This is a genomic window from Kitasatospora sp. NPDC058115 (genome assembly GCF_042884635.1).
Lineage (GTDB): Bacteria > Actinomycetota > Actinomycetes > Streptomycetales > Streptomycetaceae > Kitasatospora.
This window is the reverse complement of record NZ_JBHVTL010000030.1, coordinates 4,970-106,202: the sequence shown is the minus strand read 5'-3', so window position 1 is coordinate 106,202 and position 101,233 is coordinate 4,970. Positions and strand designations below refer to the sequence as shown.

86 protein-coding genes, 3 pseudogenes and 3 CRISPR repeat arrays are annotated in these 101,233 nt (G+C 75.7%); of the genes and pseudogenes, 51 read left to right on the top strand and 38 right to left on the bottom strand.

Features of this window, described 5'->3' with window-relative positions; translation table 11 throughout:
- Positions 1-152: 152 nt before the first annotated feature.
- Entirely contained in the window at positions 153-4,037 is a 3,885-nt protein-coding gene (locus ACFVVL_RS28770; RefSeq protein WP_387680299.1) for a phosphodiester glycosidase family protein, read from the bottom strand.
- A 357-nt stretch (positions 4,038-4,394) separates the two neighbouring features.
- Here ACFVVL_RS28770 and ACFVVL_RS28765 point away from each other — a divergent pair, with 357 nt between their 5' ends.
- On the top strand, positions 4,395-4,688 hold the full coding sequence (locus ACFVVL_RS28765) for a hypothetical protein (RefSeq protein WP_350571977.1): 294 nt from the start codon (positions 4,395-4,397) through the stop codon (positions 4,686-4,688).
- On the opposite strand, the gene ACFVVL_RS28760 is transcribed toward ACFVVL_RS28765, so the two are convergent.
- Together ACFVVL_RS28760 and ACFVVL_RS28755 are read right to left on the bottom strand one after the other, a co-directional pair.
- Positions 4,673-5,305, bottom strand: coding sequence for an AAA family ATPase (locus ACFVVL_RS28760; protein WP_387680296.1), 633 nt, complete (start codon positions 5,303-5,305; stop codon positions 4,673-4,675). The genes ACFVVL_RS28765 and ACFVVL_RS28760 overlap by 16 nt on opposite strands.
- Before the next feature lie 32 nt (positions 5,306-5,337).
- Positions 5,338-5,892, bottom strand: a complete 555-nt coding sequence (locus tag ACFVVL_RS28755; protein WP_387680293.1) for a MarR family winged helix-turn-helix transcriptional regulator — start codon at positions 5,890-5,892, stop codon at positions 5,338-5,340.
- A gap of 47 nt (positions 5,893-5,939) precedes the next feature.
- On the opposite strand from ACFVVL_RS28755, the gene ACFVVL_RS28750 reads away from it, so the two are divergent.
- The gene (locus ACFVVL_RS28750) at positions 5,940-6,881 is read left to right on the top strand and encodes an EamA family transporter (RefSeq protein ID WP_387680290.1); all 942 of its coding nucleotides are present in this window, start codon (positions 5,940-5,942) and stop codon (positions 6,879-6,881) included.
- A 22-nt stretch (positions 6,882-6,903) separates the two neighbouring features.
- Here the strand turns inward: ACFVVL_RS28750 and ACFVVL_RS28745 are convergent, their stop codons facing one another.
- Positions 6,904-8,208, bottom strand: coding sequence for an aminotransferase class V-fold PLP-dependent enzyme (locus ACFVVL_RS28745; RefSeq protein ID WP_387680287.1), 1,305 nt, complete (start codon positions 8,206-8,208; stop codon positions 6,904-6,906).
- 467 nt (positions 8,209-8,675) lie between these two features.
- Here ACFVVL_RS28745 and fusA point away from each other — a divergent pair, with 467 nt between their 5' ends.
- The gene (fusA, locus tag ACFVVL_RS28740; protein ID WP_387680284.1) at positions 8,676-10,751 is read left to right on the top strand and encodes an elongation factor G; all 2,076 of its coding nucleotides are present in this window, start codon (positions 8,676-8,678) and stop codon (positions 10,749-10,751) included.
- Between the two features lie 57 nt (positions 10,752-10,808).
- Here fusA and ACFVVL_RS28735 read toward each other — a convergent pair.
- Positions 10,809-10,955, bottom strand: a pseudogene (locus ACFVVL_RS28735) (IS5/IS1182 family transposase); the annotation flags it as partial.
- Between the two features lie 97 nt (positions 10,956-11,052).
- Positions 11,053-12,429 (bottom strand): erythromycin esterase family protein, encoded by a 1,377-nt coding sequence (locus ACFVVL_RS28730; protein WP_387680281.1) that lies wholly within the window; start codon positions 12,427-12,429, stop codon positions 11,053-11,055.
- Between the two features lie 463 nt (positions 12,430-12,892).
- On the opposite strand from ACFVVL_RS28730, the pseudogene ACFVVL_RS28725 reads away from it, so the two are divergent.
- Positions 12,893-13,278 (top strand): annotated as a pseudogene (locus ACFVVL_RS28725) (transposase); the annotation flags it as partial.
- A 40-nt stretch (positions 13,279-13,318) separates the two neighbouring features.
- Here ACFVVL_RS28725 and ACFVVL_RS28720 read toward each other — a convergent pair.
- Positions 13,319-13,897, bottom strand: a complete 579-nt coding sequence (locus ACFVVL_RS28720) for a putative glycolipid-binding domain-containing protein (RefSeq protein WP_387680278.1) — start codon at positions 13,895-13,897, stop codon at positions 13,319-13,321.
- Positions 13,898-14,602: 705 nt separating this feature from the next.
- On the opposite strand from ACFVVL_RS28720, the gene ACFVVL_RS28715 reads away from it, so the two are divergent.
- Positions 14,603-15,502 (top strand): neutral zinc metallopeptidase, encoded by a 900-nt coding sequence (locus tag ACFVVL_RS28715; protein ID WP_380298327.1) that lies wholly within the window; start codon positions 14,603-14,605, stop codon positions 15,500-15,502.
- A 123-nt stretch (positions 15,503-15,625) separates the two neighbouring features.
- A complete protein-coding gene (locus tag ACFVVL_RS28710; protein ID WP_387680275.1) occupies positions 15,626-15,991 on the top strand; it encodes a hypothetical protein in 366 nt (121 codons plus the stop codon).
- 569 nt (positions 15,992-16,560) lie between these two features.
- Here ACFVVL_RS28710 and ACFVVL_RS28705 read toward each other — a convergent pair.
- Together ACFVVL_RS28705 and ACFVVL_RS28700 are read right to left on the bottom strand one after the other, a co-directional pair.
- A complete protein-coding gene (locus tag ACFVVL_RS28705) occupies positions 16,561-17,199 on the bottom strand; it encodes an NAD(P)-dependent oxidoreductase (protein WP_387680272.1) in 639 nt (212 codons plus the stop codon).
- A gap of 118 nt (positions 17,200-17,317) precedes the next feature.
- A complete protein-coding gene (locus ACFVVL_RS28700) occupies positions 17,318-18,244 on the bottom strand; it encodes an EamA family transporter (protein ID WP_380290949.1) in 927 nt (308 codons plus the stop codon).
- 98 nt (positions 18,245-18,342) lie between these two features.
- On the opposite strand from ACFVVL_RS28700, the gene ACFVVL_RS28695 reads away from it, so the two are divergent.
- Positions 18,343-18,849 (top strand): MarR family winged helix-turn-helix transcriptional regulator, encoded by a 507-nt coding sequence (locus ACFVVL_RS28695; RefSeq protein WP_387680268.1) that lies wholly within the window; start codon positions 18,343-18,345, stop codon positions 18,847-18,849.
- Between the two features lie 31 nt (positions 18,850-18,880).
- Here ACFVVL_RS28695 and ACFVVL_RS28690 read toward each other — a convergent pair whose 3' ends face one another.
- Positions 18,881-19,738, bottom strand: a complete 858-nt coding sequence (locus ACFVVL_RS28690) for a methyltransferase domain-containing protein (RefSeq protein ID WP_387680265.1) — start codon at positions 19,736-19,738, stop codon at positions 18,881-18,883.
- 29 nt (positions 19,739-19,767) lie between these two features.
- Between ACFVVL_RS28690 and ACFVVL_RS28685 the strand changes: the two genes are divergently transcribed.
- From ACFVVL_RS28685 to ACFVVL_RS28660, 6 genes are all read left to right on the top strand, one after another.
- Positions 19,768-21,303 carry a PLP-dependent aminotransferase family protein gene (locus ACFVVL_RS28685; RefSeq protein ID WP_387680263.1) on the top strand — a complete coding sequence of 512 codons (1,536 nt, stop codon included), beginning with the start codon at positions 19,768-19,770 and terminating at the stop codon, positions 21,301-21,303.
- A gap of 198 nt (positions 21,304-21,501) precedes the next feature.
- Positions 21,502-22,749: a glycoside hydrolase family 3 N-terminal domain-containing protein gene (locus tag ACFVVL_RS28680; protein ID WP_387680260.1), complete on the top strand. Its 1,248-nt coding sequence runs from the start codon at positions 21,502-21,504 to the stop codon at positions 22,747-22,749.
- A 244-nt stretch (positions 22,750-22,993) separates the two neighbouring features.
- Entirely contained in the window at positions 22,994-23,821 is an 828-nt protein-coding gene (locus tag ACFVVL_RS28675) for an aminoglycoside adenylyltransferase domain-containing protein (protein ID WP_387680257.1), read from the top strand.
- A gap of 230 nt (positions 23,822-24,051) precedes the next feature.
- Complete coding sequence (locus ACFVVL_RS28670) at positions 24,052-24,513, top strand: hypothetical protein (RefSeq protein ID WP_380290937.1); 462 nt, start codon at positions 24,052-24,054, stop codon at positions 24,511-24,513.
- A gap of 217 nt (positions 24,514-24,730) precedes the next feature.
- Entirely contained in the window at positions 24,731-25,087 is a 357-nt protein-coding gene (locus ACFVVL_RS28665) for an ArsR/SmtB family transcription factor (RefSeq protein ID WP_380290935.1), read from the top strand.
- 30 nt (positions 25,088-25,117) lie between these two features.
- Positions 25,118-25,279, top strand: a complete 162-nt coding sequence (locus tag ACFVVL_RS28660; protein ID WP_380290933.1) for a DUF6126 family protein — start codon at positions 25,118-25,120, stop codon at positions 25,277-25,279.
- A 182-nt stretch (positions 25,280-25,461) separates the two neighbouring features.
- On the opposite strand, the gene ACFVVL_RS28655 is transcribed toward ACFVVL_RS28660, so the two are convergent.
- Positions 25,462-28,383, bottom strand: a complete 2,922-nt coding sequence (locus ACFVVL_RS28655) for a cytochrome P450 (protein WP_387680253.1) — start codon at positions 28,381-28,383, stop codon at positions 25,462-25,464.
- A 461-nt stretch (positions 28,384-28,844) separates the two neighbouring features.
- Between ACFVVL_RS28655 and ACFVVL_RS28650 the strand changes: the two genes are divergently transcribed.
- The 3 genes from ACFVVL_RS28650 (at position 28,845) to galE (ending at position 31,898) form a co-directional block, all read left to right on the top strand.
- On the top strand, positions 28,845-29,624 hold the full coding sequence (locus ACFVVL_RS28650; RefSeq protein ID WP_387680250.1) for a sigma 54 modulation/S30EA ribosomal C-terminal domain-containing protein: 780 nt from the start codon (positions 28,845-28,847) through the stop codon (positions 29,622-29,624).
- Positions 29,625-29,711: 87 nt separating this feature from the next.
- Complete coding sequence (locus ACFVVL_RS28645) at positions 29,712-30,215, top strand: hypothetical protein (protein ID WP_380290927.1); 504 nt, start codon at positions 29,712-29,714, stop codon at positions 30,213-30,215.
- A 660-nt stretch (positions 30,216-30,875) separates the two neighbouring features.
- Positions 30,876-31,898 carry a UDP-glucose 4-epimerase GalE gene (gene galE, locus ACFVVL_RS28640; protein ID WP_380290925.1) on the top strand — a complete coding sequence of 341 codons (1,023 nt, stop codon included), beginning with the start codon at positions 30,876-30,878 and terminating at the stop codon, positions 31,896-31,898.
- A gap of 63 nt (positions 31,899-31,961) precedes the next feature.
- On the opposite strand, the gene ACFVVL_RS28635 is transcribed toward galE, so the two are convergent.
- Entirely contained in the window at positions 31,962-32,156 is a 195-nt protein-coding gene (locus tag ACFVVL_RS28635; RefSeq protein WP_380290923.1) for an antitoxin, read from the bottom strand.
- Between the two features lie 377 nt (positions 32,157-32,533).
- On the opposite strand from ACFVVL_RS28635, the gene ACFVVL_RS28630 reads away from it, so the two are divergent.
- Positions 32,534-33,070, top strand: coding sequence for a DUF6542 domain-containing protein (locus ACFVVL_RS28630; protein WP_387680246.1), 537 nt, complete (start codon positions 32,534-32,536; stop codon positions 33,068-33,070).
- Entirely contained in the window at positions 33,063-34,643 is a 1,581-nt protein-coding gene (locus tag ACFVVL_RS28625; RefSeq protein WP_387680244.1) for an LCP family protein, read from the top strand. The genes ACFVVL_RS28630 and ACFVVL_RS28625 overlap by 8 nt, the downstream gene beginning before the upstream one ends.
- Here ACFVVL_RS28625 and ACFVVL_RS28620 read toward each other — a convergent pair.
- Positions 34,640-35,953, bottom strand: coding sequence for an MFS transporter (locus ACFVVL_RS28620; RefSeq protein WP_387680241.1), 1,314 nt, complete (start codon positions 35,951-35,953; stop codon positions 34,640-34,642). The genes ACFVVL_RS28625 and ACFVVL_RS28620 overlap by 4 nt on opposite strands.
- Before the next feature lie 229 nt (positions 35,954-36,182).
- On the opposite strand from ACFVVL_RS28620, the gene ACFVVL_RS28615 reads away from it, so the two are divergent.
- Complete coding sequence (locus tag ACFVVL_RS28615; protein ID WP_380290915.1) at positions 36,183-36,626, top strand: winged helix-turn-helix transcriptional regulator; 444 nt, start codon at positions 36,183-36,185, stop codon at positions 36,624-36,626.
- A gap of 58 nt (positions 36,627-36,684) precedes the next feature.
- Here ACFVVL_RS28615 and ACFVVL_RS28610 read toward each other — a convergent pair whose 3' ends face one another.
- Together ACFVVL_RS28610 and ACFVVL_RS28605 are read right to left on the bottom strand one after the other, a co-directional pair.
- A complete protein-coding gene (locus tag ACFVVL_RS28610) occupies positions 36,685-37,191 on the bottom strand; it encodes a hypothetical protein (protein WP_380290914.1) in 507 nt (168 codons plus the stop codon).
- Positions 37,192-37,215: 24 nt separating this feature from the next.
- Positions 37,216-38,796 (bottom strand): DUF6777 domain-containing protein, encoded by a 1,581-nt coding sequence (locus ACFVVL_RS28605; protein ID WP_387680237.1) that lies wholly within the window; start codon positions 38,794-38,796, stop codon positions 37,216-37,218.
- 269 nt (positions 38,797-39,065) lie between these two features.
- Between ACFVVL_RS28605 and ACFVVL_RS28600 the strand changes: the two genes are divergently transcribed.
- The 3 genes from ACFVVL_RS28600 to ACFVVL_RS28590 all read left to right on the top strand — a co-directional run bounded on the left by ACFVVL_RS28600 (position 39,066) and on the right by ACFVVL_RS28590 (position 45,218).
- Positions 39,066-40,427: a streptophobe family protein gene (locus ACFVVL_RS28600; protein WP_387680234.1), complete on the top strand. Its 1,362-nt coding sequence runs from the start codon at positions 39,066-39,068 to the stop codon at positions 40,425-40,427.
- Between the two features lie 363 nt (positions 40,428-40,790).
- On the top strand, positions 40,791-41,282 hold the full coding sequence (locus ACFVVL_RS28595) for a VOC family protein (RefSeq protein ID WP_380290910.1): 492 nt from the start codon (positions 40,791-40,793) through the stop codon (positions 41,280-41,282).
- Positions 41,283-41,639: 357 nt separating this feature from the next.
- Positions 41,640-45,218 (top strand): tetratricopeptide repeat protein, encoded by a 3,579-nt coding sequence (locus ACFVVL_RS28590; protein WP_387680231.1) that lies wholly within the window; start codon positions 41,640-41,642, stop codon positions 45,216-45,218.
- Positions 45,219-45,271: 53 nt separating this feature from the next.
- Here ACFVVL_RS28590 and ACFVVL_RS28585 read toward each other — a convergent pair whose 3' ends face one another.
- The 4 genes from ACFVVL_RS28585 to ACFVVL_RS28570 form a co-directional block, all read right to left on the bottom strand.
- The gene (locus ACFVVL_RS28585; protein ID WP_387680228.1) at positions 45,272-45,649 is read right to left on the bottom strand and encodes a DUF1304 domain-containing protein; all 378 of its coding nucleotides are present in this window, start codon (positions 45,647-45,649) and stop codon (positions 45,272-45,274) included.
- The gene (locus tag ACFVVL_RS28580; RefSeq protein WP_380290955.1) at positions 45,646-46,620 is read right to left on the bottom strand and encodes a serine/threonine-protein kinase; all 975 of its coding nucleotides are present in this window, start codon (positions 46,618-46,620) and stop codon (positions 45,646-45,648) included. The genes ACFVVL_RS28585 and ACFVVL_RS28580 overlap by 4 nt, the downstream gene beginning before the upstream one ends.
- Positions 46,621-46,733: 113 nt before the next feature.
- On the bottom strand, positions 46,734-47,276 hold the full coding sequence (locus ACFVVL_RS28575) for a hypothetical protein (RefSeq protein WP_380290904.1): 543 nt from the start codon (positions 47,274-47,276) through the stop codon (positions 46,734-46,736).
- Between the two features lie 15 nt (positions 47,277-47,291).
- Positions 47,292-47,639, bottom strand: coding sequence for a hypothetical protein (locus ACFVVL_RS28570; protein WP_387680225.1), 348 nt, complete (start codon positions 47,637-47,639; stop codon positions 47,292-47,294).
- 212 nt (positions 47,640-47,851) lie between these two features.
- Between ACFVVL_RS28570 and ACFVVL_RS28565 the strand changes: the two genes are divergently transcribed.
- Entirely contained in the window at positions 47,852-49,183 is a 1,332-nt protein-coding gene (locus ACFVVL_RS28565) for an acyltransferase (RefSeq protein WP_380290900.1), read from the top strand.
- Positions 49,184-49,316: 133 nt separating this feature from the next.
- On the opposite strand, the gene ACFVVL_RS28560 is transcribed toward ACFVVL_RS28565, so the two are convergent.
- From ACFVVL_RS28560 to ACFVVL_RS28510, 11 genes are all read right to left on the bottom strand, one after another.
- On the bottom strand, positions 49,317-50,276 hold the full coding sequence (locus ACFVVL_RS28560) for an alpha-ketoacid dehydrogenase subunit beta (RefSeq protein ID WP_380290898.1): 960 nt from the start codon (positions 50,274-50,276) through the stop codon (positions 49,317-49,319).
- Positions 50,273-51,310 (bottom strand): thiamine pyrophosphate-dependent dehydrogenase E1 component subunit alpha, encoded by a 1,038-nt coding sequence (locus ACFVVL_RS28555; protein WP_380290896.1) that lies wholly within the window; start codon positions 51,308-51,310, stop codon positions 50,273-50,275. The genes ACFVVL_RS28560 and ACFVVL_RS28555 overlap by 4 nt, the downstream gene beginning before the upstream one ends.
- Complete coding sequence (locus tag ACFVVL_RS28550; protein ID WP_380290894.1) at positions 51,307-52,230, bottom strand: phytanoyl-CoA dioxygenase family protein; 924 nt, start codon at positions 52,228-52,230, stop codon at positions 51,307-51,309. The genes ACFVVL_RS28555 and ACFVVL_RS28550 overlap by 4 nt, the downstream gene beginning before the upstream one ends.
- A gap of 74 nt (positions 52,231-52,304) precedes the next feature.
- Positions 52,305-53,321, bottom strand: a complete 1,017-nt coding sequence (gene hppD, locus ACFVVL_RS28545) for a 4-hydroxyphenylpyruvate dioxygenase (protein ID WP_387680220.1) — start codon at positions 53,319-53,321, stop codon at positions 52,305-52,307.
- A 73-nt stretch (positions 53,322-53,394) separates the two neighbouring features.
- Positions 53,395-54,657, bottom strand: a complete 1,263-nt coding sequence (locus ACFVVL_RS28540) for a beta-ketoacyl-[acyl-carrier-protein] synthase family protein (protein ID WP_387680218.1) — start codon at positions 54,655-54,657, stop codon at positions 53,395-53,397.
- Entirely contained in the window at positions 54,654-56,279 is a 1,626-nt protein-coding gene (locus ACFVVL_RS28535) for a class I adenylate-forming enzyme family protein (protein WP_387680215.1), read from the bottom strand. The genes ACFVVL_RS28540 and ACFVVL_RS28535 overlap by 4 nt, the downstream gene beginning before the upstream one ends.
- Positions 56,280-56,426: 147 nt before the next feature.
- Positions 56,427-57,020, bottom strand: coding sequence for a hypothetical protein (locus ACFVVL_RS28530; RefSeq protein ID WP_387680212.1), 594 nt, complete (start codon positions 57,018-57,020; stop codon positions 56,427-56,429).
- Positions 57,017-58,138 (bottom strand): beta-ketoacyl synthase N-terminal-like domain-containing protein, encoded by a 1,122-nt coding sequence (locus tag ACFVVL_RS28525; protein ID WP_387680209.1) that lies wholly within the window; start codon positions 58,136-58,138, stop codon positions 57,017-57,019. Before ACFVVL_RS28525 ends, ACFVVL_RS28530 begins: the two co-directional genes overlap by 4 nt.
- Positions 58,135-58,425 (bottom strand): acyl carrier protein, encoded by a 291-nt coding sequence (locus ACFVVL_RS28520; RefSeq protein WP_380290882.1) that lies wholly within the window; start codon positions 58,423-58,425, stop codon positions 58,135-58,137. Before ACFVVL_RS28520 ends, ACFVVL_RS28525 begins: the two co-directional genes overlap by 4 nt.
- Positions 58,422-58,703, bottom strand: coding sequence for an acyl carrier protein (locus ACFVVL_RS28515; protein ID WP_380290880.1), 282 nt, complete (start codon positions 58,701-58,703; stop codon positions 58,422-58,424). The genes ACFVVL_RS28520 and ACFVVL_RS28515 overlap by 4 nt, the downstream gene beginning before the upstream one ends.
- A gap of 226 nt (positions 58,704-58,929) precedes the next feature.
- A complete protein-coding gene (locus ACFVVL_RS28510; RefSeq protein WP_387680310.1) occupies positions 58,930-60,360 on the bottom strand; it encodes a class I adenylate-forming enzyme family protein in 1,431 nt (476 codons plus the stop codon).
- A gap of 191 nt (positions 60,361-60,551) precedes the next feature.
- Here ACFVVL_RS28510 and ACFVVL_RS28505 point away from each other — a divergent pair, with 191 nt between their 5' ends.
- The 4 genes from ACFVVL_RS28505 to ACFVVL_RS28490 are packed head-to-tail and all read left to right on the top strand — an operon-like array spanning position 60,552 to position 64,802.
- Positions 60,552-61,643 (top strand): alpha-hydroxy acid oxidase, encoded by a 1,092-nt coding sequence (locus ACFVVL_RS28505; protein ID WP_387680205.1) that lies wholly within the window; start codon positions 60,552-60,554, stop codon positions 61,641-61,643.
- A gap of 50 nt (positions 61,644-61,693) precedes the next feature.
- Positions 61,694-62,467: a methyltransferase domain-containing protein gene (locus ACFVVL_RS28500; RefSeq protein WP_387680202.1), complete on the top strand. Its 774-nt coding sequence runs from the start codon at positions 61,694-61,696 to the stop codon at positions 62,465-62,467.
- A 26-nt stretch (positions 62,468-62,493) separates the two neighbouring features.
- Positions 62,494-63,435 carry an alpha/beta hydrolase fold domain-containing protein gene (locus tag ACFVVL_RS28495; RefSeq protein ID WP_380290876.1) on the top strand — a complete coding sequence of 314 codons (942 nt, stop codon included), beginning with the start codon at positions 62,494-62,496 and terminating at the stop codon, positions 63,433-63,435.
- Positions 63,432-64,802, top strand: coding sequence for a PLP-dependent aminotransferase family protein (locus ACFVVL_RS28490; protein WP_387680199.1), 1,371 nt, complete (start codon positions 63,432-63,434; stop codon positions 64,800-64,802). Before ACFVVL_RS28495 ends, ACFVVL_RS28490 begins: the two co-directional genes overlap by 4 nt.
- Positions 64,803-64,887: 85 nt before the next feature.
- On the opposite strand, the gene ACFVVL_RS28485 is transcribed toward ACFVVL_RS28490, so the two are convergent.
- The 5 genes from ACFVVL_RS28485 to ACFVVL_RS28465 form a co-directional block, all read right to left on the bottom strand.
- Positions 64,888-65,328, bottom strand: a complete 441-nt coding sequence (locus ACFVVL_RS28485) for a hypothetical protein (protein ID WP_387680196.1) — start codon at positions 65,326-65,328, stop codon at positions 64,888-64,890.
- A gap of 206 nt (positions 65,329-65,534) precedes the next feature.
- Positions 65,535-66,299 (bottom strand): ABC transporter permease, encoded by a 765-nt coding sequence (locus ACFVVL_RS28480; protein WP_380293104.1) that lies wholly within the window; start codon positions 66,297-66,299, stop codon positions 65,535-65,537.
- Between the two features lie 28 nt (positions 66,300-66,327).
- Positions 66,328-67,233: an ATP-binding cassette domain-containing protein gene (locus tag ACFVVL_RS28475; RefSeq protein ID WP_387680193.1), complete on the bottom strand. Its 906-nt coding sequence runs from the start codon at positions 67,231-67,233 to the stop codon at positions 66,328-66,330.
- A gap of 175 nt (positions 67,234-67,408) precedes the next feature.
- Positions 67,409-68,620, bottom strand: a complete 1,212-nt coding sequence (locus tag ACFVVL_RS28470) for a glycosyltransferase (protein ID WP_380293100.1) — start codon at positions 68,618-68,620, stop codon at positions 67,409-67,411.
- Complete coding sequence (locus tag ACFVVL_RS28465) at positions 68,617-68,916, bottom strand: hypothetical protein (protein ID WP_380293098.1); 300 nt, start codon at positions 68,914-68,916, stop codon at positions 68,617-68,619. The genes ACFVVL_RS28470 and ACFVVL_RS28465 overlap by 4 nt, the downstream gene beginning before the upstream one ends.
- A gap of 168 nt (positions 68,917-69,084) precedes the next feature.
- Between ACFVVL_RS28465 and ACFVVL_RS28460 the strand changes: the two genes are divergently transcribed.
- From ACFVVL_RS28460 to ACFVVL_RS28390, 15 genes and pseudogenes are all read left to right on the top strand, one after another.
- On the top strand, positions 69,085-70,017 hold the full coding sequence (locus ACFVVL_RS28460) for a 3-oxoacyl-[acyl-carrier-protein] synthase III C-terminal domain-containing protein (protein ID WP_380293096.1): 933 nt from the start codon (positions 69,085-69,087) through the stop codon (positions 70,015-70,017).
- An 83-nt stretch (positions 70,018-70,100) separates the two neighbouring features.
- The gene (locus ACFVVL_RS28455; RefSeq protein ID WP_387680188.1) at positions 70,101-70,391 is read left to right on the top strand and encodes an acyl carrier protein; all 291 of its coding nucleotides are present in this window, start codon (positions 70,101-70,103) and stop codon (positions 70,389-70,391) included.
- Between the two features lie 3 nt (positions 70,392-70,394).
- Positions 70,395-71,207 (top strand): hypothetical protein, encoded by an 813-nt coding sequence (locus ACFVVL_RS28450; RefSeq protein ID WP_387680185.1) that lies wholly within the window; start codon positions 70,395-70,397, stop codon positions 71,205-71,207.
- Between the two features lie 38 nt (positions 71,208-71,245).
- Positions 71,246-71,920 (top strand): 4'-phosphopantetheinyl transferase family protein, encoded by a 675-nt coding sequence (locus ACFVVL_RS28445; RefSeq protein WP_387680182.1) that lies wholly within the window; start codon positions 71,246-71,248, stop codon positions 71,918-71,920.
- Positions 71,921-72,038: 118 nt separating this feature from the next.
- A complete protein-coding gene (locus ACFVVL_RS28440; RefSeq protein ID WP_387680179.1) occupies positions 72,039-73,748 on the top strand; it encodes a condensation domain-containing protein in 1,710 nt (569 codons plus the stop codon).
- Positions 73,749-73,798: 50 nt separating this feature from the next.
- On the top strand, positions 73,799-74,209 hold the full coding sequence (locus tag ACFVVL_RS28435; RefSeq protein ID WP_387680176.1) for a hypothetical protein: 411 nt from the start codon (positions 73,799-73,801) through the stop codon (positions 74,207-74,209).
- 74 nt (positions 74,210-74,283) lie between these two features.
- On the top strand, positions 74,284-74,571 hold the full coding sequence (locus ACFVVL_RS28430) for a hypothetical protein (protein ID WP_380293086.1): 288 nt from the start codon (positions 74,284-74,286) through the stop codon (positions 74,569-74,571).
- Positions 74,572-74,707: 136 nt separating this feature from the next.
- The gene (locus ACFVVL_RS28425) at positions 74,708-75,631 is read left to right on the top strand and encodes a DMT family transporter (protein ID WP_387680172.1); all 924 of its coding nucleotides are present in this window, start codon (positions 74,708-74,710) and stop codon (positions 75,629-75,631) included.
- Complete coding sequence (locus ACFVVL_RS28420) at positions 75,628-76,428, top strand: SDR family NAD(P)-dependent oxidoreductase (protein WP_387680169.1); 801 nt, start codon at positions 75,628-75,630, stop codon at positions 76,426-76,428. Before ACFVVL_RS28425 ends, ACFVVL_RS28420 begins: the two co-directional genes overlap by 4 nt.
- Positions 76,425-76,844: pseudogene (locus tag ACFVVL_RS28415) on the top strand (polysaccharide deacetylase family protein); the annotation flags it as partial. The gene ACFVVL_RS28420 and the pseudogene ACFVVL_RS28415, both read left to right, overlap by 4 nt.
- Before the next feature lie 280 nt (positions 76,845-77,124).
- Positions 77,125-78,066: a CRISPR direct-repeat array (repeat unit 28 nt; unit sequence GGGCCATCCCCGCGCGTGCGGGGCCGAG).
- Positions 78,067-78,340: 274 nt separating this feature from the next.
- The gene (locus tag ACFVVL_RS28410; protein ID WP_387680167.1) at positions 78,341-79,567 is read left to right on the top strand and encodes a sensor histidine kinase; all 1,227 of its coding nucleotides are present in this window, start codon (positions 78,341-78,343) and stop codon (positions 79,565-79,567) included.
- Complete coding sequence (locus ACFVVL_RS28405) at positions 79,564-80,238, top strand: response regulator (RefSeq protein WP_387680163.1); 675 nt, start codon at positions 79,564-79,566, stop codon at positions 80,236-80,238. Before ACFVVL_RS28410 ends, ACFVVL_RS28405 begins: the two co-directional genes overlap by 4 nt.
- A 191-nt stretch (positions 80,239-80,429) precedes the next feature.
- The gene (locus ACFVVL_RS28400) at positions 80,430-81,692 is read left to right on the top strand and encodes an alpha/beta hydrolase (protein WP_387680160.1); all 1,263 of its coding nucleotides are present in this window, start codon (positions 80,430-80,432) and stop codon (positions 81,690-81,692) included.
- Positions 81,693-81,946: 254 nt separating this feature from the next.
- Entirely contained in the window at positions 81,947-83,113 is a 1,167-nt protein-coding gene (locus ACFVVL_RS28395) for a serine hydrolase domain-containing protein (protein ID WP_387680157.1), read from the top strand.
- An 82-nt stretch (positions 83,114-83,195) separates the two neighbouring features.
- Positions 83,196-84,365 (top strand): serine hydrolase domain-containing protein, encoded by a 1,170-nt coding sequence (locus ACFVVL_RS28390; protein WP_387680154.1) that lies wholly within the window; start codon positions 83,196-83,198, stop codon positions 84,363-84,365.
- Between the two features lie 98 nt (positions 84,366-84,463).
- Positions 84,464-84,736: direct repeats of the CRISPR family, unit length 28 nt; unit sequence GGACCATCCCCGCGCGTGCGGGGCCGAG.
- Between the two features lie 66 nt (positions 84,737-84,802).
- Here ACFVVL_RS28390 and ACFVVL_RS28385 read toward each other — a convergent pair.
- The 3 genes from ACFVVL_RS28385 to ACFVVL_RS28375 all read right to left on the bottom strand — a co-directional run bounded on the left by ACFVVL_RS28385 (position 84,803) and on the right by ACFVVL_RS28375 (position 88,043).
- Positions 84,803-85,891, bottom strand: coding sequence for a hypothetical protein (locus ACFVVL_RS28385; RefSeq protein WP_380293070.1), 1,089 nt, complete (start codon positions 85,889-85,891; stop codon positions 84,803-84,805).
- 15 nt (positions 85,892-85,906) lie between these two features.
- Positions 85,907-86,851, bottom strand: a complete 945-nt coding sequence (locus ACFVVL_RS28380) for an NAD-dependent epimerase/dehydratase family protein (protein WP_380293068.1) — start codon at positions 86,849-86,851, stop codon at positions 85,907-85,909.
- 67 nt (positions 86,852-86,918) lie between these two features.
- A complete protein-coding gene (locus ACFVVL_RS28375; RefSeq protein ID WP_387680149.1) occupies positions 86,919-88,043 on the bottom strand; it encodes a DegT/DnrJ/EryC1/StrS family aminotransferase in 1,125 nt (374 codons plus the stop codon).
- 454 nt (positions 88,044-88,497) lie between these two features.
- Here ACFVVL_RS28375 and ACFVVL_RS28370 point away from each other — a divergent pair, with 454 nt between their 5' ends.
- The 9 genes from ACFVVL_RS28370 (at position 88,498) to ACFVVL_RS28330 (ending at position 101,131) form a co-directional block, all read left to right on the top strand.
- Entirely contained in the window at positions 88,498-90,732 is a 2,235-nt protein-coding gene (locus ACFVVL_RS28370) for an MMPL family transporter (protein WP_387680146.1), read from the top strand.
- Between the two features lie 242 nt (positions 90,733-90,974).
- On the top strand, positions 90,975-92,171 hold the full coding sequence (locus tag ACFVVL_RS28365; protein WP_387680144.1) for a sensor histidine kinase: 1,197 nt from the start codon (positions 90,975-90,977) through the stop codon (positions 92,169-92,171).
- Positions 92,168-92,851, top strand: coding sequence for a response regulator (locus ACFVVL_RS28360; RefSeq protein ID WP_380293060.1), 684 nt, complete (start codon positions 92,168-92,170; stop codon positions 92,849-92,851). Before ACFVVL_RS28365 ends, ACFVVL_RS28360 begins: the two co-directional genes overlap by 4 nt.
- A 70-nt stretch (positions 92,852-92,921) precedes the next feature.
- Positions 92,922-93,898: direct repeats of the CRISPR family, unit length 28 nt; unit sequence CTCGGCCCCGCACGCGCGGGGATGCTCC.
- A 425-nt stretch (positions 93,899-94,323) separates the two neighbouring features.
- A complete protein-coding gene (locus tag ACFVVL_RS28355) occupies positions 94,324-94,491 on the top strand; it encodes a hypothetical protein (protein WP_380293058.1) in 168 nt (55 codons plus the stop codon).
- Positions 94,488-95,258, top strand: a complete 771-nt coding sequence (locus ACFVVL_RS28350) for an aminoglycoside adenylyltransferase family protein (protein WP_387680140.1) — start codon at positions 94,488-94,490, stop codon at positions 95,256-95,258. Before ACFVVL_RS28355 ends, ACFVVL_RS28350 begins: the two co-directional genes overlap by 4 nt.
- A gap of 291 nt (positions 95,259-95,549) precedes the next feature.
- Entirely contained in the window at positions 95,550-98,003 is a 2,454-nt protein-coding gene (locus ACFVVL_RS28345) for a penicillin acylase family protein (protein ID WP_387680138.1), read from the top strand.
- Between the two features lie 454 nt (positions 98,004-98,457).
- A complete protein-coding gene (locus ACFVVL_RS28340; protein ID WP_387680135.1) occupies positions 98,458-99,060 on the top strand; it encodes a carbonic anhydrase in 603 nt (200 codons plus the stop codon).
- A gap of 169 nt (positions 99,061-99,229) precedes the next feature.
- On the top strand, positions 99,230-100,720 hold the full coding sequence (locus ACFVVL_RS28335) for a SulP family inorganic anion transporter (RefSeq protein WP_387680133.1): 1,491 nt from the start codon (positions 99,230-99,232) through the stop codon (positions 100,718-100,720).
- 183 nt (positions 100,721-100,903) lie between these two features.
- The gene (locus ACFVVL_RS28330; RefSeq protein WP_387680131.1) at positions 100,904-101,131 is read left to right on the top strand and encodes a hypothetical protein; all 228 of its coding nucleotides are present in this window, start codon (positions 100,904-100,906) and stop codon (positions 101,129-101,131) included.
- Positions 101,132-101,233 lie beyond the last annotated feature (102 nt).

The following is a 101,233-nucleotide window of genomic DNA, read 5'->3' as shown; positions in this document are numbered from 1 at the left end:
GCATCCCGCCCGCGGTCTGGGGGGAGCGGGGCGTGTTTTGGGGCCTGGCGCGCCCGGGCCCGGGGCCGGGCTCCCCGCGGGGGGGGGGGGGGGCGGCGGCGGGGGGGGGGGGGGCGGCCGCACGGGCCGGGGTCAGGAGGGGTCCGGCAGCGTCACAGGGTGCTGCACTGACCGCCCTTCGGACCGTTCACGGTGTTGCCGTGGCCGCCGTTGCCGGGGGCCGGGGTGTTGCCGGCGCAGTCCAGCGGACCGCGCACCGTGCTGCCGGCGACCGCGGTGCCGCCGGTGTTGAGCGCCAGGTGGGCCGGGCCCTCGACGGTCGACCAGAGGAGGGCGACCTGCCCGGTGGAGCCGCTCACCGAGACCGGGCCGGACACCTGGCTGTCGGTCAGCACGAAGGCCGCCGCGCCGCGGGCCGAGACCGGGCCCTTGAAGGTCGTGCCGTGGGCGACCAGCGCCGCGCCCGGCTGGACCAGCACCGGGCCGGTGACCGTGGCGCCGTCCAGGCAGGTGACGCCGGAGGTGACGGCGAGCTTCTTCTGCGGGCCGCGCAGCGTGGTGGTGCACGCCGGGACGGAGCCGACGGTGAGCGCGCGCTCCGCCGTCACGCCGCCGACGGTGACGGTGAGCGTCGCGCTGCCCGGACGCAGACCGGTGAGGGTGCGGGTGGCCGGGTCGTACGCGGCGACGGTGCCGCGCGGGGCGTCGGCGGCCGGGCCGATGTGCACGCCCTGCCCGCCCCACTGGGCGGTGACCGGCCAGGCGACCGGCACGGTGCGCTCGCCGTCCTGGGTGAAGGCCGCGTCGACCGGCGCGGACTCCAGCAGGCCGAGCGTCGCGGGGGCGGTCAGCTGCACCGCGTCGGCGCGGGCCCGCACCTCGGCGCGCAGCCAGGCCGAGGCGTCGTCCGGCACCGCGTACGGGTCGGTGACCCTGCCGGCCGCCGGGTTGATGCCGAGCATCGTCCAGCCGGTGAAGCCGCCGCGCTCCGGCTCGGCGGCCGGGCCCTTGCCGGAGTTGCCGTTGATCAGGTACGGGACGCCGTCGACGCTGCTCGCGTGGAAGGCGCCGACGTGGCCGCTGACCATGGCGGCGGACTTGCCGCCCGCGCGGAAGCCGGCCAGCCACTGCTCGACCAGGGCGGCCTCCTTGCGGTCACCGAGCTGGCTGCCCTGGTCGGGCAGCGGGTCGCGGGTCGGGTGGTGGTCGAACACCAGCAGGCCGGTGACGGACGGGTCCTGGGCGGCCTCGTCCAGCGTGGTGCGCAGCTTGGCGATCTGGTCGAAGCCACTGGCCCGGAAGGAGCCGAGCGCGCTGTTCAGGGTGATGAAGCGGGTGCCCTTGACGTCGAACACCTCGCTGGTCGCGCCGAACGCGGCCGTGAAGTTGTCGATGGTGCCGGGGCCCATCACCTCGTGGTTGCCGGGCACGTAGTGCCAGGGGATGCTGCGCCCGGTGAGCCGGTCGAACTCGTCCAGCACCTTGCGGGCGAGGGCGAAGTCGGCCGGGCTCGCCTCGTCGACCAGGTCGCCGGCGATGACCAGCAGGTCGGGCTCGGCGGCGGCGATGTCGCGCAGCGTGCGGCGGGCGGCCTGCACGATGTCGCTCTCCGGGGCGCGGGCGATGAACTGGGCGTCAGACATCACCGCGACCCGCAGCGGCTTGCCGTCGACGGTGCCGTGGGTGAGCACCACCGGGTCGGTGACCTTCGGGCGCACCGGCAGTTCGACGTCCGGTGCCACCTTGGCCCGCAGGTCGGCCAGGGTGAGCGCACCGGTGTAGGAACGGGCGGCGCTGGTCTCCATCAGCCGGAAGCGCTGGAAGGTCAGCGGGTACTGCACGCCGGCCGGGATCGGGAACTCGACCTTCTGCCAGCCGGTCCAGGTGACCATCGGCGCGTCCAGGTTGGCGGTGACGCCGGCGGCGGTCCGGTACTGGATGCGCGGCCAGGCGCCGTTGCCGTCGCCCTCGATCCACATCGTGAGCGAGCGCGGCTGGCCGGGCAGCACGATGCCCTCGGGGGCGATGGCGTACTGGCCGCGGGTGCCGGTCGACTGGGTGAAGTCGTAGCTCAGGCGCAGGCCCTTGCCGCCGTCGTGGCCGGCGGCCGGGGCGACGCCGCCGCCGGGCGCGCGGTCGTTGCCGGACTTCCAGGCGGCCGCGTCGGAGAAGTCGGCGAACGGCTTCTCGGCCATGCCGACGGTGACGGCGACGGCGCTCTCCAGACCGCCCACGGTCAGCTTGAGGGTGGCGGAGGTGCCGTCGGCGAGCGCCTTGAGGGCGATCGAGCCGTCGTCGGCGGCGGAGGTCTCGACCACGCCCGCGCCGCCGGTGACGGTGATGTCCGCGGCCTCGACCGGGGCGGCGTGGCCCTGGGCGTCGTAGCCGGTGACGGCGATCTTCGCGGTGGCGCCGGCGCTCTCCAGGCCGATCGGGTCGGTGCCGGCGGTGATCCGCACCGGCGCGCCGAGCACGGTCAGCGGCAGGGTGCCGGTCTCGGCGCCGTCGGCCGTGGCGGTGACGGCGGCCGGTCCGGAGGTGCGGCCGGTGACGACGGCCCCGGTGCCCCGGCCGGACACCTCGACGGCTCCGGTGCCGCCGTTCCCGGCGGCCGCCCAGCGGACCGCCGGGGTGCTGCCGGTCACCGGGCCGAAGGTCTCGTCGTGCGGCAGGGCGCGGACCGTGCGGTGCAGGCCGGGGAAGACCCGGCTCGCGGTGTCCACGCTCTCCGCCGGGCGCACCCGGAAGCCCTTGACCCGGCCGGATCCCGGGGCGGAGAACAGGCCGAGCCCGTTGGCGACGGCGCGCTCCCCGCCGTTGTCGGACGGGCTGCTGACGGTGCCGGCCTCGGCGGTGCCGGGCAGCCGGGCGGCCATCGCGGCCGAGCCGCCGCCGTCCATGTTGAGCGCGTTGCGCGCCCCGAGGTCGCGCATCAGCACCGCGAGGTCGGGCAGGCTGATGCCGGGGCTGTCGGCCTGCCGGCCGTCGATCGTGACCAGGTACATCCGCTTGTTGTCGGCGGAGAAGCCGACGGCGGTGCGGGCGTTGAGCTCGTTGCCGTCGTTCTCGCCGGGCCGCATGGCGACGCCGTCGCGGACCAGCACCTGGTAGCCGCCGACCGCCACCGCGACCTCGCCGAAGGAGGCGCGCGGCCGGTAGCCGGTGGACACCTGGTCGCCCGGCTTGAGGTCGCGCAGCGCGCGGGCGCCGGCCTCCCGGCCGACCAGCACGGTGGCGCCCTCGGGCACGGCGCCGCCCAGGTGGTCGCGGACGGCGGTGACCCGGCCGTCGCGCAGCTCGACCTCGGTGACCTCGGCCGAGCCGCCGGCGACCTTGGCGCGCGAGGCCGTGCCCCAGGCGGGGGTGAACAGGCCGACGCCGTCGGCGGGCAGGCCGTAGGTGTTGACGCCGGCGAGGGTCAGCTCGCGGCCGCCGGGCAGGGCGGCGTGGCCCTCCAGGAACACCTCGGCCATCCGGGCCAGGCCGTCGGCACCGACGGTCACGGCCTGGTTCCAGCCCTCGACGGGGGCGTGGATCAGGCCGTCCTCGCGGGAGACGCCGACGCCGAGCGGCGCCTCGGAGGCGTTCATGTCGAAGTAGTCGCCGTTGATGGCGGCGACCGCGCCGGCGCCCCGGGCCATGTCGGTGACGGTCCGGCGGGTGGTCACCTGGCCGGAGGACAGGTAGTCCACGCTCAGGCCCTCGGTGGCGAGGTCGGCGACCAGGACCTTGCCGCGGATCCAGCCGGTCTTCCCGAGCCGGTCGAAGTCGGTCATGGTCAGCCCCGGGGCGATCGGGGTGACCTCGCGCCGGGTGACGACCGACTCGCCGGGGCGGTCGAGCACCGGACCGGGGTCGGCGGCGGTGCCGGGGGCGGCCGGTGCGCCGGGCGCGGCCCAGGCGGTGGCGGGGGCGAGGGCGGGCAGTCCGGCGGCGACGAGCGCGCAGAGCGCGACCGCCGCGGCGGAGCGCCGGCGGCGGCGCGGGGCGGGCGGGGGGGCGGGGGCGGTCGTCGTGGGGGTGACGGGCGGTGACATCGGTGGTTCAGCTCCTCGTACTGCGACGGGACGTGCGTGCCGCCGGTGCGAGCGCAGGACGCGGTCGGCGGCACGGGGCGCCGCGGAAACGGCGCGGCCCGGGTGCATGATCACCAGGCCGACGGCAGCCAATCGTCCACGAAAGACCGTCACACCACGCGATGGTGAACCGACCTGTTCGGCCGTGCGAACAAAAGCCCCATTTGTCGCGGGAACATGACACAACAGCCCGTCCCGGCAAGGGCCGTGGGGATCGCGGTTTCCCGTCCTGCTGCGGAGTGCGGCACGCGCCGGGGGCGCACAGTGGAGCCCGCACGACCCGGTCCACCTCAACGAGCCCCACCGGAGGGGAACACCATGAGCATCCGCACCGCGGCCGCGGCCCTCGCCGCCACCGCCGCCCTCGCCGTCCCGGTCCTCGCCGCCGTCCCGGCCTCCGCCGCGCCCGCCCGGGTGGCGGCCTGTTCCACGTACAGCAACTACGTCAGCTACGGCGCCTCCTGCGACGGCACCCGCAGCTACTACGCGTGGGCGGTGTGCGCCAACAACCAGGTGGTCTACGGGCCCACCCGCTCCGGCGGGGTCTGGTCCTACGCCTACTGCAGCAACGTCGGCTCGACCTTCCGCAGCGGCGGCTACACGCTGATCTGACCGCCGGGGGCGCCGTCCGCGCCGAGGGCGCGCTCCATCCGCTCGGCGAGCGTCGGCCACGGGCGGCAGTCGACCACCGGCAGGGCGTGCCGGCGGGCCCCGTCGGCGAGCCAGTGCGAGTACCGGGCGCTGACCTCGGCGCGGTCCGTCTGCACGCCGTCCTCCGGCTCGCGGGCCGCGTAGTTGGCGGCGATCCGGTCCGCGTCGCCCTCGTGCAGGAAGACCGCCCGGACCTCCCGCCCCGCCGCCCGCCCCAGCGCGACGGCCCGGGCGCAGGCGGCCGGGGTGAGGTAGTCGCCCTCGACGACGGCGGGGACCGGGACGGTCAGCCGGTTGCGCACCACGCCGATCAGGGCCGGCTCCAGCGCCTCGGCGGTGGCGATCTGGAGCTCCAGCACGCGCCCGGGCGTCAGCTCCCGCGCCGGGACGGCGCCGTCGGTGAAGTGGTGCAGCCCCGGGTGCTGCGCGGCGGTGGTCAGCTCCTGCGCGGCGGCGACCACGTCGTCGAACTCGACGACGAAGGCGCCGGTCCCGGCCGCGAGCCGGGCGGCGGCCAGGCTCTTGCCGACGCCGGAGGCGCCGCCGATGAGGATGAGGTCCCAGGTCCGATTCGTCACCCGGCGACGGTATCGCGCGGGATCCGGTCGGATCATCCGGATTTCGCCGACAGGTCCTGCGGGTGGTCCAGGCGCTGCTGCCAGGTCGTCAGCAGGCCCTCCAGGGCGGCCGCCTCCTCGGGGGCGAGCAGGCCCAGCAGCCGGTGCTCGTTGCGCATGTGGGCGGTGAACGCCTCGTCGAACAGCCGGCGGCCCGCCTCGGTGAGGGCGACCACCCGGCCGCGCCCGTCCGCCTCGCTGCGCCGGCGGGTGACCAGGCCCGCCCGCTCCAGCCGGTCGATCCGCTTGGTCATCGCGCCGGTGGTGACCATGGTGCGGGCCGCCAGCTCGCCGGGGGCCCGCTCGAAGGGCGCGCCCGCCCGGCGCAGCGCGGCGAGCACGTCGAACTCGCCCTCGGCCAGCCCGTAGCGCCCGTAGACCAGGCAGAGCTCCTCGGTGAGCCGGGCGGCCAGCCGGTGCAGCCGGCCGATCACCGCCTGCGGGGAGACGTCGAGGTCGGGCCGCTCGCGGCGCCACTCGGCCTGGATCAGGGCGACGTGGTCGGGGGGCGGGTCCGTCGGGTTCCGGCCGTCTCGGCTGCGTTCCATGCCTCCATCGTAGCCGGGTAGCTTCCCGGGAAGTTATATTGCCTTCCATGGAAGCCAGTTTTCGGTGGATCCTGCTGACCGCCGTGGCACCGGTGGCCTGGGGCGCCAACTACTACGTCACCCGTGAGTTCCTCCCGGCCGACCGACCGCTCTGGGGCGCCGCCCTGCGGGCCCTGCCCGCCGGCCTGCTCCTGCTGGCGCTGCGCCCGCGCCGGCCGCGCGGAGTCTGGTGGTGGCGCTCGGCGCTGCTCGGGCTGCTCAACACCGCGGGATTCTTCGTCCTGCTCTACATCGCCTCGCAGTCGCTGGCCACCGGCGTGGCCGCCACGGTGATGGCGGCCTCGCCGCTCGCCATGCTGCTGCTCGCCTGGGCGCTGACCGCCGCCCGCCCCGCCCGGGCCCACCTGCTCGGCGCGCTGGTGGGCCTGGGCGGGGTCGGGCTGATGCTGCTGACCCGGGCCGAACCGGTCAGCCTGCCCGGCCTGGCCGCCTCGGCGGCGGCGATGCTCGTCTCCTCGCTCGGCTACGTGCTCGCCGGCCGCTGGCGGGACGGCGCGGACGTCCTCACCACCACCGCCTGGCAGCTGGTGGCCGGCGGGGTGGTGCTGCTGCCCCTGGCCGCCGCCGTCGAGGGCCCGCCCGTGGCGCCCACCGGGCGGGAACTGCTCGCCTTCGGCTACGTCGCGGTGGTGGCGACCGCGCTGGCCTTCACGGCCTGGTTCGCCGGTCTGCGGCGTCTCCCGCCCGGGACGGTCGGGCTGGTGGGGCTGCTCAACCCGCTGACCGGCGTCCTGCTGGGCACCGCGCTGGCGGGCGAGGGCTTCGGCCCGGCGCAGGCCGCGGGCCTGCTGCTGGTCCTGGCCGGTGTCGCCCTCGGCCGGCCCGGCCGGGGGGACCGGGGGGACCGGGGCGGCCGGGGCGCCGCCGGGGAGGGGGCGGCGGAGGACCGGGTGCGGGGGGCCGTTGCGACGCCGTCCCGGCGGAGCTGAGGCCGGCCGGTCCCCGCGCCGGTCACCGGCCGGCCTCCCGTGCCGGGACCCGCCCGTTCGCACCCGGGCCGCCGCGGACCAGCCGGGCGACGGTGTCGGCCACCTCGTCGACCTCGTCCTCGGTGTTGTAGTAGTGCGGCGACAGCCGCAGGCACCAGGCGACGTCCTTGTCGTCGAAGTCGAACTGCGCGTACTCGCGGAAGTTCAGCGAGGAGTTGACGCCCCGGGCGTCCAGGGCCGCCTTGAACGGCTCCGCCTGCCACCCCGCGACCGTCAGGGTCACCAGCGCGGCGGGCGCCGGGCCGCCGTCGAGCAGACGCACCCCGGGCAGCCCGTCGAGCCGCTCGCGCAGCCGGGCGGCGAGCCCCGGGGTCCGCCGCGCGACCGCGGCCGGGCCGACCCGCAGCGCGTAGCGCACGGCCTCCGCGCAGCCGAGCAGGGTGGCGTACGAGAACTCCCACTCCTCGAAGCGGGCCGCCGTGCCGACCGGCCGGTACTCCCCGGGAGCCGTCCAGCGTGCGCCGTGCAGGTCGATGAACAGCGGCTCGTAGCCGGCCCGCAGCGCCCGCTCGGAGACGTACAGGAAGCCCGAACCCCGGGGCCCGCGCAGGAACTTGCGGCCCGTCGCGGTGAGCAGGTCGCAGCCGATCTCCTCGACGTCGACCTCCAGCTGGCCCACCGACTGGCAGGCGTCGACCAGGTAGAGCAGGTCGAGTTCGCGGCAGTGCCGGCCGATCTCGGCGACCGGCTGCACCAGGCCCGAGCTGGTGGGGACGTGGGTGACGGCCACCAGCCGGGGCCGTTCGGTGCGCATCAGGGCCGCCATCGCCCCGACGTCGACGCCGCTGCCGTCCGGGTGGTCCGGGGCGTGCACCACCCGCACGCCGAAGCGGCGGCGCAGCGAGAGGAAGGCGATCTGGTTGGAGGCGTAGTCGTTGCGGGTGGTGAGGACGGTGTCGCCGGGCCGGAAGTCGATCGCGGAGAGCGCCTTGGCGTAGGCGTGGGTGGCGCTGCCGGCGAAGGCGACGGTGCCCGGTGCGGCGTTGAGCAGCCGGGCCACGGCGGTGTGGAAGCCGGCGACCTCGGCGGCGCGGGCCTCGGCGGCCTCGTACCCGCCGGTGGTGGCCTCCAGGTGCAGGTGGTCGGCCATCGCCTGGAGCACCGGACGGGCCATCAGGCCGGCGCCGGCGTTGTTGAAGTGGATGACGGACTCGCAGCCCGGAGTGTCGGCGCGCAGTGCGGCGATGTCCAACGGGCTTGCGGCCGTGGCGGATTCGGGCAGGGGTGGTTCGGCGTTCGCGGCGGGGCCGCTGGTGTCGGTTCCCATGCCTGACGGTAACAGTGCGGGCGGTTCGCCGACGATCCTTTGCCGGGATCCGGTCGGGCGGGGTCGGCCGGGTCGGCCGGTAGGGTCGGGTCGGGCCGGGTCTTCGGATCGTCGGGTGGTCGGGGCGGGTGGTCGGGGCGGGTGGGAAAACCGGATGACCCGGGCGCGGGCCGGTTCCTACACTCGGCACCCGGAGGCGCGCCGCCCGGTTCCGGTGGCGGCGCGCGACGTGACGAGCCGAGGGAGGACCGGTCGTGCGCCACCGCACCGCTGCCGTCGTCCCCTCGTCCCGGTTCGAGGTGATCCTGGTGTCCTCGTCCCTCCGGTGCCCGCTGCGCGGCCGGCACCGGGTGTGCGCGACGACCTGACGACCGGCCGGGGAGCAGGGCTCTCCGGCGGACGCGCCGTCGTCGTCGCCGCGATCGCGCCGCCCTCTTCTTCCCGAGAGCTCCGAAAGGCACCGGGCCATGCGCAGCACCGACATCCGTACCGGCATCGCCGCCGTCCGCAACCTGGGCATCCTCGCCCACGTGGACGCGGGCAAGACCACCGTCACCGAGCGGATCCTCTATCTGACCGGCGAGACCCACCGCCGCGGCGAGGTCCACGAGGGCACCACCGTCACCGACTGCCACCCGCAGGAGCGCGAACGGGGCATCACCATCTCCGCGGCGGCCGTCAGCTGCGCCTGGAACGGCCACCGGATCAACCTCGTCGACACGCCCGGCCACGTCGACTTCGCCGACGAGGTCGAGCGCTCGCTGCGGGTGCTGGACGGGGCGGTCGCGGTGTTCGACGCCGTCGCGGGCGTGGAGCCGCAGAGCGAGAGCGTCTGGCGCCAGGCCGACCGGCACGGCGTGCCGCGGATCGCGTTCGTCAACAAGCTGGACCGGGCCGGCGCCGACCTGGACGCCACCGTCGCCGCCATCCGGGAGCGGCTGCACCCGGCCCCGCTGGCCGTCCACCTGCCCATCGGCCGGGAGTCCGGTTTCACGGGCGTGGTCGACCTGCTGACGATGCGTGCCCTGACCTGGGACGGCGGCCCCGACGGCGACGACCTGCGACACGGCCCGGTGCCCGACGGCCTCCGGGCGGAGGCCGGGCGGCGGCGCGCGCTGCTGGAGGAGGCGGTGGCCGGGCTCCACCCGGCCGCCCTGGAGGAGTTCGTCGAACACTCGGCGCTCTCCACCGCGACCCTGGCCGCCGCCCTGCGGGACCTCACCCGCAGCGGCGAGGCGGTGGTGGTGCTGTGCGGCTCGGCCTACCGCAACCGCGGGATCGAGCCGCTGCTCGACGCCGTCACGGCCTACCTGCCGTCGCCGCTGGACGTTCCCGCGGTGCGCGGCGCGGGGCAGGCCGGGGAGGAGGAGCGGGCCGCCGATCCCGAAGGGCCGCTCACCGCGCTGGTGTTCAGGGTGAACGTCACCGCCTCCGGGCGGCTCACCTGTCTGCGCCTGTACGCGGGCACGCTGCGCAAGGGGGACACCGTGCTGGACGCCGGTACCGGCCGCACCGAGAGGATCGCCCGGATCATGCGGGTGCAGGCCGACCACGTCGAGCTGGAGACGGCGGTCGCCGGCGACATCGTCGCGGTGGCGGGCGTCAAGGCCGCCCGGACCGGCACGACGCTCTGCGCGCCCGGCGCGCCGCTCGTCCTGGAGCCGGCCGTGACGGCGGCACCGGTGGTGACGGTGGCGGTCGAGGCACGCCGATCGGTCGACACCGAGCGGCTGGCCGTGGCGCTCGCCCGGCTCGCCGAGGAGGACCCGTCGCTGGTCGTCCGCACCGACCCGGAGACCGGACAGCGGGTGCTGTCCGGGCTGGGCGAACTGCACCTGGAGGTGGCGGTGGAGAGGATCCGCCGCTCCCTCGGGTGCGAGGTGACCGTCGGCCGTCCGCAGGTCGCCCACCGGGAGACCGTGCGGAGCGGGGTCACCGGCCACGTCCACCGGCACGTCAAACAGGAGGGCGGCGCCGGCCAGTTCGCCCACGTGGTGCTCGACGTGGCACCGCCGGCCGGTCCGGCCGGGCAGGAGGAGGGGGAGGGTTTCGTGTTCGCGTCCACCGTCACCGGTGGGCGGGTGCCGAAGGAGTACGTCCGGGCGGTCGAGGCCGGCTGCCGGGACGCGCTCGCCGAGGGCCCGCTGGGCGGCCACCCAGTGACCGGCCTGCGGGTCGTCCTGACCGACGGCGCCACCCATCCGAAGGACTCCTCGGAGCTCGCCTTCCGCACCGCCGGGCGGCTGGCGCTGCGCGAGGCCCTGCGAGCCTGCCGGATGGTGCTGCTGGAGCCCGTCGCCGAGGTGACGGTGACCGTGCCGCAGGAGGCGGTGGGCGGTGTGCTCGGTGACCTCGCCGCGCGCCGGGGCCGGGTCCGGGGCTCGGCCCCGGCGCGCGGCGGGACGGCGGTGGTGACGGCGGTCGTGCCGCTCGCCGAACTGTTCGGCTACGCGACCGCCCTGCGCAGCCGCACCCGGGGCCGGGGCACGTTCACCACCCGCCCGGCCGGGTACGCCCCGGCACCGGCCGCCGCCGCCCGCTGAGGCCTGTTGCAGAAGTCCGGGTGCGGGCAGGTCGGCGTGTGGGTCGACCTGCTGGTTCAGGCGGTTCGGGCGAAGGCCGGTGCGGTAGTGGACGGCGACCCGGAGGATCCGGTCGGGCGGCGGCAGGTGCCACGGCCTGCCGCCGCCCGGCCCGTTGCCGCCCCGCTCGCGCACCACCCGCACCAGGCCCTCGAACTGCCGCATCCGCAGCCCCGCGAGCGTTTCCCCCCAGACCGGCTCAGCCCGAGGCACCCCACCCGCACCGGAGAACTGCCCCGCACCAGACCTTCTGGAACGAGCTTCAGTTGAGCATGCGGGCTGCCTGGACCTGCTGGAGGTGGATCAGGATGTCGTGGGTCTGGGCGAGGCGGATCTGCGGGGCGTCGGCGATCCCGGGGTAGGTGGCGCCGATGTTCTTGATCGTGTGCGGTTCGGCGAGCCAGGTGCGGGCGGGGGCCGGGGTGTTGCGCAGGTCGGCGACGTAGTCGCGGTGGCGGACCTTGTCGAGGGTGTGTTCGGCGGTGCCGGGGGCGGCAGGTGTGACGGTGAAGCGCTCCGGGGCACCATCGTGGTTGAAGGCGTTGAAGGTGCCCTGATTGAAGGTGAGACCGACGCTCACGTAACCCGTGCCCAGCTGCTCGCGCAGGAAGTCGCCCTGCACCCGGGGGTACATGTCCGGGGCGTAACTCTTGAGGGCGATGTGACCATTGTGGGCGGAGATCATGATCTTGCTGCCGGTGCGCTGCTGCCACCAGGCGATGTTGTCCGCCATCACGCGGTCGCGGTAGAGCATGGCGCCGGGGATGCTCTGGGGGTCGTCCCAGTCGAAGGCGTACAGGGTGGTCATCTGGTGGATCGCACTGGCGTGCTGCACAGCCCAGGCGTGCGCGTCGGCGTCGGCGCCGGGGTGCTGCTTGAGCAGGTCCACCGCTCGCCCGGTGCGCTCGGCGAGCTCCTTGCGTTCGGCCATCGGCTTCGAGGAGTAGTCGTTGACGTAGGTGGCGGCGTCGGTGGTGGGCCGCAGGCCCTGGTAGAGCGCGGTGAGCCGGGGGGCCAGTTCGGGGAGGACCGCAGCGGCATAGGCGTTCACCTTGTCGTAGAGCTCCGCGCCGGCGAACCCGTTGTCGTCGCCGACGAAGTGCACCGGGTCCTCGGGGTGCTGGATGTTGTAGGCGCGCATCCACTGGAGCAGGTCGCGGTACTCGGCGTTGTTCCACCACCGGTAGGTGCCCTGGAACTCCTCGTCCATGATCTGCTTCAGGTCGCCCTCGCCCCGGGTGAGGTAGGCGTCGATCCGCAGTCCGCTGCTCCAGGCGGCTTCGAGGGCGAAGGTGCGGAAGCCCTTCTCCTCGACCAGGTAGCGGAAGGCCCGGTGCTTGAGGGCGATGAACTCGTGTGAGCTGTGGGTGGCCTCGCCCACGCCCACCACGGTGGCGCCGCCGACCATCGTGCCGAACGGGCGCAGATCGGCGACGCCGCCGCGGGGTTCGGTGGTGCGCAGCGGGTGCGCCACCCGGTCGAGGGCGGCCTCGGGGGAGCGGAACGCGACGGCGTCGGCGGAGACCGACGCCGCGGACCCGGCGGGGGGAGCGGCGGCCGAAGCGGCCGGAGCGACGGCCAGGGTGGCACCGAGCGGGACGAGCAGTGCGGCGAGCAGGAACTTGCGCGTGGTGATCATGGGCCCAACTCTCGCCGGGCACCGGCATCACAGGCCATCCGGTGCACCCCCGACCGGCCCGGGGGTTGTCCCCACCCGCCGACCGGCGGGGTGCCGGGACCACGCTCCCCGTCGTGCATGGGAGTCAAGCACGATGTGCTGCGCGAGAACAGCGGCCATCGCTGACCGGTCAACCGCCCGAACCCGGAGCTCCACATCCGCCTGTCTCTGAGACATGCCGCAGGCTGGAGAACGACGGGTATCTCGTACGGGACGGTCCACGCGCTGTGTCCCTCGCGCCGGCACTCGAAGAGAGCCGGATCGGCCTGTCCTCGTACTGCGATTCCCACAGCTGCGGTGAGTTGTAGTGGCGCGGTGGCGGGGGGCTTCGACGGCGAGAGGCCTCCACTCGCCGCGTCGGAGAGGAAACGGTTCCGGGGAACGCCCGTGTTCGTCTGTTCCGTCGATGCGGGGCCGGAACCCGGCCGGCGACGCGCGGGCGTTCACGACCGTCATGGCCGCGATCCGGGTTCCCCGCCCGGGTTCCGGGCGGCTTCGGACCCGGCCCGACACGGTGATCGCGGATCGCGCGTACTCAGCCCGCGCGATCCGCTCCCACCTGCGCCGGCGCCACATCCGCGCGGTCGTCCCGCAGCCGGTGGACCAGGTCCGCAACCGGCTGCGGCGCGGCTCACGCGGCGGACGCCCGCCGGGCTTCGACCGGAGGCCCACAAGGAGCGGAACGCGGTCGAGCGGTGCATCAACCGCCTGGAACAGTGGCGCGGCCCGGCCGTGCGCACCGACGAACTCGCCATCGCCCGCCAAGCCGCACTCCACCTCGCGGCCATCCTCATCGGGCTCCGCAGATGACCGAGGAGACAAGCTTCAGCGGACGGCGCCGGCCGGCGGCTCAGCCGTGCCGGCGGGCCAGGTCGGGGTAGTCGAGCACCAGACCGTGCCGGTCGAGGAGCAGATTGCTGCGGAAGTCCCCCGACTCGTACCGGACCCTCGCGGCCGCACCGGTGCCGTCATCCTCCCCGGCGGGCCCCAGGTGGGTGTACGTCTGGCGCGACGGGTGCACCGTCAGGTCGGGCACCCGGACCCACGCCATCAGGAAGTCGTGCCGCCCCGGCTCCCGGTGGAGCCGGTGGCGGAGCACCGGCATGGCGTTGGTCAGCGGGGAGAGCCCGAGGTCGCAGTCGAGCGCCCCGTCGAGCTCCGGCCGGTGGTGGCCGTCGACGGTCCAGCGTCCGTCGTCGTTCAGCAGCTCCAGCTCCCGGGTGCCCTCCGCCGTGCGGGCGCGGACCGCGAGCCGCCGGGTGGTCCAGGCCGGCCCGGTGTCGAGCTCGTAGTCGAGCCAGTACGGCGCGGGCACCAGACCGACCACGCGCCCGCGGGCGCTCAGGGTGCCGTCGCCGAGTTCGATCCAGGCGGTCTCGACGCCCCGGCTCTCCGAGACCTCCCAGGTGGGGACCAGATGAGTGATCATGGCCGCCACCGTAGCCGCCGTCCCGTCGGCGACCCCGGAGCAGACCCACGCCGCGCGTCGTCCGCACCGACGGATGCAGCAGCCGCCGTCCCGGGCCCGCCGCAGCGGAGACGCGGCCCCCGGGGGAGGGCGGACGAGCCCGGCCGTGGCAGCACGGCCGCGCCGTCGACATCCGGCACCACCCTGGCGACCCGCTGCCCGCCCCGCCCCGGGCGCAGGGACGCCCGGGTGGCCAGGGTCGGATCCCGCCGCAGCGGCACGGTTCGGTCCTCCGGGTGCCGGGACGCCCGGAGAACGGGGCCGGATCCCGGCTCCGTCCCGGTGCCCAGAGGTGCTCCCGTACGCGGTGGTCCGTCGCGCCGTGTGGGGCAGCGGCACGGTTCGGTCCCTCGGGTGCCGGGGCGGCCCGGGACGGATTCCGGCGCTGTCCTGTGGGCCGGGTGGCGTGGGGCTTCCTGAGGGGTTGGCGGGTGCTTTGGTGCGGGGCAGCGGTACGGATCGCCCGGTCCTCCGGAGGCCGGGGCCCGACGGTTGGTGACAGGGTCGCCACGGCCGGTCACAGGATCGGCCGCCCGGCCGGAAGACGCCCGCTGACCTGCGCGTCCTTGGTCGGCGCCGGCCTGCGGAGCGGCTACCGTGGCCGGGCGGCCGGGGCCCGGCCGCCCGGGGTCGTGGACTCCGGTGGCACACGACGGACGGACCGGCATGCAGTTCGACGACCAGGGCGACCTCGACACCTCGCAGGTGGACGACCGGCGCGGCATCCCCGGGGGGAAGGTCGCCATCGGCGGTGGGGCGGCCGGTCTGATCGCCGTGCTGATCGCGGTGCTCTTCGGCGTCGACCCGAGCATCCTCGGGCTCTCCGACGGCGGCGGGTCGAACGCCGGGGCCGACCGGTCGACCAGCGCGGGGGAGGTCGAGCAGGCCTGCAAGAAGGGCGCCGACGCCAACCGCCGCCAGGACTGCCGGATCGTCGCCGTCACCAACAGCCTCCAGGACTACTGGCGCGGCCAGCTGCCGCGCTCCGGCGTCGCCTACCGGCCCGCCGAGACGGTCCTGTTCACCGGCCGGGTCTCCACCGCCTGCGGTGCGGCGAGCTCCGCGGTCGGCCCGTTCTACTGCTCCGGCGACCGGCGGGCCTACTTCGACCTCGGCTTCTTCGACGAGCTGTCCACCCGTTTCGGCGCGCGCGGCGGCCCGTTCGCCGAGGCGTACGTCGTCGCCCACGAGTACGGCCACCACATCCAGAACCTGACCGGCACGATGCAGAAGGTCGGGCAGGACCGGCAGGGCCGGGACAGCGCCTCGGTGAAGCTGGAGCTCCAGGCCGACTGCTACGCCGGGGTCTGGGCCCACCACGCCACCACCACCCCGCAGGCCTCCACCGGCCGCCCGCTGATCAGCACCCTCACCGACCAGGACATCGCCCAGGGCCTGGACGCCGCGGCGGCCGTCGGAGACGACCGGATCCAGAAGCAGGCCACCGGCCGGATCGACCCCGACACCTGGACGCACGGCTCCTCCGAGCAGCGCAGGACCTGGTTCACCACCGGCTACCGCACCGGCGACCCGGCCCGCTGCGACACCTTCGCCGCACAGCGCTGACCCCCGGTGCCGGGACCGCCCCGGCCCCCTGTCATCCGTCAGGGACCGCTGCGGGCGGTGCCTTCCTACGCTGCTGAGCACCGGCCGGACGCAGGCCGGACCAGCACCTGAAGGAGCACCACCATGCGCAAGATCCTGCACGCCGCCGCCGCGCTCGCCCTCGCGGCCGCCGCGGCCACCACGACGGGGACCTCCGGCGCCGAGGCCGCCGACGGCTCCTGGGACGGCTGCCCGTACGGGGCGGTCTGCATCTACCCCCGGGACGCCGACACCAGCCGGCCGCCGACCGATGTCTTCTGGAGCTACGGAGCCCACAACCTCCGCAACCAGTACGGCTCGCACTGGGTCCTCAACAACCAGTCCGGCGGCGCGCACGCCCACCTGTGCACCGGTTCCAACGGCACCGGCTGCGGCGAGGACCTCGCCCCCCAGACGGGTGTCTACGCCGACCTGACGCCGATCAACTCCATCACCCTCGACCGCCCCTGACCCGCTGATCCACTGAGCGGTTGATCCGCCGCGGGCCCGCCGGCCCCCGGCCCGGGCCGTCCGAGGCGGGGTCCTCCGGGGGGAGGATCCCGCCTCGGACGGCCGGTGGTCGCCGGGCCCGGTGACCGTCGCCGGGCACGGGCCGCGCAGGGCGCGGTGCAGGGGGAGCGGAGCCTCGACGGGCGTCACGGGATCGTGCACCCGGTCGAGCATCGGCGTGGACGGCGGACCGGCGCCGGTGACTCGCCCCGGTGACCCGCGCCGCGCCCGCCGGGCGAGGACGGCGCACAGAACGGCGCACAGGGCGGGGAGCAGGGAGGGGAGCAGGGAGGTGAGCAGGGCGGCGGTGCGCAGGGAGCGCCGCCCGGGCCGGGGGCCGATCGGGGTGGTGGTGATGCCTACGGTCATGACGTCGATCCTGGCCCGTGGACCGGTCGTGATCGATCCAGTGGGCGCCCGTCTTTCCCCGGGCGCCGGAGCCACCTCTGACCGGGCGCCAGCTGGAGGAACGTCCCCCGTCCGGGTGACATCGGGGCGGGAGGTCGACGCCGGCCCGGGGGAGGGGTGTGTCAGTAGCCGACGGTGAAGCGGGTGCGGCGGTGGGCGGGTCGTTCGGCCTCGTCGAGGAGGGCGACGGCGAAGTCCTCCATGGAGATCGCCGAGGTGCCGTCCGGACCGGTGACGAGCTCGTCGAGGCCCCGCCGGTAGCGGCCGGTCCGCTCGCCCGGTTCGAGCAGTGCGGCCGGGCTGAGGTAGGTCCAGTCGACCTCGGCGTCCGCGCGGCAGAGGGCGAGCTGCTCGCCGCAGGCGTCGGCGATCGGGCGCAGGGCGGCGGGGAATCCGGGGGAGTCCACGAGGGTGACGCCGTTCCCGCCGGGCAGGACGAGGCTGCCGGCGCCGCCGACGACGAGCAGCCGCACGCCGGTTCCGGCCAGGCCGGCCAGCAGGCCCTTGGTCGCGGTGGCCAGTTCGTCCTCCCGGCCGGGGGCCGGGCGGGTGGCGGTGACCAGCAGGTCCTGCCCGGCGGCGAGGCGGCGGACGTCGGCGGGGTCGCGGGCGTCACCGGTGGCGGTCCCGACCGTCGCCGGGAACCGGTGCGGGCGGGAGGGGTCGCGCAGGACGGCGGTGACCCGGTGGCCGCGGGCGGCGGCCTCGGCCACGACCCGGCTGCCGACGTTGCCGCTCGCGCCGAACACGGTGATGCGCATGGGGAGGTCTCCTGACGGTGGATCGGACGGGGATCGGACGGGGATCGGACGGGGATCGGACGGGAATCGGGAGGGAATCGGGAGGCGTGGACCACCAGGGGCGGGGCGCCCGGCCCGGTCAGGCGTCCTGGTGGGTGCGGGCGTCCGCGGGGGCGGCGGAGGGGGACGCGGCGACCACCTTCGACGGGGTCCGCGCCCGCTGGGTCTGGGCGGCGACCAGCGAGCCGAGCACGATCAGCGCGCCGAGCGCCTGGACGGGCGCCAGGTCCTGGCCGAGGACGAGCCAGCCGAGGGCGGTGGCGACCACCGGGCTGAGCAGGCCGAGGAAGGTGACCGAGGTGGGCGGCAGGCCGCGGATGCCGCGGAACCAGAGCGCGTACGCGACGGCCGCGCCGATCAGGCCGAGGTAGCCGTAGCCGAGCAGGTTGGCGCCGGTGAGGTGGGACGGCGGCGGACCCTCGACCAGCAGGGCGACCGGCAGGAGCAGCAGTCCGCCCGCGGTGAGCTGCCAGCCGGTGGTGGCGAGCAGCGGGGCCGGCGAGGTCCAGCGCTTGGAGAGGACGACACCGGTCGCCATCACCACCGCGCCGCCGAGCGCGGCGACGATGCCGAGGGCGTCCAGCTGGGCGTCGGCGCGCAGGACGAGCAGGCTGACGCCGGCCACGCCGGCGATGCCGGAGAGGAGGGTGCGCAGGGAGAGGCGGTCGCCGAGGAGCGCGGCCGAGAGCCCGGCGGCGATCAGCGGCTGGACGGCGCCGACGGTGGCGGCGACCCCGCCCGGCAGGCGGTAGGCGGCGACGAACAGGAGGGCGAAGAAGACGCCGATGTTCAGCGCGCCGAGGACGAGCGAGCGCCACCACCAGCTGCCCTTCGGCAGGCGGCGGGTGACCGCGACGAGGAGCAGTCCGGCGGGCAGGGCGCGCAGGACCCCGGCGAGCAGCGGGCGCCCGGGCGGCAGCAGCTCGGTGGTGACCAGGTAGGTCGAGCCCCAGATGGCGGGGGCGAGGGCGGTGATCAGCACGAGGGCGAGTCGATTCCTTAGCACTAAGCCAATGTATCTCAGTGCTAAGGAATCTGAACAGGGGGTGGGGTGGTGGACGCTGTGAGGTACCTCACCGCTAAGGCATCGTTTAGGGTGGAGTCATGGCAGAACGCGAAGATCATGTGGACCGGGTGGTCCGGCAGTGGGGCGCCGAGCGTCCGGACCTCGACGTCTCCCCCATGGAGGTGCTCGGCCGCCTCAAGCGGCTGACCCGGCTGGTCGACGCCGAGCTGAAGGAGACCTTCGCCCGGCACGACCTCGACTTCGCCTCCTTCGACGTGCTCGCCACCCTGCGCCGCAGCGGCCCGCCCTACCGCCTCACCCCGACCGGCCTGATGCGCTCGGCGATGGTCACCTCCGGGGCGATCAGCCAGCGCCTCGACCGGCTGGAGGCGCGCGGTCTGGTCACCCGCACCCCCAGCGGCTCCGACGGCCGCAGCCGCGACGTCGCCCTCACCGACGAGGGGTACGCCCTGATGGACCGCGCCCTGCCCGACCACCTCGCCACCGAGGAGCGCATCCTGGCCGGGCTGGACGAGGCCCGGACCGCGGCGTTCATCGACGCCCTGCGCGTGGTGCTCGACACCCTCGGGGACGACCCCGAGTAGCCCGGGCGGCCGGGGAGCCGTCGCGGGCCGCTCAGGGGTTGACCGCGACCGCCTTGAAGAAGGTGTAGTGGAAGGTCCCGCCCGGCTCCGCCGCGCGGCGCAGCTCGGCGACACCGCGCTCGAACTCCTCGGCCGTGGTGAGTCCGGCCGCGACCGCCTCCGCCCGCACCGCCTCGACCATCGCGATGAAGGTGCGCCGGGTGAAGGTCTCGGCCAGTGCGGGTCGGGCGCCGTCCGCCGACATCGTGCGCGGGCCCACCGCGACGTCCCGGAAGCCGGCGTCGGCGAGCAGCGGGTACAGCCGCCGGCCGATCAGGGCGTCGCCGCCGCCGTCCGCCTGGAGCCGGACCAGGTGGTCGACGACCCGCTGCGCGCCCGCGCCGAGCGGGTGGAAGCAGGCCGTGCCGTGGTCGCCCTCGATCACGGTCAGGGTGCCGCCGGGGCGCAGCACCCGGCGCAGCGCGGCCAGCGCCGCCGCCGGGTCGGCGAGGTGTTCCAGGACGAAGCAGACGAAGACGTGGTCGAAGGAGCCGTCGGGGAAGGGCAGGCGGTGCAGGTCGCCGTGGTGCCAGCGGACGTCCGCCCCGGGCGCGTGCGCGGCGACCCGGGCGCGCGCCTTCGCGAGCGAGTCCGCCGAGATGTCGGCGGCCGTCAGCAGCACGCCCGGGCTGGAGTCCAGCAGGTGCACCGTCTGCGCGCCGACGCCGCACCCGGCCTCCAGGACCCGGCTGCCGGGCGGGTAGGCGGTGCCGGCGTGGAGGAGGCCGGCCAGCGTGTCGGCCTGGTCGCCGAGGCGACGGGCCTCGGTGGGGGAGTAGCCGTGGACATAGCCGTGGACGGAGCCGGTCTCGACGCGGACCGCGGTGGACTGCGGGGTGCTCGTGGTCATGACGCCCACCCTCCCGGCACAATGGACCGGTGCACAGGTCCAATGAGCGGCCGATCGACAGGTCCACAACCGGCGGCGCCGACTTCCTCCAGCTCGACCCGGGCGAGGCCCCCGTCGGCGGACTCGCCGACTGGCTGGCCCGGCGGCTGCGGCAGGCGATCGCCGACGGACGGCTGCCGGCCGGCAGCCGGCTGCCCGCGACCCGGCCGCTCGCCGCCGACCTGCGGGTCTCGCGCGGCGTGGTCACCGACGCCTACCGCCGGCTCGCCGAGGAGGGCCGGGTCGCCGGCCGGGGCAGGGGCGGCACCGTCGTGGTCGACCCGCTCGCGCCGAGCGCCGTCCCCGCCGGACCGCGCCGGACCGCCGCCGTGCGCCCGCCCGCGCCCCCGACCGGGACACCGCCCCGGTCGCCGTTCGCCGGCACCCCCGTCCCGGCCACCTTCGACGCCCTGCGCACCGCCCCCGCCAGGATCGACCTCTCGCCCGGCCTCCCGGACCTCGCCGCCTTCCCCCGCGCCGCCTGGCTGCGCGCCGAACGCGCCGTCCTGCACGGCCTCGCCGCCCGGGACTTCGGCTACGGCGACCCGCGCGGAACCCCCGCGCTGCGCCGCGCCGTCGCCGACTGGCTCGGCCGCAACCGCGGCATCCGCGCCGACCCCGGGGACGTCCTGGTGGTGGCCGGAGCCGCCCAGGCACTCGCCCTGGCCGGCGAGGTGCTCCGCGCGGACGGCCTGGACGTGGTCGCCGTCGAGGACCCGGGCTCGCTCGGCACCCGCCAGCACCTCGGCCACCGGATCACCGCCACCCCGCCCGTCCCCGTGGACGCCGAGGGCATCCGGGTCGACGCGCTGCGCGCCACCGGCGCCCGCGCCGTCCTGCTCACCCCCGCCCACCAGTTCCCCACCGGTGTGGTCCTCGGCGGTGCCCGGCGGCGCGAACTGCTCCAGTGGGCGGCGGAGGGCGGGCTCGTCATCGAGGACGACTACGACGCCGAACACCGCTACGACCGCCCGCCGGTGCCCGCGCTGCGCGGCGTCCTGCCCGAACAGGTCCTCCACCTCGGCAGCGTCTCCAAGCTCCTCGCCCCCGCCCTGCGCACCGGCTGGATGCTCGCCCCGGCCCGCTACCGGGACCTCCTGGTCGACGCCAAACGGCTCGACGACCTCGGCAACGCCGCCCTGCCGCAGCTCGTCCTCGCCCGGCTGATGGACTCCGGCGCGCTGGAGCGCCACCTGCGGCTGCTGCGCCCGCGCCACCGGCGCCGCCGGGACGCGATGACGGCCGCCGTCGCCGCCCACCTGCCCGGCGCCGTCGTGCACGGCGCGGCCGCCGGGCTGCACCTCATGGTCACCTTCCCGGCCGGTCTGACCTGCACGGACACCGAGCTCGCCGAGGCGGCGCTCGCCCATGGCGTGAAGGTCCAGCCGCTGTCCTGGCACGCCCGGCTGCCGCACCCGCCCGGCCTCGTCCTCGGCTACGCGGCCGGCGCGCCCGGCGAGATCGAGGAGGGCGTTGCCGTCCTCGGACGGCTGCTCCGGGAGGCGGGAGGACCGCTTCCGGGGTGAGGCTGCTGGTGTCACCCGCGCGCCACCCCGTGATCCGGGAGGGGGCCTTCGCCCCGGCCGGGTGACCGCCGGCCCGCCGGCCGGACCCGTCGACCCCACCGCGCCCGCCCCGCCGTCGCGGGCCGGGCGCCTGGGGCACCCCGGGCGCCGCCCGCCGGAGCGCCCGGACCCCGACCGACCGAGGGAGGCCGGATGCCGATGTCCCGCCGAACGATCCGTGTCGCGCTCCTCGCCCTGCTGCTCTCCGCCCTGGCCCCGGCCGCGCCGTCCGGCCAGTCGGCCCCGTCCGCCCACTCCGGCTCGTCCGGCTCGTCCGGCTCGTCCGGCCCGGCCGGTCCGCAGGGCCCGGAGGACGCCACCGGGCAGCACACCGAACCCGCCGTGACGGCCCCGATCCACCCCACCCCCACGGAGAGGACGACCCCCGTGCCCACCAACGATTCGCTCCAGCTCGCCGGCCGCCGGGTCATCTACTCCTACCCCGGCCCCACCCCGCCGCCGGAACTGCTCGCCACCATCCGCGCGGGCCGCGCCGCCGGCGTCATCTTCTTCAAGGAGAACGTCCCCTCGCTGCCCCAGCTCCAGGCGGCCGTCGCCCAGTTGCGGCAGGCGGCGGCCGAGTCGCCGACCGGCGCGCCGCTGCTGCTGATGACCGACCAGGAGGGCGGCAAGGTCCGCCGGCTGCCCGGTGCTCCGGACCTCTCGGCCAAGCAGATCGGCCTGGCCGCCGACCCGGCCGGCGCGGCCGCCGAGGCCGGCGCCGGTGCGGCCCGCACCCTGAGCGGGGCGGGTCTCAACGTCAACCTGGCGCCGGTGCTCGACGTCTTCGACACCCCCGACAACTTCATCGACCACTTCGAGCGGTCCTTCAGCCGGAACCCGGACGTGGTGGCCGAGTTGGGTTCGGCCTACCTCGCCGCCCAGCAGCAGCTGGGCGTCGCCGCGACGGCCAAGCACTTCCCCGGGCTCGGCGCCGCCGCCCGGGAGGAGAACACCGATGCGAGCTCCGTCGTCCTCCCGGTCCCGCTCGCCGACCTGCGGGCGCGCGGCGAGGAGCCGTACCGGGCCGCCATCGCCGCCGGGGTCCGGCTGGTGATGGCCTCCTGGGCGGTCTACCCGGCCCTCGACGCCTACCGCCCGGCCGGGCTCTCGCGCGCCGTCGTCCACGGCGAACTGCGCGAGCGGCTCGGTTTCCGCGGCGTGACCGTCACCGACGCCCTCGAAGCCGTCGCCCTGGCGGCCTTCGGCGACGCCGGCGACCGGGCCGTCGCCGCCGCCGAGGCGGGTATGGACCTGGTGCTCTGCTCCGGCCGTGACCTCCAGCAGGGCGACACCGCCGTGCAGGCCCTGGCCACCGCCCTCGACAGCGGCCGCCTCGACACCGCCGGATTCACCGAGGCCGTCCAGCGCGTCGACGCGCTGCGCACCTCCCTGCCTGCCTCCTGACGCCGGTCCGGCCGCCCGCCCCCGCGCGGCCGGGGCCGTCCTCCGGCCGACGGGGGCGATGGTCGGCGGCGGAGGCTGCGCCGGCCTCCGGCCCGGGGGCGGCGCGGACCGGCGAGGGTGGCGCAGGGGTGGCGCGAAAGGGGGTGAGGGTGGCGCGAAGAGGGTGCACGGGCCATCAACACGCGCCGCTTCCTCGTGGAAACGAGCGGACACGGAGGGTCATCCTGGTGGCAGGCTTGCCGCCGTGACTGTGCACCCTCTCGTACACGAGATCGCCGACGCCTACCTGGCCCTGGTCGATGCCGCCGCGCCCGGACTGGTCGAGGGCCTGTACGTGGTCGGTTCGACGGCCCTGGGCGACTTCCACCCGGAACGGAGCGACCTCGACTTCGTGGCCGTGACCGCGGACCCGGTGACGGCCGGGCAACTGGTCGCACTGGAGCGCGCGCACGCCCGGCTCGCGCTCCGCCATCCGCGCCCCGTGTTCGACGGTCCCTACCTCACTTGGCACGAACTGGCCGGCCCCCCGGCGCAGGCGGCCCCGGGGCCGCACGTGCGCGGGGGGACGGTGCGGCACCGGGTGGGATCCGGCCGCACACCGGTGCTCTGGCACACGCTGGCCCGCCACGGCGTCACGCTCTGCGGGCCGCGGGCCCAGGAGCTGATGATCCACACGGACCCGGAGGAACTGGCCGGCTGGAGCCTCGGCCGGCTGGAGGAGCACTGGCACCCGTGGTGGCGCAGCTCCTCGCGGCTGGCGTCGCGGCCGGGGCTGGCCTGTCTGAACGAACGGGCGCCGGTCCGGGCGGTGCTCGGGGTGAGCCGGCTGCACTACACGCTGGCCACCGGACGGATCGCCTCCAAGCGCGGGGCCGGCGAGTACGCACGGGCGGTGTTCGACGAGCGCTGGCACCGGATCCTGGACGAGTGCCTGCGGATCCGCGAGGGCGGGCGGCGGCGCTCGCTCTACCCGAACCCGTTCGGCCGGCGGGCCGACGCGCTGGCGTTCACGGACATGGCGATCGAGAGCGCCCGGCTGCTGGGGGCGGGCCGGCTGCCGCTGGGGGAGTAGCCCGGGACGGGACATGGTGAGGACCTTGATCGCGCCATCCGAGGCCGGTTTCCGGTCTGATCACCAACTGTTCGGATCTTTGTGCCGTATGGCCTTCGAATCGTCTGCCACAGTTGCGTCACGCCACATGTGAAATGTCACATGTGGCCATAGTGGTGCCCTGAATGCCATGCCATGCCATGCAAGGCGAGGCGAGGCGAGGCAAGGAAGAGATACGGAGGAGCGGGACCATGCGGATGAACCGACTCACCCTGACGGCGGCCGGGATCGCGGGCGCGGCGGCCCTGCTGGCGGTGCCGGCCCAGGCGAACGCGGCCCGGGCGACCACCACGACCACCACCGTGACCTGCGGCGCGTCCGGCCTGCAGGCCGGACTGTCGACCAAGGTGTGCGCCGAGGTCACCGGCACCGGTGTCCAGCTGTACGGCCAGATCAGCCTGGCCGGCCCGCCGAGCCCGGGCACCCCGTGGCCGCAGACCGTCGAGCTGCTCACCGGCCTGTCCGGCGAGGTCGTCGGCGGCGCCTCGCTCGGCTCGGTCAGCGGCCGGACCCTGTTCACCGCCAGCACCGTGCAGGTGCCGGGCGTCGGCGGGACCGTCCCGTGCGGCTCCACCGTGCACGGCAGCTTCAGCGTCGCCACCTACCCGTGGTCGCCGGTTCCGGTGACCGTCGACGTCGTGGTGCCCTGTTGATGACGGCGGGTCGATGACGCGGTCCTGACGGGCCGACGGGGGCGGGCGGGCCCGGGGTGCGAGTCACCCCGGGCCCGTCCGTGCGTCCCGGGCGGCAGCGGTCCGCGCGGGCGTCCCGCCCGTGACGACTTGAAGAAATCTTCATCTGCAAGGGATGATGCTTCCCGCCGAACGGGCCGACCCGGAGCCCACCCAGCGACACGGGGAGAGACGGACGATGCCGGTCCCGCTGTACCAGGCGAAGGCGGAGTTCTTCCGCACGCTCGGGCACCCGGTGCGCATCCGCGTCCTGGAGCTGCTCCAGGACGGGCCGCGACCGGTGCGCGAGCTGCTCGCCTCGATCGAGATCGAGCCCTCGAACCTCTCCCAGCAGCTCGCGGTGCTGCGCCGGACCCAGCTGGTCACGGCCACCCGCGAGGGCAACACCGTCGTCTACGCCCTGAGCACGCCGGACGTCGCCGAGCTGCTGCGGGCCGCGCGGCGGATCCTGACCGAGCTGATCGCCGACCAGGGCGCGCTGCTCACCGAGCTGCGGGCACCGGACGCCGGTGCCGCGCCCGCGGGCGACCGATGACCGGCCCGTCGACCGAAGGAGTGCCCGGCCATGAGTGAGACCACCGGCGGACGCGGCCGGGAGGCCGAGGCCACGCGGGAGGAGAAGGCGCGGCGCAAGGCCATGATGATCCGGGCGGGCATCTACATCTTCGCCACGCACCTGTTCGCGGGGTTCGTGCTGCTGCTGTTCGCCCTCGGCGGCCGGAAGTGACCGCGAGCGGGCGGAAGTGACCGCGGGCGGGCGGTGGTGACCGTCGCCGCTCCACGTTGACCGTCGCCGCGCCGCGCCGACCGTCGCCGGCCGGGGGAACCGGCCCGCCGTGACCGCGCGGCGAACGGTCCCGGCCGCCCGGCCGTGACCGTTCGCCGCGGCCGGCCGGCCGCCGGCCCGGGTCAGCTCGGGCCGTCCTCCGTGCTGTAGCGCAGGCTCGTGCTGGTCCAGGCGTGGACGCCCTCCACCAACTCCCGGGTGCCGTCGAGGTACCAGCGGCCCGCCGGGTGCCGCAGCTGCAGACTGTGCCGCAGCCTCTCGCTCTCCGCCGTCAGCCGGGCGATCCGGGCCACGACCGCCCGGGCCGCCCGGCTGCGGGTGCAGCCGCGGATCCGTTGCAGGGTGAGCACGGTGTTGAAGGCCGCGACGTTCTGGCGTTCCTCGCGGTCCGCCGAGTAGAGGTCGTTGATCAGCGTCGCCGCGTCGGCCGTGTTCGCGCGCAGGCGGTGCAGGGCCGGGTCGGCGTGCAGTTCGGCCGGGGCCTCGCCGCCGTGGACGTGCTCCAGTATGTCCATGAACGGGTAGAGGCAGCTGGCGTGGCGCCGCAGCCGCACGGTCTCGGCGAGGTCGGGCTGGGTGCGGGCGGCCCGGTGGGCCGTCTCGGCGAGGAAGGTCTCCAGACAGGAGTGCCATTCGGCGGCGGCGCGCCGCCGCCAGCCCGGTGGCATGGGGGCGGTCTGGCGCTGCCACAGCTCGCGCCAGGCGTCGAGCAGCTGCGGCTGGGGCGTGCCCGCGGGGACGGGCCGCCCGGCCAGCACGGCGAGCAGCGGCTCGACGATGGCGCGGGCCTCGGCGGGATCGCGGCCCGGCGGCCCGTCGAAGCGGTCGTCGAGGATGGTGAACCAGCCGAGGGTGTCGATCAGCAGGTCCAGCTCGGTACCGCGGGCCCGGGGGTACGAGTGGCCGATCAGCTCGGGCAGCGCGTAGGTGTGGTAGCGGGCGAGGTCCTCCGGGGCCAGCAGACCGTGGGCCAGGGCCCATTCGCCGTGCCGGGCGGTGGCGGCCCGCAACTCGCTCGGGGCGCGCGGTTCGCCCTGCGGGCGCAGCGAGTCGGGCGCGCGCCGGGCGGCCGGCGCGGGCCGCGCCTCCGGGTGGACCGGCGGTGTGGGCCGGGGCAGGGCGGTGACCGGCCGGAGGGTGGTGACGGGCCGGGGGGCGGTGACCGGTCCGAGGGTGGTGACCGGGACGATCGTGCTGAGCGGCCCCAGGTGGGTGGCCGGGCGCGTGGTGCGGGCGGCGCCGCTGCGGGGCGCGCTGCGGGCGGCCGTGCGCGGGGCGGTCCGCAGGGTGGTCGGGCGCGGGCCCTCGGTGGCGGCGGACCGGCGGGTGGCCGGCGAGGCCTGCGCGGGGAGCACGACCGAACCCGAGAAGCGGGAGCCGGCCGCGGCGCCGGACGCGCCGGACGGGCCGGGGACACCGGCGGGGGCGCCGCCGCCCGGCGGGCACCCCTCGCCCGGCCGCGGCCCGCGCGGCCCGCGGGGACCGCGCACGGCCGCGTCCGACTGGCGCGGGCGGACGACCGGCAGGCACTGGGCGGGTGTGTCGTCGTGGCCCGCCGACGGCGTGCGGCGCGGACCGGCGGCGTGCGGGGCACGCCCCCCGCGCGGCGTGAGCCGCACCCGCAGGCCCTGCGCCTGGACGGTCGTCCACACCACCTCGCGGGCCCGGACGCCGGGGACGGCGGTCGGACGCCAGCGGCGCAGGATGGCGGCGGCCGCCACGGTCAGCTCGGCCCAGGCGAAGGCCTCACCGATGCACTTGTGTTTGCCCGCGCCGAACGGCAGAAACGCCTGCCGCGCGACGCCCCCGCCGCCGGCCGGCCCCTGCGCCCCGTCGGGCCCGTACCAGCGGCCGGGGTGGAAGCGCAGCGGCTCGGCGTGGAGCGCGGGGTCGCGGTGGATCGCGGTGAGGCTGTAGAGCAGCTCGGTGCCGGCCGGGACGAGGTAGGGGCCCAGCTCCACCGGGACGCTCGCGGTGCGCATCAGGAAGGCGTTCGGCGCGTGCAGCCGCACCACCTCCTGGGTGACCGCGCGGGTGTAGCCGAGGCGGGCGAGCGCCTCAGGGGTGGGCACGGTACCGGCCGGGAGGTGCTCGTCCAGCTCGGCCAGGACGCGCGCCTCGACCCGGGGGTGGCGGATCAGCTCGTCGATCAGCCAGGTGAGCGTGGTGGAGACGGTCTCGGTTCCGGCCCCGAACATGGTGATCGCCTCGGAGCGGACGTCCGCCTCGGTGAGCGGGCGTCCGGTGGCGGGGTCGACGGCGGCGCGCAGCAGCGCGGGCAGGGTCGCGCCGCGCCGGGCGGCGGCGCCGGTCACCGGGCACCCGCCGTCCGGGACGGTGCCGCCGACCGCCTGGTCGACGACCTCGTTGAGCACCTTGACCGCCGCGTCGAAGCGCCGGTTGACCGGCAGCGGGAGCCGGGCGAAGGCCCGGTGCGGGTAGAGCGACTGGACGATCTGGCCCTTCACCATGTCGGGCAGGGCCCGGTGGAAGGCGAGCGTGGCCTCCTCGCTCAGCCGGGCGTCGAACAGGGCGCGGGTGACGATCTCCAGGGCGAGGTGGTTCATCTCCTTGGCCACGTCGAGGACCTGGCCGGGGCGCCAGCGCCCGGCCCGTTCCTCGGTGACCCGGTGCATGACGGCGAGGTACTCGGCCATCCGGTCCGGCCCGAAGGCCGGCTGGATGATCCGGCGGCGGTCGCGGTGGGCGCGCCCCTCGGACATCAGCAGGCCGTCCCCGAAGGCGGTCTTGAGGGTGTCCTGGACGGCGCCGCGCGGGCAGTCGTGGGCGAGCGACACCAGCAGGGTGTGGACCAGCCCGGCGTCCGTGACCACGCAGACCGTGCGCGGCCCGAGCCGGATCCGGACCACCGAGCCGTGCTGGGCGAGCGAGCCGAGGAAGCCGAGCGGATCGCGCAGCAGGGCGGGGGCGTGCCCGAGGCCGGGCACGGCGCCGGGGGCCAGCGGGGGGACGGCCGGGCGGCGCTCCGCGGAGGCGGTTCTGGGCGGGGCGGACGGTCTGTGGGTCTCGTTCGTCAGGATCATGACATTACCTCTCACCAGATGGACCGGGGGGACGGACCGGTGGGACGGTCCGGTGTCACCGGCCGGGTGTCGGACCGGTCGGCCGACCCGGCGCCGCGCTACCACGGGAGCCGCCGCCACGCCGGCCGGGATCCGGGGGCCTGTTGAAGCAGACCCCCGCGCGCGCCATGGACAGAGGGCGCACGCCATGGGAAACGCGCCGGTCCCGTGAGCGTTGCGCCGTACCCGGATGGATCACTCCATCGGTGGAGTGTCCTCAAGGTCCGGGCGGCGTGTCCCGATGAGGGCGCGCCGTCGCGAGCGGTTCGCGCACCGGGCCGGGCCACCCCGCGGAGCGCCCGGTGCGAGGCCCGGTGCGAGGCCCGGCCGGGGCCGTCCTGCCTGGCCGGCAGGGCCTTTCGGCCCTCGGCGCGGCGGTGCGCGCGGGTCCAGCATGGTGCAGGACCAAGGAGGACCCTCTGATGACCCGTCTGCGCCACAGGCCCGCCCTCGACCTCCGGGTGGAGATCCGGGGCGAACTGCCCCGCGAGGACGCGGAGTACGCGCGGATCAGGGCGCTGGCGCTGATCGCGGACCTCGGGCCGGACGTGCACGCCGCCCGGCTGCGGCTGACCCGCCCGCGCGACCGCTCGGTCACCCGGCCCTCCGTCGCCCAGGCCTCGGTGGACCTCGCGGGTGTCGGCCGGGTCCGGGTGGAACTGGCCACCGTGGCGGTGCGCGAGGCGGTCGACCTGGCGCTCGGCACGCTCGCCGGGCGCGCCGGGCGGCTGCGCGAACTGGGCGACATAGGGCTCGCCTCGGCGTTCGAGAGCTCCTACCGGCCGCAGTACGCGCCGCGCCCGCCGGCCGAACGCCGGATCGTCCGGCGCAAGTCCGTGCGACCGGCCCTGCGCACGCCCGAGCAGGCGATCCGCGAGATGCTGGCGCTGGACTACCGCTTCCACCTCTTCACCGACGCGCTGACCGGCCAGGACGGCCTGGTCCACCGCAGGCCCGGCAACGGCGGGTTCCGGCTGGTCCGGGCGCACTCCGCGGTCCGGCTCGGCGGCGCGGTGCTGCCGCTCACCGAGAGCCCGCACCCGGCGCCCCGGTTGGAGACGGCCGAGGCCGCCCGCCAACTCCGGCTCACCTGCTGGCCGTTCGTCTTCCACACCGACCCCGGCGACGGCCGGGGCCGGGTGCTCTACCGCCGTTACGACGGTCACTATGGCTTGATCGCGCCGATAGCGGGAGCCCGCTGAGGGGCAGGTAATCACCGGCACGGGCTGACCGGTACACGACCGACAACGGACGAGCACACCTCCACACTCTGGACGGGAACTGGGACCATGGACTGCGAAGAAGTCATGCTGACCGTCAGGATCACGGCCGGCGAGCGGGCCCTGCTGCGCGAACTCGCGCGCGGCCACGGCACCGACGTGTCGGACGTGGTCGTGGACGGTCTGCTGGACGCCATCCCCGGCCTGCACGTCCTGCCCGTGCTGCCCGTGGGCGCGGTGCTGCCCGTCGGCCGGGTGCTCCCGCTGGAGGCCGGGCCGGCCGGCGCCCCCGGGCAGCCGGGGCTCTCGCACCTGCTGCGCGTCCTGGCCCGGCCCGCCCCGTGCGCGGTCACCCTCTGGCTGCCGGCGCCGGTCGCCGACCTGTTGCCGCTGGTCGGCGAGCGGATCGCCGCCGTCAGCGGGCTGCGGGTCGGCCCGGCGAGCGCGGCGCTGGCCGCCGCCCTGCGGTTCTGGCTGGCCGGCGACCCGGGGCGGCTCGCCGCGGGCCTGGCCGGTCTGCACCGGCACGGCGCTCCGCGGCTCACCGCCCAGCGGCTCGACGTCGCGGCCTGAGCGCACGGCCCCCGCGCGCGCTGCGGCCGGCGGTGCCGCCGCCGACCGTCCGGATCCGGCCGTCCCGCCGGCCGGTCGATGCGCGCCGGGCCCGGGGGGCGCGCCGGCGCCCGAGGGCGCGTGGGGAGGTGTGCCGGGGGCGGCCGGGTACGTGTGACGCTTCGTCGGTCCGCCGCCCGGTGCGGGCCGGACGGACACCCGCCCGATGGTCGACGGACCGTCGGGCCGGGCGGGACCGAAGCGGTTCCTGGGGGTCAAGTGGCATGTCCTGGACGGGAAATTAGCTGGTCAGAGCTCTGGTCACGACCTGCGCGCAGGTCTAGCATTCCGGTCACGGCAACCGGTGTCCGGACCTCCGGACGACCGGTGCGGTGGCCGCCACCACCCCCTGCCGGGGAGCGTACACCCCCCGAGTACGCTCCCCGGCGCCGCTCTGTGCGCGGTGCCCGCCTTCCCGCGCCCGTTCCCGGCGCTGCCGCGGATTGTCCGCCCCGCGCTCGGTAGCCGCATCGCCCGTCGCGCACCCCCGCCACCGTCGGCGCGCGCCCCCATCACGGCGCGCGCGCCCGCTGCGCGCCACCGGGAACCATCGGGTGCGAACCGGCGTCCCCCACCTCCGACGGGTGCCACGGGGTGCCCGCACGAGGAAGGGAGCGTCCGGTGGTGCGAAAGGTCCTGATCACCGGCGGAGCGGGCTACATCGGGAGTACCGTGGCATCGGCCCTGCTGGACGCGGGCATCACCCCGGTCGTGCTGGACGACCTCTCCGGCGGGCGGGCCGAGTTCGTCGAGGGCCGGGTGTTCTACCGGGGCGACATCGCGGATCCGGCGCTGGTCGACCGGATCTTCGCCGAGCACCCCGACATTGACGCGACCCTGCACTGCGCCGCGCGGATCGTCGTCCCCGAGTCGGTCTCCCGGCCGCTGTTCTACTACCGCGAGAACGTCGGCAAGACCGTCGACCTGCTGGAGTCGCTCCAGCGCAACGGCTGCACCCGGGTGGTCTTCAGCAGCTCCGCCTCGATCTACCGGCCCACCCCGACCGGCCGCGTCGACGAGTCCTGCCCGGTCGAGGCGAGCAGCCCGTACGCGCGCACCAAGCAGATGATGGAGCAGGTGCTCCAGGACTGGACGCGGGGCGACGGCGCGGAGCGGACGCGGGTCATCGCGCTGCGGTACTTCAATCCGATCGGCGCCGACCCGCAGCTGCGCACCGGGCTGCAGAACCTCCACCCGACCCACGCCCTGGGCAAGTTGATCGAGGCGCACACCAACGGCACGCCGTTCACCATCACCGGGGTGGGCTGGGAGACCCGGGACGGCTCGGGCATCCGCGACTACATCCACGTGCAGGACGTCGCCGAGGCCCACGTCGCCGCGCTGGTCCGGTTCGACGAGGTGGTCGTCCCCGGGGCCGGGGAGCGCTACCGGGTCGTCAACATCGGTACCGGCAACGGCACCACCGTCCGCGAGCTGGTCACGGCGTTCGAGGAGGCGGTCGGCGTGACGCTGGACGTCCGGGAGGCCGAGCCCCGGCCCGGTGACGTCCTCGGCTGCTACAGCGACGTGACGGCCGCGCGCGAACTGCTGGGCTGGACGCCGCGCCGCACCATCGCCCAGGGGGTCGAGGACGCGCTCGCCTGGCGGTCGCGGTGGGCGGCCCGCCTGGCGGCCACCGTCTGACCCGTCCCGGGAACGCCGCCGGCGCCCCGTCCCCGGCTGGACGCGGGCGCCGGCGGAGCCGGACTACTTGGACTCGTCGAGGCCGTTGATGAAGCCCTTGGCCTTGTCGGCGGCGGTGTCGATCTTGTCGCTGTACTTGCCGTCCGTCTTGTCGTCGATGACGTCGGCGACCTTGTCCAGGCCCTGGGTGATCGCGCCGCTGTGCTCGCGGGCGAGGTCGGTGGCCTTGTCGGCGAGGTTCTTGAGGTTGTCGAACATGGTGGTCCTTCTGTTCGTACGGCGCGGTTCGCAGTCATCCTAGCCGCCGCTGACCTGGCGTTTCCCTGGAGCGGGGGCTCGGCGGGATGACTTTGCGGGGGTGGGTTTGTATGCTCCTGGCTTGTTCTACAGCATTGTAGAAGTTGGCCGGCGGGTACCCGGAAGGGGTGTGGGGCATGGCGGGGCAGCGAGCGAGAACCCCGGAACGGGAGGCGGCCGCGCGCCCCGGCCCGGTTCCCGGCCCTGCGCCGGTCCCCGCGCCGCGGCGGGCCGCACCGGGTCGCCGGGCGGCCGGTCGCCGGGCGTCGGAACACCGTACGGCCCGGCGTCGCACGGCCGGGCGCCGCGCCGGGGCCGGGCGGGCGGGCGGGGCGGCGGTGGTACTGGCGGCCTCGGTCGGGCTGCCGGTGGCCGGCGCCGTGGCCGGCGAACTGGCCGGGAGCGGCGGCGGACCGCTGTTCGCGGCCGGTGCCGTCCTGGGCACCGGTGCCGCCGCGGCGCTCTGCGGCCGCGCCGGGCGCTGGTGGGTCGTCATCGCCGCCCCGCCCGTCGTGCTCGCCGCCCGGGCCGGCGCCGCGTTCCTCGCCGACCGCGACGGCCTGCGGGGCAAGGCGCTCGCCTCGGCGGCGGTGCGCTGGGTGGTCGACGCGTTCCCGGTGATGGCGGCGGCAGCGGTGGTCGCGCTGCTGGTCGTGGTCGTGCGGGTGGTCCTCGACCGGCGCGCCCGACGACGGCCGGACCGGCTCGCGAACGGCCGGCGCCGTGCTCCCGGCACCGCGACCGCCGGGCCGCCCGGCCCCGGGCGGACCGCCCCCGAGACGTCGGTGCCCGAGACGTCGGTCCCCGCGGCGTCGACCCCCGGGGCCCCGGGCCCCGGGACCCCGATCCCCGACCGCAGGAGTCACCGTGGCTGAGCCCCGCACCAGGCCGTTGACCGTCGCCGGCCGCGCCCTCGCCGGCACCGTCTCGGTGGCCGTGCTCGGCGCCAGCGGCTTCACCTGGTACGAGTACCGCCAGCTGGACGGCGGCATGGTCAAGTCGGCCGCGCTCGCCGAGGCCCGGAAGAACGCGCCCCCGCACCTCGACAAGTCCGTCAACCTGCTGCTCATCGGCCTCGACAGCCGCAAGGACATGGACGGCAACGACCTCCCCAAGGAGTTCGTGGAGGAGGAACTGCACGCCGGCTCCAGCGAGATCGGCGGCTACAACACCAACGCGCTGATCGTCCTGCACATACCGGCCAACGGCGGCAAGGTGACGGCGCTGTCCGTCCCGCGCGACGACTACGTGCAGACCGTCGGCGCCGACGGGAAGATGCACAAGATCAAGGAGGCGTACGGAATCGCCAAGGAGGCCGCCGAGGCGAGGCTGGGCGGCAAGGGGCTGTCGAAGTCCGAACTGGAGCGGCAGAGCCGCGAGGCCGGCCGGGCCGCGACCCTCCAGACCGTGCAGGCGTTCCTGGACATCCCGATCGACCACTTCGCGGAGGTGAACCTGATCGGCTTCTACGACATCGCCAAGGCCGTCGAGCCGATCCAGGTCTGCCTCAACAACCCGGTCGACGACCCGATCGTGGCCCGCACCGCCACCCACGAGGGCGGCGGCACCGGGCTCAAGCTCCCGGCGGGCGTCAGCTCGCTGGACGCCCGGCAGGCGCTGTCGTTCGTCCGCCAGCGCCACCACCTGAAGAACGGCGACCTGGACCGGACGCACCGCCAGCAGGCCTTCATCTCCTCGGTCGTGTACAAGCTGAAGCAGCAGGGCGTGGTCAACGACCTGGGGCAGCTCCAGCGGCTGTTCGACGTGGTGAAGAAGGACGTGGTCATCGACGACCGCTGGAACGTCCTGGACTTCGCCCAGCAGGCGCCCAATCTGACCGGCGGCAACGTCGAGTTCAACACGCTGCCGATCACCGGGTTCAAGACGATCGGCGGCCAGGAGGTCAACACGGTCGACCCGGACCAGATCAAGCGCATCGTCAAGCAGCTGTTCGGGCACGAGCCCCCGCCGCCGTCCGCGACCGACGCACCCGCGACCGACGCGTCCGCGCCGGCCGGGACGGCGGCCGCCGCGCCGGCCGCCACGTCGGCGGCCACCTCGACCGGGCCGCGGGCCGTCGTGGACGTCCACGGCGCGAGCGCGGAGGCGGCGGCCGCGGAGTCGAAGGCGCTCGCCGGACTCGGCTACCCGGCCGGCAGGGCGACCGGGACGGCGGCCGCCGCGCGGGCGAGGACGACGACGGTCGCCTACGGCACGGGCGCGAAGGCCGACGCGGAGCAGCTCGCCGCCCGCTACGGCGTCACGGCCACCGCCTCCACCACGGCCCCGCCGGGCCACGTCCTCCTCACCCTCGCCCCGCTCCGCACAGCCACCCCGTCCGCCCCGTCGTCGGCCGCCACCACGACCGCGCCGGCCGACGAGCCGCCCCCCGAGCTGCCCATGCAGGGCCCGGCGGTCAAGGCGGGCGGCATCCCCTGCGTGGACTAGTGGACCAGGGGCGGGCGGTCACCGGCCGTCGTCCCGCTCGCCGTCGTCCCGCTCGCCGTCGTCCCGCTCGCCGCCGGTCCGCCTCCGGCGGCGCCGCGTTCGGTGGCCCACCAGAAGGCGAGCGCGAGCAGGCTGACGCCGCCGCCGAGCCAGCAGACCGCCGTCCAGCCGCCGTGCTCGTACACCACGGTGGAGACGATCGCGCCCAGACCGCTGCCGATCGAGTAGAGCAGCATGTACCCGGCGGTCAGCCGGCTCCGGGCCTCGGGGCGGACCTGGTACAGCAGGTGCTGGTTGACCACGTGCACCGACTGCAGGCCGTAGTCGATCACCACCATGGCGAGCACCAGCCACCAGACCGAGTGCGGCAGCAGCCCGGCGAGCGGCCAGGAGACGAGCATCGCGGTGAGCCCGACCGCCAGGGTGCGCCGCGCCCGCCCCCGGTCGGCCTGCCGTCCGGCGTGCCCGGCGCCGAGCGCACCGGCGGCCCCGGCCAGGCCGAAGAGGCCGATCGCGGTGTGGCTGAGGTTGAACGGCGGGGCGGCGAGCGGCAGCACCATCGGGGTGAGCAGCACGGTGACGGCGGTGAAGATCAGCAGCGCGAGCCCGGCGCGGGCCCGGAGCACGGGCTCCTCGGCGAACAGCGTGAACACCGAGCCGACCAGCCGCGGGTAGCGGATCCGTTCGGTCCGGCGGTGCTTCTCGGCCGGGACGACCAGGGCGAGGACGGCGGCCGTCGCGCCGGTGGCGACGGCGGAGACGACGTAGACGGCGCGCCACCCGGCGAGGTCCCCGATGGTGCCGGCGACGGTGCGGGCGAGCAGGATGCCGACCACGATGCCACTGGTGACGGTGCCGACGACGCGCCCCTGGTCGGCGGGGTCGGCGAGGGAGGCGGCGTGCGCGACCATCACCTGGGCCACCACGGCGAGCACCCCGACCGCCGCCATGGCGAGCAGCATCAGCGTCGCCGAGGGGGCGACGGCCACGGCGGCGAGCGCCGCGACCGACAGGCCGAGCTGGGCGGTGATCAGCGTCCGGCGGTCGAGGTGGTCGCCGAGCGGGACGAGCAGCACCAGGCCGACGGCGTAGCCGACCTGGGTGAGGGTGCCGACCAGGCCGACCGTGGCGCGGCCGATGCCGAGGTCGTCGGCGATGAGGTCCAGCAGGGGCTGGGCGTAGTAGACGTTGGCGACGGCCAGGCCGCTCGCGACGGAGAACAGCCAGGCGACGGCGGGGGAGAGCCGGCGGGCGGTGGCGGCGGGGCCGGCGCCGCCGGTGCGGGCGGGCGGGACCACGGGGGTGGACACGGCGGGATGCTCCTTCTCGTTCGCGCCGGGAGGCCGGCGGCTTCCCGGCGCCTGCGCGACGAACCGGGATCGCGACTCCAAGGTGGTTTCAAAGTGCTACCGCGATACCCTTGCACGTCGAGGTTTCATAAAGCAACCGCGAGGGCCGCCGGGAACCCGGACGGTAGGGTTGCAAGGTGAAACCCGCTCCCGCCGGAGCGCGGGACCGCAGGTGAGAGGAGAGGGGCGCGTGCCGAAACGCACCTCGCACGAGGAGTCGGCCTGCCCGGTCGCCCGGCCGCTGGACGTCCTCGGCGACGGCTGGACGCTGCTGATCGTCCGTGACGCCTTCGACGGGCTGCGCCGCTTCGGGCAGTTCCAGAAGAACCTCGGCCTGGCGAAGAACATCCTCTCCGCCCGCCTCGCCACCCTGGTGGCCCACGGCGTCTTCGAACTGGCCCCGGCCGCCGACGGCAGCCCCTACCAGGAGTACGTGCTCACCGAGAAGGGGCGGGCGCTGTTCCCCGTCGTCACCGCGATGCGCCAGTGGGGCGAGCGGTACTTCTTCACGGACGACGAGCCGCGCGCCCGCCTGGTCGACCGCGCCGCCGGAGCGCCGGTCGCCCCGGTGGAGGTCCGGGCGGCCGACGGCCGGGTGATCGGGCCGGACGACACCGAGGTGCTGTTGCCCTGACCGCACGGCGCCCCGCCCACCGGTGCGGTGGACGGGGCGCTCGGGAGGTGCGGTGGTGTCAGCAGTTGCGGATCGACCAGACGGGCGTCCAGTCCTGGGTGTGGTTGGCGCCCCCGTCGGGCGTGAAGGACTTCAGCACGCCGCCGTTGGCGTCGTAGAAGTACGACCGCACGCCGCCGGTCTGGTTGTCGGCGTAGAACCCCTGGCCGTTCCAGCCGTTGAGGCTGTACCGGGCGCAGTCGTAGAGGTAGAAGATCTTGTAGTCGCCGGCGGTCGGGTCCCAGACCAGGGCACAGAGGTAGCCGGGGTCGCAGTTGTAGTCGCTGTTGGCGGGGATGTGCCCGAAGGGCGCCGCCGGCGAGACGGTCGGCGACCCGGCGGCGATCGCGGCCGCCTCGGTCCGGGCCTGGAGCGGCGGCGCCGGCGGCGCGACCAGGACGCGCCCGGCCGGGGCGGCGGCCGTGGTCGCGGCCCCGGCCGGAGCGGAGCCGGCGAACGCCGTCAGCACGGCGGTGAGGGCGCCGGCCACACCGAGGGCCGAACGCTTGAGGTGGGAACGGAGCACGGGTCCTCCCGCTGGTCGATCGGCTCAGCCGGGGGCTCCGGGAGCCTGGGTGGGTGTTTCGACGGAGGTGTTCGTCGCGGGGGTGGCGCTGTTCGTACCGGCCGCGGTGGTCGTGCCGGGGGCCGACTTCGCGGTCGTCGTGGTGGCGGCCGGGGTGCTCGTCACGGTCACCGTCGGCTTCGCCGTGGTGGTCTGGGCAGGGGCCGTCTGGGCGGGCGTGGTCTGGACGGGCGTCGTCGGGGCGGGCGTGGTCGGTCCGCTGGGGGTGCTCGTCGAGGGCGGCGGCGTGGTGGTGCCCGGCGTGGTCGTGCCCGGGGTGGCGGGCGTCGTCGATCCGGTGTACGGGCTCGTCGACCCAGTGTAAGGGCTGGTCGACTCCGTGTACGGACTTGTCGACATCGTGCTCGGGCTGCCCGGGTACCACGAGGTCGAGGTGCTGGTCCAGGCGGACGGCGAGGACCACGAGGCCGACCACGGCATCGAGGCCGTCGAGGCCGGCTTCCAGATCGAGGGCGGCGGGACGCCGGGCGCCAGCGGGCCGTGCGGCGCCTGGGTCGGCTGGTCGACGACCGCGGCCTTCCCCGTCTCCCGGGTGAACCAGCCGCCGTCGGTGACGTTCACCAGGACGATCGCGCTCACCGGCTTCGGCGCGGGCGTCAGCACGACCAGCGTGCTCGGCTGGAAGCCCGTCCAGGCCTTGCCGGTGTACTTGGCCTCGGCGACCAGCGTCGGCGGCTTCAGCGGGTTGCCGCAGCCGCACCGCACCCGCGGCACGCCCTGCGCGTCCACCAGCACCGCGGTCCCGGCCTGCAGCACGGCCTGGTAGGCGACGGCGGTGCCGCCCTTGTAGCCGTGGCTGGTCACCCGGGTGTCCACCCGCAGGTACGCCGAGGTCAGCGAGCGCAGATAGGCGGGCAGGTCGGACTGCCCGATGCTCTCCGCCGCCGCCCAGGCCCGGCCGGTGTCACCGGTCGAGGTCATCGAGACCAGCCGTTCCACGTCGCAGCTGGGCTTGCTCATGGTGCCGCCGTACACGCCCGCCGACGTGCCCTCGATCGTGCGGAGGGCGGCGGTGGCGGTGGCGGTGGGCGTGGTTCCGCCCGTTCGGGTGGCGGTGGCGCCGGGCCCGGTGTGCGCCGGCGTCTGGGCCGGGGCCGTCGTCGGCGCCGGGGTGGCGGCCGTGGCCTGCATCGCCTGGGTCTCCACCGAGGGGGTGAACGGTGCCGGTCCCGGATCCTGCGGACTCTGCAGCGCGACCTCGTTGGCGGTGGGCACGGTCTCCTCGTGCCCGCCGCCGCCACCGGTGTTGTTGACGATCAGTACCGTCGCCCCCGCCGCCAGCAGGGCCAGCAGCGCCAGCAGCGCGGCCTTCCGGCGGTCGCGCCACCACGGCTTCGGCGGCCTCCCGTCGGGCCCGCCGGCGCCCGGCGGCCCGCCCGGACCGGACCTCCCGCGGCCACCGCCGGAGGGCGGGCCGAACGGCGGCCCGGGCGGACCGGGCGGCCCGGGGCGGCCCGGGCCCGACGGCGGACCCGAGAGCGGCCCGGACGGCGGCCCGGAGGGTGGGCCGAGCGGGGGCCCGGAGGGAGGCGGTTGGGAACTCATCGAGGGCTCCGATTCGCAGACGGCCGGTCCAGGTCCACCCGGCCGGCGCAGGAGTCTCCTGCCACTGGCATCCATTTCTGCCCCCGCTCCCCGCCCGCCGCAACAGCAGCACGCGCCGCCACCGGCCCCCGGGGGCCCTCCCGCCGCAGGGCCCCCGGCGGTCCCGGCCGGGCGGTCCGGGCCGACCTGGGCCACCCTGGTGCCAGGCGCGGGAGCGGGGGCCGGAACCGGACGCGCGGGGGACCACGACCCCGAGCAGGGAGGCCCGCATGCACCAGCAGGCCCGTCCGGGCCGCCCGGCCGGCAGCACGGCGGCCGGACCGCGCGGCCCGCTGCGCGGCTGGCCGGACGCCGTGGCGGTCGTCCTGGCCGGCCTCGTCGCGATGGCGGTCGTGGCCGCGCTCGGACTCTGGGCGGCCGGCGCCGACACCCTGCCCGGCGGAGGCTTCCCGTCGGTGCTCGCCGCCACGCTCGCACTCGCCGTCGGCGGATCGGTCGACCTCGACGGCGGCGCCGGCTTCTTCGCCTCGGCCGACGCCCGGATCACCGCCATGCCGCTCTCCGTCGGCCTGGCGGGTGCGCTGACGGTCGCCGAGGTGTTCCTGCGTCAGCTGCGCCACCGCGCGGTGGTCGGCGGTCGCGAACTGCTCGGCCGCACCGCCCGGACGGCGGTGGTCTGGCTGATCGCGCTCGCCCTGCTCTGCGCCGCCGCCCGGCACACCTTCACGGTGCCGCTCGGCGACGGCCTCGCCGAACAACTCGGCGGTGTCCTCGGGCTCCGCCCGGACGTGGGCTTCCGGGCGGATCCCGTCACCACCCTCGGGCTCGGACTGCTCTGGCTGCTGGTCGTGCTCGCCGCGACCTTCGCCGTCTCCCGCCGGGCACCGCTGCCGCCCTCCCTGGTCCCCTTCCAACAGGCCGTCCGCCCGGCCGCGTTCGCGATGCTGCTGGTGCTGCTCGGCTACGTGGCGCTCGGTGTCGTGGCCGCGATCGGCACGGCCGCCGTGAACGGCGGGGCCCGGCAGGTCGCCGCCGTCGCGCTGCTCGCCCTGCCCAACCTGGTCTGGCCGGCCTTCGGCGTCGGCCTCGGCGGCGAGTGGCACGGCCACCTGGTCGGGGCGATCGGCCTGCCGGTGCCCAAGCCGCTGGCCGCCGTGCTGCGCACCGGCGAGGGGCAGGACGGCACGGTGAGCCTCGGCACGCTCGCCGACCAGGACGCCCGGGCCTGGTGGCTGCTCCCGCTCGCCGCCGTCCTGATGCTCGCCGCCGGAGTGCTGGCCGCCCACCGCTCACCGCGCGACGTCCGCCCCCGGCAGCACGCGGTGCGGCTGGCGGCGGCCGCCGCCGTCACCGTGCTGCTGGTCGGCGTCTGGACCAGGGTCTCCGCCGACTACGGCCTCTCCGTGCTCGGCGTCGGCCTCGGCGAGGGCGGCCTGGGCGACCTGCTGTCCACCGTCCTCGGCCCGGCGGCCGGCCCGGCCGGACCGGCCGCCGCCCTCGCCGGCGGCACCCTCACCCTGGACCCCGTCCTGTGGACCCTCGTCCCCCTCGCCGTCGGCTGGGGGCTCCTGGCCGGCTTCCTGGGCGCCCTCGCCGCCACCCGCCTGCCCCGCCGCGGCGAGGCCGACTGACCGCGCTCGCCGCCGGACGTCGGGATCGGCTGCGCCCGGGCGGGTCCCGCGTTCGAGGTCGCGCTGCGCGCCGACGCCGAGGCCGAGGCCCGGTTCGAGCTCCGGGCGGTCGGAGCGGAGACCGAGGCCGGTCCCTCCACTCCGCGCAGGACCGGCCCGACGGGCCCGGTGACGTCGCGGGGGCATCCCGGACCGACGGGCGGACGACCGGGACGGGGCCGGCCGCTCCGGGACCGCCCGGCCCGGCGAGGTGCGCCTTGCGCCCGCGTGCCGAAGAATCGATTCCGTCCGGCTCTCGATGGATCCGCCCCGCCCCGCGGACCGAGCGTCGCGGTGGCGGAGCGAAGGACGAAGGGACGCGCCATGACCGCTGCCACGACCCCGGTGAACCTCACCCGCGCGGCGCACGTCGGGATTTCGGTCTCGGACCTGGACGCCTCGATCGCGTTCTACACGGCCCTCACCGGGCGGGAGCCCGTCGCGCAGGGGACCATGCACAGCGATCCGTTCGGCAGGTCGCAGGGGCTGCCCACGGCGAAGCTCCGGTACGCCACGATCAACCTGGACAACAGCCTGGGCATCGACCTCATCCAGTTCCAGGAACCGGTCGGCGAGCGCACCGACGGCAGGGCGAACCGCCCCGGTTCCATGCACCTGTGCCTGTGGACCGACGACTTCGACGCCGTGTACCGGCGGATGAAGGACGCCGGCTACGACTTCCTCGGCGAGGACTACACGTTCATTGCGGGCGAGGTCACCCCGGAGGCGGCACTCGGCACCAAGGTCGCGTACTTCAACGACCCGGACGGCACGAACCTGGAGATCATCCAGCCCAAGGGCGGCTTCGCCAGTTAGGGTCTGTCTCTTGGATCCTTGCCGGGTCCGCGACGCCTGGGCACGCACCTCGCCGCGTTGTCGTCAGTCGCCAATGGCCCCCAGCCTGGCGGCCGGGAGGTGCCCCCACCGCAGTGGCTCCCTCCTCCGCCTTGCGATGCACGCACCCAGACGCCGCGGCCTGATCCGACAAAATCCAAGAGACAGACCCTAGGTCTACTGATCACCCGGGCCCTCGTCCGGCCGAAGTCGGCTTTCCCCTGCGAAGGCCCCCGCACGAGCCCTACGGTGTCCGCATCGGCGGATGACGCGCGGCCGACGTCCTGGTCCGGCCCCGGCCAGGGGGCGGTCCGCAGGGCTGAGGGGCGGGGGGGTCGGGTGGAGCGGGTACGGCTCGCCGGGGTGGACGGGCCGGGCGGGCGCGGGTCCGGGTACGCGGTCGGCGGGCGCCTGGTGCTGACCTCCGCGCACGTCGCCGGGCCGTTCGGCGCCCGGGTGAAGGTGTTCCACCCCGGCGGTACCGGGACGGCGGAGGGCCGGGTGGTGTGGTCGGGTACGCCGGGCGGGCGCGACGACGCGGCGCTGGTCCTCGTTCACGACAGCGTCCACTGGCAGCCGCCCACCGCCCCGGTGCGCTGGGGCCGCGCCGTCACCGACGGCCCCGCGATCCCGTGCGAGACCTGGGGCGTCCCCGATGCCGCCCAGCGGCCCGGCCTGGCCGTCGAGGCCGAGCAACTGCGCGGCCGGCTCGACCCGGGCACGGGCTTCGTCGGCAACCAGCACGTCGTCGACCTCGGCCGCCCGGCGCCCGGGCGGCGGGTGGACGGCACCTCGCCGTTCGCCGGACTCTCCGGGGCGGCCGTGTTCTGCGACCGGCTGCTGACCGGTGTCGTCGCCGCCGACCGCGCCCACTCCGCCCACACCCGGCTGAACGCGGTGCCCGCCTACGTCCTCCACCACGACCCCGCGTTCCGCGCCGCCCTCGCGGACTGGGACGTCGGACCGGGCGGAGGTCTGCAGGCCGCCGAGTTCCAGGACATCGCCGACCGCGCCCAGGACCCCGACCGCACGCTGCGCCTGCCCTCGCCCGCGGCCCTGCTCCAGGCCCGCCACCAGATCGTCCCCTTCCACGGCCGCGAGGACGTCCTCGCCGAACTGGGGGCCTGGTGCCGGCTCGGCGGCTTCGGCGCCTGGCTCCTGCACGGCCCCGGCGGCCAGGGCAAGACCCGCCTCGCCCACCACCTCGCCCACCGGCTCGCCGCCGACGGCTGGGCCGTCCTGTGGCCGCGTACCACCGCCGGCCCCGACCGGCTGCGCGACCTGCGCCACGCCGCCAAACCGCTGCTGGTCGTCCTCGACTACGCCGAGAGCCGCACCGGCCAGATCGCCGCCCTCGTCGAAGCCACCGCCGACCACCCCGCCAACACCCCGCTCAAACTCCTCCTGCTCGCCCGCACCGCCGGCGACTGGTGGCAGCAGGCCACCACCGCCACCAGCCTCGCCGAGGACCACCTCGCCACCGCCCGCACCCGCCTCCTCACCCCCCTCGACGACACCTCCGCCGACCGTCACCTCCGCTACCGCGACGCCGCCCGGGCCCTCGCCGACACCCTTCCGCAGGTCGAGGGCCTGCCCGCCCGCGACTGGCCCGCCCTCGCCCGCACCCTGCGACCGCCACGGCTCGACCACGGCGCCTACGGCAACGCCCTCACCCTTCACATGACCGCGCTCGCCGACCTGCTCGGCACCGCCGACCCCCGGCCCCGGAAACGGCCCCGGCCCTCGGGACCGGGCGCCGTCGGCCAGGAGGCCGACCTCGTCGAGGACCGTCTCCTCACCCACGAGCGCCGCCACTGGCGGCAGACCGTCCTCACCACCGCCCCCGCCCTCGGCCTCGCCACCCTGGAGACCGCCCTCGCCGCCGCCCACCTCGCCGGTGCAGCCGACCGCGAACAGGCCGACCGGCTCTGGCAGCACCTGCCCGCCCTCGAAGGCCAGACCCGCGACCGCCGCGACCGCGTCACCACCTGGCTCGCCGCCCTCTACCCCGCCCCCGCCCCCGCCCCCGGCGGACCGCCCTGGGGCACCTTCCAGCCCGACCGCCTCGCCGAACGCCACATCGGACGCGTCCTCGAAGCCGACCCCGCCCTCGCCGACCACCTCCTCAAGGGCGCGGACGACACCCAGATCGACCAGCTCCTCACCGTCTACAGCCGTGCCGCGTCACACCCCACCCTCCGTCACCTCGACGGCCGGCTCACCGAACTCTGCGTCCGCCACCACGAGGCCCTGGCCGCGCACATCATCACCACCGCCACCCGCACCGACCACCCGGGCCCCCTCGTCACCGCCCTCGACACCGTCACCGCCCACCCCGGCACGCCCCTCGGTACCCTCATCGCGATCTACGACCTGTTCCCCCGGGCCACCCGGCGCCTCTCCGCCACCGCGGTCCGTCTCACCCGCACCATCACCGCCCACTACCGCACGCTCGCGGAGGGCGACCCCGGTACCCACCTGCCCGACCTCGCCATGGCCCTCAACAACCTCTCCAACCGGCTGAGCGAGGTCGGCCGCCGGGAGGAGGGCCTGGCCGCCGTCCAGGAAGCCGTCAGCATCCGCCGCACCCTCGCCGAGGAACATCCGGCCGTCCATCTGCCCAGCCTCGCCGGCACCCTCAACAACCTCTCCAACCGCCTGAGCGAGGTGGGTCGCTGGGAGGAGGGCCTGGCCGCGATCCGGGAGTCGACCGGCCACTACCGCACCCTGGCGGAGGGCAACCCCGAGGCCCACCTGCCCAACCTCGCCATGGCGCTCAACAACCTCGCCCTCCGCCTGGGTGGGACGGGCCGCCGGGAGGAGGGCCTGGCCGCCATCCAGGAGGCCACCGGCCACTACCGCGCCCTGGCGGGGAGCAACCCCGATGCCCACCTGCCGGGCCTCGCCATGGCGCTCAACAATCTCTCCAACCGGCTGGGTGAGGTGGGCCGTCGGGAGGAGGGTCTGGCCGCCAGCCGGGAAGCCGTCACCATTCGCCGTACCCTCGCCGACTCCAACCGCGACGCCCACCTGCCTGAGCTCGCCGGAGCCCTCAACAACCTGTCCCTCCGGCTGGGCGAGGTGGGTCGGCAGGAGGAGGGCCTGGCCGTCATCCGGGAAGCCGTCGGCCACTACCGCACCCTCGCCGACTCCAACCCCGACGCCCACCTGCCCGACTTCGCCGGAGCCCTCAACAACCTCTCCACCCGGCTCGGCAAGCTGGGGCGGTGGGAGGAGGGCCTGGCCGCCAGCAGGGAAGCCGTCAGCATCCGCCGCACCCTTGCCGAGCGGCATCCGGCCGCCCACCTGCCCGGCCTGGCCGGCGCCCTCAACAACCTGTCCGTCCGGCTGGGCGAGCTGGGCCGTCGGGAGGAGGGTCTGGCCGCGATCCGGGAGGCGACCGGTCACTACCGCGCCCTGGCGGCGGCGAACCCGGACGCCCATCTGCCCGAGCTCGCCATGGCGCTCAACAATCTCTCCCTCTGTCTGGGCGGGACGGGCCGCCGGGAGGAGGCTCTGGTCGCGATCCGGGAAGCCGTCGGCCACTACCGCACCCTCGCCGACTCCAACCCCGACGCCCACCTGCCCGACCTGGCCGGCGCCCTCAACAACCTGTCCGTCCAGCTGAGCGAGCTGGGCCGTCGGGAGGAGGGCCTGGCCGCCGTCCGGGAGGCGACCGGGCACTACCGCGCCCTGGCGGCGGCGAACCCGGACGCCTACCTGCCCGACCTCGCCACGGCCCTCCACAACCTCGCCCTCGGCCTGGCCGAGCTGGGCCGTCGGGAGGAGGGCCTGGCCGCCGTCCACGAGGCCACCGGTCACTTCCGCACCCTCGTCGGCACCTGGCCCGACGTCTTCGGACCGGTCCTGCAGCGCTCCCTGGAGGTGGCCGACCGGCTCGAAGAACTCGAACCGTAGCTGCGCGACCGGACCGGGTGGGCCGGGACGCGGCCGGCCGTCCCGGGCGGCGGTCAGCTCACGGCGTCGGACAGGAGGACGACGGCCGGGGGCAGGGCCTGGGCGAGGGCGCCGGGCCAGAGACGGGGCTCGGAGGCGAACAGGGTGGCGCCGGCGGCGACCATGAAGGCGCTGAGGTAGCTGATCAGGGTGCGGCCGACGACCGGTTCGTCGACGTGCAGGGCGACCAGGCCGGCCACCACTCCCAGGGCCAGGAAGAGGTTGTAGAAGCCGACGTTGACCCGCCAGAGGCGGACCTGCGGCGCGTCGGCGGTGGAGGCGGTGAGCAGCCGGCGGACCCGCGGGTGGCCGTAGAGGAAGCTCTCCAGCGGCCACACCACCAGGTGGACCGCGGCGGCGATCAGCGCGAACACCTGGCTCACGGCGTTCATCCGAAGCTCCTGCGCGCGGGCGGGCGGACGGCGGGCAGGGCCCAGTCGGGCGGGTCGGGGACGGGGACGGGGCCGCCGGGCGGGGGCGTGCCGGGGACGGGCACCACCGCGGTGGGCGGGCCGCCCGGGGCCCACGGGCCGCCGGCCGGGGGAGCGGTACCGGGTGGGGCGGTGGCGGCGGCGCGCAGCTCGGCGACGAACAGCAGGCAGCTCGCGAAGCGGTCCTCGGGCGCCTTGGCGAGGGCGCGGGAGACCACCGCGTCGACGGCGGGCGGCAGGTCGGGCCGGTGCTCGCGCAGGGTGGGCGGCGGGTCGTTGACGTGGGCCCAGAGCACGGCGAGGTCGCTCTCCCGGCGGAACGGGGGCGCGCCGGTGAGCATCTCGAAGACCACGCAGCCGAGGCCGTACTGGTCGCAGCGACCGTCCAGCGGGCGGCCGGAGATCTGCTCGGGTGCGGCGTAGTCGAGGGTGCCGACGATCTGGCCGACGCCGGTCAGGCCGCTGAGCGAGAGGGACTTCTTGGTCAGGCCGAAGTCGGCGAGGTAGAGGTGTTCGGGGTGGTCGCTGTCGGTGCCGGCGGCGACCAGCACGTTGCCGGGCTTGACGTCCCGGTGGACCAGTTCGTGGTCGTGCGCGGCGTCCAGCGCGGAGGCGATCTGCAGGGCGAGCCCGGCGGCCCGGCCGACCGGGAGGGCGCCGCTGCGGGTGATCAGCGCGCGCAGGTCGCCGCCCTCGACGTAACGCATCGCGATGAACAGGATGCCGTCGGACTCGCCGGCCTCGAAGACCGGGATGATGTGCGGGTGGTCGATCGCGGCGGCGGCCTGCGACTCGTGGATGAAGCGCCGGCGGAACACCTCGTTGCGGGAGAGCTCGGGGGCGAGCAGCTTGACGGCGACGGTGCGGCCGAGCCGCAGGTCCTTGGCCCGGTAGACGACGGCCATGCCGCCGTGACCGATCTCCGACTCCATGCGGTAGCCGGCGACCCGCCGTCCGACCAGCCCGGCGGGCAGGCTGCGCGGCTCGACGGCGTCGTCCGGGCCGGCCGGGTGCACCGCGTCGTCGGAGCTGTCGGGCGGCGGGATCACGGCTCCGCCACCCGGGTGGGCTCCTCGGCGCCCGGGATCCGGCCGGCCGGCGGGCTCGGACGGTTGCCGACGGCGTAGGTCTGCAGTTGCAGGCCGTCGCAGTAGCACCAGCGGTCGTGCACCGGATCGAACACCCAGAGCCGCTCGCCGTCGACGACCAGCCCGACCCGCAGGCCGTGCGCCCGTTCCCGGAACATCTCCAGGTCGGCGCCGCCGGCCGCGAGGTCCTCCAGCAGCGAGCGGTAGCGGGCCAGCACGCCCTCCGTCTCGGCGAGCGCGGGGCGCGGGTCGGCGGTGCGGGCCGGCGGGGCGGACGCGGTGGGCGGCACCCCGGGCAGCGAGATCAGCAGCCGGCCGTCCACCCAGGTCGTCCAGCCGTTGGAGCAGAGCACCTGTGCCCAGTCCCCGGCCCGGCCGATCAGCTGGAGCGGCAGCAGCGCGTCCAGCGGCGCGGTGGGCTGCGCCGGGTCGGGGGCGGACCAGCTGGCCAGGCCGTCCGGCGGGGCGACGTGGGTGGGGCGGAACGCGGGCTCCTCCATCGGCCGGCTCACTTCTCACTTCCGCATGATCGACGGCTCCTGCCGGCGCAGCAGGGCCAGGACGAGGACGGCCGGCGCCACCGACCGCGCGGCCGGCACGGCCGGTGCGAGCAGCCACCCGGCCCGCTCCTGCCGGAACATCGGGTCGTCGGTGAGGTCGTTCGGCAGCACGGTGTGCAGGTCGACGGTGCGGGCCGTCGCGGCCAGGCCCCGGCGGGAGGGCACCGGCCAGGCGGACTGCTCCGGACCGGGTACCCCGTGCAGCTTCAGCATGGCGCCGCTGAACACGATCTGCACCACGGAGAGCAGCACCGGCAGCGGCATGGCGGCCTCCTCCTCGCGCGCGCCGGGGCGCTCTCCCACGGCTCGGGTTCCGGTCCGGGTGCCGCTCCCGGGGCGTGTGGGCGCCGTTCCGTACCGTCCGTCCGGTCCGATACCACAGAATTGGACTGGACCACTGGATCGCCGAAGGCAGACTGCCCTATCGTTCGGGGAGATCTGCACGGTCGTCCGGGGCATTCCGCACGACTCACTCGACGAGCGCCCCGGGGTGGATGATGAGCGTCTGGCCGCAGTTGCGTGACACCCGAACGGTCAGGGCGGGCAACGCCCCCGGGACGGTGCTGCGCTGCGGCCTGGCCGACACCATGCTCGCCGACCTCGCCGTCTCGGTCGTGCTCTTCTTCGACCGCGCGCTGGACGAGGACCGCCTCGCCGCGGGCCTGGCCCGGGCGCTGGAGCGCGTCCCGGTCTTCGCCGGCCGGCTGCGCACCGTCGACGGCGTACTGGAGGCGGTCTGCGACGACTCCGGTGTCCCGATGGTGAGTTACCGCGTCGACGGCACGCTCGCCGAGTCCATGGGGCGGGTCACCGCGCCCGGCGCGCAGCACGTCGACCCGCTGGACGCCCCGGCCGCCCGCACCGGAGGCGGACCGCTGCTCGCCGTCCGGGTGACCCGCACCGGCGACGGCGGCACCGTGCTCGGCTGCTCCTGGCATCACGCGATCGGGGACCTGCACAGCTTCGCGCTGCTGCTGCGCACCTGGTCGGCGGCGGTCGAGGGGGAGGAGCTGCCGGAGGCCGAACTCGTCGAGGACCAGGACGCGTTGCTCGACCGCGTGCTGCCCGCCGAGGACTGCGGCCGGCCCGGCTTCCGGGTGCCCGGACCGGACGAGCGCGCCGTGCTGGACCGTGAGGTGGCGGCCGGTCCGCGCGCCAACCGGACCGTCCAGCTGTACTTCGGGGACGCCGAGATCGCCCGGATGCGCGAGGAGTTCGCCGCGGCGGCCGGCCGCTGGGTCTCCTCCGGCGACGCCGTCTGCGCCCATGTCGCGCACACCCTGCGGGAGTTGGACGGCGACCGGGAGACCCGTTGGCTCACCGTCCCGGTCAACGCCCGCCGCCCGCTCGGCCTGCCGGACGCCATGGTCGGCAATCTGCTCGGCGACATCCACCTGCCGTACACGCCCGAGGACGGCCCGGGCGCCCTCGCCGGAGCGCTGCGCACCGCCGTGCTCGGGTACGCCGAGGACCACCTCAACCTGCGTGCCAATCTGCGCTTCCTGGCCGAGCTCGGCCGCCCGGGGCTGGGCACCTGCGTGCCGATCGGCTTCGACCCGCCGCGCCGCCGGCTCAGCTTCTCCAACTGGAGCCGCTTCGGCCTCTACGACGTGACCTTCCAGGGACAGCGGCCGGTCTTCTTCAGCCCCGCCGCCAACTACCCGCTGCCGTGGGTCTGCTGGGCCGTCGAGGGCTTCGGCGGCACCGGGCTGCTCACCACGGCGGTGCTCCCGGCCCGGCTGGCCGCGCGGCTGCGCGGGACGGAGGGACGGGCCGCGCTGCACCGCTTCCGGGAGCCGTCGGACGACCTGCCGGCCCTGCTGGCGGCCGTGCCCAAGGTGCTCTGAGCGGCACCCGCCGACGCCGAACCGGCACCCGCCGACGCCGAACCGGCACCCGCCGACGCGGAACCGGCACCCGCCGACGCGGAACCGGGGACGGCCGCAGTCGGCCGCCCCCGGTTCCGTCGTCGACCGGACGTCACTTCATGACGGCGCGCAGCGCGTGCCGCAACTGCTCCCGGTCTGGCTGCAGGGCCCGGTCGAGCGCCGGGGCGAACGGCAGCACCGTGCCGTCCGGCCGGGTGACCCGGCGCGGCGGGGCGGTGAGCCGGAACTCCTCGGCGGCCGTGGCGAGCACCTCCGCGCCGATCCCGCAGCTGCGGTTGGAGTCGTCGATCACCACCAGCCGTCCGGTGCGCTCCAGCGAGGCGCCCAGCGCGTCCCAGTCGAACGGGTGGAGCGTGCGCGGGTCGAACACCTCGACCGAGATCTCCCCGGCGAGTTCCTCGGCCACCGCCAGCGCGTCGTGCACCAGGTGGCCGACGGCGACCAGGGTGACGTCCGTGCCGCTGCGGTGCACCCGGGCGCTGCCGAGCGGCACCGGCACGAGGTCCCAGGTGACGGTCTCGCGGACCGGCAGCGCGGCGGCCGGGGCGAAGACCACCACCGGGTCCGGGTCCCGGATCGCCGAGCGCAGCAGCCCGTAGGCGTCGGTCGGCGTGGCCGGCACCACGGTCTTCATCCCGGCGTGCGCGAAGAGGCTGTAGGGGTGGTCGGAGTGCTGGCCCGCCCAGCCGTCCCGGGAGCCCGAGCCGGGCACCAGGCAGGTGAGCGGGACGCCCGCCTGGCCGCCGGACATCAGGGAGAACTTGTGGGCCTGGTTGACGAGTTGCTCGAAGACCAGGAACAGCAGCGAGGGGATCTGGAACTCCAGCACCGGCCGTCGCCCGGCCAGGGCCGCGCCGAGCGCCATCGCGGTGAACGCCTGCTCGGAGAGCGGGGTGTCCACGATCCGCTCCGGCCCGAACCGGTCCAGCAGCCCCAGGGTGGGCCCGGCCATCCCGGCGCCGATGTCCTCGCCGAACACGCAGACCGCGGGGTCGCCGTCCAGCTCGTCGGCCAGCGCCCGGTTGAGCGCCTTGGTGTAGGACAGTCTCATGCCACCACCCCCGCCCGGGGCCGCAGCCCGGAGGCGTACAGGTGGTCGGCGGCGCCGGCCGGGTCCGGGTGCGGCGAGGCGAGCGCGAACTCCTCGGCCGCCGCGAGTTCGGCGGCGACCTCGGCGTCGAGGGCGGCGGCGCGGTCGGCGCCGATCGCGGCGGCGGCCCGGGGGAGCGGGTCGCGCTCGCGCCAGGCGGCCACCTCCTCGGGGGTGCGGTAGTGCAGCTTCATCCGCCGTTCCATGGTGTGGTGGCCCTCGAACCGGTAGGTGCGGCACTCCAGGAAGCCGGGACCGCCGCCGGACCTGGCCCGGGCGACGGCCTGCTCGGCGGCGGCCCGGACCGCCTCGGTGTCCATGCCGTCGACCTCGGCGGCCGGGATGCCGAAGGCGGCCGCCCGCCCGGTCGCGCTGCCCGCGACCGCGGTGCCGGCCGGCAGGGTGGTGGCGTAGCCGTTGTTCTCGCAGACGAAGAGCACCGGCAGCCGCCACATCGCGGCCAGGTTGAGCGACTCCAGCAGCACGCCCTGGTTGAGCGCGCCGTCGCCGAAGAAGGCGACCGCCACCGCGTCCGAGCCGGCCTGCCGGTCGGCCCAGGCGGCGCCGACCGCGATCGGCGCGCCGGCGCCGACGATGCCGTTGGCGCCGAGGATGCCCAGCCGCAGGTCGGCGGCGTGCATCGAGCCGCCCCGGCCGCGGTTGGCGCCGCCGGTGCGCCCGGCCAGTTCCGCGAGCAGCCGGGCCGGTTCCAGGCCGCGGGCGAGCACGTGGCCGTGCCCGCGGTGGGTGGAGGCGAGCCGGTCGGCCGCCCCCAGCGCGGCGCAGACGCCGACCGCGACGGCCTCCTGCCCGATGTACGGGTGGATGCCGCCGGTGATCACCCCGGACTTCACCAGGTCCAGTGCCCGCTCCTCGAAGGAGCGGATCAGCCGCAGCATCCGGTAGCGCCGCTCGGGCGTGTCGAGTGCGGCGACGACGGGCGCGTCGGCGGCGGGTGCGGCAGCCGGCGCGTCGGCGGGTGCCGTGGACGTCACCGGGCGTCCCGCCAGGTGGTCGGGCAGAACTCCGGGTCGGCGTAGTCGGGGCGGCCGTCGGCGGTGCGGCGCACCAGCACGTCGTGGTTGTAGACGACCGTCTCGCCGTCCGGCCGGGTGGCGCGCCGGTAGGCGTTGGCGCCGTCCTGGAGGTGCAGCGAGACGGCCCGGCGCGGGTAGGACGCCAGGTTGGGGCCGCTGCCGTGGTAGGTGCGGCAGTGGTGGAAGCTGACGTGGCCGCGCGGGATGATCATCGGGACCTTGCGGACCTCGGTCCCGTTGTACGCGGCGTTGGCGTCCAGGATCGCGTCCAGCTCGGTGTTGTCGCGGTCGGCGAAGTGCCGGGTGGAGTCCTCCTCGGAGGGCAGCTCCTTCCAGCGGTGGCTGCCGTCCACCATGGTGATGGTGCCGTTCTCCTCGCCGCAGTCGTGGAACGGCAGGAAGGCGGTGAGCATCCGCTCCGAGGTGGAGGTCTGCCAGTAGTGCTTGTCGAAGTGCCACGGCACCTGGTTGCTGGGCTCGCCCGGCACCGGGGGCTTGTAGATGAGGGTGGCCTGGAAGATCCGGACCTCCTCGGCCTCGGCGAGCAGCGCGGCGACGGCGCCGAGCAGCGGCTTGCGCAGGATCGCGCCGATCGCCTCGCTCTCGTAGTGCACGTAGTCGTTGTGGCGCTGGACCGGGCCGTGCGCGGGCTCCCAGGAGGCCAGCCGGGGCGGGCGGGCCGGCAGGGTGCGGTCGCGGTGGCCGGCGTAGTACTGCTCGGTGGCGGCCTGCAGGGTGTCCAGCTCCTCGTCGCTGAACAGCTTGCGGGAGAGGTACCAGCCGTGCTCCAGGTAGCCGGCCACCTCCTCGGGGGTGGGCAGCAGGGCGCGTTCGGCCTCGGTGAGGTGGAACTCGGGTGCGAGGGGTGCGGTGGTCATGGGGGTCGGGCCTCCTGTGGTGGTGAGGGCTCGGGTGGGCGTGGGGCGCGGGCGGCCCGGACGGCCGCGGCGGCTCAGACGGCCGCGGCGGCGCGCTGCCGCTCGACGGCCTCGTACAGGGCCTTGATGTTGGCGGTGCCGAAGGTGCCGGCGCCCTGGCGCTCGATCAGCTCCACGAAGTACGTCCGGCGGGGGTGGGTGGAGCGGGCGAAGATCTGGAACAGCTGCCCGCCGTGGTCCTGGTCGACCAGCACGTCCAGCTCGCGCAGCGTCTCCACCGGGATGGCGGTGCCGCCGAGCCGCTCGGCGAGCGCGTCGTAGTAGGTGCCGGGGGTGGTCAGGAACGCCACCCCGCGCTCGCGGATGGTGCGCACGGCGGTGGCGATGTCGTCGGTGCGGAAGGCCAGGTGCTGGACGCCGGCGCCCTCGTGGTCGGCGAGGAAGGTGTCGATCTGGCCCGGGCGGCGGGTGGTGTCGGGCTCGATGAGGGTGAAGGTGACCTCGCCGGAGGCGCTCTGCACCACGCTGGAGTCCATCGCCTGTTCGCCGACCTCGATGTACTCGCCGAAGATGCGGTGCATGCCGAGCGCGGCCTCGCAGAACTTCACCGCGTCGGCCAGCTCGCCGGCCGGCAGGCAGATCGCGGCGTGGTCGAGGGCGTCCAGCAGTCGCGGGGCGCCGTCCTCGGCGGCCTCGGGCGCGGCCGGTGCCTCGGGGACGAACCGCAGGGCGGTGTCGCCGAACCCGGCCACCAGCCCGCCGGCCCGGTCCAGGACCCGGGCGCCGTGCCGCTCGGCGCGGTCCAGGGCGGCCTGCGGGTCGGGGCAGGACAGGGCGAGGACCGCGACGCCCTCGCCGTGCCGGGCGGCGTAGCGGGCCACCGGGTGCGCGGGGTCGGCGGCCGAGCGCAGCAGGAAACGGATGGTGCCCTGGTGCAGCAGGACGGTGCGCGCGTTCGCGGACTCGGCCGCGGCGAGCTGGTCCGGCTCGGGCGCGGCGGCGGTGAAGCCGTAGTCGGCGCAGAGCTCCGCCGCGGTGGCGTCGGCGTCGGCGCAGTGGTACTCGACGTGGGCGATGGACTGGATGGACAACGGGATCTCCCCGGGGGATGGCGAGTTGACGAGTGGCCTGGCACGGGTGTGCGCGCGGCGGCGCCGGGTGGCGTCAGCGGGCGGACGGGGTGGAGGCGGGCTCGAAGACCAGGCTGAGGTTGTGCCCGCCGAAGGCGAAGGCGTTGCTCAGGGCGGCGGTGAGCGGGACGGTTCGGGCCGCGCCCCGGACGTGGTCCAGGTCGCAGGCCGGGTCGGGCTCGACCAGGTTGACGGTCGGTGGCAGCGTCCCCCGGGCCACCGCGAGTGCCGTGACCGCAGCCTCCAACGCGCCTGCGGCGCCCAGCAGATGGCCGGTCGCGCCCTTGGTCGAGCTGACCGCGGGCCGGTGCTCGCCGAAGACCGCCCGGAGCGCGGCGCTCTCGGCGACGTCGCCGAGCTTGGTGCCGGTGCCGTGGGCGTTGACGTAGCCGATGTCGGCCGGGGCGAGGCCCGCGTTGGCGATCGCGGCGCGCATCGCGTCGGCGGCGCCCGCGCCGTCGGGCCGCGGCATGGTCGGGTGGTGGGCGTCGGTGGAGGCGCCCCAGCCGGTGAGGTCGGCGTACCCGGCGGCGCCGCGGGCGGCGGCGTGCTCGGGGCTCTCCAGCACCAGGACGGTGCTGCCCTCGCCCAGCACGAAGCCGTTGCGCCGGCTGTCGAAGGGCCGGCTCGCCTCCGCCGGGTCGTCCCAGCCGGAGGACAGCGCACGGGCGTTGGTGAACGCGGCGGCAATGGTCGGGTGCAGCGAGGACTCGGTGCCGCCGCACACCACCACGTCCGCGTCGCCGGAGCGGATCAGCCGCAGCCCCTCGGCGACGGCCTGGGCGCCGGCCGCGCAGGCCGTCACGATGGCGGTGCTGAAGCCGCGGATCCCGTGCTTGATGGCGATCCGGGCGGTGGCCATGTTGGAGAGCATGCCGGGCAGCAGGTACGGGCTGACGCCGGGCCGGCCGCGCTCGACGCGCCGGTGGGACTGCTGCTCGAAGGTCTCCAGGCCGCCGCCCCCGGTGGCCAGCACCACGGCGGTGCGGTGCGGGTCGGCGTCCCGGCCGACCACCAGGCCGGCGTCGGCGAGCGCGTCGTCGGCGGCGGCCAGGGCGAGCAGGACGAAGCGGTCGACGCAGCGCGTCTCGGTGGGCGGCAGCACCTCGCGGCCGTCCACCGCCGGGGCGATGCCGGCCGCGGTCAGCCAGCCGTGGGCGGCGTGGCCCTCGGGCAGCGCGCGGATGCCGGAGCGGCCGGCGGCGAGGGCGTCGAAGACCTCGTCGGGCTTGCGGCCGAGCGGGGTGACCAGGCCGATGCCGGTGACCACGGCGCCCGGGCGGCGGGAGGCGTTCATGCGCCCACCCCGGCGACCGTGTCCAGGTAGCGCTGACGCAGCAGGACCTTGCGCACCTTGCCGGTGGGGCCGAGCGGGATGTCCTCCCCGGCCACCACGACGACCTGGCGGACGGTGGCCGCGGCGGCCTCGTCCAGGGCGGCGACGACGGCCTTGCTCCGGTCGGCGGCCGGGTCGGCGTCGGCGGCCAGGACCAGCAGGACGTCGGTGACCACCCGCTCGCCGTCGCGCACCGCGACCACCGTGCAGTCCAGCACGTCGGGGCAGGCGGCCAGCACCCGCTCCTCCGACATCGCGGTGAACAGCCGCTTGCCGTCGCCGAGTTCGACGGAGTCGACGGCCCGGTCGACGTGGTAGTAGTAGCCCTCCTCGTCCCGGTACATGAGGTCGCCGGTGAGGAAGCGCCCGCGCAGCCGGGTGCGGTAGGTGGTGGTCGAGTCGTTCCAGTAACCGAGCGCCAGCGTCGGCGAGTTGGTGGCGAGTTCGCCGACCTCGCCGGGGCCGAGCGGTTCGCCGTCCGGGCCGACCAGCTCGCAGTCGACGAAGGTGTGCGGGCGCCCGACGCAGCGGCCGTAGCGTTCGGTGCCCGGGCCGTGGGTGATGAAGAAGTGGGAGTGGCCCATCTCGGTGGAGCCGAGGCCGTCCACGAACAGCGAGCCGGGCACCCGGACCCGGCCCTCGCGGGTCACCGACTCGCGGCTGCCGGCGGCGACCAGCCGGCGGATGTGCACCTCGTGGGCGCAGTCGCCGGTGTTCCACCAGAGCGCGACCGAGTCCAGCTCCCGGGCGGCCAGGTCGTGGTGGGCGAGGTCGGCCCAGGTGGCGGCGAAGCCGATGACGCCGCTGGGGCGCCACTGCTCGATCGCGTCCAGGACGCCGGCGCCGGACTGGCTGGAGAGCACCGCGAGCTCGGAGTGCGAGGAGAGCGCGAGGTTGACCGCGATCAGGGTGGCCGCGTGCGGGGCGGGCAGCGCGCTGAGCATCCGCTCCTGGCCCTGCGGGCGGGGCAGCCGGGCGCGGTGGCGGATCGCCGCGTACAGGCTCGCGTGCGAGTGCACCACGGCCTTGGGCATGCCCGTGGTGCCGGAGGAGTGGGTGATCGCGACCGGGTCGCCGGACCAGTGCCGGTAGGGGGCGGGGGCGGCCTCGGGGTCGCCGGCGCCGAGGGTGGCGATCTCCGGCAGCGCGGGGGCGCCGGTCTCGTGGCCCGCCAGCGCGGCCAGGTGCGGCGCGTCGGCGAGGACGCCGACCGGGCCGAGCTTGGCGATGTAGCGGGCGGCCCGCTCGCCGTCCAGGTTGGGGTTGAGCAGCGCGGGAACGGCGCCGAGCCGGGCCAGCGCGAGGAAGGCGAGCACGTGGTCGGCGGCGTCGCTCGCGTAGACCACCACCGGGTCGCGGCGGCCGATGCCGAGCGCGTGCAGGGCGGCGGCCCGGGCGCGCACGGCGCGGTCCAGCTCGGCGAGGGTGAACGGCTGCCAGGCGGCGTGGTCGTCCACCGGGGTGTCGAAGGTCAGCAGCGGCTCGTCGAGGCCGAGGCCGAGCGCGAGGCGGCTGGTGAGGACGTTTCCGGCGCCGACGGCCGGATCGTCGGCCAGCAGGGTGCGGATACTGCGGATGCTCACGGGGTGGATCCCTCCCGGGGTACGGGCGTGCGGGGCGTGCTGCGGCGGGACGCGGCGGGTGGGGGACCGTTCGCGCCGGTGGTGCGCAGGGGTGGGGCGGGGGACGGGTGTGCGGTGGATCGGGTCGGTCGGGTGGGCGGGGTCGGGTCAGGCGGTGGTGACCAGCAGGGCGACGGCCCGGTCGATGCCGCCGGGGCCTCCGTTGCCGTCGCCCTCGTCGTCGTCACGGCCGTCACGGCCGTCGTCGGGCGGCTCGGCCTGTTCGGCCTGTTCGGCCTGTTCGGCGGCGATGACGAGGACCTGATCGGCGTCGCCGTCCGCGAGCAGCAGTTCCGCCAGGTCGAGCGCGTCCTGCGGGACCCGTCCGGGCGGCGGGGCCTGGGCCGGGCTGATCGCCACCACCGGGCCGGTCAGGCCCCAGCGGGCGGCGATGTGGCCGAGCACGGCGTTCGGGTTGGACTGGAAGAACAGCAGCGGGGGCATCCGCCGGCCGGTGTCGGCGGCGGCCGTCTCGATGGCGCGGGCGGTGGCGCGGTCGCCGCCCGCGCTGGCCAGCAGCAGCGCGGTCCGGCCGGGGGCCGGGGCCGCGCCGTGGCGGGCGCGCAGACAGCGTTCGGCGGTCTCGGCCACCAGGGGGTTGAAGGACGAGGCGGCGAAGCCGGGCAGCGGGGGGAGCGGCTCGGGCTCGCGGGCGTCGGGGTCGGGCCAGGCGGCCTCGGCGAGGATGCGCAGCGCGGTCATCGGGCGGCCACCAGGAGTGCGGTGTTGGCGCCGCCGAAGGCGGAGTTGAGGGTGAGCGCGTAGCGCGGCCGGGCGGCGCGCGGGCCGTCCAGCACGAGGTCCAGGCCGATGTCCGGGTCCGGGCCCAGCCAGCCGGCGTTGACCGGCAGCAGGCCGTCGGTCAGCGCCCCGATGGTGACGACGAGTTCGAGCAGGGCCGAGGCCTCCAGGGCGTGGCCGTGGACGGCCTTGCTGGAGCTGACGGGCAGCCGTGGGGTGTGCGTGCCGAAGACCCGGTGCAGTGCCCTGGCCTCCGCGAGGTCGGACAGCGGCGAGCCGGTGCCGTTGGCGTTGACGTAGCCGACCTCCTCCGGGGCGATCCCGGCCCGTCGCAGCGCGGCCTCGACGGCCCGCGCCACGCCGTCGCCCCCGGGTTCGGGGCGGCAGACGTGGTGGGCGTCGCCGGACCGGCCCCAGCCGGCCAGCCGGGCCAGCACGGGCGCGCCGCGCCGCTCGGCCTCCGGCTCGGCCTCCACCAGGACGGCGGCGGCCGCGTCGCCGAGCAGGGTGCCGCTGCGGCCGGCGCTGAACGGGCGCAGCTCGCCGTCGCGGGCCAGGGCCCGGCCGGCGTCGAAGGCGGCGAACACCCCCGGTTCGACCAGGTGCCCGGCGGCGACCAGCACCCGGGGGTGCAGGCCGGCGGCGACCAGCGCGGCGGCGTCGGCGACGGCGGTGGCGGCCGCGACGCAGGCGCCGGTGTAGACCCGGGTGACCCCGGGCGTGCCCCAGGCGGCCGACGCCCCGGCGGCGACCGCGGCGACGGTGTCCCGGGTGCGCAGGTCGCTGTGCAGGGCGAGCAGCACCGGCGGCCCGGCGTCGGGCGCGGCCGGGGGCAGGCCGGCCCGGCGGCAGGCCTGGCCGACGGCGTCGAGCACGGCGTCGGCCGCCGGGCGCGGCTCGGGCAGCAGCGCGGCGCGGACGGTGCGGCGTGCCGAGACGTCGAACCGGGTGACCGCGGCGAACGCGGCCTTGCCGTGGACGACGGCCTCGGCGAGCGTGGCCGGTCCGTCGCCGGCCGCGCTGAGCACGCCGACGCCGGTCACCACGGGCCGGACGGCGGGCGGGGCGTGGCGGTTCATGGCCGCGCGGCCCCCGCGGTGGCGTCGGGGACGGCGGTGGCGTCCGGGCCTCCGGCGGCCCGGACGGCCGCGCGGAACACCGCGACGGCGTCGTCCACCGTCCGGACGGCCTCGAAGGCGTCGTCGTCGAGGTCCGGCTCGATGCCGTAGCGCTGCTCGAACTCGGCTATCAGCCACGTGAGTTCGAGCGAGCCGAGCTCCTCGGGGACGTCCTCGGCGGCACGCTGCCCGAACGCCGCGAGCATGGTCAGGACCTCGGCCCGGTCGGGGCGGTCGAGGTCGGTCACGCCGGGCTGCCCGAGGCGGCGGTGGCGGTGGTGGCGGCGATCCGGGCGGCGACGTCCGCGGTGAACTGGTCGAGCGTCATCAGCGCGGTGGTCTCCATCTCGTCGAGGTCGAACTTGACCCCGTACTCGTCCTCGACCTGGACCGAGAGGTCGGCGAGGGCGAGCGACTCCAGGTCCAGGCCGGCCGGGCCGAGGTCGGTGTCGCCGGTGACCTCGGAGACGTCGTACTGCATCTCGGCCAGGGCGTTGAGGACGAACGCGCGGATGCTGTCCTGCATGGTGGGCTCCTTGGGTCCGGGCACGTGGGGTGCCCGGGGTCGTCGGGGAGGGAGGGACGTCCTGCGGGGTGCCGGTGGTGGTCCCGGCGGACAGGCGGTGCCTGCCCGCCGGGGCATCCTCCGGGCGGCCCCCGGCGGGGTGGTTCCGGCGCGTTCGGGCAGCGGGTGGCCGAGGTGCCGGGACGGGTGGTGTGCGGCCGGGCGCGCCGGGTCGCGGCGCGGCGGGTCAGCCGGCGGCGGCGCGCAGGGCGGCCGGGTCGCGCAGCAGCTTCCCGGTGGCGGTGCGGGGGAGCTGCGGGAGGAAGGCCAGCCGGCGCGGCCGCTTGTAGGCGGCGAGCTGCCGGGCGAGGCCGTCCTGGACGCGCGCCCGGTCGGCGCCGTCCTCGGCCGAGAGGTAGGCCTCGATGGCGCCGTCGTCGAAGACCACCACGGCCTCCCGGACCTCCGGGAGCGCGGCGAGGGTCTGCTCGACCTCGGTGAGGTCGACCTTGAGCCCGCCGATCGAGACCTGCGAGTCCCGTCGGCCGAGTACGGTGACCCGCCCGGTGTCCGGGTCGAGGACGGCGGCGTCGCGGGTGTGCAGCCAGCCGTCCGACCAGCGGGTCGGGTCGTCCAGCCCGGGGTAGGGCGAGGCGGGGGTGCGCAGCTGGAGCTCGTCGGCGACGAGCCGCAGCTCCATGCCGTGCACGGGCTGCTTGGCCGGGTGCAGGGTGCCGTCCAGGTCGGTGGCGATCACCCCGGTCTCGGTCATCCCGTACATGGTGCCGAGCGGGACGCCGTAGCGCGCGGTGAACGCGGCGGGCAGGCCCGGGCGGACGAGCTCGCCCGCCACCACCATCCGCCGCAACTGCGGCAGTTCCGGCGGATCGGCGGCCCCGGCGAGCAGTTCGGCGTGGAACGGCACCCCGATCACGGTGGTCGGGCGGTCGTCGGCGGCGATCGCGCCGAGGATGCCGGCCGCCGTCATCCGGTCCGGGACGGTGAGCGGGGCGCGCGCGTGCAGGCTGTTGAGCAACCCGCCGATCAGGCCGAGCACGTGCACCACCGAGGAGAGCAGCACCACCCGCTCGCCCTCGCCGGGGAACGCCGTCAGCCTGCGGTAGCAGTCGAGTTCGCGGATCAGGTCACCCGCGGTGCGGGCGATCACCTTGGCCGGCCCGGTCGAGCCCGAGCTGAGCTGGACCAGCGCGTGGCCGCTCCCGGCGGGCCGGCCGGCGGGCAGCCGGACGGCGACCGGGTCGACCAGGGAGTAACCGCGCAGCGCCGCCGCCGCGGGCCGCGAGGCCGAGCCGACCAGCACCTGCGGGGCCAGCCGCTCGACCGCCAGCTCGACCTCGTGGTCGGTCAGCCGGTGGTCCAACAGCGCTACCTGGGCCCGCAGTTGCCAAGCGGCCAGGAGCACCGCGACGAAGCCCAGGGAGGGCGGCAGCCGCAGGGCCGCGGTGCCGCCCGGGCCGAGGCCGGCCGCGGCCAGCCGTTCGGCCTGCTCGGCGACCAGCGCGCGCAGGGCGTCGCGGTCGACGGGCGTGCCGAATCGGAGGCACTCCTCACCCCCGGGGCCGGCCAGCAGCACCCGGTCGACCCAGTCGGCGGGAGCGTCGGCGTGCGGGGGTGAGGCGGGCGGCGGTGAAGAAAGGGAAAAGCCGGTCAACGCCACTCCACACGTGAGGAGGTTTGTCATGGACACTTGGACGCTGTTCACATGTCATCAACAAGCAATACGTCCAATTCCGTTGCCAGACCATTGCACAGACGATTGGTCAAATCAAGGTCTATACCAATGTGGTGCAGACCTCCTACGCTGCCGACCCGTGGACCGGTCCGAAGGCGGCCGGTCCGGGAACGAGGATGCCCGTGGCACCAATCGCACTGGCCGGGATCGAGCACGCGGCGCGCGATCAACTCCCCCCGGAAATCTGGGACTTCATCGAGGGCGGCAGCGGTGCGGAACGCACCGCCGAGGCCAACCGGGAAATGTTCGGACGCTATGCGTTCCGCCCGCGCACCCTCGTCGACGTCTCCGTCTGCGCACCGGCCGTCGATCTGCTCGGCGCCACGCTCCAACTGCCGGTCGGAATTGCCCCGATGGCCTACCACCGGCTGGTCCATCCGGACGGCGAAACGGCGACCGCCCGGGCGGCCGGAAAGGCAGGCGCCCTGCTGGTCGCCGGAATCTTCGCCAGCCGCACCCTGGAGGAGATCGCCGCCGCCGCGACCGGACCGCTCTGGCTCCAGCTCTACTGGCTGCGCCGGCGCGACGTCCTCGCCGGCCTGGTGGAACGCGCCGAGGCGGCCGGCTTCGGCGCCCTGCTGCTCACCGTCGACGCGCCCCGCATCGGCCGCCGGCTGCGCGACCTGCGCAACGGCTTCGCCGTCCCCCCGGAGGTCCGCGCGGTCAACCTCGACCCCGCCGTGATGGCCGCCAGCCACCGCTCCGGCCGGGGCAGTTCGGGCATCGCCGAGCACGCCCGCGAACAGTTCGACCCCACCCTGAGCTGGGCCGACCTCGCCTGGCTGCGCGAACGCAGCTCGCTGCCGCTGGTCCTCAAGGGCGTGCTGACCGCCGAGGACGCCCGGCGCGCCGCCGACCACGGCGTCGACGCGGTCGTCGTCTCCAACCACGGCGGCCGCCAACTCGACGGCGCCCTGCCCGCGCTGGCCGCCCTGCCCGAGGTCGTCGACGCCCTGCCGCCGCACCTCCCGGCCCTGCTCGACGGCGGCGTGCGCGGCGGCGCGGACATCGCCGTCGCCCTCGCCCTCGGCGCCCGCGCCGTCCTGGTCGGCCGCCCCGCCCTCTGGGGCCTGGCCACCGGCGGCGAGGCCGGCGTCACCCGCGTCCTCGACCTGCTGCGCGACGAACTGGAGCACACCATGGCCCTGTTGGGCCGCCCCACGATCGCCGACCTGGACCGCACCACCCTCGCGCCCTGGCCGCTCTGAGCGCGTCGCGCGCGAACCACCCCCGACGGAACGACCGGAAGACCGACATCATGAACAGACAGGACGCCTTCCCCGGCTGGGACTGGGACGACCCCGACGGCCTCGCCGAACAGCTCGACCGGTTCAGCGCCGACGTCGCCACCTGCCGGAAGCTCGAACCCGCCGCCGGCGGACTCCCCTACGACCACGGCGACTTCACCGACCTCGGCGTCACCGGCCTGGAGTTCGCCGCCTTCCGCACCGCCCACCCGGCGGGCCTCGGCACCGACCTCACCGCCCTGCGCAGCCCCGACACCACCACCGAACCCGGCACCCTCTACCGGGTCGACGGCGACCGCTGGTTCACCCAGCTCGACATCTCCGAACCGCTGCCCTTCGCCGACGCCAGCGTCGACTGGGTCTACGCCGAGCACCTCATCGAGCACGTCACCATGCCCGTCGCGGTCGGCTGGCTGCGCGAGGCCCGGCGGGTGCTGCGCCCCGGCGGCGTCCTGCGGATCACCACCCCCGACCTCGCCCGCTACCTGGTCGGCTACGCCACCGGCGACGGCTTCCTGACCAAGCACCGCCGGCGCCTGACCACGATGGGCTTCGGCCCGCCGATGCCGCAGCGCCCGGCCTTCCTGGTCAACCAGATCTTCCGGCACTACGGCCACCAGTGGATCTACGACCTCGACGAGCTGCGGCACGTCCTCACCCTGGCCGGCTTCGAGGAGGGGCGGATCCGCCGCTGCGCCTACCGCGAGGGCGCCCGCGCCGACGTCGCCGACCTCGACACCGCCTTCCGCACCGACGAGACCGTCTACGTCGAGGCCGACCGCTGACCCCCTCCCCTCCCGAGGAACCCCCGATGCCCCTGCACCCCCAGGCCCAGGCGCTGCGCGACCGCCGCGCGAGCGCCGGCACCGCCCCGCTCTACAGCCTCACCGTCGCCGAGGCCCGCGCCGCCGACCTCGCCGACATCCGCGCCGCCGCGGGCACCCCCGAGCCGGTCGCCGCCGTCGAGGAGCACCGCCTGCCCGGCCCCGGCGGCGAGCTCACGCTGCGCCTCTACCGCCCCGCGCCGCCCGCCGACGGCCGCCCGCTGCCCGTCCTGCTCTACCTGTTCGGCGGCGGCTGGACCCTCGGCTCGCCGGACACCAGCGACGCCGTCTGCCGGGCGCTGACCAACGCGGTCGGCTGCGCCACCGCCGCCGTCGGCTACCGCCTCGCCCCGGAGCACCCGTTCCCCGCCGCCGTCCAGGACTGCGCGGCCGCCGCCCGCTGGCTCGCGGCGCACGCGGAGGGACTCGGCCTGGACGCCGGGCGCCTCGCCGTCGCGGGCGACAGCGCGGGCGGCAACCTCGCCACCGTGCTCACCCTGCTCGCCCGCGACGAGGGCGGCCCGGCCCTGCGCCACCAGCTGCTCGTCTACCCCAACACCGACGCCCGCGCCGACACCCCCTCGCTGCGCGAGCACGACGACCCGGCGCTGTTCAACCGCCGCTCGGTCGCCTGGTACTGGAGCCACTACCTGGCCGACCCGGCCGACGGCGCCCACCCGCACGCCTCGCCGCTGCGCGCCCCGGACCTCGCCGGCCTGCCGCCCGCCACCGTCATCACCGCCGAGTACGACCCGCTGCGCGACGAGGGCGAGCAGTACGCCGAGGCGCTGCGGGCGGCGGGCGTGCCGGTGGAGCTGCGCCGCTGGGAGGGCATGCCGCACGGGTTCTTCGCGATGACCGGCACCCTGGACGGCGCCGCCGAGGCGCAGGCCTACGCCGCCGCCCGGCTGCGCGAGGCCCTCGGATGAGCGCCCCCGCCGCCGTGCGGGCCCGGTCCGCCGGGCCGGAGTCGCCCGCGGGGGCCGTCACGCTCCCGCTCGCCGAGCTGCACGCCTCCCTCTCGGACCCGCTGCTGGACGCGATGACCTTCCTCAACGAGGTCACCACCCGCTACCCGCAGGCGGTCTCCTTCGCCCCCGGCCGCCCCTACGAGGGCTTCTTCGAGCCCGAGGACGTCCCGGTCTACCTGGACGCCTACCTCGACCACCTGGCCGCGACCGGCCTGGACCGCGACGCGATCCGCACCACCCTGTTCCAGTACGGGCCGACCAAGGGCGTCATCAACGACCTGGTCGCCCGCACCCTGGCCCACGACGAGGGCCTCACCGTGGCCCCCGAGGCGCTGGTGCTGACCGTCGGTGCCCAGGAGGGCATGCTGCTGGCGCTGCGGGCGCTCTGCGCCGGCCCGGACGACGTGCTGCTGGTCAGCTCGCCCTGCTACGTCGGCGTCACCGGCGCCGCCCGGCTCCTCGACCTGACCACCGTGCCCGTCCCCGAGGGCCCGGACGGCGGGCCGGATCCGGCGGCGGTGCGCGCCGCCGCCCGCGAGGTCCGCGCCGCCGGCCGGCGCCCGCGGGCGCTCTACGTGGTGCCGGACTTCGCCAACCCCTCCGGCACCTCGATGCCGGTCCCGGCCCGCACCCGGCTGCTGGCGACCGCCGCCGAGGAGGACCTGCTGGTCATCGAGGACAACCCGTACGGCTTCTTCGCCCGGGAGGGCGGCGAGCGGCCCACCCTCAAGGCGCTGGACCGCCTCCGCCGGGTGGTCTACCTCGGCTCCTTCGCCAAGACCTGCTTCCCCGGCGCCCGGCTCGGCTACGTGGTCGCCGACCAGGAGGTGACCGGCCCCGGCGGCCGGCGCAGCCTGCTCGCGGACGAGCTGGCCAGGCTGAAGAGCATGACGACGGTCAACACCCCGGCCCTCAGCCAGGCCGTGATCGGCGGGATGCTGCTGACCCACGACTGCCGGCTGCGGGCCGCCAACGCCCCCGCCACGGCCCACTACGCGGCCGCCATGGGGGTCCTGCTGGCGGAGCTGGAGCGGTGCTTCCCGGCGGACGAGCGGGCGCGCCTGGGCCTGTCCTGGAACGTGCCGGAGGGCGGCTTCTTCGCGGTGCTCACGGTGGCCTTCGCGGCCGACGACGCGGCGATGGAGCGCTGCGCGCGGGAGGCCGGTGTGCTCTGGACGCCGATGGCGCCGTTCTACCCGGCCGGCGGCGGGGAGCACCGGCTGCGGCTGTCCATCAGCTCCCTGACGCCGGAGCGGATCGTGGCCGGTGTCGCCCGGCTGGCGGACTTCGTGCGCGCCGAGACCGCCCGGGCGGCGGCGGGGTAGTCCGCGGGCCCGCGAACGCCACGACGGCGGTGCCCCCCTTCTCCGGGGGCACCGCCGTCGCGGCGTTGCGGGGGGCCGTCCGGGATCAGCGCCGGTCCGCCCCGGGGGCCCCGACGGGCGGCTTGGCGGCGATCGCCTTGGTGGGCGGCTTGGCCGGGACCGCCTTGGCCACCGGCTTCGCGGCGACGGCCTTGGCGGGCGGCTTGGCCGCGACGGCCTTGACCGGGGGCTTGGCGGCCACCGCCTTGGCCGGGGGCTTGGCCGCGACGGCCTTGGCCACCGGCTTCGCGGCGACGGCCTTGACCGGGGGCTTGGCCTCGATGGCCTTGACCGGGGGCTTGGCGGCGATGGCGGCCGCCGGCCGGGCCTCGGCGGCCTTGATGGGCGGCTTGGCGGCGGCCGGGGTGGCCGCGAGCAGGCCCATCGCGGGCAGTGCGGCGATCGCCCCGCCCGCGATGGCCAGGCGGGTGGCCCGGCGCCGTGCGGGCCGGCCGGTGGCCGGGGTGTTCTCGGACCGGGGGCTCATGCGGGTTCCTTTCGACGAAGGGACGATCGGTCGATCCGACGATAGGGCTGCCGCCCGTGCCGGGACAACCAACCGGAGCCCGCCGTGGCGGCGGTGACGGACCGGCAGCGGAGCGGACCCCCGCCCCGCCGGGCCCGCCACCCCGCCGGGCCGCCCGGGCCCGGCGCACCCGGCCCCTGTTCGAGCCGGACCCGGCACGGCCGGGTTCAGCGCACCCGGGTCGAGAACAGCCGGGCCGACCAGAACACCGCCGCCACCGTCATCAGCGCGACCACCAGCAGCCCCTGCCAGACCACGTTGTCCCCGACATGGCCCGAGAACAGCGAGCGCATGCCCTCCACGGCCCAGTAGAAGGGGTTCCACTTGGCCATCGTCTGGAGCCACATCGGCGCCAGCGCCAGCGGCAGCAGCGTGCCCGAGAGCAGCGCGATCGGCTGGGCGACGGTGTTCACCACCGGAGCCATCGCCTCGTCGGCGGGCAGCACCAGGGCGATCCCGTAGGAGATCGTCGAGGTCATCAGCGCCAGCAGTCCCATCAGCAGGAAGGCCAGCACCAGGTCCACCGGACCGACCCGCAGGCCGAACGGCAGCGCGATGAGGGTGATGATCACCGCCTGGACGAGCAGCGCCACCGTCTCGCGCAGCGCCCGGCCGAGCAGCAGGGCGAGCCGGCTGACCGGGGTGACCCGGGCCCGCTCGATGATCCCGGCCCGCAGCTCGCCGAGCAGGCTGAAGCCGGTGTACAGGCCGCCGAAGATGCACAGCACCGCCAACAGGCCCGGCACGTAGATCTGGTAGGCCTCGGCGTAGGTCTTCGCCCCCATCGGCTCCAGCACCCGCTTGAGCAGCGGCGCGAAGAGCAGCAGGTAGAAGATCGGCTGGATCACCCCGACGGCGATCCAGATCGGTGTCCGCCACATCAGCAGCAACTGGCGCTGGAAGACCAGCCAGGTGTCGCGGGCGAGCTTCATGGGCCCCTCCTCGGGGATCCGGAGGCGGTCAGGACTGCTCGATGGAGCGGCCGGTGCGGGCCAGGAACACGTCGTCCAGGCTCGGCCGTTGCAGCTGCACGGTGCCGGTGACGACCCCGGCCCCGTCCAGGGCGCGCAGCAGGTGCGGGACGGCGGCGGCGCCGTCGTCCAGGTAGAGCCGCACACCGTCCTCGCCGTTCAGCTCCAGCCGGTGCAGCACCGGCAGGCCGGGCTGCTCGCGCAGCGCCTTGGCGGCCCGTTCGGCCTCGCCGCCGCCGAGGCCGATGAGCACGACGTCGCCGGATATCTCGCGCTTGAGCGTCTCCGGGGTGCCCTCGGCGACGATGCCGCCGTGGTCGACGATGGAGACGCGGTCGCAGAGCGCGTCGGCCTCGTCGAGGTAGTGGGTGGTGACGACGACGGTCATGCCCTCGTCGCGCAGCCGCCGGATCTCGGTCCAGACGTGGCCGCGGCTGGCCGGGTCGAGGCCGACCGTGGGCTCGTCGAGGAACAGCACCTTCGGCGAGTGGATCACGCCGAGCGCGATGTCGACCCGGCGGCGCTGGCCGCCGGAGTAGGTGCGGCACGGCCGGTCGCCGAACTCGTCGAGCTCGAAGGCCTTGAGCGCGGCCGCGGCGCGGCTCAGCGCCTCGGCCTTGCTCCTGCCGTGCATCCGCGCCTGCATCACGAGTTCCTCGCGGGCGGTGACGGCGTCGGTGGTGCCGCCGCCCTGGGCGACGTAACCGATCCGGTGGCGCACCTCGGCGGGGTCGGCGAACAGGTCGGCGCCGGCGATCCGGGCCTCGCCGCCGTCGGGGCGGATCAGGGTCGCGAGCATCCGCAGGGTGGTCGTCTTGCCGGCGCCGTTGGGGCCGAGGAAGCCGTGGATCTCACCCGCTTCGACGTCCAGGTCGATGCCTCGGACGGCGTCCACGGGGGGCTGGCCGCGTTTCTTGGAAGGGTAGGACTTTCTCAGCCCCTTGGTCTCGATCAACCAGAACTCCCGTGCGGGGATGGGTTGCCGGGGCGCCGGGAAGGCGGCGCGCGGGGCACCTGGGAAGCGGTGCTGCGGGCCACCCTAGAGTCTGCGGCGCCCCGGAAACAATGGCCTAGACCATTGGATTGGTCCGACGCGCACCGGCCGCGACCAGTGCCTCCACCCGGTCGGCGGCCGCCACGGCCCCGCCGCCCGCCAGCAGTTCGGACCCGACCCGGGCCGCCGCCGCGCGGTAGCCGGGATCCTCCAGCACGCCGCGCAGCGCCGCGCCGAGGTGATCGGGCGTCACCCGGGCGAAGGGGACCCGCACTCCGGCCCCGGCCGCCGCCACCTGCGCGGCCACGAACGGCTGGTCGTGCCGGATCGGCGCCGTCACCAGCGGAATCCCGTGCACCAGCGCCTCGCCGACGGTGTTCATCCCGCCGTGGCACAGCACCGCGTCCAGCACGCCGCGCCGCATCAGCTCCAGCACCGGCGCCCGGTCCACCGCCACCGCGCCGTCCGGCAGCGCGGGCAGCAGATCGCCCGGCGCCGCGAACACCGCCTGGACGTCCGGCCCGCACAGCTCCAGCGCCCGCGCCGCCCGGGCCAGGAAGTCCGCGCCCAGCTCGCCGGAGAGCGTGCCCATGGTGACCAGCACCCGCCGGCGCCCCGGCAGCAGCCGCTCCCAGGGGAAGGCCGGATCGGCCGGCCGGTCCGCCAGCACCGGCCCCACCAGGGCGTACTGGGCCGGCAGCGCCTCGGCGCCGGTCGGCTCCGCCCCGGTCAGCGCCGGGCCGGTGAGCGCGGGCCCGGTGAAGGCCAGCACCAGCGCGGGGGAGAAGCGCGGGTCGGTGTACTCCTCCTCGGGCAGCCCGGCCCGCCGCCACAGACCCCGGAGCAGGCCGGTCATCCACTCCTCCACCAGCGGCAGCGCGCGCAGCGGCCGCCCCAGCTCCATCGCGCCCGGCGCCAGGGTGCCCCAGGGCAGCCGGTGCCGGTGCGCCACCAGCGCCCCGGCCGGGGTGTGCTGGTCCACCAGCAGCGCGTCCGGGCGGTACTCGCCGACCGCCGCGTCCAGCGCCTTCACGGTGAACCGCGCGTAGGGAACGATGAAGCCCTCCCACAGCGAGCGGACGGCGGCCAGCCCGTGCCCGCCCTGCGCCCGGAACGCCCGGGTGCCGGTGCCGAACACCGTCGCGTCGGGCCCGAGCAGCGGGCGCAGCGCCGACTCGGTGCCGCTCCAGGCCACCTCGTGTCCGCGCGCGACCAGCTCCCGGGCCAGGCCCACGGTCGGATTGACGTGCCCGGTCAGCGGCGGCACCACCAGCAGGAAGCGGCTCACCGGGCGTCCTCCGCGGGCAGCAGCCGCTCGACGTCGGCGACGGTCAGCGCCTCCAGCCCGGCCAGGTCGAGCCCCGCCCGCAGCGCGCCGAGGTCCACCGACGGGCCGAAGTCCCGGCGCAGGCCCGCGTGCAGCGCCGCGAGCTCGGTCTCGTCGAGCAGCAGGTCCCCGTCCAGCCGGGCCTGCGGGGTCACCCGCGCGGCCCAGCCGGGTGGTGCCTGCGCGACATCGGCCAGCAGGGACACCAGCGCCGGGCGGACCGGCGGCACGGCGACGGAAGGTTCACGATCGGTCATCAGGGACTCCACCGGCTCGACGAAGCGGGGGCGGGGGACGGCGGCACGGGACGTGCGCGATCCGTGGCGGGGATGTGCGGCGGCGGTGGGGCGGTCGTGCGGGCTGGTGGGCCGCAACCGCCCGAGATCACTTGTGCGGAGCCGCCGGGCGTGGGAATACTAGCCCGCGTGACCGCACTGGAGGCAGTGGCCGTTCACCTCCCCCACCACACCGTGCCCATTGAGGCAGTGGGCGAGCGCATCGGCCTGACCCCACGTCAACTTCGACTCTTCCGCCGCTTCCACGGCCTGGACCAGCTGCGACTGGACCCGGACGGGAAGCTGCCCGACCTGCTCGGCGCCGCCGTCGACGCCCTTCCGGAGCTGCGCGGACGCGAACGGCACGTCCGTTTCGTGATCCACGCGCGCAGCATGCCGGTGGCGGTGCCCTATCCGCTCAACCCCCTGCACGACCTGCTCCACCGCTACGGCCTCGGCCACGCCCAGGCCTTCACCGTCACCCACCACGCCTGTGCCGTCGGCCTGTTGGCCGTCGACCTGGCCGGCCGCCTGCTCGCCGGAGAACCCGACCGGGAGGCGCTGGCCCTGGTGATCGCCGGGGAGAAGACCTTCACCAAGGACGCCCAGGTGGTGCCCGAGACCGGCATCTTCGCCGAGGGCGCGGCCGCCTGCCTGGTCAGCGCCGGGGGCGAACGCGACCGCGTGCTGTCCTACGTGGTGCGCCAGCGCCCCGAGTTCGACGGCCGGCTGGCCGAGGACCCGGAGCTGCTCGCCCGCTACCAGCGCGAGTATCCGGCGGTGATGGTCGAGGCGATCGAGGCCGCCCTCGACCAGGCCGGTCTGGACCTCTCCGACCTCGCGCTGCTGCTCCCGCACAACGTCAACCAGGCCTCCTGGCGGATGATCGCCCGCCGGATCGGCTTCCCGATCGGGAAGGTGGTGCTGGACAACGTGCCCGCGGTCGGGCACAGTTTCGCTGCGGACAGCCTGATCAACCTGCACACCGCCACCACGCGGGGGCTGCTCGGCCGCGGCGAGCGCTACCTCATCGCCGCCGCAGGCATCGGAGCGACCTTCTCCGCCATGGTCGTCGAGCACTGACGCACCGTCAGTCGCTCCACCGGGCGCCGGTTCCCCGGCCGCCCCGCCCCCACTCCACCACGCACGACGGGACGGTCCCACCCATGTCCGACCAAGTGGTCCAGACCACCGACACCGAGCTGCGCGACCGGATCCTCCACAGCCTCGGCGAACTGCTGCCGCGCGTCCTCAAGCGCGACCTCCCCGAGATCCCCGAGAACGCCTGCCTCTTCGACGACCTCGGCCTCACCTCGGCGGGCACCATCGAACTGATCCTGGAGGTCGAGGAGGCGCTCGACATCCAGGTCGACGTCGAGCAGATCACCGAGGACGACCTGCGCTCGGTCACCAAGCTGGCCGACTACGTCGCCTCGCACGTCATCGCCGAGGACTGACCGGTGCCCGCCGCACCGGGTCTCCTCCGGGTGCTGACGCGGTACGCCGACGGCCGCTCCGAACTCTCCCTCGACCCCGACCTGCGGGTCTTCGTCTCCGACCTGGTCCGCCCCTACGGCCTGCCGCTGCGCGAGGACCTGCTGGCCGAGGGCGTCGGACACGCCTACGAGGAACTGGCCGCCGGGCTGCTCGCCGAGGCGCTCGGCCCGGACGAACCGGCCGACGTGCTCGTCCAGGCCTTCGACTCGCCCGACATCCGGCCCGGCGCCCCCACCTCGCTCGCGCTCAGCCGCGCCTGCGCCGGCACCCCCACCGCGCTCGCCCTCTGCGACCAGGGCACCGCCGGTGCGTTCGCCGCGCTGCGCGCCGCCACCGCGTACCAGCGCACCGGCGTCGCCCGGCGCGCGGTCGTCGTCCTCGCCGAGCAGACCGCCCTGCACTACGAGCCGGCCGCGCCCGTCACCCTGCCCGAACGGCACTGTGCGGTCGTCCTGGTCTGCGAGACGGCGCCGGGCGAGGAACTGACTGTCCACCAGGACGGCGGGGCCGACGCCGGCACCGCCGCCGAGGAGGTGCGCCGGCAGGCGAAGGCGCTGGGGGAGGGGACCGCCGTGCTGCTCTCCGCCGCCCTGGAGGTGCCCGGACTGGACGCCGTGCGCACCCCCGCGGGCCAGCCGTTCACCGGGCTGTGGTCCGCGCTCGCCGAGCGGCTGCCGCACTGGCGGGCCGAGCGGCGGCCGGTGCTGCTCGCCGACCTCGACCCGCGGCTCGGCGTGCTCTCCACCCTGGCCCTGCGCGCCGGCCCGCGCCCTTGACCCCCGGCGCCGCCGGTCCCGGGGGCGGCGCCGACCCCGTGGACGTCTGGCTGATCCCCACCGACCAGCCCGAGCCGGTGGTCCGCGCCCTGCGCGAGCTGCTCGACCCGGCCGAACGCGCCCGGGCCGACGGGCCGGACCCGCACGCCGGGCGGCGGTTCACCGTCGCGCACGGCGCGCTCCGCCTGCTCGCCGGGGCCCGGCTCGGCCGCGACCCCGCGCGTCTCGTCCGGCGGCGCGGGCCGCACGGCAAACCCGCGATCGACGGCCTCGCCGTCAACCTGTCCGCCTCCGGCGCGCTCGCGGCCGTCGCCCTCGCCGAGGAGCGGGCCGTCGGCGTCGACGTCGAGGAGGTCCGCGACGCCCGCTCGGCCGTCCGGCTGGCCCGGCGCTACTTCCCCGCGGCCGAGGCGGCCCTGGTGGCGGCCGACCCCGCGCCCGCCGACCTCTTCACCACGCTGTGGTGCCGCCGCGAGGCCTGCGTCAAGGCGTACGGCGGCCGGCTCGTGCAGGGCTTCGGCCTGCCGCTGGCCGGCCCCGCGCCGGTGCTGCTCGCCGACCCCGGCGCGCTCGGACCCGGCCCGTGCCGGATCGACGACGTGCCCGCGCCCGGCCCGTTCCGCGCCGCCCTCGCCGTCGTCGGCGCCCGCCCGGTCCTGGTCCGTCCGCACACCTGGACGGCGGCCGGTGTCCCTGGCATGTCAGGTAGTTGACGAAGCGTCAAGTCCATTGCGGCATCCCAGATTTCTGGTCTGGACCAGTTGATCGGCGCGCTGATAGCGTCCGACCGCATCCCCGCCGAGACCAGCCGAGCCGAAGGGCCCGTACGACGTGACGGACGACGTGGAAGAGACCAGCGGGCGGATCACGGTCCGGTACGGCGGCGTGAGCGGCGGATCGGGACCGCTCACCCTCGGCCAGGACAACATGATCCGCTGCATCCGGCGCGACCGGCCCGAACAGATCAACCAGGCCTCGGCCTGGCCGGTCCCCGACGGCACCACCCTGACCGCCGCCCTCGACGCGCTGCGCGCCCTGGTCGAGCGCCACGAGTCGGTGCGCACCGGATTCCCGCCCGGCTCCGCCGCCGACGCCTTCCCCGACCGGCAGGAGGTCGCCGCCGAGGGTGCGTTCACCGTGGCCGTGGTCCCCGCCGGCGGCCGGACGGACGCCGAACTCGACGCGCTGGCCGACGAGTTGGGTGGAGCCGACGTCCTCAGGCCGTTCGACCTCGCGGCGGTCCCGCGGCTGCGCTTCGCCCTCGTCGCCGACGGCGAGCTGGTGCGCCGGCTGGTCGTGACGGTCTGCCACGCGGGCGCCGACGGCGCGGCCGTCACCCTGCTCATCCGCGACTGGCTCGACCTCGCCGCCGGCAAGGAGCTGCCGCCCGTCGCCTCCCGCACGCCGCTCCAGGTGGCCGGGCAGGAACAGAGCACCCAGGGCCGGCGCAAGAGCGCCGCCGCGCTCAAGCACTGGGAGTCGATCCTCGCCACCGGCCCGTCGGCGGTCTTCGCCACCGACGGCATCACCGGCCCGCCCGGCCCGCTCACCACCGTGCTGCTGCGCTCGCGCACCGCCGCCGCCGACCTCGAAGCGGCCTGCCGCCGCACCGCCGCCAGCCCGTCGGTCGTCCTGCTCGCCGTCTTCGCCGCCCTCACCGCGCACCGCGCCGACCGCACCGACCTGGTGATCTCGGCCCTGTCCGCCAACCGCCAGCGCGCCGCCCTCGCCGACCACATCGGCACCCTCGCCCAGGACGCGCTGATCGCCCTCGACACCGCCGCCGACGACCTCGACGCGCTCATCGGGCGGACCAAGTCCGCCTCCTTCAGCGGCTACTGGCACAGCACCCTGAACGCCGACAAGGTCTGGCGGCTGCTCGGGGACATCGCCGAGCGGCGCGGTGCCCGCTTCGCCCGCCAGGTCGTCGTCAACGACCTCAGCCTCTCCATCCCGGAGACGCTCTCCGACGCCCGCCCCGCGCCCGCCGCCGACCCCGAGCTGCAGACCCTGCCCGACCAGCCGCTGCCGGTCCGGCTGATGATGAACATCCTGCGCACCACCGGGAGCCTGGAGTTCGTTCTGCTCGCCTGCCCCCAGGTGCTCACCCGGGAGGACACCGAGCGCTTCGCCCGTGCCGTGCCCGCCGTCCTCGCGGCCGCCGCCGACCGGCCCGTCCCGCTCACCGAGCTGGCGGAGCTCAGCGGCGTGCGCCCCGCCACCAGGGCGGGGGAGTGGCACCGCGTCGGCGCCGACTGGATCGACCTCGGCGCCGTCCGCGCCCTGCTCGCCGACGCCCTCGGCCCGGCCGCGGCGGCCGTCGACCTGACCCGCACCGAGGACGGCCTCGCCGCCCGCATCGCCACCGACGACCCGGACCTCACCCCCGCCGCCGTCCACCGGGCCGTGCTCGCCGCCCTGCCGGGCCACGAGACCGCGATGGCCCCGCACCACTACACCCTCCACCCGCGCCCGGACTCCCTGCCGCCCGTCTGGTCCGCCCTCCCCGTCCTCGACGAGGGCAGCGGCCGGGCCGGCTGACGGCCCCCGGAGGTACCCTCGGCGCAGAACGGGCGGAGGGGGAGGGGACCATGCACGTCCGCGCAGTGGTGACGGCGACGGTCCTGGCCGAGCTGGCCGGAGCGGTGCTGGCAGGCCTGCTCCTCTCGCTGCTGTGGCTGCTGCCGGGCGACTGGACGACGGGACCCGCCTGGACGGGCCTGCCGGTCATGGCCGCCGTCGCGCCCCCGCTCGACCACTTCGGCAGGCGTCCGCCGCACCGCCTCCGCGGCGTGCTCGCCGGACTGCTGACGCTCGCCGTGACGGGCATCGCCCTCCTGACGGTCACGGACCTCTGGTTCGGGTGGGACGGGAGCCTCGGCGGAGCGCTCGCCCTGGGGACCGCCCTCCCCGTGGCGGCCGGGGTCTTCGCCGCGGTGTCGGGCCCTCCGGCCGGGCGCCGGGCCGCCGCAGCGGCCCGCTCCGGCGGTGACGGGGCGTGACCGGGGTTGCCGGGGGCGTGCACGAGCGGAAGCCTGGAGGGTAGGGGGCGTTCCCGAGTGCGGGGTGATCGACCATGGCCAAGTTCACGCCGAAGTACCAGGACGAGGGGCACCAGCTCGAATTCTGGGACGTCGAGTTCACCGAGGAGGAGTGGGCCGAGTTCCGCCGGGGCCCGCATGCCTTCCTGAAGCGCATCACCGAGGCCCAGGGACAGGAGGTCAACCGCCTCCTCGTCGACGCCCAGCTGCTGGAGGTCGCACCCGACGGCGGCATCTGCCACGGGCACATCACCAGGTTCCACATCACGTCCGGACCGGAGCGCTCGACCACCGGCTACAGCTGCTCGGGCCTCTGGGAGTAGCGCCTCCGGGAGCAGCACCCGGCTCCCCGCTCCGTCGGCACGGAGCCGGCCGGTCTTCCGCTGCGGCCCGCCCACGCCCGGCGGACACTGGGGGTGACCCCCGCTCCCCGGGGGCGCCCCCGATGCCGGGAGGGCCATGCTGCTCGGACTCACCACCGCCCTGGTCGCCACCGTCTGCTTCGGCTTCGGCTCGGTGTTCCAGGCGGGCGGCGCGCGCGAGGCCCCGCGCGCCGACCGGGTGCGGGTCGGCCTGCTGGCCGGGCTGCTCCGCTCCTGGCGCTTCCTGCTCGGCACCGGCCTGGACATCGCCGGCTTCGCCCTGAGCATCGTCGCCCTGCGCACCCTGCCCCTCTTCCTGGTCCAGGCCGTCACCAACGCCAGCCTCGCCGTCACCGCGCTCGCCGCCGCCCGCCTGCTCGGCGCCCGGCTGCACCGCGCCGACCTGCTCGGCATCGCCGCCGTGGTGGTCGGGCTCACCCTGCTGGCGGTCGGCTCCGGCGAGGCCGGCCACGACCACGCGCCGCCCGCGTTCCATTGGGCGCTGCTGGCCACGACCGTGCTGATGCTGCTGCTCACCCTGCTCCTGGCCCGCCGCCACGACACCGCGTCGGCCGTCGGCCTCGGCCTGCTGGCGGGCGTCGGCTTCGGCGTCACCAGCCTCGCCGTCCGGGTCTTCGACCTCTCCGGCCCGCTCGACGTGTTCACCGATCCGGCGGCGTACGGGCTGGCCCTCGGCGGCCTCGGCGGATACCTCGCCTACGCGCTCGCCCTGCAGCGCGGCACGGTGACGGCCGCGACCGCCGCCGGCACCGTCTCGGAGACCTTCGGCCCGGCCCTGGTCGGGGTCGCCGTGCTCGGCGACGCCGCCCGCCCCGGTTACGCCTGGTGCGCGCTGGCCGGCTTCGCGGTGGCGGTCGGCGGCACCTTCGTGCTCTCCCGCTTCGGCGAGGTCGAGGCGGAGCTGGGCCCCACCCCGGTCGCCCGGACGGCACCGTCGTGCGAAGGTGACTTGCCGGACAAATCGGACGGCGAGATGCGCACAGAGCGGCAGGTGCCATGACCACGGACGACGACCATCCGCCCTCCCGCCGGGTCCGGCGGCACCCCGCCGCCGACCCGCCGGTCGCCCTGCTGACCGGCGCCTCCTCCGGCATCGGCGCGGCCACCGCCGACCGGCTCGCCGCCGCCCGCTGGCGACTGCTGCTCTCCGGCACCGACCAGACCCGGCTGGACGCGGTCGCCGTCCGCACCGGCGGCCGACCGCTGCCCGCCGACCTCGCCAAACCCGACGGCGCCCAGCGCCTCGTCGAAGCCGCCCACGCCGCCGCCGGACGGGTCGACGCGCTCGTCGCCAGCGCCGGCATCGGCTGGCGCGGCCCCTTCGCGCGGACTCCCGCCGACACCCTGGACCGGATGCTGGAGGTCAACCTCGCCGCCCCGTTGCGGCTCACCCGCCTGCTCCTGCCCGGCATGCTGGAACGCGGCCGGGGCCGGATCGTCCTGCTCGGCTCGATGGCGGGCCAGGTCGGCGTCCGCGACGAGGCCGTCTACGCGGCCACCAAGGCCGGGCTCACGATGTTCGCCGAGAGCCTCTGGTACGAGCTGCGCGGCACCGGCGTCGGCGTGCGGCTGATCCTGCCGGGCGCCGTCGAGACCCCCTTCTTCGCCACGCGAGGCACCGACTACCAGCGCGAACGTCCCCGCCCCGTCTCCCCGGAAGCCGTCGCCGACATCGTCCACGACGCGCTCACCACCTCCCGTGACCGGGTCTTCGTGCCGCACTGGCTCGACTACCCGGCCCGCCTCCACGGCGCCGCCCCCGGCCTGTTCCGCCGGATGGCGTCCCGCTTCGGGTGAGAGCCGGTGTGCTCCTCGGCGGCGCCGCCGCCGTGGAGCTGCTGCACCTCGCCCCGGCCGCCGTCCGCCTGCCCCCCGTCCGCCGCCACCTCGCCCGCCGCACCGTCGGCCACGGCGCCCCGGGCCACGTCGCCCTCACCTTCGACGACGGCCCCGACCCGCGCGGCACCCCCCCGATCCTGGACGCCCTGGACGCCCTCGGCATCCACGCGACCTTCTTCCTGCTCGGCGACATGCTCGAACGCGCCCCGGACCTCGGCCACGAGCTGGTCGCCCGCGGCCACGAGGTCGCCGTCCACGGCTGGCACCACCGCCGCCAGTACCGCCCGGCCCCGGCCCGCGACCTCCGCGAACTGCGCCGCACCACCGAAGCCGTCACCGCCCTGGGCGGCACCCGCCCCCTCTGGTACCGCCCCCCGTACGGCGTCCTCACCGCCGGCCTCGCCCTGGCCGCCCACCACCTCGGCCTGCGGCCCGTCCTGTGGACCACCTGGGGCCGCGACTGGGAACCCGGCGCCACCGGCCCCACCGTCTACGCCACCGCCCGCCCGGCCCTGACCGGCGGCGCCACCCTCCTCCTCCACGACTCCGACTGCACCTCCGCCCCCGACTCCTGGCGCGCCACCCTCGCCGCCCTCCCCCTGATAGCCGCCCACTGCCACCGCCGAGGCCTCACCCTCGGCCCCCTCCGCGACCACGCCATCCCCGCACACGCGAGGCCAACCCGTCGTCCCAACCACCCGGACCGGCGAACAGGGGGCCATCCCCGCGCGTGCGGGGCCGAGATCGCCAGGATCGCCAACGTCGAGACGTAGTGCGGGCCATCCCCGCGCATGCGGGGCTGAGCAGAAGTCCGAACTGGCCTGACTGGCAGGGTCGGGGCCATCCCCGCGCGTGCGGGGCCGAGTGTGGGTGCAGTATGGCTAACCAGCTCAAGGTGGGGCCATCCCCGCGCGTGCGGGGCCGAGTGCTCGCTCACCCTCCGTGGTGCCGACCGCCCGGGGCCATCCCCGCGCGTGCGGGGCCGAGGTGGGCGCCCCTGACAAGCCGTCTTCTCCACGAGGGCCATCCCCGCGCGTGCTGGGCCGAGAGCTGCCAGCCGCCCCACTGCGGCTCGATGTGCGGGCCATCCCCGCGCGTGCGGGGCCGAGCCCGCGCTTGCCGCCGCCTCCGCGAAGCGGTCGGGGCCATCCCCGCGCGTGCGGGGCCGAGAATGTGCCGGTGTTCCCGGGGATGGAGGTCGCGGGGCCATCCCCGCGTGTGCGGGGCCGAGGCCATCTGGCGGCGCCACATCCGCCGGCTGAAGGGCCATCCCCGCGCGTGCGGGGCCGAGTGCGATTTGCGGACCGGGGCGATCGCGGAGGAGGGGCCATCCCCGCGCTTGCGGGGCCGAGCATCGCGGGCTCCTCCCTCAGAACCGGAACGGGGGGCCATCCCCGCGCGTGCGGGGCCGAGCGGACCATGCCGCTGAAGGTGTTCAGCTTCTGGGGGCCATCCCCGCGCGTGCGGGGCCGAGTGAAGCTCAGGCTCCAGTCCCTCCACCGTGACGGGGCCATCCCCGCGCGTGCGGGGCCGAGAGCAGCGGGCGATTGACCGCCTGGAGCTCCTTCGGGCCATCCCCGCGCGTGCGGGGCCGAGACTTGCTGAGCTGCGATGTTATCGGGCGGAGGTGGCCCGGCGCATCGGTTCGGGATGGCGGGCCGGTGGTGGTCCCGTCCGGGTGCGCCCGGGGCGACTCATACCTGAGAGCCAGGCCGTGGACGGCTCCGCAGCGGGAGGTGCGCCGGTGGGTGGGCTCCGTAGCGTGGTGACCGAATGCACCCAGGCCGGGGGAGGCGCCGCCCCCGGCCGCAGCCGTCAGGTGGACGAAGTGGACAATACTGACCGTATGGACAGGACCGGGAGGCGATCGGTGCGCGGGGCACTGCACACCGTGCGGAAGGACCTGTTCACCCTGGCCCCGCAGCCGATGCCGCCCATGGGCGGGCCGGGGCTGCTGCGGTGGCTGCCGCACGGCGCGGTCGTCGCGGTGGCGGCCTTCGCCGCCGTCTCCGCCACCGAGGACATCCCGCTGCGGCCCCTCGGGGTGCTCCACGCCGCGCTCCTGGTCCCGGCGCTGCGCCGGCCGCTGCCGGCCTGGTGGCTGTCGCTGCTGATGCTGCCGGTGTTCTCCCTCTACCCGCCATTCGCGCCGTACACGGGGTGGGCGTGGGCCGTGCAGGCCGGGTTGTCGTTCCTGGTCGCGCTGCGCAACCCGCCCCGCGTGACCGCCGAGACGACGGCGCTCAACACCGCACTGCTGCTGGGCGTGCAGCTGGCGGGCGGGCGGCTCGGGCCCTGGTACTTCACGGTGATCGTGCTGGTGCTGTTCGCCGTCGTGGCGGCCGCCTCGGGCGGGGTGCGCCGGACGCGGGAGGTCCGCGCCCGGCTGATGGAGCAGGAGCGGGCCCTCGCGCAGGAGCGGGCGCACCGCACCGTCCTGGAGGAACGCGCCCGCATCGCACGCGAGTTGCACGACGTGGTCGCCCACCACATGTCCGTCATCTCCATCCAGGCCGAGGCCGCCCCGTACCGGGTCGCGGACCCGCCCCGGGAGCTGGTCGCGGCGCTGGCCGACATCCGCGCGGGCGCCCTGGAAGGGCTCACCGAGCTGCGCCGCCTCCTCGGCGTGCTGCGCTCGGAGGACCCGCTCGGCGGGCGTGCTCCCGAGGCTCCGCAGCCCACCCTGGAGCGGCTCGACGACCTGCTCGCCGGGGTGCGCGCGGCCGGGCTCGACGTGCGGGCGGTGGTCTCCGGGACGCGCCGCCCGCTGCCCGAGGGCGTGGAACTGTCGGCCTACCGCATCGTGCAGGAGGCGCTCAGCAACACGCTGCGCCACGCCCCGGGCGCCGCCGCCCGGGTGGCGCTGACGTACACCGGCACCACCCTTGAGCTGCGGATCCGCAACGGCCCCGGCACCGCTCCCGCCGATCCCTCGCCGGGAGCCGGGCACGGCCTGCTGGGCATGCGCGAACGCGCCGCGATGCTCGGCGGGGAGTTCTCCGCCGGTTCCACCCCCGACGGTGGCTACGAGGTCACCGCACTGCTGCCGGTGCCCACCGCGCCGGCCGTCCGGACAGACAGGGAACAGACCGCATGACGATCCGAGTGATGATCGCCGACGACCAGGCGATGATCCGCGAGGCCTTCTCGGTGCTCCTCGGCGCCCAGCCCGGCATCGAGGTGGTCGCGACCGCCGTGGACGGCCTGGACGCGGTGGCCAAGGCGGAGGAGCTGCGCCCCGACGTGATCGTGATGGACATCCGGATGCCCGGACTGAACGGCATCGAGGCCACCCGCCGGATCACCGAACAGACGGGCCTGTCGACCAGGATCCTCGTCCTGACCACCTTCGACCTCGACGAGTACGTGTACGAGGCACTGCGGGCCGGCGCCGGCGGGTTCCTCCTGAAGGACGCCTCCGGGGTCCAACTGGCCGAGGCGGTACGCGTCGTGGCCGCCGGGGACGCGCTGCTGTCGCCGGGGCTCACCAAGCGGCTCATCGCGGAGTTCGCCCGGCTGGGCGGCTCGGCCAAGCCGTCCGCCCAGGTGCGGATCGACGTCCTCACCAACCGCGAGACCGAGGTGCTCACGCTGGTCGCCCGGGGACTGTCCAACGCGGAGATCGCCGCCGAACTCGTGGTCGCCGAGCAGACCGTCAAGACGCACATGGGCAGCATCCTGCAGAAGCTCCAGCTGCGGGACCGCACCCAGGCCGCCGTCCTCGCCTACGAGACGGGACTGGTCGTGCCCGGCCGCACCGGTCTGTGATCCTGCGGCGGCGTGTCGGCCCGGCGGCGCGGGCCCGGGGGTCCCGCGCCGACCACCCCCTACCTCAGAGCTGCTCCGGAGGACGGCTCCGTGGTGTGAGGCCCGCGAGGGTGCCGGATTCCTAACGTTCTCGGACGAGCCGGTCCTCACGGCTCCCGACACGTTCCGCGCACCATCGCAGGAGTACTGCCATGACCACACCCCGAAACTCCGCCGCGTCGCCCGCCGGTCCGGCGTCGCCCGCCGCTCCGGCAGGTCCGGCCCGTTCGGCGGGTCCCGCCCGTCCGGGCCGGCTCGTCCGGATCCTGCGGGCCGCCTCCGCCGTCCTGGCGTCGTTCCTCGCGTTCCTGGCCGTCGCGATCGTGCTCGGCGCGTACGTCCCCGCGATACCCAAGGCGGGCATCATCGGACCGGTCCTGGGCGGGCAGTACCCGTTCCACATGGCGCTGTTCGCCCTCGTCGCCGCCGGCTTCGCCGCGCTGGCCCGGCGGGCCGGCCTGGTGCGCTGGGGGCGCGTGGTCATCGTGGTCTCCTCGCTGTGCACCGTGGGCGCGCTGGTCATCGGCGGCATCCAGTTCCAGGCCGCCCGGGAGGCCGGCGTCGACGTCTCGCTGGGCCAGGTGTTCACCGAACTCGGCTACCCCGCGGTGAAGCCGGACGCGACCGAGACCTTCGCCAGTCCCGAGGGCGAGCCCCTCCAGGTGGACGCGTACCTGCCCGCGAAGGACCCGGGCAGGCGGACCCCGGCCGTCGTGCTCGCCCACGCCGGCGGCTTCCACACCTTCGACAAGAGCGACCTGCGCGGCACCGGCCACTGGCTCGCCGACCACGGCGTCGCCGTCTTCGCCGTCGACTACCGCCTGGCCGGTCCCGACCGCCCCACCTGGGACAAGGCCCCGCAGGACCTCCTCTCCGCCATGAGCTGGGTGCAGCGCAACGCCGACGCGTACGGCGTCGACACCGCGCGGATCTCGCTCGGCGGCATGTCGGCGGGCGGCACCCTGGCGATGAACACCGCCTACCGCCTCCACAACGGCACCATCAAGGCCCTCGACGGCGCCACCCCCGCACCCCCGGCCTCCGTGATCGGCTTCTACCCCGGCACCGACGTCGCGCAGATGTGGGAGGAGGACGTGGCCGGGACCCGCGAGGCGGCGGAGATGTACACCGGCGGTACCCCGCAGCAGTACCCGGACCGCTACCGCGAGGTGTCCCCGACGTCCGACGTCCGCCCCGGCCTGCCCCGCACTCTGCTCGTCGTCGGGGACCGCGACCGCAGCGCCCGCCCCGAGACCGTCACCGCACTCGGTGACGCGCTGAGGGAGCAGGGCGTCGACGTCGAGATGAAGCAACTGCCCTTCGCCGACCACGCGTTCGACGACGTGTACGGCAGCCTCACCTCCCAGACGAGCCGGCAGATCCTGCTCGACTTCCTGCGCGCCGACGGGCGCTGACCCCGGGCTCCCGCCGCCGTGGTCAGGACCTCCGGGGGCCGGCTCCTCGACGGAACCGGCCCCCGGGCCCTGCGCGGCCGGCCGGGGGTGCCCGCCCCAGGGCCCCGGGAGTACGGTCCCGTGCCCGGCCCCGACCCGGAGCACGTTCCCGGGTGCGGTTTCGTCCCCTGCGCGGACGGATTGACGGGTTGTCGGATGGTCCTCTTGGAGGGCGCCGAGAAGAGCTCCGGCGCCCTCCCCAGAAGGGCTTTCCCGTGAACGAGCACGCACCGCAGCACCACCTCCCGAACCGCCTCCGCGGTGGCCGGCGCGGGGCGTTGGCGGCCGTGACCGCGGTGGCCGCCGCCGCCGTGGTGGCCGGCGTCCTTGCACCTTCCGCCGCCTCCGCCGCCCCCCGGCCGGACGCCGTGCAGCAGCGCCTCGACGCGCTGGTCCAGAAGGACGGGGTGCCCGCGGCCCTCGCCACCGTCAAGGGCCGCGACGGCCGCACCCGCACCTACACCGCCGGCGTCGGCAACACGGCCACCAGGGCCAAGGTGCCGGTGGACGGACAGGTGCGGATCGGCAGCAACACCAAGGCGTTCACCGCCGTGGTGATCCTGCAGCTGGTCGCCGAGGGCAAGGTCGGCCTGGACGCGAGCGTGGACACCTACCTGCCCGGCCTGGTGCGCGGCGAGGGAATCGACGGCCGGACCATCACGGTCCGTCAGCTGCTCCAGCACACCAGCGGCCTGCCCGAGTACGTGGACACCGGGGCCGTGCTCAACGCCCCCGGGCGCTACTACGAGCCGCGCGAACTCCTCGACGCCGCACTGGCCCAGAAGGCCCACTTCGCGCCCGGCGCCAAGTGGGAGTACAACAACACCAACTACCTGCTGGCGGGCCTGATCATCCAGAAGATCACCGGCCGCCCGGTCGGCGAGGAGATCACCAAGCGCGTCATCGACCGGATAGGCCTGCGCCACACCTACTTCCCCGCCCCCGGGGACACGACGATCCACGAGGCCCACCCCAACGGCTACCAGCGCACGGCGGACGGGTCGCTGCGCGACTACACGGAGCTCGACCCGTCCTGGGGCTGGGCGGCCGGTGCGGCCGTCTCGACCAACACGGACGTCACCCGGTTCTACGGCGCGCTGCTCGGCGGCCGGCTGCTGCCCGCGGCCCAGCTCGCCCAGATGCGCACCACCGTTCCCGCTGAGGAGCTCGGCGCGGGAGTCCGCTACGGACTCGGCCTGGTGAGCCGCCCGCTCTCCTGCGGCGGCGTCGCCTGGGGCCACGGCGGGGCGATCCCGGGCTACGAGACCGCCGGCGGCACCACCGAAGACGGCCGCGCCGTGAACATCACCGTCACCACGATCCCGGACGCCGACACCACGAAGCACGTGGACCAGGCGGTGGACGAGGCGCTCTGCCGCTGACCCCCGGCCGGGCGGCGTCGGCCACCCGGCCGCGCCGCCCCGCACCCCTTCCCCCCTTCGCTTCCCAGCAGTGGAGCCTCCGATGAACGAACCCGCCCCGCAGCGCAGGGCACACCGCATCCGCCTCGCGCGGCACGCCCTGACGGCCACGGCCACCGCAGGGCTCGCCCTGACCGCCTTCGCCCCGGCCCCGTCCCCGGCCTTCGCCGCCCCGCGCCCGGACGTCGTGCAGCAGCGCCTCGACGCACTGGTGCACGAGGACGGCATGCCGGCCGCCCTCGCCACCGTCAAGGGCCGCGACGGCCGCAGCCGGACCTACACCGCCGGAATCGGCGACCTCGCCACCGGGTCCCGGGTCCCGGTCGACGGACAGATCCGGGCCGGCAGCAACACCAAGGCCTTCGTCGCCGTCGTCGTCCTGCAACTGGTCGCCGAGGGCAAGGTCGGCCTGGACGCGAGCGTGGACACCTACCTGCCGGGTCTGGTGCGCGGCGAGGGAATCGACGGCCGGAACATCACGGTCCGTCAGCTGCTCCAGCACACCAGCGGCCTGCCCGAGTACATGAACGCACCCGCGCTGGCCGACTTCACCACCATCCAGTACCGCTACTTCGAGCCGCGCGAACTCCTCGACGGCGCACTGGCCCAGAAGGCCCACTTCGCGCCCGGCACCCAGTGGGAGTACAACAACACCAACTACCTGCTGGCGGGCCTGATCATCCAGAAGGTCACCGGCCGCCCCTTCGGAGAGGAGGTCACCAAGCGCGTCATCAACCGGGCCGGCCTGCGCCACACCTACGTCCCGGCGCCCGGGGACACCGTCCTCCACGAGCCCCACCCGCACGGCTACCACCGCGCCGCCCCGGACGCGCCGCTCGTCGACTACACCGACATGGACGCCTCGATGGCCTGGGCCGCGGGGGCGGTCGTGTCCACCAACACCGACCTCAACACCTTCTACGGCGCGCTGCTCGGCGGCCGTCTGCTGCCCGCCGCCCAGCTCGCCGAGATGCGCACCACCGTCCCGGCCGAGTTCCTGGGCCCCGGGGTCCGCTACGGCCTCGGCATCCAGAGCAGGCCGCTGACCTGCGGCGGCCTCGCCTGGGGCCACGGCGGCACCTCCCCGGGCTACCGGACCAGGGGAGGCGTCACGGAGGACGGCCGCGCCGTGAACATCACCCTCACCACCGTCCCGGACGAACCCACCGCCACCCGTCTGACCGACGCGGTCGACGCAGCCCTCTGCCGCTGACACCCCCGGGGCTGCGGGAAGCAACCGAGCCCCGCCGAAAGGCCCGGGCCGATCGCCAACGGGCGACCGGCCCGGGCACGGTGCGGCCGGTCGCCGCTCGGACCATCCCCGCGCGTGCGGGGCCGAGCCAACACTGTCCCGCCGCGCCCGCTATGTCCGGGGACCATCCCCGCGCGTGCGGGGCCGAGACGGCGGCGGACGGGATGGCCTGGCGCCAGACGGGACCATCCCCGCGCGTGCGGGGCCGAGTGGACGAGGTGGCGCGCAGGTTCGGCGGCCAGGGGACCATCCCCGCGCGTGCGGGGCCGAGGAGACGCCGTCACCCTCGTACAGGGCCACGTGGGGACCATCCCCGCGCGTGCGGGGCCGAGGCTTGCTGAGCTGCGATGTTATCCGGCGGAGGCGGGCCGGCGCATCGGTTCCCCGTAGTCGGCCGGTCAGGCCAGGCCCACCCGTTCCAGGGCGGCCGTGAAGCCGGTGCGCCATCCGTCAGGGGTGGCGCCGGGGGAGGGGTGGGGCTCGGGGCGGGTGACTGCTGCGAGGGCGGAGCGGACGACCTCGGCCGGGCGGGCGGAGACGACGTCGGCGTGGCCGAGCTCCAGCTCGTGCTGCAGGTTGTCGCGGCCGTGGCCCTGGACGACGTCGAGCAGCAGCAGCCTGCGCCCCAGGGCGCGGGCCTCGCTGCAGGTGTCACCGGAGCTGGTGACCACCAGGTCGGCGGCGGCCATCAGCGCCGGCACCTCGTCGGTCCAGCCGAACGGGTGCAGCCGCGGCTGCCGCAGGGCGGCGCGGCGCAGGCGGCGTTCCAGCTCGCCGTTGCTCCCCGCCACCGCCAGCACGTGCGGACCGGCGTCGGCCAGGGCCGCCGCCGTCCGGGCCAGCGGCCCGAGGCCCCACGCGCCCGACATCAGCAGCACGCACCGCGCCTCCGCCGGCACCCCCAGCCGTGCCCGCGCCTCCTCCCGCGAGGGCGGCCGGTAGAACGGCGCCCGCAGCGGCGCGGGCAGGACGGCCACCGGGGCGTCGGGACGGTAGCGCCGCACCCCGCACGCGGCGACCTCCGAGGTGACCAGGAAAAGGTCGCTCTCCTCCTGCACCCACAGCCGGTGCGGCGTGACGTCCGTGCACAGCACCAGGTGCCGGAAGCGGAAGCCGCCCCCGCCCCGCAGCCGGTTGACGGCCGACGTGGCCGTGGCGAACACCGACACCACCAGCTCCGGCCGCTGCTCCCCGAGCAGCGCCCGCAGCGCCGGCACCAGCCGCCGCCGCGCCGCCGCATCCGCGAGCAGCGCGATCCGGGCGCCGGGGCGCAGCGCCGAGAAGTGGAACGCGTCGTAGAGGCCGGGCAGCCCGAGCAGCCGCCGGAACACCGCCTCCCCGGCGGTGCCGGCGCGCTGCCCGAGCAGGGCCATCGCGTCGACCGTGGCGGTCGTCCAGCCCCGCGCCTCCAGGGAGTCCGCGCAGGCCCGGGCCATCACGTCGTGGCCCTGGCCGAGCGAGCCGGAGACCAGCAGCGCGTGCGGCACCGCCCGGCCCCCGTCTCAGGCGCCCGGCCGCGGTGCGGCCTCCGCCCGGTACCAGTCCGCGTAGCGCCGCAGGCCCTCCGCGAAGTTGGTCCGCGGTGACCAGCCCAGCAGCCGCTTCGCCTGGGCGGCGGAGATCCGGCGCCCGGCGTAGTCGGCGGTGCGGGCCTCGATGTGCTCGATGGTGACCGGTCCGAGCAGGTCGTCGACGGTGTCGGCGATGTCCCGGACGGAGACGGCGGTGGAGCCCTCCAGGGCGAAGGTCTGGTCCTCGGCGGCGGGGGAGAGGGCCCGTACGTGCGCGTCGGCGAGGTCCTCGACGTAGACGAAGTTGCGGCTCTGCCGCCCGTCGCCCGCGATGGTGATCGGCCGGCCGGCGAGCGCGGCCTGCACGAAGCGGGCGACCACCAGCTCGTCGCGCATCCGCGGCCCGTACGGGATGCCGTACCGCAGGATGGTGAAGTGTCGGCCGTAGAGCTGGCGGTAGCTGTGCACCAGCATCTCGGCGGCGAGCTTGGTGGCGACGTACAGGTGCCCGCTGTGCTCCAGGTCGATCGGCACGTGTTCGTCCAGCTCCTGCTCCTCGCCGTCGAGCGCGGCCTCGGTGAGCGCGGCGCCGTACACCCACACGGTGCTGGCGAGGACGGTGCGGCTGAGGTCGTTGCGGCGGGCCGCCTCCAGCACGGTCTCGGTGCCGTCGATGTTGGCCCGCACGGCGCCGACCGGGTCGGCGGCGACGCGTTCGACGTCGGCCTGCGCGGCGAGGTGGAAGACCACCTCGCAGCCGTCCAGGGCGGTGGTGAGCGCGGGCAGGTCGAGGACGTCGATCCGGGCGTGGTCGGCGTCGGGGTTCAGGTACTTGTCGGTGGTGTCCACCGCCAGCACCTCGTGCCCGGCGGCGAGCAGCCGGTCGACGACGTGCGAGCCGATGAATCCGCATCCCCCGGTGACCGCTATCCGCACGGTGTTCTCCCTTCCTCGCTCTTCCGCCGGGGGGTCGGCCCCGCCGGTGTGCCGGCCCCGACGGGGGTCAGCCCGCCGTCCGGCGGTGGACGGCGCTCACGGCCTCGATCACCAGGTCGGTCTCGTCCTCGGTCATGTCGGAGTGGACCGGCAGGCAGATCTGCCGGGCGCAGACGTCCTCGGCGACCGGCAGGGCGCCGCGCCGGTAGGGGGCGAGCACCGGCTGGAGGTGCAGGGGCAGGTCGTAGACCTCGCCGGAGAGCCGGACGTCGTACTCCTCGGCGACCGCCCGCTTGAAGGCGGCCCGGTCCACGCCGCGCGGCAGCAGGGCGACGTACTTGTAGTAGTTGCTCCGGCAGCCGGCCGGCTCGGTGACCGGCTCCAGCCCGTCGAGCGCGCCGAGCGCGGCGTCGTAGCGCTGGGCGACCCGGCGCCTGGTCTCCACGAACTCCTTGAGCCGGCGCAGGTGGACGGCGCCGATGGCGGCGTTCGGCTCGCTCATCCGCCAGGAGGCGCCGAGGCGGACGTGGTGGTTGGTGGTGAAGGAGCCCTTGCCCTGGTCGCGGTGGATCCGGGCCTCGTCGCGCAGCTCGGCGGACCCGGTGAGGATCATGCCGCCCTCGCCGCTGGTGGTGACCTTGGTCGGGTAGAAGGAGAACGCGCCGGCCACGCCGAAGCCGCCGGCCGCCCGCCCCCGGTAGGTGCTGCCGTGCGCGTGCGCGGCGTCCTCGACCAGCGGGACGCCGCGGGCGTCGCAGATCGCGCGCAGGGCGTCCACCTCGGGGGTGATCAGCCCGCCGATGTGGACCAGGACGACGGCGGCGGTGTCGGGGGTGAGCGCGGCCTCCAGGGTGTCGGGGCCGAGCGCGAGGGTGGCCGGGTCGACGTCGGCGATCACCGGCCGGCCGCCGGCGTGCAGGACGGCGCCGGCGGTGGCGTAGAAGGTGACGGCGGGGACGACGACGTCGCGGCCGCGGACGTCCAGGGCGCGCAGGACGATCTCCAGCGCGGCGGTGCCGCTGGCGACGGCGACGGCGTGCTCGGCGCCGTGCTCGGCGGCGAAGGACTGCTCGAACCGCTCGGTCCAGGGACCGAGGGTGAGCGCACCGGTGGCGAGCATCTCGCTCACCGCCTCCGCGACGGCCGCGCGGTCGTTCTCGTCGAACACGATGCGGGCGGCGGGAACGCCCATGGGCCACCTCCGGCTGAGGGACGTGCGGCGGACGTACGGTGGACGGCTGCGGCCCCCCGGGCCGTCGGAGCCCTCGGGGACACAGCTGGACGGACCTGGACGAATCGCCCGGGTCAGGCACATCACGCTACTTCGCCCGCCGGTCCCCGGCCCGTCCGCACCTCCGCCCGGGTGACCCGGCGCGCGCTCCGGCCGCGCCGGGACCGGACCGCCCGCCCCGGGGTCGCCCCTCGGTCGCAGGTCGGAGCCCGGCCGCCGACCTCCGCCCCGAGGACTAGTCCGTCCGGGTCCGCGCTGCTGCGTCCGCATTACCCCGGAATGCCTGCACAGAGCCGACGCCGGGGAGGCCCCCGCCGCCGCAGGATGGTCATGCTCCGGGCGACCCGGCCCTGCGGCCGAACGCGCCGCCCGGCCACCCCAACCTGCCCCGCCATCCGAAGGAGTCCGCTCTCCCGTGGCCACTTTCCTCTACCGCCTGGGCCGATGGTCCTTCCTCAGGCGCCGGCTGGTGACCCTGCTCTGGGTCGCCGTGCTGGCCGCCGTCGGGGTGCTGGCCGCCAAGGCGCCGGCCGCCCCCGACGACGGCTTCGCGATGCCCGGCACCGAGGCGCAGAAGGCCTTCGACCTCATGGACGAGCGCTTCCCCGGCGCGATGTCCGACGGTGCGTCGGCCCGGCTGGTCTTCGTCGCCCCGTCCGGCCAGAAGATCACCGCCGCCGAGAACCAGCAGACGGTCGAGAAGGCGGTCGCCGAGCTCGCCGGCAGCGAGCAGGTGGTCGGCGCGACCAGCCCGTTCAAGGCCAACGCGGTCTCCCAGGACGGCACCACCGCCTACGCGACGGTCAACTACAGCGTCAAGCCGGGCAAGGTCAGCGAGACCGCCACCGAGGCCCTGAAGGACTCCGCCCAGCACGCCCGTGACGCCGGTCTCACCGTGGACATCGGCGGCACGGCCCTGATGGAGATGGGCGAGCAGGGCGGCTCCGCCGAGGCGATCGGCATGGCGATATCCGCCGTCGTGCTGGTGATCACCTTCGGCTCGCTGCTGGCCGCCGGGCTCCCGCTGCTCACCGCGCTGATCGGCGTCGGCCTCGGCATCGGCCTGATCACCGCGCTCGGCAGCACCCTGGGCCTGTCCACCACCACCAGCACCCTTGCGATGATGCTCGGCCTCGCCGTCGGCATCGACTACGCGCTCTTCATCGTCTCCCGCTACCGCGCCGAGCTCCTCGACGGCCACGAGCCGAAGGAGGCCGCCGGGCGTGCCGTCGGCACCGCCGGCTCGGCCGTGGTGTTCGCCGGACTCACCGTGATCATCGCGCTGGCCGGCCTGTCCGTGGTGGGCATCCCGATCCTCGCCAAGATGGGCATGGCCGCGGCCGGCACCGTCGTGATCGCCGTGCTGGTCGCGCTCTCCCTCGTCCCCGCGCTGCTCGGCTTCCTCGGCCGCAGGGCGCTGTCCCGCAAGGACCGCAAGGCCGCCAAGGGCGGCCACGCGGCGACCGGCGCCGACCGCCCCAACGGCGGCACCCGCTGGGCCCGCTTCGTGCTGCGCCGCCCGGTCGCCGTGCTGGTCCTCGGCGTGGTCGGCCTCGGCGTCCTCGCCCTGCCGGCCCTGGACCTGCGGCTCGGCCTGCCCGGCGACGAGGCCAAGCCCACCTCCACCACCCAGCGCCGCGCCTACGACCACCTCTCCGAGGGCTTCGGCCCCGGCTTCAACGGCCCGCTGACGGTGCTGGTCGACGCCAAGGGCGCGGCCGACCCCAAGGCCGCCGCCGCCAAGGTCGGCGAGACCGTGAAGGCCCTGCCCGGCGTCGTCGCCGTCACGCCCGCGGTCTTCAACCAGGCCGGGGACACCGCGATGGTCACCGCGATGCCGGCCACCGGCCCGAGCGACGCCGAGACCACCGACCTGGTCCACGCGATCCGCGACAAGGCCCCCGACCTGAAGTCCGAGACCGGCGCGACGGTCCTGGTCAGCGGCGCGACGGCGATGAACATCGACGTCTCGCAGAAGCTCAACGACGCCCTGCTGCCCTACCTCGCGGTCGTCGTCGGCCTCGCGGTGCTGCTGCTCCTGGTGGTCTTCCGCTCGATCCTCGTGCCGCTCAAGGCCGCCCTCGGCTTCCTGCTCTCGGTGGTCGCCGCGCTCGGCGCCGTCGTCGCGGTCTTCCAGTGGGGCTGGCTCGCCGAGCTGATCGGTGTCGAGCAGACCGGCCCGGTCATGAGCATGATGCCGATCTTCATGATCGGCGTGGTCTTCGGCCTGGCCATGGACTACGAGGTGTTCCTGGTCACCCGCATCCGGGAGGCCTTCGTGCACGGCGAGGAGCCCGGCGAGGCCGTGGTCACCGGCTTCCGGTACAACGCCCGGGTGGTCACCGCCGCCGCGCTCATCATGATCAGCGTCTTCGCCGGCTTCATCGGGATGAGCGAGCCGATGATCAAGATGATGGGTCTCGGCCTGGCCGCCGCCGTCGCCTTCGACGCCTTCGTGGTCCGGATGGCGATCGTCCCGGCCGTGCTGGTCCTGCTCGGCCGCCGTGCCTGGTGGCTGCCGGCCAAGCTGGAGAAGATCATCCCCGACGTCGACGTCGAGGGTGCCAAGCTCCAGACCGCCGCCCCGGCCCCGGTCGCCGGGGCCGACGGCCCCGAGGCCGAGTCCCCCCGCCACTCGGTCGGCGTCTGACCCACCCGCCCCTGCCGCGGTTCCCGTCCCCACGGGGCCGCGGCAGGGCCGCACCCCGGCCCGTCGGCGCGCCGTCGGGTCAAAATGGTACGAACCACATCCGTACTACCGTTCAATCGGACGACATGTACTGCAAATGCAGTACGTCCTCCCCGCGCAGTACCCCCCCCACCCCCTTCGCCGGAGCGTCCGGGCCCGGCCGAAGGACCCCCCAGGGCAGCCCCGGACCGGGAGAAGCGAGCATGATCGACACCTGGCTGCACCGCGCGCGCCGTCACCCCCACCTGGCCGACGCGCTGCTCGTGCTCGCCGTGGTCGTCATCGCCGCCGGGACGACCACCATCGACCGCCTCGGCAACCGCATCGCTCCGAACCCGGCCGCGCTGGCCCTGGCCGTCGTCTCCAGCCTGGCGGTCCTGGCCCACCGTCGTCGGCCCGACATCGCCTTCGCGACCACCCTCGTCTGCAGCCTGGCCCTCTGCTTCGTCGCCACCCAGCTCAACGCCGGCCTGGTCGCCCCGCTGCTCGCCGCCCTCTACTTCCTCGCGGTGCGCACCGACCGCAGAACCGCGCGCCTCGCCACCGCGGTCGCGGCCGTGCTGGTGACCGTCGCCACGATCATCAACGAGCCCCACACCTCCTTCAGCGTCAAGGTCGGCATCATCGCCTGGGTCCTGCTGCCGGGCGCCTTCGGCGACGCCGTCCGCAGCCGCCGCGAGCACCTCGCCGCCATCGAGGAACGCGCCGAACGGGCGGAGCGCACCCGCGAGGAGGAGGCCCGCCGCCGCGTCGCCGACGAACGCATCCGGATCGCCCGCGACCTGCACGACGTCGTCGCCCACCACATCGCCCTCGCCAACGCCCAGGCCGGCATCGCCGTCCACCTGCTCGACCGCCACCCCGCCCAGGCCCGCGAGATGCTCAGCCACCTCACCGACGCCACCGGCTCCGCGCTGCGCGAGCTCAAGGCGACCGTCGGCCTGCTGCGCCGCGCCGACGACCCGCAGGCCCCGCTCGAACCGGCACCCGGCCTGGACCGGCTGCCCGACCTCGTCGGCGCCTTCGAACGGGCCGGCCTGCCCGTGCGCCTCAGCGTCGAGGGCGAGCCGCAGCCGCTCTCCCCGGGCGTCGACCTCACCGCCTACCGGATCCTCCAGGAATCCCTGACCAACGTCGCCAAGCACGCCCCCGGCACCGCCGCCGACGTCACCCTCGCGTACTCCGGCAGCCGCCTGCGGCTCAGCGTCGCCAACGACCGCGCGGTGGCCGCCGGGCGCACCGGCGTCCCCACCGTCGGCGGCGGCTTCGGCCTGATCGGCATGCGCGAGCGCGCCGCGGCCGTCGGCGGACGGCTCACCGCCGACCGCCGGCCCTGCGGGGGCTTCCTGGTCTCCGCCGAACTGCCCCTGCGCACCGCCGCCCGAGAGGAACACCCGTGACCATCCGAGTACTGCTCGCCGACGACCAGACGCTGCTGCGCGGGGCCTTCCGCGTCCTCATCGACGCCGAGGACGACATGGAGGTGGTCGGCGAGGCCGCCGACGGCCGCGAAGCCGTCGAGCTGGCCAAGGCCACCCGCCCGGACGTCGTGCTCATGGACATCCGGATGCCCGGCGTCGACGGCCTCTCCGCCACCGCCGCCATCTGCGGCGACCCCGACCTCGCCGGTACCCGGGTGCTCATCCTCACCACCTTCGAGATCGACGAGTACGTCGCCCAGGCCCTGCGCGCCGGCGCCGGCGGGTTCCTCGGCAAGGACGCCGAACCGACCGAACTGCTCGCCGCCCTGCGCCGCGTCGCCGCCGGTGACCCGCTGCTGTCGGCCGCCGCCACCCGCGCCGTCATCGAGCAGCTCCTCGCCCACCCCTCGCCGGACCAGGCCCCCACCGCCACCCCCGAACGCCTCGCCGCCCTCACCGCCCGCGAACGCGAGGTGATGGCCATGGCGGCCACCGGCCTCAGCAACGAGGAGATCGCCGCCCGGATGTTCGTCAGCCCCTTCACCATCCGCACCCACATCCACCGCGCCATGGCCAAACTCGACGCCCGCGACCGCGCCCAACTGGTGGCCCTCGCCTACCAGACCGGCCTCGTCCCCGCCCCCCGGCCCACCAAGTAGCCGGCCGAGCACCCCCACCGAACCGATGCGGGAGACGGCTCCCGCCGGGTAGCATCCCAGCTCAACAAGCCTCGGCCCCGCACGCGCGGGGATGCTCCCTTCGTGACCGGCATCGAGATGCTGATCGAGCACTCGGCCCCGCACGCGCGGGGATGCTCCTTCGCTGGCGTGGATCGAGCGGCACTCCCTGCCCTCGGCCCCGCACGCGCGGGGATGCTCCCCACAGCAAGCAGGCACAGCCGCCATGTGACGGCTCGGCCCCGCACGCGCGGGGATGCTCCCCGGCGCGACCGTGCAGCCGGACCCGCGAGTGCCTCGGCCCCGCACGCGCGGGGATGCTCCCCTGCCGGACGCCGACGCGATCGAGCGGTGGGCCTCGGCCCCGCACGCGCGGGGATGCTCCGAAGGCGGCTGACGTCCCGTGGCGTCAGCGCATCTGCGGGGATGCTCCCCTTTGCAACATGACCTTGAAACTTGTTCCCGCCTCGGCCCCGCACGCGCGGGGATGCTCCCGCCCCGGCCAGCGACGACCTGGCGGTCGTGCTCTCGGCCCCGCACGCGCGGGGATGCTCCGTGCACCGCGTGGTAGCCAGCACCGCCCTTGCGCTCGGCCCCGCACGCGCGGGGATGCTCCCGCACGCCGCACCCGAACACCGGAGCCGCACAGCTCGGCCCCGCACACGCGGGGATGCTCCCCACCTCATCGTGGACGGCGCCTCGTTGGGGGTCTCGGCCCCGCGCACGCGGGGATGCTCCTCGCCAGACGGTGGCCGAGGGGCAGCGGTTCTGCTCGGCCCCGCACGCGCGGGGATGCTCCGCCGAGCCCCGGCCCCCGCGCCTCGGCCCCGCACGCGCGGGGATGCTCCCGCCATCGCGCAGGCCATCGGGCGCAGCAGCTCCTCGGCCCCGCACGCGCGGGGATGCTCCCCCTATGACGCGCGATGCCGTTTGGGGGACTGACCCGGCCCCGCACACGTGGGGATGCTCCCCCCGACGCCGTTCGCCCCGCTCTGCACCTCGGCCCCGCACAACACGCGGGGATGCTTCCCGGAGCCCCTGATGACCGCCGGCACCGAACCCCTCGACCCCGCACGCGCGGGGATGTTCCGACGGAGGCGGTGGTCGTGGTTGTGGCCCTGCTCTCGGCCCCGCACGCGCGGGGATGGCCCCAAGGAGCAGCGGCGCCAAGGCTTCTGGCTGTCCATGGCCTGCACGCGCAGGCGCAGCCCCTGGCGAAGGCCGACCAGATCCTGCCGGGTGCCGGCCGGGCTTCGGCTCGCTGGCCGACGGAGAAGGTGTCGCGGCTTCCCAGGGGGCGGGCCGTAGGCCTCGCCCGGAGCTGCCCCTTCCTCCGGCGGAGCACCCTGTGCTGCTCCCAATCGGCCCTCTCCTCCGGGCCCGCGCCGTCGCGCCGACCGCCTGGGGGCGAATTTCGCCTGCGGGCGGGCGTGGTGGCGAGGCAGGATGGCGACATGGCCGAAGCCGCTGTGAATCGACGTGTGATCACCGACCACCCCGGCCTGCACCACCCCGCAGAGACCGTGGCCCCCGCCCGCGCCCGCCGGGTGGCCGTGAACCGGCTGGACGCCACCGGCAGGCCCGACCTCGGCCTGCGCGAGGCCCGGAGCCGGCCTCGATGAGCGGCGATCAACTCGACCGGACCGTCCGCCTGCTCCGCAATGTCCTCGCGCCCGCGCTCCTCGGCACCTACCTCCACGGCTCTGCCGTGCTCGGGGGCCTCCGGGCGGCGAGCGATCTGGACGTCCTGGCCGTTACCCACCGGACCATGGACGACCGGGAGCGCCGGGCCCTCACCGAGGGCCTGCTGGGGATCTCCGGCCTCTCGGCCGGCCTCCGCCCGGTGGAACTCACCGTCGTCGTCCACTCCGAGGTCCGCCCCTGGCGGTTCCCGCCGACCGGGGACTTCCTGTTCGGCGAGTGGCTGCGCGAGGAACTCCGGCAGAGCGGTCCGCCGCGGCCCGGCCCGATGCCGGACCTCGCCCTCGCACTCACCATGGTCCTCGCCGGCGACCGTCCCCTCGGCGGACCGCCGCCCGGCCGGCTGCTCGACCCGGTCCCGCACGCCGACCTCGTCCGGGCGAGCGTCATGGGCGTCCCCGCACTCCTCGACGACCTGGACGGCGACACTCGCAACGTCCTGCTGACCCTCGCCCGCATCTGGACGACGCTCGCCACGGGGGAGATCCGCCCCAAGGACGCCGCCGCGGACTGGGCCCTCGCCCACCTCCCCCCGGAGCACCGCCCCGTCCTGGAGCACGCGAGGGACCTCTACCGCACCAGCCACTACGACGACGAGATCTGGAGCCGCGACCTGAAGGCCCGAGTGCGTCCGCACGTGGCCGAGGTGCTCGCCCGCATCGACGACCTGGGCCGCCACCCGGCGTGAAGCCGGCCCGGCCCGGCCCGGCCACCGCACCCGGGGCAGGCCGAAGGCGGTCTCGCGGGCGATGATCAGATGGCCTCCCCTTGTCGGCCGATCCACCCGGCCACCCTCCGTCGTCCGGGAGGTTCGGACAAGGAACACCCCCTTCCCGAGGCGTACGCGGGTAGGTCCGACGGGCGAGGGCTGCGTCGTCCCCCGGGGTGATGACCGGCACGCGCCCGCGGCGGCAGCGTGGGGTCCATGTCGAAGAAGACCGGACTGACGCACGATCAACCCCTCGCCAGAACACGCCGATTGACCTCCACCGCCCTCGCCCTCGGCCTGGCCGCAGGCCTGCTGACCGCCCTGGCGCCCGCCCCCGCCGCCCGGGCCGACGACAAGGGGGGAGGCTGGACCGCCAAGATCCGCCGGACCGAGTACGGCGTCCCGCACGTCCTCGCCCGGGACTTCGGCGGCCTCGGCTACGGCTACGGGTACGCCTTCGCGCAGGACAACCTCTGTCAACTCGCCGACCAGGTGGTCACCGTGCGCGCCGAACGCTCGCGCTGGTACGGGCCGGACGGCCGGACCGTGGACCGGCTCGCCAACCTGGAGAGCGACACCTACCAGCAGGGCGTGCTGCGCTCGGGCACGGTGCGGCGGCTGCTGGCCGAGCCGGCGCCGCTCGGCCCGACGGGGGAGGTGCGGCAGCTGGTCGACGGCTACGTCGCGGGGTACAACCGCTACCTGCGCGACACCGGGGCCGACAAGCTCCCGGACCCGTCCTGCCGGGGGAAGGGCTGGGTCGGACCGATCACCGCCGACGACCTCTGGAACATCCTCTACGACGTCAACACCCTCGCCGGTACCTCGAAACACTCGGTCGCCACCGCCGCCCCGGGAGCCGGAGCCGTACCCGGAGAAGCCGCCCCGGGAGAAGCCGCCCCCGGGCCCGCCGCCACCAGCGCCGCCACCAGCGCCGTCACCGGCGCCGTCACCGGCGCCGCGCGCGGCGAAGCGACCGGCGCCGCCCGGCCCGCCGCCGGCCCGCCGCCCTGGGTGCGCCGGGCGGCCGCCACCCCCGACACCGGCAGCAACGCCTGGGCGATCGGCCGCGACGCCGCCCGCGACGGCAACGGCCTGCTGCTGGCCAACCCGCACCTCCAATGGGCCGGCTCCGAGCGCTTCTACCAGGCCCAGCTGACCATCCCGGGCGTCCTGGACATCGCCGGCGCCGGTCTCTACGGCCTGCCGTTCCTGCAGATCGGCCACACCCGGAACCTCGCCTGGACCCACACCACCAGCTACGCCGACCACTTCACCGCCTACCGGCTCACCCTGGTGCCCGGCGACCCGACCGCGTACCTGGTGGACGGCAAGGTGGAGCGGATGACCACGGAGACCCTCCCGGTCACCGTCCGGGCCGCCGACGGCACGCTGTCCACCGTCGACCGGACCGTCTACCGCTCCCGCCACGGCTTCGTCCTGGCCGAGGGCTGGACCGGCGAGTACGCCTACACCCTGCGCGACGCCAACGCCGACAACCTCCGCTCCCTCAACGAGTGGGTGGCGATCGGCCGTTCGCAGAACCTCGACCAGCTGCGGCAGGCCCAGCGCACCTACCAGGGCGCCCCGTGGGTGTACACCACGGCCGTGGACTCCACCGGGACGGCGTACTTCACCGACTCCTCCGCCGTCCCGCACGTCACCGACGCGCTGCGGGAGCGCTGCCAGGTGCCCAACCCCTTCACCGACGGCGTGCTCGACGGCTCGACCACCGCCTGCGACCCGGGCACCGACCAGGACGCCCTGGTCCCGGGCGTGTTCGGCCCGGCCGCGCACCCGGCGCTGACCCGCGCCGACTACGTGGCCAACGCCAACAACGGCCCCTACCTGACCAACGCGGACGCGCCGATCGCGGGCCTGCCCGCCGTCTACAACAACGGCCGGGAGCTCGCCTCGCGGCCGCAGCTGAGCCTGCGGATGATCGCCGACCGCCGGACCGGCGCCGACGGCCTCGGCGCGCCCGGCTTCACCCTCGCCTCCCTCCAGGCCGCCATGTTCGGCAACCGGGTGCAGAGCGCCGAGCTGGACCGCGACGACGCCGTCGCCCTGTGCCGCGCCCACCCGGTGATCGCGGCCACCGACGGCACCCGGGTCGACGTCCGCGCGGGGTGCGACGCGCTGGCCGTCTGGAACACCCGGGCCGACGCCGACAGCCGGGGCACCGTGCTCTGGCAGGAGTACCAGGGTGCGCTGGCGAGGACCCGCACCACGGCCTGGCGGACGGTCCCCTACGACCCGGACCGGCCGCTGACCACCCCGCGCGGCATCGCGGCCGACGACCCCGAAGCCCAGCGCGCCTTCGCCGACGCGGTGCGCGGCCTGGCCGCCCGGGGGCTGCCGGTGGACGCCCCGATCGGGCGCGTCCAGCGCTGGGCGGGGATCCCGCTGCACGGCTGCTCCGGACTGCTGGGCTGCTTCAACGTGCTGACGGCCCGGCCGGATTCGGGCGACGGCGGCGCCACCTACCCGTCGGACGTGCTGAGCGTCCCGCACGGCTCCAGCTTCCTGATGGCCGTCGAGCTCACCGACCGGGGCCCGCGCACCCGCACGCTGCTCACCTACGGACAGTCGGCCGACCCGACCTCGCCCCACTTCACCGACCAGACCCGCCGCTACGCCCGCAAGCAGTGGACGACCGAGCGCTTCACCGAGGCCGAGATCCGCTCCGCCCCTGGCCTCACCGTCACCACGCTGCACCGCTGACGCATCGTCAATCACCCCCCGGGCCGTCGCCGTTCCCCGAACGGCGGCGGCCCGGCCGTGTGCGCCCGGAGCGCGTTCGACCTCGGGCGGGGCGCGCGCGGAACGCCGCGCATCAACGCTTCGGCGGCCCTCCGGGTTCCCCCGGACCCGCAAACGCCAAGGCGGAAGGCCCTGCACCGCTCAAGGCAACAGGATGTTAACCAGATCGGCACATTCTGCGCCCTGGACGCGCTTTTGCCGACCCGATACCCGTGTTTTACTTCCCCTTGACGCGTCGTCAGGTCGCCGGGGGGACACCGAGAGTCATCGACGCGGCCGTGCGGCGGAGCCATGCGCCCGCCGCGGCCGCACCCGCCCGCACCGCCCGCCGGGAACACCCGGTGACGACGTGCCTGCCCGTCCACCGCCCCTCCCGGCCGGCGCCGCGAGGGTCACCGAAGGAGGCATCCACTCCATGGAACCGCTCATCGACCGGGCCCGGGCGTTCCCGCAGCGCGCGGGCGACACCGGCCGGGAACTCACCGCCCTCGCCGCCGGCCAGACCCCGCAGGCCCTGTTCATCACCTGCTCCGACTCCCGCGTGGTGCCCGCCCTGATCACCGGCGCCGACCCCGGCGACCTCTTCGAACTGCGCACCGCCGGCAACATCGTCCCCGCCTACCGGGCCGACGGCACCTCGGGCGAGACCGCCACCATCGAGTACGCCGTCGAGGTGCTCGGCGTCCGTGACCTCGTGGTCTGCGGGCACTCCCACTGCGGGGCCGTCGGCGCCGTGGTGCGCGGCGAGGACCTCAGCGTGGTGCCCGCCGTCCGCGCCTGGCTGCGCCACGCCGACCGGGCGGTGCTCCGCGCGGACGAGGCCGACGTCTTCGACCCGACCGTCGCCGGGCCGGTGCAGCGCCACGTCCTCACCCAGCTCGACCGGCTGCGCGGCTACCCCGCCGTCGCCCGCCGGCTGGGCGAGGGGCGGATCAGACTGCACGGCTGGTTCTACGAGATCCACACCGGACTCGTGCTCGCCCACCGGGCCGACGCCGGCCTCTTCCTCCCGCTGTGACCCCGTCCCACGGCCCGCCGCCGCACCGCCGGGTCGCCGCCCGCCGCGTCGTTCCGCGGCCCCGCACGGCCGTCCACCGCACGGCCGTCCACCGAACGGCCGTCCACCGCACCGCCGTTCAGCCCCGCACCGCCGTCCACCGCACCGTCCACACTCTCCCGAGGACCCGATGACTCGTCGTCCCGCCCTTCGGCTGAGCAGCACTCTGCGCTCCGACCTCCCCGCCTCCCTCGTCGTCTTCCTGGTCGCCCTCCCGCTCTGCGTGGGCGTCGCCGTCGCCTCCGGCGTCCCGGCCGAACTCGGCCTGGTCACCGGCATCGTCGGCGGCCTGGTGACCGGCCTGATGCCCGGCAGCAGCCTCCAGGTCTCCGGCCCCGCCGCCGGCCTGACGGTGCTGGTCTTCGCCGCCGTCCAGGAACACGGCCTCGCCGCCCTCGGCGTCATCACCGCCGTGGCCGGCCTGCTCCAGCTCGCCATGGGCGCCGCCCGGCTCGGCCGGCTGTTCCGGGCGATCTCCGTCTCGGTCGTGCAGGGCATGCTCGCCGGGATCGGCCTGGTGCTGATCGCCGGTCAGCTCTACGCGCTCGCCGACGCCAAGGGCCCGGCCGGCGGCCCCGCCAAGCTCGCCGGACTCCCGGGCCTGGCCGTCGACGTGGCCGGGGACCGGCACGCGCTCGCCGCCGCCGCCATCGGGGCCGGGACCGTGGCGGTCCTGCTGCTCTGGCCGCGCCTGCCCGCCCGGATCCGGGTGGTCCCCGCACCGCTCGCCGCCGTCGCCGGCGCGACGGCCGTCACCGCGCTGTTCGACCTGCCCGTCGCCCGGATCGAGGTGGCCGGACTCGCCGGCGTCGTCGACCTGCCCGGCGCCTCCGACCTCGCCGCGCTCGGCAGCGTCGGCGTCCTCGGCACGGCCGTCGCCTTCGCGCTGATCGCCTCCGCCGAGAGCCTGTTCAGCGCGGCCGCCGTCGACCGGCTGCACGAGGGCCCGCGCACCGACTACGACCGCGAACTGCTCGCCCAGGGCGTCGGCAACACCGTCTGCGGTCTGCTCGGCGCCCTGCCGATGACCGCCGTCATCGTCCGCAGCGCCGCCAACGTCCAGGCCGGCGCCCGCACCAAGGCCTCCCGGGTCCTGCACGGCCTCTGGCTGCTGCTCTTCGCGGCCCTGCTCCCCGCCGCCCTCTCCGCCATCCCGCTCGCCGCGCTGGCCGGTGTCCTGGTCCACGCCGGGGCCAAGCTGGTCCCGCTCCGCACCCTGCGCCCGCTCTGGCGGGCCGACCGCGGGGAGGCGGCGATCCTGGCCGCCACGGCGATCGCCATCGTGGTGACCAACCTCCTCGAAGGGGTGCTGCTCGGCCTGCTCCTCGCGGTGCTCAAGAGCGCCTGGGACACCTCCCACCTCCAGGTCGCGGTCGACGAACTCCCCGACGGCGCCGTCCGGGTGACGCTGCACGGCAACGCCACCTTCCTGCGGCTGCCCCGGCTCCTGGAAACCCTCGAAGCCCTGGAGGGCCTGCCCGCCGACCGTCCGGTGCGCCTCGACCTCGCCGGCGTGCGCCACCTCGACCACGCCTGCCGCAGCGCCCTCGAACTCTGGCAGGAACGCCACAACCGCAACGGCTCCGCCGAGCTCCTCGGCCTCCCCACCGCCGCCGCCTGACCCGACCCGATCCGGCCCGACCCGATCCGGCCCGACCAGGCCTGATCCGACCCGGCCCGACCTGACCCGGTCGGGCCGGTGGCGTTCACCTGCCCGAGCACCCCGGGCAGGCCCCGACGAGCACCCACCGCCCCCCGACGCAGAAGACTGCCGTTCCCGGGCCGAACCCCCGACCATGGGTCCATGACGTCCACCCGCGCGGACCGCCGCCGCACCCACCCCTCACCCGCCGAACGGCCGGCCCGCGTGCGCCGGACCGCCGGTGGCACGGCGGCCGGCAGGAGCACGCTCACCCGGCTGCCCGCCGAGCGCCACGACGTCACCGTCCTCGACGGCCACCGCGTCGCCCTGCGCGACCGGCCGCCCGGGTTCCTCGCCGAGCTCCTCGGCCTCCCCACCGCCGCCGCCTGACCCGGCCCGACCCGGCCCGACCTGACCCGGTCGGGCCGGTGGCGTTCACCTGCCCGAGCACCCCGGGCAGGCCCCGACGAGCACCCACCGCCCCCCGACGCA

What these genes read in the sequence shown, in the direction of transcription:
- ACFVVL_RS28405 (WP_387680163.1), top strand. Translation starts at nt 79,564, where the DNA reads ATGACGATCCGAGTGATGATCGCCGACGACCAGGCGATGATCCGCGAG.
- ACFVVL_RS28540 (WP_387680218.1), bottom strand. Translation starts at nt 54,657, where the DNA reads ATGAACGCCTCCCGCCGCCCGGGCGCCGTGGTCACCGGCATCGGCCTG.
- ACFVVL_RS28485 (WP_387680196.1), bottom strand. Translation starts at nt 65,328, where the DNA reads ATGAGCCCCCGGTCCGAGAACACCCCGGCCACCGGCCGGCCCGCACGG.
- ACFVVL_RS28505 (WP_387680205.1), top strand. Translation starts at nt 60,552, where the DNA reads ATGCCCGTGGCACCAATCGCACTGGCCGGGATCGAGCACGCGGCGCGC.
- ACFVVL_RS28350 (WP_387680140.1), top strand. Translation starts at nt 94,488, where the DNA reads ATGAGCGGCGATCAACTCGACCGGACCGTCCGCCTGCTCCGCAATGTC.
- fusA (WP_387680284.1), top strand. Translation starts at nt 8,676, where the DNA reads ATGCGCAGCACCGACATCCGTACCGGCATCGCCGCCGTCCGCAACCTG.
- ACFVVL_RS28635 (WP_380290923.1), bottom strand. Translation starts at nt 32,156, where the DNA reads ATGTTCGACAACCTCAAGAACCTCGCCGACAAGGCCACCGACCTCGCC.
- ACFVVL_RS28730 (WP_387680281.1), bottom strand. Translation starts at nt 12,429, where the DNA reads ATGATCACCACGCGCAAGTTCCTGCTCGCCGCACTGCTCGTCCCGCTC.
- ACFVVL_RS28365 (WP_387680144.1), top strand. Translation starts at nt 90,975, where the DNA reads ATGATCGACACCTGGCTGCACCGCGCGCGCCGTCACCCCCACCTGGCC.
- ACFVVL_RS28585 (WP_387680228.1), bottom strand. Translation starts at nt 45,649, where the DNA reads ATGAACGCCGTGAGCCAGGTGTTCGCGCTGATCGCCGCCGCGGTCCAC.
- ACFVVL_RS28680 (WP_387680260.1), top strand. Translation starts at nt 21,502, where the DNA reads ATGTCCCGCCGAACGATCCGTGTCGCGCTCCTCGCCCTGCTGCTCTCC.
- ACFVVL_RS28400 (WP_387680160.1), top strand. Translation starts at nt 80,430, where the DNA reads ATGACCACACCCCGAAACTCCGCCGCGTCGCCCGCCGGTCCGGCGTCG.
- ACFVVL_RS28715 (WP_380298327.1), top strand. Translation starts at nt 14,603, where the DNA reads ATGCAGTTCGACGACCAGGGCGACCTCGACACCTCGCAGGTGGACGAC.
- ACFVVL_RS28525 (WP_387680209.1), bottom strand. Translation starts at nt 58,138, where the DNA reads ATGAACCGCCACGCCCCGCCCGCCGTCCGGCCCGTGGTGACCGGCGTC.
- ACFVVL_RS28515 (WP_380290880.1), bottom strand. Translation starts at nt 58,703, where the DNA reads ATGCAGGACAGCATCCGCGCGTTCGTCCTCAACGCCCTGGCCGAGATG.
- ACFVVL_RS28770 (WP_387680299.1), bottom strand. Translation starts at nt 4,037, where the DNA reads ATGTCACCGCCCGTCACCCCCACGACGACCGCCCCCGCCCCCCCGCCC.
- ACFVVL_RS28660 (WP_380290933.1), top strand. Translation starts at nt 25,118, where the DNA reads ATGAGTGAGACCACCGGCGGACGCGGCCGGGAGGCCGAGGCCACGCGG.
- ACFVVL_RS28340 (WP_387680135.1), top strand. Translation starts at nt 98,458, where the DNA reads ATGGAACCGCTCATCGACCGGGCCCGGGCGTTCCCGCAGCGCGCGGGC.
- ACFVVL_RS28430 (WP_380293086.1), top strand. Translation starts at nt 74,284, where the DNA reads ATGGCCAAGTTCACGCCGAAGTACCAGGACGAGGGGCACCAGCTCGAA.
- ACFVVL_RS28330 (WP_387680131.1), top strand. Translation starts at nt 100,904, where the DNA reads ATGACGTCCACCCGCGCGGACCGCCGCCGCACCCACCCCTCACCCGCC.
- ACFVVL_RS28335 (WP_387680133.1), top strand. Translation starts at nt 99,230, where the DNA reads ATGACTCGTCGTCCCGCCCTTCGGCTGAGCAGCACTCTGCGCTCCGAC.
- ACFVVL_RS28600 (WP_387680234.1), top strand. Translation starts at nt 39,066, where the DNA reads ATGCACCAGCAGGCCCGTCCGGGCCGCCCGGCCGGCAGCACGGCGGCC.
- ACFVVL_RS28465 (WP_380293098.1), bottom strand. Translation starts at nt 68,916, where the DNA reads ATGACCGATCGTGAACCTTCCGTCGCCGTGCCGCCGGTCCGCCCGGCG.
- ACFVVL_RS28490 (WP_387680199.1), top strand. Translation starts at nt 63,432, where the DNA reads ATGAGCGCCCCCGCCGCCGTGCGGGCCCGGTCCGCCGGGCCGGAGTCG.
- ACFVVL_RS28455 (WP_387680188.1), top strand. Translation starts at nt 70,101, where the DNA reads ATGTCCGACCAAGTGGTCCAGACCACCGACACCGAGCTGCGCGACCGG.
- ACFVVL_RS28550 (WP_380290894.1), bottom strand. Translation starts at nt 52,230, where the DNA reads ATGACCACCGCACCCCTCGCACCCGAGTTCCACCTCACCGAGGCCGAA.
- ACFVVL_RS28580 (WP_380290955.1), bottom strand. Translation starts at nt 46,620, where the DNA reads ATGGAGTCGGAGATCGGTCACGGCGGCATGGCCGTCGTCTACCGGGCC.
- ACFVVL_RS28560 (WP_380290898.1), bottom strand. Translation starts at nt 50,276, where the DNA reads ATGAGACTGTCCTACACCAAGGCGCTCAACCGGGCGCTGGCCGACGAG.
- ACFVVL_RS28595 (WP_380290910.1), top strand. Translation starts at nt 40,791, where the DNA reads ATGACCGCTGCCACGACCCCGGTGAACCTCACCCGCGCGGCGCACGTC.
- ACFVVL_RS28435 (WP_387680176.1), top strand. Translation starts at nt 73,799, where the DNA reads ATGCACGTCCGCGCAGTGGTGACGGCGACGGTCCTGGCCGAGCTGGCC.
- ACFVVL_RS28655 (WP_387680253.1), bottom strand. Translation starts at nt 28,383, where the DNA reads ATGATCCTGACGAACGAGACCCACAGACCGTCCGCCCCGCCCAGAACC.
- ACFVVL_RS28425 (WP_387680172.1), top strand. Translation starts at nt 74,708, where the DNA reads ATGCTGCTCGGACTCACCACCGCCCTGGTCGCCACCGTCTGCTTCGGC.
- ACFVVL_RS28605 (WP_387680237.1), bottom strand. Translation starts at nt 38,796, where the DNA reads ATGAGTTCCCAACCGCCTCCCTCCGGGCCCCCGCTCGGCCCACCCTCC.
- ACFVVL_RS28500 (WP_387680202.1), top strand. Translation starts at nt 61,694, where the DNA reads ATGAACAGACAGGACGCCTTCCCCGGCTGGGACTGGGACGACCCCGAC.
- ACFVVL_RS28765 (WP_350571977.1), top strand. Translation starts at nt 4,395, where the DNA reads ATGAGCATCCGCACCGCGGCCGCGGCCCTCGCCGCCACCGCCGCCCTC.
- ACFVVL_RS28710 (WP_387680275.1), top strand. Translation starts at nt 15,626, where the DNA reads ATGCGCAAGATCCTGCACGCCGCCGCCGCGCTCGCCCTCGCGGCCGCC.
- ACFVVL_RS28670 (WP_380290937.1), top strand. Translation starts at nt 24,052, where the DNA reads ATGCGGATGAACCGACTCACCCTGACGGCGGCCGGGATCGCGGGCGCG.
- ACFVVL_RS28665 (WP_380290935.1), top strand. Translation starts at nt 24,731, where the DNA reads ATGCCGGTCCCGCTGTACCAGGCGAAGGCGGAGTTCTTCCGCACGCTC.
- ACFVVL_RS28705 (WP_387680272.1), bottom strand. Translation starts at nt 17,199, where the DNA reads ATGCGCATCACCGTGTTCGGCGCGAGCGGCAACGTCGGCAGCCGGGTC.
- ACFVVL_RS28390 (WP_387680154.1), top strand. Translation starts at nt 83,196, where the DNA reads ATGAACGAACCCGCCCCGCAGCGCAGGGCACACCGCATCCGCCTCGCG.
- ACFVVL_RS28690 (WP_387680265.1), bottom strand. Translation starts at nt 19,738, where the DNA reads ATGACCACGAGCACCCCGCAGTCCACCGCGGTCCGCGTCGAGACCGGC.
- ACFVVL_RS28720 (WP_387680278.1), bottom strand. Translation starts at nt 13,897, where the DNA reads ATGATCACTCATCTGGTCCCCACCTGGGAGGTCTCGGAGAGCCGGGGC.
- ACFVVL_RS28695 (WP_387680268.1), top strand. Translation starts at nt 18,343, where the DNA reads ATGGCAGAACGCGAAGATCATGTGGACCGGGTGGTCCGGCAGTGGGGC.
- ACFVVL_RS28755 (WP_387680293.1), bottom strand. Translation starts at nt 5,892, where the DNA reads ATGGAACGCAGCCGAGACGGCCGGAACCCGACGGACCCGCCCCCCGAC.
- ACFVVL_RS28575 (WP_380290904.1), bottom strand. Translation starts at nt 47,276, where the DNA reads ATGGAGGAGCCCGCGTTCCGCCCCACCCACGTCGCCCCGCCGGACGGC.
- ACFVVL_RS28495 (WP_380290876.1), top strand. Translation starts at nt 62,494, where the DNA reads ATGCCCCTGCACCCCCAGGCCCAGGCGCTGCGCGACCGCCGCGCGAGC.
- ACFVVL_RS28745 (WP_387680287.1), bottom strand. Translation starts at nt 8,208, where the DNA reads ATGGGAACCGACACCAGCGGCCCCGCCGCGAACGCCGAACCACCCCTG.
- ACFVVL_RS28480 (WP_380293104.1), bottom strand. Translation starts at nt 66,299, where the DNA reads ATGAAGCTCGCCCGCGACACCTGGCTGGTCTTCCAGCGCCAGTTGCTG.
- ACFVVL_RS28750 (WP_387680290.1), top strand. Translation starts at nt 5,940, where the DNA reads ATGGAAGCCAGTTTTCGGTGGATCCTGCTGACCGCCGTGGCACCGGTG.
- ACFVVL_RS28420 (WP_387680169.1), top strand. Translation starts at nt 75,628, where the DNA reads ATGACCACGGACGACGACCATCCGCCCTCCCGCCGGGTCCGGCGGCAC.
- ACFVVL_RS28530 (WP_387680212.1), bottom strand. Translation starts at nt 57,020, where the DNA reads ATGACCGCGCTGCGCATCCTCGCCGAGGCCGCCTGGCCCGACCCCGAC.
- ACFVVL_RS28355 (WP_380293058.1), top strand. Translation starts at nt 94,324, where the DNA reads ATGGCCGAAGCCGCTGTGAATCGACGTGTGATCACCGACCACCCCGGC.
- ACFVVL_RS28650 (WP_387680250.1), top strand. Translation starts at nt 28,845, where the DNA reads ATGACCCGTCTGCGCCACAGGCCCGCCCTCGACCTCCGGGTGGAGATC.
- ACFVVL_RS28645 (WP_380290927.1), top strand. Translation starts at nt 29,712, where the DNA reads ATGGACTGCGAAGAAGTCATGCTGACCGTCAGGATCACGGCCGGCGAG.
- ACFVVL_RS28375 (WP_387680149.1), bottom strand. Translation starts at nt 88,043, where the DNA reads ATGGGCGTTCCCGCCGCCCGCATCGTGTTCGACGAGAACGACCGCGCG.